The sequence below is a fragment of the Epibacterium ulvae genome, from assembly GCF_900102795.1.
GTDB classification, from domain to species: Bacteria; Pseudomonadota; Alphaproteobacteria; order Rhodobacterales; family Rhodobacteraceae; genus Epibacterium; species Epibacterium ulvae.
The window spans coordinates 1-114,888 of sequence record NZ_FMWG01000009.1 but is presented as its reverse complement, the minus strand read 5'-3'; the positions used below and the strand labels follow the sequence as shown (position 1 = coordinate 114,888).

The following is a 114,888-nucleotide window of genomic DNA, read 5'->3' as shown; positions in this document are numbered from 1 at the left end:
TCAATCTCCCACACAAAGTGCATATGGTTGGGCTCTATTCCGGGACCATGGCGGAAGATCTCAAACCTCTTGCCCCTGCTCGACTGGTGCCAACGCTAAAAACAGAAGAAGGCTTGGTTGTCGGTGAAAGTCTAGCAATTGCAGAGACACTCGCGGAGCGCCACCCCGATGCGCAGCTCTGGCCACAAGATCCAACCGCACGCGCAACTGCACGATGGCTTTGTGCTGAAATGGTTGGTGGGTTTGCACATCTGCGCGAAGATTGTCCCATGCAGTTGCGCCATATCTGGCAGGGTTTTAACCCCTCTGATGCCGTGAGAGCGGATCTCAACCGTATTGAAACACTCTGGTCCCATGCAAAGTCGGTGAAGGCCGTTGATGGGCCGTGGCTTTTTGGTGCTTATTCTTTGGCCGATGTTTTCTATACGCCTGTTGCGGCACGTATTATTGGATATGATCTGCCCGTCTCTGCAGAGGCCTCGGCCTATTGCAAAGCGCTCTTATCTGAACCCGCAGTCAAAGCCTGGCGTCGTGATGCTTTAGAAGAGACCTATGATCCGATGCCGTATGATTTGTCATTGCCCCACCGGGATTGGATTTGAACTAAAGATTTAATGTCACCTTAATGGTGTCGTTAATGTTTCGGAAACCATGATGGCAAAGGCTCTTTGAAAAACAGGAGGCCCTGCCATCGTGATGACTCGCAGCCATACGGTCGCTTTTCAAGGCGTGGAAGCCCGCCCGGTTGAGGTGCAATGCTCTGTCGCGCCGGGCCTGCCTGCATTTAATATCGTCGGCTTGCCAGATAAGGCCGTCAGCGAAGCCCGTGAACGTGTGCGCTCTGCGTTTTCCGCAATGTCTATCGCCCTGCCTGCGCGGCGCATTACCATCAATATGGCACCGGCTGATCTGCCCAAGGAAGGCAGCCACTTTGACTTGCCTATAGCGCTTGCCTTGCTCACCGCTTTGCAAATCATCCCCCCCGAAGCGTCCGAAGACACGATGGCACTGGGGGAATTGTCGCTTGACGGTCAACTTACCCCAGTTCCGGGTGCACTGCCTGCAGCGATGACCGCCGTTGACTGCGAAAAACAGCTCCTTTGTCCCAAGCCGTCCAGCGCTGAGGCTGCATGGGTTGAGGCCGCCACCGTCATTGGCGCTGCCACGCTTTTGGATGTTGTGCGTCATTTCACCGGGCAAATGCCGCTACAGCTTGCCAAACCCGGAAATATCGTGACCCCAAAGACGACAAAAGACCTGCGCGATGTCAAAGGGCAAGAGCGCGCCAAACGCGCGATGGAAATCGCCGCCGCCGGTCGCCATCATATGCTGATGATTGGCACGCCCGGGTCTGGCAAATCGATGCTTGCAGCGCGCATGTCTTCCATTCTTCCACCACTCAGCCCAAGTGAAGCGCTAGACACCTCCATGATTCAATCGCTCTGCGGCTTGCTCCAAGAGGGCGGCATTCACCGCGACCGCCCGTACCGCGAACCGCACCACACAGCCTCGATGGCTGCAATCGTCGGCGGCGGGCGCAAAGCGCAGCCCGGTGAAATCAGTCTTGCACACAATGGCGTTCTGTTTCTGGACGAATTGCCTGAGTTCAGCCGCGCCGTTTTGGAAACCCTGCGCCAGCCGATGGAAACCGGAGAGGTCATGGTCGCCCGTGCGAATGCCCATATCAAATACCCTTGCCGTTTTATGCTGTTGGCTGCAGCAAACCCGTGCAAATGCGGATATCTGAGCGACCCTGCCCGCGCCTGTGCCCGTGTTCCCAAATGCGGTGCAGATTACCTGGGCCGCATTTCCGGCCCGCTGATGGATCGTTTTGATCTGCGCGTAGATGTACCGCCCGTTTCATTTACCGACCTCGATCTGCCGCCCAGTGCCGAAGGATCAGCCGAGGTCGCAGCCCGTGTCGCCATCGCCCGCGATATACAAGCGGCGCGCTATGCGGATCTCTCAGAATGCGCACAAAATGCCGATGCTGAAGGCGAAATTTTAGAGCAGGTTGCAGCCCCGGGTCCAGATGGACGCGCTCTATTAAAACAGGCTGCTGAACGTTTTGGCCTATCAGCACGCGGATACCATCGGGTATTGCGGCTTGCGCGTACAATTGCAGATCTCGCCCAAAGCGACGACGTAACACGCACACATATTGCAGAGGCGCTCAGCTTTCGGCTGGCTCCCAGCTGAATTCCGCGCCTTCTCTCTCCGCAAGAGGCGCAATCTTAGACAGATCCGCCTCTTGCGCGTCTCAATTACAATTTGGCTTCAATCGCTTGCCAGATTTTTTCGGCAATGTTCACCCCATCAAAGCGTTCAAGCTCTTGAATACCTGTAGGTGAGGTTACGTTGATCTCGGTCAGATAATCGCCGATCACATCGATCCCAACAAAGACCTGCCCCTTTTCGCGCAACAAAGGTCCGATGGCGGCACAGATCTCAAGGTCACGTTCGGTCAAACCAATTTTCTCGGGGCGTCCACCGACATGCATATTTGAACGTGTCTCGCCTTTGGCAGGGACGCGGTTGATGGCTCCAACGGCTTCTCCGTCGACCAAGATAACCCGCTTATCCCCATTGCTGACATCGGGCAGAAATTTTTGTACGATCAGCGGCTCACGGCTAAAGCCGGTAAACAGCTCATGTAGCGAAGTCAGATTGCGATCATTTGCATCTAAGCGGAACACGCCAGCGCCCCCATTGCCATAAAGCGGCTTTAGAATGATATCGCCGTGCTTCTCCTTGAACGCTTTGATTGTTTCAAGATCCCGCGCGATCGTTGTCGGTGGGGTAAGCTCTGGGAAATCGAGCACAAGCAGTTTTTCAGGATAGTTGCGCACCCAAAACGGGTCATTCACCACCAGCGCCTGTCCTTTAAGACGATCCAGCAAATGGGTTGAAGTGATATAGTGCATATCAAACGGTGGATCCTGACGCAGCCAGACCACATCAAAATCAGCGAGATCAACTTCCCGCTCAGCTCCAAGCACTGCCGGTGCATCCGCAACGCGCTGTACTTTCATATCGTGGCCGCGCGCCGTAATGCGCCCTTCTTGGTAGGCCAATTGATCTGGAGCGTAATAAAACAGCTCATGCCCGCGCGCCTGCGCCTCTTCGGCAAGGCGAAAGCTGCTATCGGCATTAATGTCAACGCCCAGAATTGGGTCCATCTGAAAGGCTATTTTCATGGCGTCGGTCCTTTGTCGTGCTGCCAGGCTGTCTGCAAGCCTATGTGGCCCAGCACACTCTTACATTCAATGGGCTCACTCCAACCCAATTGCGTTTTCCAGTATTTTGATCTGACCCTGACCATCCACAAGCGCCACATCAAAGCGTGTTTCGGTCAATGCACCCTGAGGGGTCTCAGCCAAGAAAACCTCAGCGCTGGTGTAAATACGCGCTATCTGCTGCGCGCTCAAACGTTCTGCAGCCTTGGCAAATGAGCGACTGTGTTTAACTTCAACAAACACATATTGTGCGTTCAGGCGCAGGATGAGATCAATCTCTCCAGCCTCACAGCGCCATCGCTGCGCAACAGCTTCATATCCTTGCGCCTCATAAGCCCGCTGCACGGCCTGTTCAGCCGCATCTCCCGCCAGATGGGCTGCCTTCCCGCTGTGTTGTCGCGATGACGACATCATGTTCAATCCTCAGCTTTGGCCATGTTCAACGCCATCTGATAAATTTTGCGCCGTGGTAACCCGTACAGTTTTGACACGATATCAGCTGCATCCTTGACCGAGCTATCTTTCAGGGCCGCCCGCAAATCACTTTCTAAATCACTGGTACTTACGGTTGGGGCCCGCGCGCGATCTACCAAAACAACGATTTCGCCCTTCACCGGTTTCTCTTCTAGACTCTCAACCAGCTCAGACAGCGATAAACGCCGAACTTCTTCAAACTTTTTGGTCAATTCGCGACACAAAGCTGCAGGACGGTCGCCAAGCACGGTTTGCATGTCTTTGATCGATGCAAGCACCCTTTTAGGCGATTCGTAAAATGCCAATGTGCCCGGCACCTCGCGCAATTCTTCCAACCGCTTGCGCCGTGCGCCCGTCGCATTTGGCAAGAAACCCGCAAAGAAAAACGCATCCGTCGGAAGCCCTGCCAATGTTAGCGCTGTAATTGCAGCTGATGCGCCTGGCGCTGCGGTCACCAAATGCCCCGCCTCTGCGGCCGCACGGCTCAAATCATATCCGGGATCAGCGATAAGCGGCATACCCGCCTCTGATGCATAGGCAACAGATTGCCTGCTATTGATCGCGTCAATCAGGCGATTGCGCGCACCACTGCCGCTGTGGTCATGATAGGCAACCACCTGGCGCCCCGCTAATGGAACACCGTGTATTTCCAACAATTTACGCAAAGACCGCGTATCCTCTGCTGCAATCAGATCGCAGGAGGCAAGAATATCAAGCGCACGCAATGTAATGTCGCGTGCAGTTCCGATAGGTGTTGCAACAAAATATAAACCCGGCTGCAAACGGATGTTCTGGTGATTCAACTCTGGACCCGCCTTGTCGGTCGTTTATTATCCGGCTCTGAACCCAACACGGCGCCCCTGCCGGATCATGGAGCATCAAGTTTATTATGTTTGCCGTTTTCAGAAACGCCCGCAAGGCCGCATGTGCAGCAGCAGTGGCAATTTCTTCGTTTGCCCTCGTTGCTTGTGAGCCAGTCTCGCTCTCAACTGGTCCAACAATCAATACATCCAAACCTGTTCCTGTCGCACTTTTGGTGCCACGCGGGTCAGCAAATCAAAGCGATGGTGTGATTGCACGCAACCTTGAAAACGCAGCCCGTATGGCGATTGCAGACCTGAACGGCGTTAAAATCGACCTGCGTATCTATGACACCGCGGCCAATCCGACAACGGCGGCAAACGCTGCGACCCGCGCCGTAAATGAAGGTGCGCGCATCATATTGGGGCCTGTTTATGCAGAGGCTGCGAATGCTGCTGGCTTGGCCGCAGCCCAACGCGGCGTGAACGTTTTGGCCTTTTCCAACAACACTGCTATCGCGGGTGGGAACGTCTATATTCTAGGTCCGACCTTCGACAACACTGCGCGCAGACTAGCCCGATATGCGGCAAGCCAGGGCAAATCAGATCTCCTCGTCGTGAGTGGAGACGATCCAGCAGGTCAGGCAGGACGTGATGCTATCAACCGCGCCGCAAGCCAATCCAATGCGACGGTTGCTGGTTCTGTCAGTTATCAGCTCTCCCAACAGGGTGTAATCAATTCGATCCCTGTCATCCGCGATACTGCCGCACAGCGCGGCGCTGACGCATTGTTTATGACTGCAACGACCGCGGGCGCATTGCCCTTGCTGACCCAGCTTTTGCCAGAGGCAGGTGTTCGTTCTGAAAACTACCAGTATATCGGCCTGACGCGCTGGGATATTCCGCAACAAACGCTTCAACTGCCTGGTGTCCAAGGCGGATGGTTTGCGATCCCTGACCCGCAAAAGGCACAAGTCTTCCGTGAACGCTACACTGCGACCTATGGCACGCCGCCCTTGCCTATCGCGGGTCTCGCATTTGACGGCATCGCTGCTATTGGTGCATTGGTTGCTGCAGGCAACTCTGAAGCATTAACCGGCGCCGCATTAACCCAAGGTGCAGGTTTCCAAGGCACTGGTGGTGTTTTCCGTTTGCGCCCTGATGGAACAAACGACCGCGGCCTCGCTGTCGCCACTATCCAAGACAAGAAAGTCGTAATCATTGACCCAGCTCCCCAAAGTTTCGCCGGCGCAGGCTTCTGATCCACTGGTTCAGACTTCTAAATCCGAAAACTCTCTTCAGGCGTCGCTTTTGCTGGCGCCTGAATTGATTATTGATGTGGAACGCCTCAAAGCGGATGTCCAAACCAACGCCCAGGGCAACGATGGTACAGCCTTGCGCAGCGAAGTCGTCTCGTTGTTGCGAGCCGCAAACAAAGAAGGGCGTGCCGCTATCGCCGCCGCGTTTGAGGCACATCCATGGGATGCACGCGCGCTCACTCGCTCGTATAGCTTTTTGACGGATGGGCTCTTGGAAATAGCGCTTTTCACAGCCAAAGATATCCTTCACCCCAACCCGAACCCAACCAGCGGAGAGCGTATCGCTGTGCTTGCTGTTGGCGGCTATGGTCGTGGTGAGATGGCACCATTTTCAGACGTCGATCTATTGTTTCTGACACCCTACAAGATCACTGCATGGGCGGAGAGTGTCATTGAATCAATGCTCTACATCCTATGGGACTTGCGCCTAAAAGTGGGCCATTCGAGCCGCACGATAAAAGACTGTCTGAGACTGGGAGCCGAAGACTATACGATCTGCACCGCAATGCTGGAACATCGTTTTCTGGGGGGGGACCGTGCCCTTGCGACAGAGCTTGAACAACGCCTTGATGCAGAACTCTTTAGTCAGAATGCTCGTGATTTTGTAGAGGCAAAGCTCAGCGAACGTGAGGCGCGCCATAAAAAGCAAGGCCAGCGCTATATGGTTGAGCCGAATGTCAAAGAAGGCAAAGGCGGCTTGCGTGATCTACAATCTCTGTTTTGGATAGCAAAATACCTGTACCGTGTCAGCGATGTCGCTGAACTGGTAGACCTTGGTCTTTTTCAGCCTGAAGAATTTGAATTTTTTGCAAAAGCCGAGAATTTCCTGTGGGCGGTTCGAGGACATTTGCATTTGGTTGCAGGGCGCGCAACCGAACAACTGAATTTTGATTTACAAGTCGAAGTCGCCAACCGCTTGGGCTATAAAAATACCAGAGGTCGGCGCGGCGTGGAATTGTTCATGCAGGACTACTTCCGCCATGCAACGCGCGTTGGCGATGTGACACGCATCCTACTCACCAAATTGGAAGAAAGTCAGCAAAAGAATGCCCCGCTGCTAAAGCGTATTTTTCACCGAAAACCACGGGTTAAACCAGCCTTTTCGGTAGATCACAACCGGTTGCAAATCAGCGATCCCGATACCTTTTTCACTGACAAACTCAACCTGTTGCGGATCTTTGAAGAAGCCCTGCGCACGGGTATGCTCATTCACGCAGATGCCATGCGCTTGGTTACAGCCAACCTGCATCTGATAGATGACAAAATGCGCAAAACTCCGGAAGCACAGCGTATTTTTCTTGATCTCCTGATCAAACACGGCAACCCCGAACGCGCGCTCAGACGTATGAATGAACTTGGTGTTCTGTCGGCCTTCGTTCCGGAATTTGAACCAATCGTCGCAATGATGCAGTTCAACATGTATCATTCCTACACGGTTGACGAACACACGATTCAGGTAATTTCGAACTTTGACCATATCGAACGTGGTGAATTAGAGGATGAACTTCCGCTATCCTCTGAAATCTTGCGCAATGGGTTAAACCGTAAGGTTTTGATGGTTGCCATGCTGCTGCACGACATCGGCAAGGGGCGTGAACAGGATCATTCCATACTGGGGGCGCAAATTGCACGGAAAGTTGCACCGCGTCTCGGGTTGAATAAATCTGAATCTGAGACGGTTGAATGGTTGGTGCGCTACCACTTGTTGATGTCCGATATGGCGCAAAAGCGCGACATCTCAGACCCGCGCACGGTGCGGGATTTTGCAAAAGCTGTTCAAACCGTAAAACGGCTAGATTTGCTGTTGCTTTTGACAGTGTGCGACATCCGTGGCGTCGGGCCAGACACATGGAACAATTGGAAAGCCACGCTGCTACGCAATCTATATGCGCAGACACGGGCAGCCTTAGAAAACGGCATGGAAGCCTTGAATCGTGAACATCGCGGTGCTGAAGCGAAAAAGAACCTGCGCGCCGCATTGCCGGACTGGTCCAAGTCTGACCTGAAACGCGAAACGGCACGGCACTACCCTCCTTATTGGCAGGGCTTACATGTCTCCGCGCATGCAGATTTTGCAGATATGCTACGCGAATTGGACGGATGTGATGACGAAGCAACCGTCCTGATCCGTTTACACCCGGATGAAGAGCGCGACGCAACACGAGCCTGTTTCGCCATGCCAGACCACCCCGGCATCTTTGCACGTGTTGCAGGGGCCTTGGCTCTTGTCGGTGCGAATGTGGTTGATGCGCGATCTTACACAACAAAAGATGGCTATGTCACAGATGCATTCTGGATTCAGGATACCGAAGGCAGCCCATTTGAAGTCTCTCGGTTGCCCCGTCTAAAACAGATGATCAACAAAACTCTAAAGGGAGAAGTCATCGCGAGAGATGCACTAAAATCACGGGACAAAATCAAAAAGCGTGAACGCGCTTTCTCTGTTCCAACCCATATCACGTTTGACAATGATGGCTCTGAAATCTACACGATTATCGAAGTAGATACACGTGACCGGCCCGGCCTTTTATATGATCTGGCACGTACATTGACAGAATTGAACGTCTATGTCGCCAATGCTGTGATCGCTACCTATGGTGAGCAGGTCGTAGATACATTTTATGTGAAAGACATGTTTGGTCTAAAATATTACTCAGACTCCAAGCAGAAAAGCCTAGAGAAAAGATTGCGGGAAGCCATCAGCGCCGGTGTGAAACGGGCACAAACATGAAGCCAATTCGACTGCTTTCCGGCTTTATGACTGTCGGTTTCTGGACACTTGCGAGCCGTATATTAGGCTTTTTGCGCGAAATTCTCATCACGGCCTATATCGGACCTGGTCCGCTTATGGATGCGTTTGTAGCCGCGTTTCGGCTGCCCAATATGTTTCGCCGTTTTTTTGCCGAAGGCGCATTTAATGCAGCCTTTGTGCCAATGTTTTCTAAGCGGTTGGAAAGTGACGACAACGCAGAAGAGTTTGCGCAGGATGCCTTTAACTGGTTGGCAGCGGTTGTACTGGTTCTTGTCGCCCTTGGCATGATCTTTATGCCGGGATTGGTCTGGCTCACCGCCAATGGATTTGCAGGTGACGCCCGTTTTGACATGGCGGTGGGCTACGGCAAAATTGCCTTTCCCTATATTTTATGCATGTCCCTGGCTGCATTGTTTTCCGGTATCTTAAACGCCACAGGCCGCTTTGCTGCCGCCGCAGCGGCACCAGTCCTTCTTAACATTTTCACCTGTACAGCCATGCTCTTGGGCGAATTTCTTGGCGGGGCCATCATCGATTGGCTCATCTGGACGATACCTGTCGCAGGTATTGCTCAGCTTGCACTGGTCTGGATCGCAACAGAGCGTGCTGGTATTTCGCTGAGGCCTCGCCTGCCCCGCCCTAGCAAAGAGATGGGTAATCTCCTGCGGGTCGCGCTGCCCGCGGCTCTCGCGATGGGTGTCACCCAGATTAACCTAGTTGTCGGACAACTGGTCGCTTCTGACCTAGAGGGCGCAGTAAGCTGGCTTTTTGTCGCGGACCGTCTGTATCAGCTTCCACTTGGTGTCATCGGTATCGCCATCGGCATTGTACTGTTACCTGATTTGTCCAGACGTCTACGCGCGGGGGATACTTCAGGCGCGCGTGATGCTTTTTCAAGAGCAGGAGAGTTCTCTCTTCTCTTCACACTCCCCTCCACCGCTGCCTTTATCGCAATTCCATTGCCGCTGGTTTCGGTGCTTTATGAAAGAGGAGCAACAACAACGGCTGATGCCCAAGCAATAGCGTTGGCCGTTGCGATCTATGGCGTAGGCTTGCCCGCCTTTGTTTTGCAAAAAGTGTTACAACCTTTATATTTCGCACGCGAAGATACTCGCAGCCCATTCCATTATGCTGTCGTTGCGATGGTGATCAACGCGGCACTTGCTTTGGGCCTGAAGCCAACACTCGGCTGGATATCGCCCGCTGTCGCCGCAAGTGCAGCGGGTTGGAGCATGGTCGTTCTGCTCTGGATCGGGTCTTTAAAATTTGGCGAAGTCGCACGATTTGATCAGCGGTTTATCACACGCGGCGTAAGAATAACCGCCGCATCTGCGATGATGGGCATTGTGGTTTCAGGCGCATTCACATTATTTGAACCTTGGTTCTTTTCCGACAGCTGGCGCTATATGGCTTTACTCTTGCTCGTCCTTTTGGGCGCGCTGGTCTATTTCGTCGCAGCCCTCGTGATTGGGGCGCTCAATCTAAAAGAACTAAGATCAGCAGTTCGCCGTTCAGCATGAGGCAAAGAACCTGCGCGGCTCACTCTCGCCGAATACGCGCCCGGATTTTTGCCCAACCGCCAGGTGCCAAAAGGAAAGACAGTCCAAACCCTGCAGCAAAGCCGCTCAGGTCAGCCACCCAATCTGGCTGGCCTCCAAAAATCAGACCAAACAGCAGTTGAACACCCATCAAAAATGCAATCAACGAAAAGGCGCGGCTCTGTTGCTCGCCCAACTGGCCAAGAGATGCCCAAAGAATAAATGTATACGCCCCGATCAACCCATAAACCGCTGGAAAACCTCCGATCAACGGTGTCGGCCCACCAATCACCAGACCAAACACCACGGCGCCCGAAATCGCAGAAAGAATGAAGATAATCAGCATTCTGACCTCTCCAAAAACCTCGGCAACCATTTTACCCAAAGCCAGAAGGAACACGCAGACAAACAACGCTTGGGTAAAATTACCATGTATGAAAGCATAAGACACAAATCGCATGATATGCTCGCTGGGGTATTGGCTGGTTTCCAGCATCCACCAAAAGATGTCAGGACTAAAGCTATAGCTCTGGAGCGCTGCCAAACGCCAGCCAACGGCCTCTGGTCCACCGACAATCCCGCGTGCCCCCAAGCTTAAAACACATTCGATCCCAAGCAAAACAAGCGCAAGGGCCACCACAACGGGCGGCAATGAATTGAATGGTGACTGCGGTTCGCTGGTCTTCATGCCTGTGGTTCCTTACTCTGGCCTTTAGAACAACCGCACCATGGTTGACGCGGTGGTACGCCATGGGTAAGCGACTGGGGTGCATTTATCCAGACGGGAGATCAAAAAGCATGAGCGAGACCAGCTTCACCCCCCGCGTCTTTTCGGGCATCCAGCCTTCGGGCAACCTGCACCTGGGCAATTACCTAGGCGCATTGAAGCGGTTCGTCGACTGGCAGGCCAAAGATGTGGAAAGCATTTACTGCATGGTAGACCTGCACGCGATCACCGTCTGGCAAGATCCAAAAGATCTGCAAAAATCCACCCGCGAACTGTGCGCAGGCTTTATTGCGGCCGGCCTGGATCCGGAAAAGTCGATCCTGATCAATCAAAGCCAAGTGCCAGAACATGCACAATTGGCTTGGGTTTTTAACTGTGTCGCCCGTATGGGCTGGATGCAGCGCATGACACAATGGAAAGACAAGGCAGGCAAGAATGCTCAAAACGCATCTCTTGGTCTGTTCGCCTACCCCGCTTTGATGGCCGCAGATATTCTAACCTATCACGCCACCCATGTGCCCGTCGGAGAAGATCAAAAGCAACATCTTGAATTGGCGCGCGATATCGCCACGAAATTCAACCACGACTATGATGTCGATTTTTTCCCGATCCCAGAGCCCGTGATCGAAGGAGCAGGCACCCGTGTTATGTCACTGCGTGACGGGTCAAAGAAGATGTCAAAATCAGATGTGTCAGACGCAAGTCGCATCAATCTGACGGATGACGCAGACACCATAGCTAAAAAAATTCGCAAAGCTAAAACTGATCCAGATGCGCTCCCTTCCGAAGCCAAAGGGCTTGAAGAACGCCCAGAAGCACGCAATCTGATCAACATCTATGCCGCATTAAATGGCCAGTCCGTAGACCAAGTGCTGGCGGATGTTGGAGGCAAGCAGTTTTCCGAATTCAAACCAATGCTCGCAGATCTGGCGGTAGACAAAATGTCTCCCATCACGACGGAAATGTCCCGCCTGATGGAAAATCAGGACGAAATCGATAAAATCCTGACCAGAGGCGCAGAGCGCGCCCGTGCCATCACAGCCCCGATCTTGCGCAAAACCTACGACATCGTTGGCATGGTACCACCGGTTGAAAGGTAATCAATCCAGCGCCTCAATTTGTCAGCAGCCACGCCAACCGGGGTGGCTGTGTGTGTTTCATCGGTTTGTTCATCGGTCTGGATAATCAACCCTTCATACTTTACCTAGGTTTTCCTTCGGAAAACACAATTTCTTTGCATTTCTCGCTTGACCCCTTCGCCCGGAACTCGTAAATCGCCTGCACACAGTCCAGACTGTACACAGTGTGGCGGAGTAGCTCAGCTGGTTAGAGCAGCGGAATCATAATCCGCGTGTCGGGGGTTCAAGTCCCTCCTCCGCTACCACCCTTACCTTAAAGCGTTGTTATTGCTGGAAAGCCTTACTATCAAAGGGCTTTTGATTGATCAGTGGTACACAACGGTGGTACACATTGGGCATGACAGACATGCCTAGACAGCAGTACCTCAGCAAAGACAACAAGGGTTGGAAGCTCCGCCGGAGGGTCCCGGAGAAGCTACGAGACGTGATTGGCATGACCCAATGGGTCGAGCGGCTCGCGGGGGTTAGCCATCGCGAAGCATGTGAGCGCGCCAAGACATTCGGCATCCGCACAGATGCGGAAATCAAACGCTACGAAGGCCAGCTTTCGCGCACACGCGTCAGCTCTCCCCCTCCAAAGCAAAATGCACCCGGGTTCACTTTGGAGCTGACCGATCACGAGATCGACCAGATCGCCATCGCTTACTTCCATGAGCTTGAGAAAGGCGTCCAAAGCAGCGGCGGCTACACCTAAACTTCCTGTACGATATGGCGTAGTTTAAAAGAAACCACGCCATATCGTCATGTTAGCTGAGCAGGAAATCAGCTTTTCAACGCCTGACCTTGTGCATCAAACGTGTGGGTATATTCGGGACCAAAGCTCAGCCCCAGACGTTGACCCGGCTGAAGGGTTGTCTCTCCCTCCACCCGCACATTGATCTGTCCAATATCTCCTGCATCCACGATCACAAAACAATCCGCGCCTAAGTATTCGACGACATCCACGGCGCCATCAAATGCGCCTTCACCTTCCGCGACAAAGCTGATGTGCTCGGGCCGGATACCCACATGCTGCGCCTGTGCAGGTAAAGTCTCTGCAATCCGCAACCCTTGGGCGGCTGCCGAGAATACATTCATTTTTGGGCTGCCAATGAACTGTGCAACAAAAAGATTGCCTGGGTTTTCGTATAGTTCACGCGGGGTGCCAACCTGGCTAATATGCCCTCCTTCCAAAACCACAATACGATCTGCCAGCGTCATCGCCTCGACCTGATCATGGGTGACGTAGATCATGGTCGAGCCAAGCGTCTGGTGCAGCTTTGCAATCTCGTAGCGCATCTCCACGCGTAAAGAAGCATCTAGATTTGACAACGGTTCATCAAAAAGGAAGGCTGTCGGGTCACGCACAATCGAGCGTCCAATCGCCACACGTTGCCGCTGGCCGCCGGACAAATCCTTCGGGCGACGTTCCAATAGCGCTTCCAATTTAAGAACACGCGCGGCCTCATCGACCTTTTCCTTGATCACCGCTTTGTCAGCACCAGCGGCCTTTAGAGAAAAGCCCATATTGTCGCGCACCGACATATGCGGATAAAGCGCGTAAGACTGAAACACCATGGCCAGTCCACGCTCAGCCGGGGGCTTGGAGGTCGCATCAACGCCACCAATCATGATTTGGCCGCGACTGGTTTCTTCAAGCCCTGCAATCATGCGCAGTAAGGTCGATTTTCCGCAACCAGATGGGCCGACGAAGATGATGAATTCGCCCTCTTCGATCTCAAGGTCCACCCCTTTTATGACCTGAACCTGACCGTACCATTTTTCGGCCCCTTTGAGTTCTATCGACGCCATTAGAGTGTCCCTTTCGCCTGTGATCCGGCCCAGGCAAGCCAAACGGCTGCTGTCCAGGTAAAGGTGTCGCCCCCAGCTGGCGCACCCGAAGTTGAATCGAAATATTCCGCAAACCCGTAGGTTTCGATAAGTTCAGCTGTCTTTGTACGCACCTCTTGTGCAAGGTCCGCATGACCGCAGTCTTCAAGACCAAAGCCAATCATCATATTCATGAACGCCCAGGTTGGCCCACGCCAATAACGACAGCTGTCGTATCGGTCCGAATCTGTTGGATGGCTCGCGACTGGAAAGCGCGTCTTTGTGAGGCTGGCGCGCAGTTTTTCCAATTGCCCCGCTTCATCAATGCCACCGTACCAGCACAAAAAGCTTGCATTAGACATGCAGTTGGCAAATTCACCGGTAGCGGCATTCCTTGCATCAAAGCTGCCCAGCTCAGTATTCCACAGGCTCCGTGCACCCGCCTCCAAAAGCGCGACCTCCTCGGCCATTCCTGTCACATCGAGGTTAAGGCGTTCGCCCACGGCCAGAAGATCCCGATGCGCCCGCAGCAACAAAAAGGTGGTGGTTGGATCAGCCATACGAAACGGGCTTTGCTCCCTCAAAGCCTGCTGATCCCATTTTAGCCGCGCACCCTGCTGCACCAACCAGATATAGCGATCATAGTCAAACTTGGTCGGGCGCATGGAAGCGTCCACGTGGCTGGTATCTTTGCGTGTATACTCGCCCACCCCTTCGGCGGTCATGGTTTTCAGGACCAAATCCCATTCTGGTGCATTGTCCCGCCCAGATTCCCAAGGATGCGTGACACAGACCGCGTTTTCACTGTCCAGGCGCCATTTTAGGAACCAACTGTGCCATGCGCGGATTTTGGGGAAAAGCGCGCTCAGACGCGCCTTCCCCATCGCTGGGTCACGATCATAAACCATACGCGCCATCGTCGCCGCGACAGGTGGCTGGGTGATCCCGGTTGACTGGGTCGGACCAACGCCCTGCCACACATCAGGCCCGGGGAAATAACCCGCATCCGGTTTGTGGAACAAGATATGGGGAACCATGCCCGTCTCCCATTGCCCTGCAAAAAGCGTTTCAATCTCTTGCCACGCCCGGTTCATATCAAATTCAGCAAACCCAAGTGCTGCAATCGCGCTGTCCCAGTTCCATTGATAGGGATACAGACCTGCTGTGGGGACCGTATATCCCCCCCGGTCATTCTCCCTGAGGATCCGCCTAGCGGCTTCTGTGATATTTTCAGATGTTGAAGACATAGGTGTCATCCTTTGACGGAGCCAGCAGTCAGCCCCTTGGTCATGAAACGTTCCAACCCAAGGAACAACGCCATAATTGGCACAGTCGCGATCACCGATCCCGCCATCAGGTGCTGGCGTGGGATCTCAGAAGAATTGAGTGAGGCAATTCCACGGGTCAGAGTGAATTTTGAGGGATCATCCAGCAACATAAAGGCCAGAAGGAACTCATTCCAGGCGATCATGAACACATAAAGCGAAACCGACGCCAACGCAGGAAGAGATAATGGCAAGGTGATTTTCCAAATTACCATAAGCCGTGAAAGCCCATCCATAAGGCCAGCTTCCTCGACCTCACTAGGGAGTCCCCGGAAGTATCCTTGCAACATGTAAAGTGCCACAGGAATGGTTGTGACCGGATAGATCAGGACAATACCAAAGACTGAGTTGCGCAGCCCTGCCATGGAAAACCCAATGTAGATTGGCAGCGCCAGAACGATCATGGGGACCATATAGATCAGCAGAATAGAACGCGAAAACGCAGCGCGCCCGCGAAAGCGCAAACGCGCAACCGCATAGGCCCCCGGAATTGCAAACGCCAAAGTGATAAAGACAGTCAGGACCGAAACATAAAATGAGGTCCACAGATACCCGCCAAATCCAAAGTCGGCAAACAGCTCTTGGTAACTGCGCAAGAGATCCAGCCCTTTGCTCAGATCGATTGAAAAGTCGAGCGGGTTGCGCAGCAGTTCAGACTGGCTTTTCAGGCTGGTCATCACCATCACGTAAAATGGGATCACCACAATTGCGGTGAAAAAGATATATCCAAACCCAGTCAGAAAGCGAATGATGGCCGCCTCGTACTGATGCCGGGTGAGTTGGCCGGGAGGGCAATCATGCGTGAAGACATAGGTTCCCAACGCAGAAAACCCAGCCGTGGCCAAATGCGCCAATAGCGTAGAAAAGCCCGAGACATCCTCGCCAACCGTAACAGGGCCAATGTCCAACACGCCAGCCAGCAAAAGAACACCACCAGCGAGTGCAGCGGGGAGTCGTCCGTACATAGAGACAAGCCCAAGGCCTGCCCCCCAAATTAGGGACAAAAGCAAGAGCGGTTTAAATGGTTCGCCCGTTGAAAAGCTCATACAGACGGCAACCGTCACCGCGATCACAAAGGTCCATAGCGCGCCAAGCAAGGGACCGGTCAGATATCCATTTTTGAACAGAGTCATAGGCCTTCCTCCTGGCTCATGAAGCGGAAGAAAAAGATACTAAAGGCCAAAAGACAGCAAAAGATAACCAATGCAACCGCTGCACCTGCACCGATATTGCCAAGCGCAAAGGCCTGTTCGTAGACATTCACAGTGAGCGTGCGCGTGCCCGCGTTGCCACCCGTCAGCAAGAAGATGTCATCGAATTTGTTGAAGGTCCAAATGAAGCGCAGCAGGAACAGAACCGACAAGATCCCCAAAAGCTGCGGTACGCTAAGATATGCAAATTGCTGGAAGGGAGATGCCCCATCCATATCTGCAGCCTCATACATATCTGTATCAATCGACTGCATCCGCGCGAGAATAAACAGGAAGGACAGTGGGAAATACCGCCAGATTTCAAATACCGTGACCATAATCAGGGCCAGTGGGCGCTCTCCAAAGAAATTGATCGATTGTTCCGTCACTCCCATCTGGATCAGCAATGCGTTGATAGACCCAGAGTGAGGATCCAGCAGCAAAATCCAAGCAAACGCCACAGCAATCACAGGCGCAACATAGGGAAACAGGTACAGCCCGCGTAAAATCCCCTGCCCTTTGAAAGACGCATTCAAAAGAAGTGCCGCAAAAAGGCCAAACAACAGCGCTCCGATTGTGCCAAAGACGGTGTAAAACATCGTTACACCGAGGACACTCCAGAACTCATCACCGTCAAAAATCTCTATCAGATTTTCGAGTGTGAATTCGAAGTTGGTCAGAATGTTTGTTGCCTCACCTGTCATGATCGGCTTGCTATCTTTGGGATCTGGGCCGTCAAAATAAGCTGATTCGGCTTCAACTTCGATTTCAATACGCTCACGTGTACCGGCCTCCCAATCACCAAACGTACAAATCAGCTGCTCATCCAGCGCACAGCGCGCGTCTAAATCTCCGATCACTTTCAGGCCCTGAGGCCAGATGTCTGTCAGCACCACATCGCGAATGCCCTGCTGGGCAGAACTGTTGCGCACACGATAGCGAAGCTTCGCCTGATCTCCAGGTGCCTCCAGCGTGCCACGCACATCTTCGCGCGCGACGGGGGTTGGCGGACGCAAATCAGCCAGCTCGACAGGTTTAAAACTGATCCAGAACACCGCAAGCAGCGGCAGAATAACAACCAATGCCACGGCAATGATCGTCGGGGAAAGGAGTCCCCAAGCCAGTCGCGCTTCTCGCCGCGCAAGCTGACCGGGCCCCTCAGGAGGCACAGGGTGTGTCATGTTGAAAATATCCATGGTGTCCTTCCCCAGACGAGCCGGGGAAGGGAAAGAAAAGGATTACTCGATTTCGCCCAGTTCTTCATTCAATGCGGCAACAGCTGCTGCAGCATCGATCTGGTCGTCAATGTACTCACGAACAATCCGGTTGATCGCTTGGCTGTTGATCATCTTTGAAGCAAGAGACAGCTGGCCTTCTTTGACACCCCAACGTTGCGCCACATCCAATCCACCTACGATTTCATCAATCATCTCTTGCGCATAAAGATCACCCAATGGTGCTTTACGATCGACACCAACGGGAAGCTTTGACCATGCTTTCGAGAAAGCCTCTGCATCATCCGCTGTTCCGCGGCGCACTGGGAACTTTCCTTCTGGCGCAATCGACAATGTCTGGGTGTAGCCTTCGTCCATTGAGAACTTTACAAACTCGATTGCGGCATCTGTGGACGCATCCGAAGTAATTCCGAAATAGCGCACGTCCCCCCATGCAGCACCTTCTGGATTTGATGGGCCTGCAAAGGTTGTCACGATACCAGTTTTAGACGCCAGTTCAGCAGAAGTTGGATCATCTGTGATGGTTGGCGGGGCACTGTCGCGCAGCCCAGCCAGTTCATCCAGAATGAAGGGAGACCAGATGATCATCGCTGCCTTTCCTGCAAAATACAGCTCGCGCGACTGTTTCCAGTATAGTTCACCCGGAGGTGACGCTTTTGCGATGGCTTTGTAGAAATCCAGAACTTCGGTGGTTTTTGCTGTATCAAGCTCAGCAAAACCCTCGCCACCCACTGGAGAGACACCATTGGCAAGGAAGACATGCTCCAAGATCTGGCTCATGAAATTCTCATCTACCTTTGTCGCGGCAACGAAACCAAAGACCTCTGGTGGATTGTGCAGCTTTTCAATAGCAGCCAGCACATTTGCAAATGACGTCGGAGCTTCTAAACCTGCCGCATCAAACAAATCTTTGCGGTAGACCAGCATCTGTGTCCAGCCATCGACCGGAACAGCAGCATACCCATCTGGCAGAGCAGCCATATTCAGACCGCCCGAAGCAAATGTGCCAATGCCTAGATCTTCGATCACATCAGTCGCCGCATCGGGATCCAGAATACCCGCATCCGTCCAAGGTGCCGCATATTGCAAAGTGTGGTAAATCACATCCGGCAGATCGCCAGCCGCATATGCCGCGGTCGCGCGCGTGCCCAGATCTTTTTCCGTGACAGGGATAACTTCGACTGTGTGACCGGTTTTAGCCGAAAAATCAGCCGCCAACTGCTCTTGCTTGGCAAGACGCTCTGGCTGTTCTTCAATCGTCCAGAACCGCAATGTGTCCGCCTGCGCCGCAACGGCTGACAAAGCCAGAACAGCTGTGCCCATCCAAAGTGACCGTTTCAATTCCATGGTTTCCTCCCAGTTTGATCGTCTTTGAGTGTTAGTGTTTTGTCGCCGGTGCAGGCCCTAAGGAACCACCCGGACGAAACTGCGCGGGTTCTTCTTCGCGCAGCAATTCCACATCCTCGCCGCGAATGCGGCGGATCAACAGTTGTGTCAAACGTTCACCTGCGCGCCGGATATCAACTGCATAACTCGCCAATGCCGGCTGCAGATTTGCGCCTTCTCCAGTGCCATCATACGTGACAACAGAGAGATCTTTTCCGATCGTCAGCCCGAACTCTTGTGCCGCATCCCAAGCTCCCGCAGCTGCTGCGTCAACGGCATAGATGATACCAGTCGGTGGGCTGTCCAATTCAAGGAGCGCGCGCGTGGCCTGCGCCCCTGCGGCGCGCGTTACAGCGTTTTGGTGAACCAGAGCATTATCTAGATCAAAGCCGTGGCTTTCCAAACCGTCGCGGTACCCTCTGTAGCGCAACCGCTGATAGTTATATTGCTGACCACCACCTACATAAGCGATGCGACGATGTCCCAAATCTACCAGTCGCCCCAGCGCCTCATGCATCGCGGCACCGCCTTTAATGTCATACCACGCGCACTCTGTTGGGTCCTCCACCCGCCCAAACAACACAAAAGGTGTCTTCAAAGCCCTCATCAGGTCCACGCGGGGGTCCTGACGCAGCGTGCGAGGCAATATAAACCCATCTGCTTTACGCTCTTTTATCAGCTGCCGCATCACTTCAAGCGTTCCTTCGGGTGTATCTGAGGCGGTGACTGTCAAGGTCCAGCCCTCACTGGCCGCCGCAACTGAAATGCCCGCCAAGAACTCCGCTAGAAACGGTCGTTGTGCATCGTGATCATAGGTTTGGATCACCAGCCCCATGGAGCGACTACGACCTGTACGTATCGCCTGCGCATGGCTGAGTGGTTGATAGCCCATGCGCTCAGCTGTGCGCTGAACTTTTAAGCGTGTCCGTTCCGAAATATCAGGATAGCCGTTCAGGGCACGGCTCACCGTCCCTTTTGTCAGTCCCAGTGCCTGTGACAAGTGATTAATTGTCACCCGACTCTGATCCGAAAAATCAGCTTTTACATGTCTCGACATACGTCCTCCCACCTAAACGATTCATTTCCGAAACCGGTTTCGGCAAGGAAAAAAATCACACACCACTGCGAGAAAGGGATTAATAATTAGGCAAAACCATAAAAAACAGCCTGAAATACAATCACTTAACATTCACATATATGAATAGAATTTTCCGTCTCGCGAATACGATTTTGCTCATTGCAAATCGCATTTGCGTTTCACCGCTTAGGGTTTTGACTGAGACCTCAATAGCTTGGCCGGGTTGGCATAAAACGCGCGCCAGCTTCAGGCGATCTACATCACCTCAAAACTAACGACAGAATACGACGCGGCGCAACAAGATCACAGAGACAATGGTCTCTGTTCCTCTGTTGAAGTTGCTGCAACTGCACATCATGGCGCCGCAAAAAGCTCAAAAAGCTTGCATCCGATAAAATAAACGAACTGGTCATAATGTGATCGATGACCTGGCCCTATTCTTCGTTCCGTTAATGAGATTTGAACGTAATATGAAGCGGTGCGTACGCTAACAGCCAGCACTGGATTAACCTCTCTCGAAAGGACCTGTCATGCAAGGCGCGTTCACAGAAAACGATCTTTCCCATGTTGTCAGCGCCGATAAGGCGCATGTGTGGCATCACCTCTTCCAGCACAAAGCACTAGAGACCGCGGATCCACGGATTATCGTCGAAGGCAAAGGCACGCGCGTCTGGGACCAACACGGAAAAGAATATCTAGATGCGGTATCTGGTGGCGTCTGGACCGTAAACGTTGGCTACGGGCGTGAAAGCATTGCAAAGGCCGTCAGCGATCAACTGGTAAAACTCTGCTATTTCGCAGGCGTCGCGGGCTCTATTCCTGGCGCGTTATTCTCTGAAAAATTGATCTCAAAGATGCCGGGCATGACCCGCGCGTATCTCAGTAGTTCTGGATCTGAAGCAAACGAAAAAGTCTTCAAGATGGTGCGCCAAATCTCGCACAAGAAATATGACGGCAAGAAATACAAAATCCTGTACCGGGATCGCGATTACCACGGCTCAACGCTGGGCGCGATGTCTGCAACAGGGCAAGAGCAGCGGGTTGCACAATATGGTCCATTTGCGCCAGGCTTTGTAAAAGTCCCACACTGCATGGAATACCGTAAAGATCAGTTGGGTTTGGAGAACCTGTCTGGTGAAGAGTTTGGCCGTGCCTGTGCGGATCAGATCGAAGAGGTGATCCTGCGCGAGGGTCCAGAAACCGTTGGCCTGCTTTGTCTTGAGCCCATCACCGCGGGCGGCGGCGTGATCGAGCCGCCAGTCGGCTACTGGGACCGCGTTCAAGAAATTTGCAAAAAGTACGACATCCTGTTGCACATCGATGAAGTCGTCTGCGGCGTGGGTCGTACCGGCGAATGGTTCGGCTATCAGCACTTTGGCATCAAACCTGATTTCGTGACCATGGCCAAAGGTGTAGCGTCTGGATATGCGGCAATTGCATGCACAGTGACCACCGAAGAAATCTTTAACATCTTTAAAGATGATACATCGGATCCGATGGGTTACTTCCGCGACATTTCCACCTTTGGTGGCTGTACTGCGGGCCCGGCGGCAGCGTTGGAAAACATTCGCATCATCGAAGACGAAAATCTGCTGGAAAATGTACGCACCTTGGGGGATCGCATGAATGCATCCTTCAAAGCGATGATGGAAAAACACGCCGTCATCGGGGATGTGCGTGGCAAAGGCCTGTTCCAAGGTGTTGAGCTGGTCAAAGACCGCGACACTAAAGAACCTGTAGATGAAGCAGATGCGCAAAAAGTTGTCGCGGAGTGCGGTGCGATGGGCGTTATCATCGGCATCACCAACCGCTCTATTCCTGGCTTCAACAACACGCTTTGCTTTAGCCCAGCATTGATTTCAACCGCAGAAGAGATCGACCTGATCTGTGAAACTGTTGACAAAGCGCTGAGCAAAGTATTCGGCTAATCATCAGCCCATCCGCAACAAAAACCCAAACGCCCTGCCCCTGCAGGGCGTTTTTTCATATCAAGCCTAAAATGCTTCATGTCAGTGGATGACTAACTGAAAGAAATGCCATTTGACACATTCTAATTTTCTACGATTAGAGCCTTGAAAAGGCGTAAGTCCAGATTGCATCCACCGTATCGCCAAACTAAAGTAACCCGATGGCGATATCTGTTGAAACTTTCTTTCTCAACCCCGACGCACAGGGCACACTTCAAGCTCAGATCCAGGAAATGATCGCCGAAGGCATCCTTTCCGGGCGTTTTCGCATAGGTGAAAAGCTGCCGTCTTCGCGCAAATTGGCATCCCATCTAGGCATTAGCCGAATTACTGTGACCTTGGCTTATACTGAACTTCTCGCAAGCGATTATCTATCGTCTAAGGGGCGTTCAGGGTATTTTGTCTCCACAAACGCGCCAGTGCCGCCCTCTTATACTCCGACGCAAAAAACAGTGGATTCTGTAGACTGGTCCCGGTCACTGGCCCGCACGTTCACCGGCGGAGATACGCCACATAAACCACAGGATTGGCGCGACTACCGTTACCCATTCATATATGGCCAAGCAGACGCATCTTTGTTCGATCATGCCAACTGGCGACTTTGTGCACTGCGGGCACTCGGGCATAAAGATTTTTCTGCTCTGGCCAATGATCAATACGATCACGATGACCCTCTTTTGGTCGAATACATTGCACGCCATTCCCTCCCCCGTCGTGGCGTTATAGCGCGTCCGCAGGAAATTCTAATAACGCTTGGCGCAACCAACGCGCTCTGGCTGACGGCACAAATTCTGCTGAATCGTGGACGCAAAGCCGCCCTGGAAGATCCAGCCTACTATACGTTGCGCGATCAATTGGTGAACACACGCTGCCAATTTGAAGGCATTCCAGTAGATGAAGATGGATTGCCACCAGAGCTCATTTCAGACGATACAGATGTCATCTTCACCTCACCGAGCCATCAAAGTCCAACTACGACGAACATGCCAATGGAGCGTCGCAAAGCGCTGCTAAAACGAGCGCGCGACATCAATGCAGTTATCGTTGAAGATGATTACGAGTTTGAGATGTCTTTCTTAGACTCTCCCTCCCCTGCGCTCAAATCGCTAGATCAAGAAGGCCGAGTTATCTACATCGGCAGCTTTTCAAAGTCGCTCTTTCCGGGTCTTCGCCTCGGGTATCTTGTGGGCTCCGAATCTTTCATCAGACAAGCGCGCGCTTTGCGAGCAAATGTTTTGCGGCACCCGCCAGGCCATATGCAAAGAACGGTAGCTTACTTCTTATCTCTTGGGCATTATGATGCACAGATTCGCCGGATCGCAAAAACCTTACACGGTCGCAGACTGGTCATTGAAGAATCAATCAAACAGCATGGTTTGACAATTTCCGGTTCAGGCCAGTTCGGTGGCTCTTCTCTTTGGATGAAAGCACCCGAAGGCACCAATATGGACGACGTAGCACGCAAGTTACGCTCAGGCAGTGTCTTTCTGGAACCGGGTGCACCGTTTTTCGCCCCTGCAACACGCAAACAAAACCACTATCGCCTCGGTTATACTTCCATTCCCAAGAGTAAAATTGAGGCCGGCATCGAACTGATTGCAAAAGAGATCGTAAAGTGTAATAAATGAGACGCTACGTCTCATTTATAGGCATATGGCGAAGGGAACTGGATCTATTTGGGGCCAGTTTTTGGCCCTAACGAGGGAAGACGCCACAGCCTAAACGAGACCAGTCACTTGGCCAATCTTGGCCCAAATTACGCGTTTCTAGGGAGCCGCCACCATGAAAATGACCACCGAAGAAGCCTTTGTTAAGGTGCTTCAGATGCACGGTATCGACAATGCCTTTGGCATTATCGGTTCCGCCATGATGCCTATCTCAGACCTGTTCCCTGCAGCTGGCATTAAATTCTTTGACTGCGCCCACGAGTGCAACGCCGGCATGATGGCAGACGGCTACACCCGCGCAACTGGCAAAATGTCGATGATGGTTGCCCAAAACGGCCCCGGTATCACCTCGCTGGTAACACCAATCAAAACTGCTTACTGGAATCACACACCTCTGCTGATCGTGACGCCACAAGCGGCAAACAAAACCATCGGTCAAGGTGGCTTCCAAGAAGTTGAGCAAATGGCTCTACTGGAAGACATGGTGGCCTACCAAGAAGAAGTCCGTGATGCGTCCCGTATCGCAGAAGTTCTGAACCGTGTGATCCTGCAAGCAAAACGCGCGTCTGCACCAGCACAGATCAACATCCCACGTGACTTCTGGACACAGGTTGTTGACATCGAACTGCCTGCAATCGTTGAGTTTGAGCGCCCACAGGGTGGTGAAGACGCCGTTGCAAAAGCGGCTGAGCTGCTGTCAAACGCGAAATTCCCAGTAATCCTGAACGGCGCTGGCGTTGTTCTGGGTAACGCAATTGGTGATTCTGCAGAACTTGCAGAGCGTCTGACCGCGCCTGTCTGTGTTGGCTATCAGCACAACGACGCGTTCCCCGGTTCACATCCTTTGTTTGCCGGTCCTCTGGGCTACAACGGCTCTAAAGCAGGTATGGAACTGATCGCCAAAGCAGACGTTGTTCTGGCTCTGGGTACCCGCCTGAACCCATTCTCTACGCTGCCCGGCTACGGTATTGATTACTGGCCCCGCGATGCGAAAATCATTCAGGTTGACATCAACCCTGATCGTATCGGCCTGACCAAACCTGTCTCAGTTGGCATCGTTGGCGACGCAAAGAAAGTTGCCCAAGGCATTCTGGCCCGCCTGTCTGACACCGCGGGTGACGAAGGTCGCGAAGAGCGCAAAAACACCATCGCAGATGCAAAATCCACATGGGCACAGCAACTGACCGCGATGGATCACGAAGATGACGATCCAGGCACCTCCTGGAACGAACGTGCACGTGGTCGTGAGCCAGAAAAAATGTCACCTCGTATGGCATGGCGCGCAATCCAAGCTGCTCTGCCTAAAGAAGCGATCATCTCTTCTGACATCGGCAACAACTGCGCGATCGGTAACGCTTATCCTTCTTTCGAAGATGGCCGTAAGTATCTGGCACCTGGCCTGTTTGGCCCTTGTGGCTATGGCTTCCCAGCGATCTGTGGTGCAAAAGTTGGCTGCCCCGACACTCCCGTTGTTGGTTTCGCAGGCGACGGCGCATTCGGTATCTCCATGAACGAAATGGTTTCGGTAAACCGTGACGATTGGCCTCCAATCACCATGGTTATCTTCCGCAACTACCAGTGGGGTGCTGAGAAGCGTAACACCACTTTGTGGTTCGATGACAACTTCGTAGGCACCGAACTGGCAACAGAAGTGTCTTACGCTGGCATCGCAAAAGCATGTGGCGTTCACGGTGTTGCAGTCACCAGCATGGAAGAGCTGACCGATGAGCTGAACAAAGCGGTTAAGCGCCAGATGGAAGACAAAGAAACCACCTTCATCGAGATCTTGCTGAACCAAGAACTGGGTGAGCCTTTCCGCCGTGACGCGATGAAAAAGCCTGTATCTGTTGCAGGTATCAGCCGCGACGACATGCGCGCTCAATAAAACATAAATTATAACCGGACTGGGAGAACGGACGAATGACACAAACACCACAAGAGGTGCTGAAGGCATCCGCTCCGTCCACTCAACCGGTTATTTCTTTATGCGAAGGCAGTGATCCCCGTATTGTTGCGGGGGCGCTTGCCGCTCAAAAGGCCGGACTGGCCCATATTATTCTTGTCGGAGATGCTGAAACTGTACGCGCAGAACTTGCCAATCAAGGCGGTTCAGAAAACGACGCGATGCAGATCCATGATCCGCTGACCTCAGAGCTCACCGAAAGTTTTGCCGCCGAGTACCACGCTTTGCGCAAACATAAAGGTGTTGACGAAGACAAGGCCTTAAAAGCCGTTCAAACCCCTGTTGTTTACGCGGCAATGCTCGTGCGCCTTGGCCATGCAACAGGTACAGTTGGTGGTGCGGTTCTCACCACAGGAGACATCGTGCGGTCTGCCATCCAAGTCATCGGTATGGCACCAGATGCTGCGATGGTTTCCAGCTTCTTCCTGATGTATCCGCCTGAAGGCGCTCCAGAAGGCGCCCGTGCAATGCTTTATTCTGATTGTGGACTGGTCATTGACCCCAGTCCAAACGAACTCTCAGAAATCGCAAAAGCGTCTGCAAAATCCTGCAAAGCATTGCTACAAACCGATCCAAAGATCGCATTTCTGTCCTTCTCGACCATGGGAAGTGCCCGCCATGCAGCCGTTACCAAAGTAACTGAAGGCATGGCTCTTTTCAAAGACGCCGCCCCTGACGTCGAAGCAGATGGTGAATTGCAATTTGATGCAGCCTTTGTCCCATCCGTTGGCGCACGTAAAGCACCTGACTCTGCGGTGGCAGGCAATGCCAATGTTATGATTTTCCCAAATTTGGATGCAGGCAACATTGGTTATAAAATCACCCAGCGCGTTGGCGGCTATACAGCTATTGGCCCTGTCATGCAGGGCTTGGCCAAACCTGCCAACGACCTGTCGCGCGGTTGCAGTGCTGAAGATGTGACGCAAATGATCGCAGTCACCGTTCTGCAAACACAAACTTCCTAAGCAAATACTCTCTCCCTCCTGTTCTTGATCACAGGAGTAATGTTCTCTTCACCTCCCCATTCAGAAGATTATTCCATTGACACAACAAGATATCCGAATCTCATTGCCTCACCGTTTCACCGGTTTCATGGAGCAGACGCGCGCGTTGGTTCCTGGGATTATGGTTGCTGTTATTGTAGCAATCACTGCTAAATTTCTTTCAGAACACTACGACACGCCAGCCATGTTGCTGGCATTATTATTGGGCATTGCAGTCAGCTTTCTAAGCGAGGACGACAAAGCCAAGGTTGGTATTGGCTTTTCTGCAAAGACCTTACTGCGCCTTGGGGTTGCACTATTAGGTGTACGTATTTCTTTTGGCCTAATGATGGGATTGGGCATTGAGCTCATTGCACTTGTCGTGGTCAGCGTGCTGCTGACCATTGGCTTTGGCTTATCAATTGCCCGTTTCCTTGGCCACAAATGGCGTTTCGCGTTTTTGACAGCTGGTTCTGTTGCCATCTGTGGAGCATCTGCTGCCATGGCAATCAGCGCCATTCTGCCAAAAGACGAACGTTCCGAGGAACGCCTGATCTTTACCGTGATGGGCGTGACCGTTCTATCAACCATCGCAATGGTCGCCTACCCCATCCTTGTGAACTACATGGGAATGAACGAACTTGCCGGTGGCCTGTTCCTGGGCGGTACCATCCATGACGTGGCGCAGGTTGTTGGTGCGGGCTTCTCTATTTCAGAAGAAACCGGTGACACAGCAACTCTGGTTAAACTGTTCCGCGTGGCCATGCTGGCCCCGATCGTTCTGTTTGCCTCGCTGATCATCCGCCGTTTCCATGAAACCACTGACGAAGATGGCAAGCGTCCACCACTCCTTCCCAGCTTTGTCCTTGGTTTCCTGGTCCTAGCCACACTCAACTCATTCGGACTGATCCCCGCTTTTGTTGCGGAAACTCTCAGCGGTTGGTCTCGTTGGTTCCTGCTGATTGCCATCGCGGCAGTGGGCATGAAATCGAATCTAAAGCAGGTCTTGTCGGTTGGAGGAGCCGCCATTGCCCTGATCATTCTAGAAACCCTGTTTATCGGTGGGATCATCCTAGTGGGGATACTCTACCTAACCTAGACAGACATCACCCAAAGGGAGCGAGATGACATTCCAGCAACCCAAGATCGATACATCGCCTAAGGTCTCTGACGAGATCCGAAAAACGACCTGTTATATGTGTGCCTGCCGATGCGGCATCAACGTGCACATGAAAACCGATGAAAATGGCGAAAAAAAAGTCGCCTACATTGAAGGCAACAGAGACCATCCTGTAAACAAGGGGGTTCTCTGCGCCAAAGGGTCCGCGGGCATTATGCAAGTTAATGCTCCCTCCCGCCTGCGCGCGCCTCTAAAACGCGTCGGCCCACGTGGATCGGGTGAGTTTGAAGAAATCTCTTGGGACGAAGCGCTGGATATCGCGGTCGGCTTGCTCAAGCCAATTCGCGAGAAAAACCCTGAAAAGCTCGCTTTTTTTACTGGTCGTGATCAATCCCAATCCTTCACCGGGTTCTGGGCACAAAACTTTGGCACCCCTAACTTTGCAGCGCATGGCGGCTTCTGCTCGGTCAATATGGCCGCTGGCGGTATTTATACCATGGGCGGTGCGTTCTGGGAATTTGGTCAGCCTGATTGGGATCATACGAAACTGTTCATGTTGTTTGGCGTTGCCGAAGATCACGACAGTAACCCTATCAAAATGGGCATCGGCAAAATCAAAGCGCGCGGCGCGCGTGTTATTGGCGTAAACCCAATTCGCTCTGGCTATAATGCAGTTGCAGATGATTGGGTCGGCATCACACCCGGCACCGACGGCCTGTTTATCTTGTCCATCGTACATGTATTGATGAAGGCAGGTAAGATCGATCTCGATTACCTTAGCCGCTATACAAACGCACCCGTTCTTGTGGATGCTTCTGGGGGCCCAACCAAAGGCCTGTTCTTGCGCGACAGTGATGGCAAACCACTGGTCAAAGATCGCAACACAGGTGAACTGACGGCGTTCGATAAACCCGGCGTGCGTCCCGATCTGTCTGCGACGCATGAGGTAGATGGCGTAACTCATCGCCCAGTGTTCCACCTGATGGCCGAGCGCTACCTGTCAGATGAATACGCCCCTGAAGCCGTGGCCGAGCGTTGCGGTCTGACTGCAAAGCGCATTCGTAACATTGCGGCTGAGATTGCTCGCGTTGCCTTTGATGAAGCCTTTGAGCTGGATCAGGAATGGACCGACTTCCGCGGCGAAACACATTCTAAGATGATTGGCCGTCCGGTGTCGTTCCACTCAATGCGCGGTGTTTCGGCACACGCAAATGGGTTCCAGACCTGCCGTGCCCTTCACGTTCTGCAAATCCTGTTGGGAACAGTCGAGGTTCCCGGTGGGTTCCGCTTTAAGCCACCTTATCCAAAACCACCAGAAGCCCACCCCAAGCCTCACGGCAAGGTAACGTGCAATGCACCGTTGGATGGTCCACATCTGGGTTTTGTGCATGGTCCTGAAGACCTAATGCTAAAAGACGATGGTTCTCCAATCCGCATTGACAAAGCCTTCACTTGGGAAAACCCGATGTCCAGCCACGGGCTGATGCATATGGTGATTTCCAACGCGCACGCGGGCAATCCCTACAAGATAGATACGCTGTTCATGTACATGGCCAACATGTCATGGAACTCATCCATGAACACGCGTGGCGTGATCGATATGCTGACCGATAAGGATGAAAACGGCGATTATAAAATCCCCAATATCATCTATTCAGATGCGTATTCCTCAGAAATGGTTGCCTATGCGGACCTGATCTTGCCGGATACTACCTATCTGGAACGCCACGACTGTATCTCGCTATTGGACCGTCCAATCTGCGAAGCTGACGGTGCCGCTGATGCGATCCGCTGGCCGGTGATTGAACCTGACCGCGAGGTGCGCGGTTTCCAAAGCACGCTGGTGCATTTGGCAAATCGCCTTGGCATGCCCGGTTTTGTCAATGAAGACGGCAGCGCCAAATATGAAGATTACGCTGACTATATCGTCAATCACGAGCGTAAACCCGGCATTGGCCCCTTGGCAGGCTTCCGTGGCACGGATGGCAGCAAAGTCGGCCGTGGCGAAGTGAACCCGAACCAGATCGATCAATATATCGAAAACGGCGGTTTCTTTGTCAGCCACATCCCGGAGGAGGCTTCTTACTATAAGCCATGGAACATGGCCTACCAGAACTGGGCCGTGGACATGGGGCTGTTTGACGCACCAACCCCCTACCTGTTCCAACTGTATTCAGAACCCATGCGCAAGTTCCAGCTTGCGGCTGAAGGCCATGGAGAGCGCCAGCCACCAGAACACCTGCGGGAACGCGTTCAAGAGACCATGGACCCCATGCCAATCTGGTATGAGACAGACCAACACGGCAATGACGGCTTCACCATCAACGCACTGACCCAGCGTCCGATGGCGATGTACCACTCATGGGGCACTCAAAACGCGTGGTTGCGTCAACTGCATGGCCGCAACCCGTTGTATGTGCCAACAAAGTTGATGCGCGAAAATGGGCTGGAAGACGGCGACTGGGCCAAAGTCACGTCACCACACGGGGAAATCACCGTGCCGGTGATGGAAATGGCGGCCTTGAACGACAACACCGTCTGGACCTGGAATGCAATCGGCAAACGCAAAGGTGCCTGGGCGCTTGAGGAAGATGCACCTGAAGCCACAAAAGGATTCCTGTTGAACCACCTGATCCATGAACTCTTGCCCGCTAAAGGTGATGGCCTACGTTGGGCCAACTCTGATCCAATCACCGGTCAGGCCGCATGGTTCGACCTAAAAGTAAAAATGGAGAAAGCCGCAGCCCCTGCAGATCTGGCCGAAAGCCAACCTGCGCTGCCGCCAATCAAATCGCCTGTGGGCACGGGTCCAAAGGATCTGGAATGGAAGGTGGGCAAATGATCTGGCCTTTCAGACATACGGAGCCTCCTAAGCAGCCGCCCATATTCAACTTTGAAATCACCTGTGACAACTGCGACGCGCGCCACGCTGTGACGGATCCCGATCTCGATGCGCAGATCCAACGGGCCTGCACGCAGATGGATCAAAAGATGAACGATCTGACCCGCGACTTTGGCATCGGAAATGGTCTGGGCACTTGGGGATACGACGATGACGTTGGCATGCTTGAGTTTCGTTTCCCGGACGGCGGCATTGTGGAAACCCCATTATCCTACATCGGCAGCTGGTTCGAACCTCGACAGGAGTTGCTCTGGGCCTGGGCCAATCCGCATCTGGATCCTGCGCGCACAGAGGTTGCGTCACATTGTTATGACTATGGTGACGCCAACAACCATCAGGTTTTGATGTCGCAGCCTGTTTGGTGCTCATTGGACGATGCTTGGCATCTGGCAAAGCTGGCGGGCACTCTCGCAGAGGTCGAGGGGGTCTATTCCGCCCCTATCGACGAGAATTTACGTTTTTTCTGGGCGATTAGAGACCCAAAATGGAGGGTCCTGCAATGACCGATCTCCCTAAATTGACAGATCGCAAGATGGGTCTGGTCATCGACCTGGACACCTGTGTAGGCTGCCACGCCTGCGTAATTTCCTGTAAAGGCTGGAACACTGAAAACTACGGTGTGCCGCTTTCAGATCAAAACGCATATGGCGGTGATCCATCTGGGACATTCCTGAACCGGGTGCACTCTTTTGAAGTGCAACCAGAACAGGGCGCAGCGCAGCTGATTCACTTCCCAAAGTCCTGTCTACACTGCGAAGACGCGCCCTGCGTCACCGTTTGCCCCACGGGTGCAAGCTATAAACGTGTCGAAGATGGCATCGTACTGGTCAATGAAGACAACTGCATCGGCTGTGGCCTTTGCGCATGGTCCTGCCCTTATGGCGCACGTGAACTGGATCAAGCCGCGGGTGTCATGAAGAAATGCACGCTCTGCGTTGACCGGATCTACAATGAAAACCTGCCTGAAGAGGATCGTATCCCGTCGTGTGTGCGTACCTGCCCCGCCGGCGCACGTCACTTTGGCGACCTTGGGGATGAAAACAGCGATGTTTCAAAACTGGTCGCCGAGCGTGGCGGCATGGATCTGATGCCTGAGCAAGGTACCAAACCTGTCAACAAATACCTGCCTCCTCGTCCCAAAGATGAGCTAGCTGGTGACATTGACGTACTTGCCCCGTTCCTAGCACCGGTCGCAGAAGAGCCGAAAGGCTTTATGGGCTGGCTGGACAAGGCGCTTGATAAACTTCCTGGAGGCGCGAACTAATGCATCCGGCACCATCCGTTATCATCTTTACCACCCTGTCTGGTCTGGGCTTTGGCCTGCTGACCTATCTTGGCCTCGGCCTTCCTGATGTTACTGGCCTGACAGCACTGGTGTTCTTTGTCCTTGCCTATGGCATGGCGGTTGGCGGCCTCTTGGCCTCCACCTTTCACCTTGGTCATCCCGAACGCGCGATGAAGGCCTTTTCACAGTGGCGCTCCAGCTGGTTGAGCCGCGAAGGCTGCTGTGCTGTTGGCGCATTGCTCATAATGGGCTTGTTTGCCTTTGGCGCGGTTTTCCTTGGCGCACAATGGCGTTTCCTTGGTCTCATCGGCGCGGCTCTTTCCCTGATGACTGTGTTCACGACCTCAATGATCTACGCCCAGCTTAAATCCATCCCACGTTGGAATTCTGCTTGGACCTGCGCGATGTTCCTAAGCTTCAGCCTTGCGGGTGGTGCTCTGATGGCAGGGCAAGTCGGTGTTGCAAAACCGCTGTTGCTGATTGCTGCGATTATTCAGTTGCTCACATGGTATGTCGGCGACCGCGCATTTGGTGAAGCAGGATCAACCGTTGGCAGCGCAACTGGCTTAGGCGAGCGCGGGTCTGTGCGCGCGTTTGAGCCTCCGCACACTGGAAGCAACTACCTATTGCGTGAATTCGTTCACGAAGTCGGTCGTAAACATGCGCTGAAACTGCGTGTGATTGGGTTTGGCCTAGCGTTTGCACTGCCTTTGCTGCTGTTGCTCGCTCAGCCTGAGTCCACAGGCCTGAAACATATGATGGCCGCAATCGCAGTGCTAAGCCACCTTGCTGGCGTGGCCTGCTCACGCTGGTTGTTCTTTGCCGAAGCTGAACATGTGGTCGGCCTTTATTACGGCAAACGCTAAGCAGTGCTGAGGGGCCGTTCGGCCTCTCTACTCTTCTACATAGGAAAGGCGGCACTCAAAGGACTGAGGCCGCCTTTTTTCTGTTCTTACTGAACAGAGAACTGCTTAGAGCAGCCCTGCATGTTTCATCGCTGCATCCAGCGCTGCTTTGGTGCTGTCTTCTAGACCCGTCAAAGGCAAGCGCACTTCATCACTGCACAGACCCAATTTGGACAACGCATATTTCGCTCCAGCCACACCAGGTTCTGTAAAGATTGCTTCATGCAGCGGCATCAGGCGATCCTGATATTCCAGCGCCTTTGCATAATCACCTGCCAAGGTCGCGGCTTGGAATTCTGCACACAGACGCGGTGCGACGTTAGCCGTAACCGAGATACAGCCTACGCCACCATGCGCATTGAACCCCAGCGCCGAAGCATCTTCGCCGGAAAGCTGCATAAAGTCTGCACCGCAGGTGGCACGCTGTTGGCTGACACGAGCGATATCACCGGTCGCATCTTTAACACCGATGATACGTGGAAGTTTAGCCAGTTCACCCATAGTCGCGGGTGACATATCAACAATCGAACGGCCAGGAATATTATAGATGACAATCGGCAGATCCGCGCAATCGTGCAACGCTTTATAATGCGCCAACATGCCACGCTGTGTGGGTTTATTATAGTAGGGCGTCACAACCAAAGCCGCATCGGCACCCGCTTTAGCCGCAAATTCCACCAAGCGGATCGCATCCACAGTGTTGTTCGACCCTGCACCGGCAATAACGGGAACACGGCCAGCAGCAGCTTTAACCACTTCCTCAACAACGGTTTCGTGTTCTTCCAACGACAATGTGGGGCTTTCGCCTGTGGTCCCGACAGGCACCAGCGCTGTAGAACCTTCACCGATTTGCCACTCGACCAAGTGTTTGAGCGCATCAAGATCCAGCTCACCGTTGCGAAACGGGGTGACGAGGGCTGGCATAGAGCCTTTGAACATGATGCACGCTCCTATCTATGGATTGGCGAGAAATCGCCGTTGGGGGAATGGACATACCGGGAATTTGAATTGATACCCGGCCGTCACAAGTTATCGTCACAGGCCTTAGCCCCGAGTCACTGGAAAATGCAAGTGAAGACACACGCCCTGACCCTGATTGCCACCATTTTCTTGGTGTTATATGCACCAACCGCACTGCTCGCACGCGGTCTCTCCGAAGCGATGCCGCTGATCAGAAGTGAGAACTGGAGCGCAGCAGCTCGCGCAGCAGGTCGCGAAGGCAGCATCGCACGTGACATCGTGCTATGGCATCAATTGCGCAGCGGCAATGGGTCTGCGCAAGAAGCGCTTGCCTTTCTCTCAAGGCGCCACGACTGGCCCGGGCTGGCACTCCTGCGTCGGCGGATGGAGGCACAGCTTTCCAATACAACCGCGGAAACCGTGCGAGCCTTTTTTACCACAGCAGATCCACAAACGGCAGATGGTGTGCTTGCCTATGCGAGGGCCTTGGAACGTTCAGGCGCGCGAACAAAAGCCGAGACGGAGATCAAGCGCGCCTGGCTCGACTTTGCCATGCGAGAGGCCACCCAGAACATCTATCTTGAACGCTATGGGAAATTATTGGCGCCGCTCCATACACAACGGTTGGACAGCTTGCTGTGGCAAAATCATCGGGTCAGCGCAAAACGCATGCTGCCACTCGTTTCTGCAGCGGACCGCGCGGTGGCAGAGGCGCGCATCGGTCTGCAGGAAACGATAAACGGCGTTGATGGGTTAATTAACGCGGTCCCTGCGGCCCGACAAGCTGACCCTGGCCTTGCCTATGATCGTTTCGTGTGGCGGGATGGCAAACGCCGCCAAGAAGATGCCATACAACTTTTGTTGGATCAAAGCACTGGCGCAAAGGCGCTTGGCAATCCTGCGAGCTGGCTACGCCGTCGCCGGGATTTTGCCCGTCAGGACTTGCGCGATGACAATTATGAACGCGCCTATCAGTTGGCCGCCTTTCACTTTGCCACCCCCGATGATGGATATGGCTATGCCGATTCTGAATGGATTGCTGGCTATGTCGCTTTGCGCAAACTCAAAGACCCTGAACTCGCCGTCTATCATTTCGACCGGTTCTTAGGGGCGGTAAAATCACCGATTTCAATCGGCCGTGGCGGCTATTGGCTGGGTCAAGCTTATGCGGCGCTGAATGACACGGATCGTGCGCATGCCGCCTTTACAATGGCGGCGCAATATCAAACTTCATTTTATGGCCTGCTTGCCGCCGAAGCCTTGGGCAGACCTTTTGACCCAGCCTTACGCGCACCTGTACAATCAACAGACTGGCGCAATGCGCCATTTATGCAAAGCTCTGTGACGCAGGCTGCGCTTGAACTGCTGGCAGTTGGAGAGTTGTCGCTGGCTGAACGGTTTTTGACCCATCAAGTCGAAACGCTCCCGGTAGGTCAGGCCCGGCAATTGGGGCAAATGGTGGTTGAAATGAAACAACCACATCTCGCAGTGATGATTTCTAAGCGCGCTGCCCAGCGCGGCATAGAACTAAAAGGAGCCTATTACCCGTTGCATCCCGTCGCGCAGGAAAACCTGCCAATGGCAAAAGAAATGGTGCTTGCGATTGCGCGCCGGGAAAGCGAGTTTGACCCCAGCGTCAGCAGCCATGTCGGCGCACGCGGCCTGATGCAACTGATGCCGGGAACCGCAGATCTTGTCGCAAAAGACCTGGGTATCTCAGACAGCCATACAACTGATCGCCTGATCAGCGAATGGCCCTATAACGCACGTTTGGGGTCACAGTACCTTGTAGACCTCGCCAAAACCTTTGATGGTAACGCGGTGATGATGGCTGCCGGTTATAACGCAGGGCCACACCGCTTACCCGTTTGGATCGAACGGTATGGCGATCCGCGCGATGGCATACCCGATATCGTAGATTGGATTGAACATATCCCGTTCAATGAGACACGGAACTACGTGATGCGCGTTGCCGAAAGCCTGCCTGTCTATCGCGCAAGACTGGGTAAAGAGCCCTTGCCTATTCCGTTTTCACAAGAGCTTTCTGGATCAACGCTGAAGGCGTTCGCGCCATAGGGTAAACAACCCTGCCCCAACAACGATAGCAGCGCCGATCGCCACATTGACCGCAAGCGTTTCTCCGAAAATCGCCAGCCCAAAAATAGCTGCGACAGGCAATTGCAGGTAAGCAAACGGTTGCACGGCGCTGGCTTCGGCTGCTTCATAACATTTGATTAGCACCCAGTGCCCCAATGCACCTGCCACCGCCAGCGCAGCCATCCAGCCCCAGTCTGCGGCGATCATAGGTTGCCACTGCCACAGACCAAGCGGCGTAAGCACAACAAAGCCAACCACGCCCATATAGAAGAATGACGTCTCAGAACTGTCTTCGCGTGAAACATAGCGCGTCAGCAGACCATAAAGGGCAAACATCAATGCCGCGAGCAGTGGCACCAATGCGCTCAGTTGGAAAACACCGCTGCCGGGTTGCAGAATAACAATCACGCCAAGAAAACCAAATGCAATGGCACTCCAGCGTCGCCAACCGACCGCCTCGCCCAGTAGTGGTCCAGACAAAGCTGCAATCAGCAATGGATACGACACAAACACCGCATGGCTTTGCACCAACCCCAACAGGGTAAAAGCAAGAACCATCACGCAGATCTCAGCCGCAAGGATAAACCCCCGGAATATCTGCAGCTTCGGCTGCTGCGTTCGCGCAACACGGCGAATGCCCCCTGCTTTGGATGCGGCCAGCCCGACGACCAGCAACAGCAGGAACCAATAACGGATCATGACAACCATTAAGACGTTGTATTCGGATGCCAGATGCCGTGAAAGCGCATCCATAATCGCCATAATAACCGTGAACAGCACCATCAGCAGGATACCGCGGCGGGTGTTATTCTGTGTCATCTTGATCTCTTTTCTGCGCGGGTCATGTGGCGTTTTCGGCCAAAACCCGGCACGCGTGTCACGGTAAATCCCGCCTCTTCCAATCCACGTCGAACAAAGCCCGCCGCTGTATAAGTCGCCGCTGTACCAGCTTCTTTTGTGTGGCTGGCCACGGCCTGCATTAGATCACTGCCCCAAAGTTCAGGGTTTTTGGCAGGTGAAAACCCGTCAAGAAACCATGCATCTGCTTGTTCCTGCCATGTCGGCAGTGCTTGCCGTGCATCATCCACAATCACATTCAGGTGCAGCGTCTCTAGTTCAAGCGTGCCACCGCCTGTCCAATCGGCTAGAAAGCGATCCGCCCATGGCATGATCTCAGCAAATGCCAAGAGCGCACGACGCATATCTTCAGGCTCCATTGGGAAGGCTTCGAAACTTGTGAAACGAAGCGGCGTAGTCTGGCCAGATTGCTCCCAAGCCCGCCACACCGTCAAAAGGTTGAGTGCGGTGCCAAATCCCAATTCAGCAATATGAAAACCCGGCGCAAATCGGTTGGGCAGATCATTTCCTGATAAAAACACATGCTCTGTTTCTGCCAAACCATTTTCGAGCGAGAAATAAGGATCATCAAATTGGTCTGACACCGGAATACGCTCATCCCGCCAGCTGAGAGATGCTGTCTGGTCTGTCATAACGTAATCCCCTAAACGACTGTGGTCTATTGGCGGCGACACTGGCGAAAGGGACAAAGAATGGCAATGACAGATGTGACCATCCGGGGCGCAGGTATCTTTGGCCTGTCGATTGCATGGCGCTGTGCGCAGCTTGGCGCACGCGTACAAGTGATTGACCCAAAAGGAGCAGGCGCAGGATCAAGCGGCGGTGTCGTCGGCGCGTTAGCGCCTCATGTTCCCGAAAACTGGAACGCCAAAAAAGCCTTTCAATTTGAAAGCCTCATTCTGTCAGAACACTTTTGGGCTGAGGTGGAGGGCACTGGTGGTCTGTCAACCGGATATGGTCGAACTGGTCGTCTGCAACCCATTGCAGATGATGCGGCCCTCACGCTTGCCAAAGAACGTGCCCAGAACGCGCAAGACCTTTGGCAGGGGAAAGCCGACTGGCGCATCATTGACGCAGCGCAAGCCGGACCATGGGCGCCCATTAGCCCCATGGGGCTTTTGATCCATGACACTTTGAGCGCTCGCATGCATCCACGCCAGACCTGCGCAGCCCTTGTTGCGGCCTTAGGCACTCATGGCGTTGCAATCAAAAGCGAAGGGGCGGATCAAGGATTCGTAGTACATGCGACAGGCTACGCAGGCCTAAAAGAGCTGAACACAGGGCACAGTCGCCTGATCGGCACGGGTGTAAAAGGTCAGGCCGCTGTTCTGGCTTATAGGGCCACAGAAGCGCCCCAGCTTTTTGCCGACGCCCTGCATATTATCCCGCACGCCAATGGCACAGTAGCGATCGGATCAACCACAGAACGCGACTTTGAAAACCCCGACACGCCCGATGCATTGCTAGAAGATGTCATCGACCGGGCCCGCCGTACCTTTCCCGTTTTGGAGCAGGCAGAAGTCCTGGAACGCTGGGCCGGAGTTCGCCCGCGATCCCGATCACGCGCGCCCATGCTGGGAGCGATACCAGATCGTCCAGGTCATTTTATTGCCAATGGCGGTTTTAAAATCGGCTTTGGCATGGCCCCCAACGTAGCACGGGTGATGGCGGATCTGATCTTAGAGAATCGCGACCAGATCCCCAAAGGGTTTCGCTTTGAAGATAATCTTTAACGGCCAATCTCTTTGCGCAGCGCAGACATAAGATCCGTTAAAGTCTGGGCATAGCGTTCAGAGACTAGATGTCCTTTGTCATCAAACTGTTCATATGAGGTGGCGATATTTATGGCTGGTCCCGGCACAACGCGTGCCATGAAAGGCTGCATCATACTGCGCAAAATCACCTCGGCTTGCGCACCGCCCCCCCGTCCGGCTGCGGCAGACATCACTGCAACGGGTTTATCTGTCCAGGGTGCTGCTTTTGTGCGGCTGACCCAATCCAATGCATTTTTCAACACACCCGAAGGCGCTTTATTGTACTCTGGTGTTGCGATCAAAATCGCGTCGGCCGCAACTATCTGCTCCGCAAGCAATTGAACCTGTTCAGGAATACCTGAACGCTCTTCCAGGTCGCCATCGTAAAGCGGTAAGTTCAGATCTGCCAATTCAACCTCTGCCGTGCCAAAGACACGCGCGGCCTCGCGGAGCAGTTTGGTATTGGTGGCCTCGGCGCGTAGCGACCCTGAAATCAAGAGTAATTTGTAGTGTGACATCCTATTTCCCTCTGGCAAACATATCTGCACCTACGCTAGCATCGTTCATAATCGCACTTAACCCAAGAAAAAGCGCACACAATGTTCAAAAACAAACAAAACCGCCCCCAATGCCTGAGAGCGGTTTCGAGAATAGGAATAAACGCGTTTAGGTGCTTGGGATCACAATGATCTCAACCCGGCGATTGCGTGCTTTTCCTTCCGGGGTAAGATTGCTTGCGATTGGTTCATCTTCGCCACGTCCCACTGTATTAATGCGGTTAAAGGGAACGCCGCCGGCTTGGATCAAATCCGCCACAGCATTTGCACGGCGGTTGGACAAATTAAGGTTATGAAGCGCCTCACCGTCGCTGTCAGCATGGCCAATCACACGCACCAAACTGTTAGGATAGCGCACAAGACTGTCAGCAACCTTCAGCAGATCACCACGGGCGGCGGGTGAAACCTGCGCGCTATCGGTCGCAAAGGTGAGATCATTTGGCAATGTGACGATCAAACGGTCTCCCGTATTCACAATGGAGATCTGATCATTGGCCAACGTCTGACGCAGTTCCGCCTCTTGCTTTTCAAGCTCATTGCCGATCAAACCGCCAACCAACGCACCAGCCGCTGCGGTGCCAATCACACCACCGGCACTATCAGAAGCCAAGGCACCTACGCCCGCACCGATCAATCCACCGATGAGCGCGCCATTTTCAGTTTTGCTCGTTCCACCAGAGTTCAGTTGAGACGGGTCTGTACAGGCGGACAGGCCAAGTGCCCCTACAAGCGCGGCAACCATTGTAATCTTTGAAATGGCCATTTTTTATCCTCATACTGTGTCTGCAGGCCACAAGGGCGTGCTTCTTTAGCTCAATATATCATGTTGAACCGCCGGACACTCAAGCAATTATCAGGGGAATTTCGGCGAAATACCGCCACCGTCGATACCAGTTACTCGTGAGCCTCAAGCTGTACAGCCTCATAGGCCAGCATCGCGCGCTTCACAGGAAGCCCCCAGTGATAGCCGCCCAAACCACCTGACTTGCGCAAAGCGCGATGACACGGAATGATCCAGCTGATCGGGTTTCGCCCAACTGCAGTACCCACAGCGCGGACCGCTTTGGGGGCATCAACCACCCGCGCCAACTCTGAGTAGGTTGTCACATGGCCTGAGGGGATCCGCAACAAAGCTTCCCAGACCTTGATCTGCAGCGGTGCCCCGATCAAATGCAGGCGCGCTTCGCCCGCAGTTTTAAAACAGGCCTGTGCCCAGTCCTGCAAGCGCTCAGGGGCTTCGCAAAATTCAGCCTTAGGCCAGCGCGACTGCATATCCTGAAAGGTGTCTGCACGCCCCGTCTCTGCTGCGAATGCCATACCACAAATGCCACGGTCTGTCCCCATCACCAAAGCCTCGCCAAACGGGCTGTCAAACCATGCCCAATAGATCAGCAACCCACTTCCTTTACGGGCATAATCCCCCGGGCTCATCGCTTCCCAACGCAAAAACAAATCATATAAACGCCCTGATCCAGACAGGCCGACCGCATGTGCAGTCTCCAGCGTGCTGAACCGATCCCGTAGCAAAGATCTGGCGTGATCCAGTCGCAAGAATTGTTGATAGCGTTTGGGAGACACCCCAACCCAAGTTGAAAACAGACGTTGAAAATGCGCCGGGCTCATTTCCATCTGGGCCGCCAGCGCATTTAACGAAAGATCCTGCCCGTTGGCATCGATCACCTCGATTGCACGGCGGATCACACCGTAGTGGTAGCTGCCTTCTATTTCATGGCCCAACATTTGCGTCTCCGTTGCGTTGGCAGCACTCTAACAACAGGTTTTGAACACAGGCGACCCGAAAGATGCGAATTGCGGTCGCACACACAGCGGATCTTTGGCTATGTTGCATCAGATTGATGAAGAGCGCGCGCGCTTTTCAATTGCCCTTCATAAATTCCGCGATAGATAGGCAGCGATGGCAAAGCAACTTGATTATCACACCCTGCGCGAGATCTTTACCCGGTTTCGCGACAGGGATCCCGAACCAAAGGGAGAGCTGGAACACGTCAATGTTTATACATTGGTCGTGGCCGTTGCCCTTTCTGCACAGGCGACCGATGTCGGCGTGAACAAAGCCACCCGAGAGCTGTTCAAAATCGCAGATACGCCACAAAAGATGCTGGATCTGGGCGAAGACGGGTTGATCGAACATATCAAAACCATTGGCCTATATCGGCAAAAGGCCAAGAATGTCATCAAATTGAGCCGTATTCTGGTCGAAGACTACGGCAGCGAAGTGCCAAATTCACGTGCCGCATTGCAATCCCTGCCCGGCGTGGGCCGCAAAACAGCCAATGTGGTTTTGAACATGTGGTGGCAGCAGCCTGCACAGGCAGTTGATACGCACATCTTTCGTGTCGGCAATCGCTCTGGCATTGCACCAGGCAAAGATGTTGATGCGGTCGAACGCGCTGTCGAAGACCACACACCAGCTGATTTCCAACTGCACGCACACCACTGGCTGATCCTGCATGGGCGCTACCACTGCAAAGCCAGAAAACCACTGTGCGGCACCTGTCTCATCCGAGACCTCTGTAAATTCGAGGAAAAAAACCTATGAAAACCTACCAACTCGTCGGAATAGGCAATGCCGTCGGCGATGTGATCACCCAATGCAATGATGCCTTCTTGACCGAGAAGAACATCGAAAAAGGGATCATGCAGCTGGTCGAACAGGACCGCAGCGCAGAGCTTTATGAGGCAATGGGTGAAAGCGTTCAAACGCCCGGCGGTTCAGTTGCCAATACCATCGCGGGTGCTGGTGCATTGGGGTTGAACGCGGCCTTTATTGGGCGTGTCTGCGATGATGACCTGGGGCAATTCTATGCAAAAGCGATGCAAGACGATGGGATTGATTTTGTAAACCCTCCCGTTGCAAATGGTGACCTCCCGACTTCGCGGTGCATGATTTTTGTCACGCCAGACGCTGAGCGGTCACTCAACACCTATTTGGGCATCTCATCTGAACTCAGCAGCGACGACGTACCAACAGAAGTCGCAGGCAACGCACAGATCATGTTCCTTGAAGGGTATCTCTTTGACAAAGACAAAGGCAAAACAGCCTTTATGGAAGCGGCACGTGCCGCCCGTGCAGGCGGCGGTAAAGCCGGGATTTCGATATCGGATCCCTTCTGTGTGGAACGCCACCGGGACGATTTCTTGTCATTGATTAAAAACGAACTGAACTTTGTCATCGGCAATGAAGATGAAATGAAAGCGTTGTTTCAGACGGACGATCTGGATGAAGCCTTGCAAAAAACAGCAAGCATCTGCGATCTCGTGGTCTGCACCCGCTCAGCAGATGGCGTAAGTGTTGTCGAAAGCGGCAAGCGCGTTGATATTGCGACGAAAAAGATCACAGCAATCGACACTACAGGGGCTGGAGATCAATTTGCGGCAGGTTTCCTTTTTGGCATGGCGACAGGCCGAGATGTCGAAATCTGCGCTAAAATGGGCTGTGTCGCTGCAGCGGAAGTCATCAGCCATATCGGACCACGTCCTGAGACAGATGTGAAAGTCCTGTTTGAACAGGCGGGCCTACTATAAACGGTCGATAACGAAAGCGGGCGGGGGGCTCCCGCCCGTCTTGGCAGCCCTAAAGGACCGCCTCTCCTGTTGGGCCACGCGCGGCAAATGCCGCGCGCTTCTCACCTCAGAGCACAGCTTTAAATTCCTCGATCACGCGTGCATAAACTTCGCGTTTGAAAGGGACAATGTTGTCAATCAACTCTTCCACGGGCAGCCAACGCCATTGGCTGAATTCAGGATGTTTGGTTGCAATATTGACTTGCTCATCCCGCCCGGTGAAGCGCATTAAGTACCATTTCTGCTCTTGTCCACGATACTGACCACCCCAGAACTTTGGAACCACATCATGGGGTAAATCATAGGGCAGCCAACCTTCGCTTTCCGCGATCAGTTCGACAAGATCCTGCGTGACCCCTGTTTCTTCTTCCAGCTCACGCAAGGCTGCTGTACGTGGGTCTTCGCCTGCGTCAATGCCCCCCTGCGGCATCTGCCATGCGTCTTTGTGGCGATCCATACGTTGGCCAACAAAAACGGCCCCCTCGCCGTTGAGCAGCATAATCCCGACATTTGGACGGTAGGGGAGTTTGGCGATCTCTTCCGGTGTCATCTCAGAACCCTTTTGTTACTCGTGATCTTAGACCTTGCAACGCCACACAGTGCAAGAGGGTGACGCGGCGTTGTGAGTGACAGTGGCACAGAGAATGCGAAAGTAGTCATGATGATTGGGAGAGATCAGATGACAAGCTATCCAAACCTTTTGGCACCGCTGAACCTAGGCCATGTAACCCTCAAAAACCGGGTGCTGATGGGATCGATGCATACCGGGTTGGAAGAGACCGGGGATTGGACACGTGCTGCCGCGTTTTATGCCGCACGCGCGCGGGGTGGCGTTGCGTTAATGGTCACCGGAGGTGTTGGCCCCAATCCTGAAGGCGCCGTTTTACCCGGAGCCGCTTTGATGCACGCCGCGCAGGATGTCGCCAACCATAAGACGATCACCAAGGCGGTGCATGCGGAAGGCGGGCGTATTGCCATGCAAATCCTGCATGCCGGACGCTACGCCTATGCAAAATCCTGTGTTGCGCCAAGTGCAATAAAATCGCCCATCTCTCCCTTCCCGCCCACCGAACTGGATGAAACCGGTATCGAAAAACAGATCGCAGATATCGTGCAGGCCGCGCGGCTGGCCCAGGACGCAGGCTATGACGGGGTCGAGATTATGGGCAGCGAAGGCTATTTCCTGAACCAGTTTCTTGTGACCCATACCAACCAACGCACAGACCGTTGGGGAGGATCTTATGAAAACCGCATGCGGGTGCCAGTTGAAGTGGTGCGGCGGGTGCGGGCAGCTGTGGGGCCGAATTTTATCCTGATCTATCGTCTGTCAATGATCGACCTTGTGCCAAATGGCAGCAACTTTGATGAAGTTCTTCTACTGGCAAAAGCCGTTGAGGCCGCAGGGGCAAGCCTGATCAATACAGGTATCGGCTGGCACGAAGCACGTGTGCCCACAATTGCAACCTCAGTCCCGCGTGCGGCATTCACATGGGTCACCCAAAAGCTGATGGGGCACGTCCAAATCCCGGTAATCACATCCAATCGGATCAATACTCCTGAGGTCGCCGAGGGCATCCTTTCCTCAGGGCAGGCAGACATGGTGTCCATGGCGCGTCCGCTGCTCGCAGATCCGGATTTTGTTAGCAAAGCTGAAAAGGGAGCTGCAGATCTGATCGCACCGTGCATCGCCTGTAATCAAGCCTGTCTGGATCATACATTTGGTGGCAAGATAGCGTCGTGTCTGGTTAATCCGCGCGCGTGTCATGAAACAACATTGGTTATCGAGCCAACACCCTCATCAAAATCAATCGCTGTTGTCGGAGCCGGGCCTGCTGGGCTTTCAGCCGCACTGACAGCAGCAGAACGCGGTCATAAGGTTACGCTTTTTGACAAGAATTCCGAAATCGGCGGGCAACTTAATTTAGCGAAGCAAGTCCCCGGCAAAGAAGAGTTTCATGGTCTTGTCGACTGGTTTCAAACGCGACTCAAGGCCTCTGATGTTGTTCAAAAACTCAATCATACAGTCCGCGACGAGGATTTAGACGAGTTTGATGAGGTCATACTGGCCAGTGGTGTTTCCCCGCGCGACCCCGGCATTCCGGGTCAAAACCATCCCAACGTGCTGACTTATATAGATGTCTTGCAGGGCGCCCCCGTCGGAGAGCGTGTTGCGGTGATCGGTGCAGGGGGGATTGGTTTTGATGTCGCAGAATATCTCACTCATCCTGACGATCATGCTTGCGTTGATCTTGCTCAATGGCTGCAAGAATGGGGTGTTGCAGATCCCGAATTTCACCGAGGCGGCCTGCATGAAAACGGCCCCGTACCGGCAGCCCCCGCACGTCAGGTGACATTGTTGCAGCGCAAAGCCCAGCGCCATGGCAAAGGATTGGGAAAAACCACAGGCTGGATTCATCGCCTGACCTTGCAACGCAAGAACGTCTCTTTCATTTCCGGTGTGCGCTATGACAGCATTGACGCACGGGGCCTGCAGATGAGTGATCCTGAAAAAAGCTGGCTGTTGGAGGTTGATACTATAGTTCTTTGCGCTGGCCAGATTTCAGACGCGGGGCTGGCCGTGCCGCTTGCGGCACGGGGCAAACCTTATCACGTCATCGGAGGTGCAGAACGCGCTGCTGAACTCGATGCGAAACGCGCGATAGATCAAGGCGTGCGCCTTGCCGCGCGCCTGTAGCGTCAATCGTGTAAATCCAGACTGTCGCGTGGCGTCTGCGCGCGTTCAGTCATACCATAATCCCGCAATACCCCTGCAACGCGCAGACGGTAATCGGCGAAAACACCTGCCCGCCCCTGCGCCTGTGCGAGACGGTGCTCTTCTCCATTACGCCAACTGGCGACGGCATCTTCATCCCGCCAAAAGGACAAAGACAGAAGTTTGTTTGGTGTTGTCAGACTTTGAAATCGCTCGATGGAGATAAACCCATCGACCTGTTCTAAGAGCGGACGCAACAAGGCTGCTTGATCCAAATAAGGATCTTTTTGACCTTCAGCAATTTCCACTTCAAAGATCACCGCAATCATGTGCCGTCCTCCCAAACAGGCTGCATTAAATTCCTCAGCTGCGCGGGTGGTTAGGTGTGCAGTCAAGGCCTGAAACATCTCTTGCAACAATTATCGCAAAGAGTTTCATGGTGTTTTTAGAGCCCATAAGCTTTGCTATATCAACCACTCAAATCAGCGTGACCCGAGGGAGAGGGCCATACAATTGTTCCGTACATCCAAGGCTGAACGCGAAATACGTGCGGCATTGCCAGAGCTTTATCCACGTCTCTGGCGTTACGCGATTGCGCTTACCGGTCGACAAGACTGGGGTGAAGAGCTGGCGCAGGCCACGTCGATACGTGCACTGGAACAGCATCGCCATTTCAAAGCGGGCACTCACGTAGATCGCTGGTGCTTTCGGCTTGCCAAAAACATATGGTTGAACGAGCTGCGCGCACGCCGTGTGCGCACTGGCAACGGGCTTATGCCCATTGAAGAGACTGAAATCCCCAGCACAGCACAATCTGCGGAAGCGAATATATTTGCGCATGAAGTGTTAAACTCCATATATGCCCTTCCCGAGGCACAACGGGTCACTGTTTTGCTCACTTATGTTGAAGGACATAGTTATAAGGAAACCGCCGATATTTTGGAGATACCAATCGGCACAGTCATGAGCCGCCTCGCTGCGGCACGCAAATCCCTGTCGTTTCTCAATCAAGACAGGCTGGAGCAGAGCTAATGTCATCACTTGAAAATACACAGAGATTTTCGGATGAAGATCTGACCGCCTATCTGGATGGCGAGGCAGGACAAGATCTGGCCAACCGGATTGAAGCAGAGCTTGAGACTTCGCAGGAATTGCGGGCGCGCTTAGAGGCTTTGACGCTTCCGATCGGTGACATCAGAGCGCTATGGGATTCCAAGCTCGCAGACGCCCCACCGATGCCCCCGTTACCCCAAGCGGCCCCGCGCCAAGCGCCAGTTCTACCATTTGGTCTGGGCCTCGCGGCGGGTATTGTGGTGATGATTGCCTTTCAATGGAACACAACCCCACCGCCGCCGAAATGGAGCGAATGGCAACAGTCAGCTGCAGCCTATCAGGCACTGTACATGACTGAAACCCTTGCGGGCTTTTCACCAGACACACAAGAAGCACAGCGCCAGCTTGACTATATTGAAGAGCGGTTTGAACTTGAACTGGCCTCAGTAACTGATGCCATAGGCGCGGAATATCGCCGCAGTCAGGTGCTGGGATTTGAACAACGGCCTTTGGCTCAGATCTCGTTGCTGACGGAAGATGGGGTCCCGCTCGCACTGTGTATCATCAGGCGCCCTGTAGAGCCCGACAAAGCGCTGCGCGTCGGTGCGATCGAAGGACTGGCCGCTGCCGAATGGAGCCGAGGGGAATATAGTTTTCTGCTCGTCGGCGGAGAGGACAAAGAGGTTGTAGAGGAGCTTGCTCAACAATTTGTCGAAACGATCTAAAGGATTGTTTCTCTGTTTCCAGCCTCAAAACGGTAAGGCAAAAACCCCTGAATTATCCTTTATACGCCGTTATCCTGCCCCATTTCGGCATCATTCAGAAACCTGTGAAAGGTTAATTGGAGAGAGTAAATGGATCGGCTGACCGAAATGGAAGCCTTTGCAAATGTCGTAGACCAAGGTGGTTTTACGGATGCCGCAAAGAAAATGGGAATTTCGAAATCGGCCGTTTCGAAACATGTCTCAAGCTTGGAATCGCGGCTGGGGGCACGCTTGCTCAACCGGACAACGCGCCGTGTCTCCCCTACAGAAATCGGGCTGGCCTACTATGATCGGGCGCGCCGTGTCTTAAACGATGCAGGCGAAGCAGACGCGCTGGTCACATCAATGCAATCAGCCCCCTCTGGCCTGTTGCGCATTTCCGTTGCAACCGATTTTGGTGTAAACCACCTCTCTCCTGTCTTATCTGATTTTCTGCAAAACTACCCCGATATCACCGTTAATATGGTGCTGAACAACAGGTATGTTGAGCTGATCTCTGAAGGCTTTGACATGGCAGTTCGGATCGGTGAGCTGGAAGATAGCTCATTGCGGGCGCGCAAACTGGCCGAGACCAGTAAACGTATGATCGCCTCACCAGAATATCTGGAAAAATACGGCCGGCCGCAAAAAATCGACGACCTGAACAACCACAAGTTGCTCCACTATTCCAACCAGTCCAGTGGCAGCGTTTGGAAAATCACTGCACCTTCAGGTGAAAAAAGACAGATCCGTACAGGTGGCTGGCTCTCCGTGAACGATGGGCAATCTCTTTTGACTGCTGCAATCTCAGGTCTTGGGATCGCGTATCTTCCCAACTATCTTTATGGCGAGGCTATGGCTGAAGGCTTGGTTGAAGATGTCATGCCAAACCTGCCGATGGAAACCCAAGGCGTTTATGCCGTTTACCCGCCCGGAAAATTCACACAGCCCAAAGTCCGCGCCTTTATCGATTTCCTCGTACAGGCCTTTGCCGAAAAGCAAGCAGAAGACTGGTAGTCTGCACCCTCCTCCTTTCACATCAAATCGGCTCAAAGCTTCTGCTTTGGGCCGGTTTTTTAGTTTTCTTGGAGCAATACAATTTCAACGCGCCGATTTGCATCGCGTCCCGTTTTGCTCAGGTTGGAGGTCAACGGCGCCATATAGCCAGCCCCGGCTGCTTCAAGGCGCTGAGGGTCGATCTGATACCCTTCAATCAACACCTGTCGGACCGCAGTTGCCCGCTTAAATGACACATCAACGTTCGCAGACAAGGCACCTACGCTGTCAGTATGCCCAACAAGCAAAAGCCGCGCCGCAGGGTTCGCCCGTAAAAAATCGGCCACACGATCAAGGCTTGGATACCGCGACCGCGCAAGTCGTGTCGCACCAGAAGCAAAATCCAAATCATCCAGGCGAAAATGACCCGTTTCTGTCAAAACTCTTACAAGATCGGTCTCTCCAGTCGGCAGAGGTAACGGTGCCAGCGGCGCATCCTCAGAGGTCGGCGCCGAGTTCACACCGGGGCGTGACACAAAATCAGCATCATCCACAGTGATGATTTGGACATAAACCGAACTGCCAGACCGCGAGACCAACAGGCTTGCAACCTGCCCATTGGGGTGGCTCGCTGATATAAATTGAAAATCACCGATATTGACGGTCATATCCGGTGCCGGAACCACTTCGATACCAAATCGAAAATCAAACCCTCCGCATTTGGCAGAGGCACATTCAAACCGAAGCGCATAACCTGCCTCTCGCAGTTGATCCCGCAAAGGGGCCAGGACCTGCAAAACCGTATGGCTGCCACTGATCCGCCAGGTCCGTCGTGAAATACGGCCTTCGTGGGTTTCACTTGGCACAACATCGTCTTTCACAGGGCCAAGCGGTAAATCATACTGCCCCAGTGCCAGATCTCTGACCGCAAGGCTGCGCGCCCCTTCAGGCAAACTTAGGTCCACCGCCAAAGCACTGCCAGCAACACAAAGTCCTGTACAGGCTATAAAAATTGCTTTGATCGGAAGCCAAGTCACTAGATATTCAACCGCTCTTTTATCACCATATGCTTTAGGCTTAGGCGTTTTCCTCTAAGATCCGGTAATGGTAATGGCCAACAACGTCCATGCCCAAACTCTGATACAAGTGGTTTGCCGCCTGATTGGCCTGTGTCACGGCCACAGCCAGCTCATACGCGCCGTTGCGCTTTGCCCATTTCCCAGCCTGTCGCATCATCCACCCAGCAAGCCCTTTGCGGCGATGTTCTGGTGCGATTTCCAAACCATGCAGCATCGCGATATCATCGTGTTGCGCCACAAATGCTGTGCCTGCGGGTTGATCATCAATACGACCAAGAATAGCCGTCTTTGCTCCGACGACACGTTCCATTACGGCAAAACGCCGATCTGATATCCCGCCTGCAGTCCAGATCTCTTTTTGGATGGCCAAGGGCGGCCAGATACAAAACGTTGTGACACGCGGGATCACAATATCAGCAAGCTTCGCAGCTGCTACGGTATAGAGCGTGACGGGATCTTTGATCCGATACCCCTGTGCCTCCAATAGTTGATCCAAAAGCGTCTCGCCTTTGCGAATCATAAATTGTGGCGTTTGCCTCACGGCACGCATCTCTGCCTCAGCCTGTCGCAGTGTCGCAAGATCAGGGAGGCCATCTGCCGTTGCACTCGACACACGGCTACCGCCCCCTCGCCCCTCGCGCACAGTAATACATCCGATTGCATGGGTCGTCACAGGCGGCCAGGTCGCCTCAACCGCTGCATAATATTTGGCGTCTCGGCTCAAATCTGCAGCTCCACCGCCAGTTCAGTCAGGGCTTGTTCGATATGGCTGCCATTGGTTCCACGCACAACCACATTTGCTCCATAAACCCCGTTGTCCTGAAAAGGGTAACACCCAATGGACAGATCTTTATATTTTTCAGCCAGTGCAGATAAAGGTGCGGCGATATCGCCCTCTCCTTTCAGCACTCGTAGGGTCTGCGACAACAAAGGATCTCCGCCGGTCAACCCCGCAAGTACGCTTGCCACCATCGCCTGAAATACCGAAGGCACGCCTGCCATCACATGCACATTTTTCAAAGTGAAACCGGGAGCAATAGAGACAGGGTTATCAATCAAAACAGCTCCATCCGGGATCCGCGCCATACGCAGACGCGCCGCATTCAGCTCTTTTCCGCTGCGCTCATAATGTTCGGCCAATAGCGCGCGCGCATCTGCCCTAACATCCAAATGCACCTCAAAAGCACTGGCAATACAATCAGCGGTGATATCATCGTGGGTCGGCCCAATACCGCCACTGGTAAACACATGATCATAAGCAGAAGAAAGCGCCAGAACGGCGGATTTGATCGCCTCAGCATCGTCACTGACAATCCGCACTTCATGGAGGTCAATGCCGTGGTTGGTCAACTCACCAGCCAGATAGTGCATATTTGCATCTCGCGTGCGTCCAGATAGGATTTCATCACCAATAACCAGCATCGAAGCGGTGGGATTCGCCATCTATTTTCTCCTTTGTCTTACGACAAAGGATAGGTCCCGCTGGCCCGGGTACAAGACAGCATCTACGCCCTATAGGCAAAGATTGACTTTGGATCCCACTTTGTTAGGCAAAGGCATGAAATTTGCCACACCTCTTGTCCCCGCCAAACTCGTAAAACGTTACAAACGCTTTCTGGCGGACTGCCGGCTTGAAGACGGGCGCGAAATCACTGCGCATTGTGCAAATCCGGGATCCATGATGGGACTTGCCGCCCCAGGAACACGAGTCTGGCTGGAACCCAATGATGATCCAAAGAAAAAATTGAAATTCGGCTGGCGATTGGTTGATCATGAAAACGGCCATTTCACTGGCGTTGATACTTCAGTCCCCAACCGGGCGTTGCGCACCGCGCTTGAAGCTGGTCAGGTCAAGGAGCTGAGCGCCTATCACACGGTACGCGCTGAAGTGAAATATGGCGAGAAAAGCCGGATTGATTTTCTTTTAACAGAAGAAGGGCTACCGGACTGCTATGTAGAGGTCAAAAGCGTCACGCTCTCGCGGCGCGCTGGCCATGCAGAATTTCCAGATAGCGTTACCGCGCGCGGCACAAAGCATCTTGCTGAGCTGTCTCAGATGGTCTCACAGGGCCATCGTGCTGTTATGCTATATCTCGTGCAACGTACAGATTGCACAAGTTTTTCACTAGCAGCGGACATCGATCCAACCTACGCAAGCGCCTTTCAGGACGCCAGAGCAGCTGGGGTTGAATGCCTGATCTACAGCACATGCATTGACCCAACTGAGATCACATTGGGCAAGCCTCTCCCTTTTGCGGAATGATCCAGGCGACGGGGCCTAGCTCTTTCTCAGCAAAAGCCCTACATAACAGGCTAAGACGCAGGAACGGGAGCCAGAACAGATGAGATCGAAAGACGGCCGTACAACCAAAGACGGTATTCGGATCTACCAGGACAGCGATTTCGCTGGCATGCACGCTGCAGGTGCGCTGGCGGCAACGATCTTGGACGATATTGCCCAGCACGTTTACCCCGGCCAGACCACCGGAGAGATAGACCGTTTGATTACCGAGATGGTCGATACGTCCAATGCGACTTCTGCCACCATTGGCTACAAAGGCTACCAGCACGCCAGCTGTATCTCGGTCAACCATGTGGTTTGCCACGGCATCCCGGGCGATAAGCGCTTAAAAGACGGCGACATCATGAATATTGATGTAACCGTTATCCTTGACGGCTGGTTTGGTGATACATCGCGCATGTACGTCGCCGGGAAATTGCCGCGCAAAGCAGAACGTCTGATCCAAGTTACCCATGATTCCCTGATGAAAGGGATCGAAGCGGTCAAACCCGGCAACACATTTGGCGACATTGGCCATGCGATCCAATCTTATGCGGAAAGCCAACGTATGAGCGTCGTGCGTGATTTCTGCGGCCATGGATTAGGACAAGTGTTTCACGCACCGCCAAATGTCTTGCACTATGGGCGTCCTGGTACCGGACCAAAGCTAGAAGAAGGCATGTTCTTTACCATTGAACCCATGATCAATCTGGGCCGCCCTGAAACAAAGGTGCTTGCGGATGAATGGACTGCGGTGACACGTGATAAATCGCTGTCGGCGCAATTTGAACATTCCATCGGCGTCACGTCAGATGGCTTTGACATCTTCACTTTATCACCAGCTGGCAAATTCCACCCGACCTACGGCTGAAGAGTGCCGCTGCTCTCGTAAGCTCTAACCAGAGCTTACGACAAACCAATCAAGGTCGGCACCTCTTTCATATGATGAAATAGCTCTGCCCCATGTGATTTGAGCGAAGCAGCGTTGTCATGTGGCGCATAGCCCAAACACCGCATCCCTGCACGCGCGGCTGCTAACGCGCCATTGGCGCTGTCTTCAATCACCACACAGTCGCGCGCTTGCACATCGAAATGGCTTGCGGCTGCTAGAAACAAATCCGGGTCTGGTTTTGCGACACCTAGACTATGGGCTGAAAACATGGCGTGCGGATGAAACAGCTCCCATAAGCCGTTTTGCCCCAAAGTGATTTGCATCTTTTCTTCGCTGCCATTTGACGCGACACAAAAAGCAATACCAACCTCTTTGAGCGTCGCCAGCAGCTCAGGAATACCCGGCACCAGAGCCACCCCTTGTCGCAAACGCGTGTAGGTCTCATCGTAAACCTCTGAAACCCAGTCTGCAGGCAAATCCGCCCCAAGGCTGCGCGCTTTTTGCATGACGCCTTTCATCGTACCGCCGACAAAAAGTTCCATGCTCCGATCCAGCGATATATGCAAACCATAGCGCGCAAGATTATCAACAAGCACCTGGTTGGACAGCGTTTCACTATCCACCAGAACCCCATCACAATCAAAAATCACCAGTTTGGGTGTCGGGTTGGTCTGTGGCATCAAAGCCTCCTATCCGCGTGTCGCGGCATTGCGCCACATCAACGTAATATAGGTATCTCCGTATTTGCGACTGCTCTCCAGCTCAAAGCCTTCGCTTACAGGCATTGGGGCGTTTTCCTCCCAGACAATCAATGCGTCATCCGCGACCCAGCCGCCCGACAGAACAACCTGTAACGCCTTTTGGCCCAAATTTTTCCCGTAAGGCGGATCAAGAAAGATCAAATCAAAGGGTGTAGCGGGATTAACAGGCAGTTTGAGCGCATCCCGGCGGATTAATTTGCACCGGTCTTTTGCTTGGCACAGATCGATGTTCTTTTGGATCAATCCAGTCGACACACGCCCATCATCCACAAAGGTCACATGCTGCCCCCCCCGCGACAGCGCCTCTAGCCCCAACGCCCCTGTTCCCGCGAACAGATCAAGAATACGCGCATCCTTAAGAACGCCCGTGTGATTTAGGACGTTGAACAGACTTTCCCGCACGCGGTCGGTTGTTGGGCGCAGGTGCGCACCGGCATCGCCTTTCCCCACGGACGCCAGCGCACGACCCCTGAATTCTCCAGCAATGATCCTCATGCTTTTAACAGCGGTTTAAGATCTGCATCAGGATCAGCCACGACAGATTTATCAGCCGTTTTTTTCTGATCAATCAACCGTTTTGCCACCATGTAGGCACGTGGCTCATTCATCGCATCCACAGCAAGGAGGTCATCGCCCTTATAGTACCAAAACGACATGCTGCGTGCTTGCCCGGCGCGCGTCACAACCGTGTCAAACCCTGTGTTCAATCCCGCAATCTGTAGTTTGACATCATACTGATCTGACCAGAACCAAGGCTGCGCGACATAATCTTGTTGTGCACCCAGCATATTTGCAGCAACGACTTCAGCCTGATCAATCGCATTTGGCACGCTTTCTAAACGAATACGCTGCCCCAGATAGGGGAACGACGCGCAATCTCCCGCTGCCCAAATATATGGATCAGAGGTGCGACCCTGCGCATCCACTTTGATCCCATTGTCTAAGTCGACGCCTGCAAGCTGGGCCAGATCTGTGGTGGGGGCAACGCCGACACCAACGACAACAAAGTCCACATTCAAGCACCGCCCGTCACTCAGTTCTGCGGTCGAAACGTGCCCGGCGTCACCGCAAAGCTGTTTCAGCCCAATCCCTTCGCAGATCTCTACCCCATGCTCCTGATGAAGGGTACGAAAATACCCTGAGGTTTCAGCACAGGCGACCCGTTGCAAAATACGGCTCGCCATTTCTACCAAAGTTACAGAGACCCCACGTTTGGCACAGACCGCAGCTGCCTCAAGACCAATATAACCACCGCCGACAATCAACGCCCGCGCACCTTCGTTGACTGCGGGGGCAAGCGCATCGATGTCTTGCAACGTGCGCACCACATGCACCCCAGCCAAATCGCCACCGATCTCTGCTGGTAGTCTATGTGGCGCAGATCCAGTTGTAAGCGCCAGCTGATCATAGGAGAGCACCTCCCTCCCAACTGTGACAGTCTTGGCAGATGAATCAATCGCGGTGACAGGCTGACCTAAGCGGAGCGAAATATTATTCTCATGGTAAAAACTTTCAGGGCGTAAAAACAAACGCTCCTTCTCCATCTCTCCCAAAAGATAGGCCTTGGACAAAGGAGGACGTTGATATGGCAAGCTATCCTCAGCGCCAATAAGCGTGATTTTGCCGTCAAAACCATCTTTGCGCAGTTTGGCGACCAATGACGATCCGGCCTGTCCTGCTCCAATAACGATAAAATGGCTCATTCGTGGCTTGCCTCCTAAAGAACTTCTGGTCACGGTTCACGCGGACCCTATATGCGGGCTCATGCGAAACGCAAATACTAGAAAGGAACTCGCGATGATTTCTGTCGGAGATACGCTGCCCAACGCAACTTTTACACGGTTGGGCGCAGAAGGACCCGAAGCGGTAGAGCTATCAACGCTGACCAATGGGCGCAAAGTCGCAATTTTTGCGGTTCCCGGTGCTTTTACCCCCACCTGCCATTCCGCACATGTTCCAAGCTTTATCCGCACCAAAGATCAACTGTCTGAAAAAGGTATTGAAGACATCATCTGTGTCTCAGTCAACGATCCTTTCGTGATGAAAGCATGGGGCGAGGCAACTGGTGCAGAGACCGCAGGGCTGACCCTCTTAGCGGATGCTGAGAGCAGTTTCACTGCAGCCATCGGGATGCAATTTGATGCTCCACCTGCCGGGCTTCTTGCCCGTTCCAAACGCTATGCGCTGCTTGCTGAGGATGGTGTGGTCAAAGTTCTGAACGTTGAAGAAAATCCAGGTCAATGCGAGCTCTCTGCAGGGGAAGCCTTGCTCGACACATTGGGCTAAATTTCACCGCTGCAACCGCCTGCCACATAGCGGCGGGCGGTTGCTGTAACAGTTGCAGGTCACGACGCCAAAGCATCCATCTTGCGTGCAAGTTTCGCATCCAAGGCGCTCAATCCCTCTACATCATGGGTGCTCAACACCACTTCGACGCGATTATACACGTTGAACCATTCAGGGTGGTGGTTCCACTTTTCAGACCAGATGGCGACTTGGGTCATCCATCCAAAAGCTTCGACGAAATTTTTGAATTTATAGGTCTTTTGGATCGCATCACGCCCCTCGACCATCGCCCACCCCGTGGCAAACAGTGGCTCAAGCAAGGGACCACGTGTGGTTTCAGACAGTTTCTCGGTCATTCTTGCTCCTCCACCTGAGCTTTACGAAAGGGGCCATAGTCTGTCAGGATCTCAATCTCTTCTTCCACCGCAGCCCGTTCAGCCTCTAGATAGCGCGCCACCGCATCCGAAAATCCTTCGTCAGCAATCCAATGCAGACTATGGGTTTCAGTCGGCAAATACCCTCGCGCCAATTTGTGTTGTCCTTGTGCGCCAGCTTCAACGCGGGACAGCCCCATGTCTATGGCCAGATCAATGGCCTGATAATAGCACAATTCGAAATGCAGACAGGGATGATCTTCGACGCAGCCCCAGTAGCGACCATAAAGACAGTCCCGACCAATGAAATTTAACGCGCCAGCAACATAGTGACCGCCGTGTTTGGCCAATACAAGCGCCAGATCGTGGCGCATAGTGTCTTGCACAAGATCAAAGAACGCCCGCGTCAGATAGGGCGTGCCCCATTTGCGCGCGCCCGTGTCTTGGTAAAAATGCCAAAACGCATCCCAATGCTCTGGTTGGATCTGCTCACCCCTCAGCACATGGATTTCACCGCCAAAGCTTTGCGCTGTCTTGCGTTCTTTGCGGATATTCTTGCGTTTTCGCGATGCCAATGAGGTCAAAAAGGCATCAAAGTTTTGGTAATTCTGGTTGAGCCAATGAAACTGCTGCGCACTGCGCACCAGCAGACCCATTTCAGCGCCCATGTCGCGCTCTTCTTTGGTACAAAAAGTAATATGTAATGACGACAGCTGATTTTCTGCGCCTAGTTGCACTGCGCCTTGCACCAATGCATTGTGACCAACGCCTTCGAATCCAGGACGCACCAAAAAACGGCGTCCTGTGGCTGGGGTAAACGGCACAGCAATCTGAAGCTTTGGATAGTAGCGCCCCCCCGCGTTTTCATAGGCCTGCGCCCAATTATGGTCAAAAACATATTCACCCTGACTGTGGCCTTTGGCATAAAGAGGCGCACAGGCAATAAGCTGACCATTTTGATAAGCCGTCAGATACTGCGGTTGCCACCCCGTGCCGGGACCAACAGAACCACTTTTTTCCAAGGCATATAAGAACCTGTATGTGGTGAATGGATCAACCGGTGCGCCCCCATCCTGGGCTTCTGGACAGGCGCAACTGTCCCAATCCTCTACGGCGATCTGCTCGAGGCTTTGCAATATGCGCAATTCAATATTGGTGCTGTCCATTTTCACTCTCCTGCCCTCCTCATATTTGGGGCAGTCAGACGCAGGTTCAACAGTCTGAAATCACACTAATTTGTTTCTGTCGGCAGTATGCTGGCATGAGCAGCAACACGCCGCATCCTTAAGCAAAGGCTTCAAAGCCTTGCGCGTTCAACTGACGGGCAAGGCTCCAAAAATTACTTTATCTCAAAGACACCATCAATCTCAACTGCAACCCCCAACGGCAAGGAAGGAGAGCTCACTGCAGAGCGCGCATGACGGCCAAGATCTCCCAAGACTTCGACCAAAAGATCAGACGCCCCATTCACTACTTGTGGCTGTTCAACAAAATCAGCTGTGGAATTTACAAACGCGCCCAATTTGACCACTTTAACCAGACGATTAAGATCTCCACCACAGGCCGCTTTTACCTGCGCGAGCAATGACAATGCACAGCGTTTTGCCGCCGCCTTCCCCGCAGCTACATCAAGATCTTGCCCCAGCGTTCCGACGATCAAGCCGTTTTCATCTGCAGAAATCTGCCCTGAAACATAGACCATATTACATGAAACCACATAAGGCACATAGTTCGCCGCGGGTGCAGGCGCCTCGGGAAGCTCCAATCCGAGTTCGGCCAATTTCGCTTCAATTGTCATCTTTTTCTTTCCTTCTGATTCATGCTCAGCGGAGGCTACTCTGGACGGATCAACACGAAAAGGGTCAACGCCAAGCATCTTACGTCTCCCGGAACGCGCGGACAAAATAATCGCTGAGAGGTTTGATAAGATATGTCAGCGGTGATCGTTCTTCGGTACGAATATAGCTTTCAACTGGCATTCCGGGAATAAGCGCAACCTCATCTGGCAAACGCTCCAATTCACCAGGGTTCAGCTCTACTTCGGCTCGATAATATGTCAGCTGTGTACCTTCTTGTTCAAAGGCATCTGCCGAGACTTGTGAAACTGTACCAAACAACTCAGGTGTCTGACGCTGATCCAATGCCGAAAACCGCAAGGTTACGGTTTGCCCGACATAAATCTGATCGATATCAGTCGGCGCAACCTGTGTGGCAATCACCAGAGGGCGATCCTGCGGCACCAAATACAAAACCGGCTCTGCGGCTCGGATGACAGAACGGGGCGTTTGCACCTGCATCCCGTAAACGATGCCGGACACCGGGGCTGACACGTCAAGACGGGCAAGTTGTTGCTGAAGATTGCGCCGGTTCTCTGCCAGCTCAACCTCTTGAAAGCGCAGATCACGAAGACGCGAAATCGCCTCTTCGCGCTGTTCGGTGCTGAGCCGTAGCACTTCGATATCAAGCTCGGTGATCCGTCCACGCGCCTGCGCCTCGGACGAAATCAAGGAGCCAAGACTGCCTTCAAGATCTGCTTCAGTTCGGCGCAACGTCAATACGGTGCCTGCCTGCGTCAATCCACGCGTGAGCAAGGACTGCTGCGTCTCACGCTCTTCCGCAATGAGATCAAGCTGTATGCGTGTGGAGCGCTGCTGCGCCTGAACACCCACGATCTGTTCTTCGATTTGAACTTTGCGCTTTTGCATCTGTTCAATTTCGCGCGCCACAGATTCTCTGCGCGCCATGAACAGGCGCTGTTGCCCTGCAATGAAATCCGCAACATCCGGTTTCAGATCAACAAGGTCTAAAAGCTGTGGGTCAAATATGATTTCACCGGCGCCATCACGTTCCGCCTCTAGGCGACCACGACGGGCCATCACCTCAAACAATTGCCCTTCGACAACCGCAAGGCGTGATTGCAAATCCGCCGCATCAAGGCGGATCAGCATCTGCCCTTGCTCAACCGTATCGCCTTCGTCCACAAGGATCTCAGCAACGATACCGCCATCCAAATGCTGGACAATCTGGCGATTGCGATCCACTTCGATCCGCCCAGTTGCAATCACCGCGCCCGCAATTGATGACCCAACTGCCCAGCTGCCGAACCCACCAAGCAAAACGGCAAGACCAAGAAACCCCAGAACAAGCTGACTCCGCGCAGACCATTGTTGTCTCTGTTTCATGCGACGCCTCCTGTCTTTGCTGGTGTTTTCGAGTCTTGTTGCGCAGACTGCTGTATATTCTTGTGGTTCGAAACCATCTCGCGGAGTACTTGATCTTTGGGCCCATAGGCTGTCTGTGTACCACCATCGATCACCAAGAGCATATCACACTCTTGAATGGCTGCAGGGCGGTGCGCCATGATCAAGACAGAGCGCCCTTCCTGTTTCATGTGTTTGATTGCCGCATTCAACGCAACAGAACCTTCGTTATCAAGATTCGAATTAGGCTCATCCAGGATCACAATGGCTGGATCTGCAAACAACGCGCGCGCAAGGCCAACGCGTTGCATCTGTCCGCCTGAAAGGCGCCCGCCGCCCCCTGCTATTGGGGTATCATAACCATACGGTAATTTCAGGATCATATCATGTGCCGCAGCTTTGCGCGCTGCTGCCACAACGAGTTCAGAATTTGGTTTTTGATCAAGGCGAGCGATGTTCTGCGCAACCGTGCCTTCAAAAAGTTGCACGCGCTGCGGCAGATATCCAATATGCTGGCCCAAGACATCCGCGTCAAATTGATCAAGGGCCGCACCATCCAATCGAACAGATCCTGCCGCGGGCAGCCAAGCGCCGGTGAGTGCGCGAGCCAGCGTTGATTTCCCTGATCCTGAGGGACCAATCACGCCCACCGCCTGCCCAGGCTCCACTCGAAAATTCACATTGCGCAGCTGCGGACGTTTTTCACCAGGCGCAACCACTGCCAGACCTGTCACCTCTAACAAGGCTTTGGGTTTGGGCAAGGCAGTCCTTGGCTGCTCTTCAGGAACTTTACTCAGCAATTCCGCCAGAGTGTCCCAGCCTTTAAAGGCGCGCTGCACCATCGCCCATTGCCCTAACCCTTGCTCGATCGGTGCAAGCGCCCGGCCTAGCAAGATCGATCCAGCAATCATTGCACCGGGTGTCACATCCCCCTGCAAAACCAAATAAGCCCCAAGTCCAAGCATCGCCGATTGTAAGAAGAGACGAAGTGTCTTGGTAAGTGTCGAAAACCCACCGCCCAGATCATTTGCGCCGACAGTTTCGGTCAGCGCATTGTCGCGCGCGACTTTCCACCGATCAAAGGCCGCGCCGCGCATTCCCATAGACTGGATCATCTCGGCCTCGGTCCGAATTTCTTCGGACAGAAGGGACGCTTTATGCGACGAGACATTGGCTTGCTGTAAAGGCTTACGTGAGAGCCATTGGTTACACACTGCAATCGAGATCAGGACAACACCACCACCTAAAGCCAACAGTCCAAGCCAGGGATGGAACAAGGCGATCCCTGCAATGAAAATAGGCGTCCAAGGTAAATCAAACGCAGAAGTCAGCACAGGAGACGCCATTAAACGCTGCACTGCCTCAAGATCCGCTAGCCCCGTCTGTGCCACAGGATCCGATGTCACGGCTGACCGTCGAATCATTGCGTCGAACACACGTTTGTCCAACCTTGCTTGGAAACGTGCCCCCACACGTGCCATCACACGTCCGCGAACGTAATCCAAAAGCCCCATCATTCCATATAAAAAGACAACCAGAATTGAGAGAGCAATCAGCGTGGCTTCTGACCGGCTGCCTAAAACACGGTCATAGACCTGCATCATATAGAGCGGCCCTGTAAGCATCAGCAAATTAACAAAAAAAGAGAACAGGCCTACGGCCCAGTAGAGATTACGGCTCTCCCGTCGCGCATCGCGCAACTCGTTCAAGCCTGAAAGATGATCACGTTTTGACATAGCCTACTGCTAAAGTGAAGAAACCAGTGTATAGGAGACCTAAACACTGACACTTATTGTTTTTCACTTACAATGTCCCAAATGTGTCACAGGCCACTAAACAAAAATGGTAGCCCCCTGTGAAACAGGTGAAATGCACTTATGTGATATCAATCCTGTCTTCGCGGTCTTAAAGGGCTGCCTTGCATTGAATTATGAGATGAACAACGATGAAATCGATTAGTCGCGCGATTTTCCCAGCAGCAGCCCTTGTCGCTGCAGCCTTGACTGCAGGCTGCGCCAAACCGAACCCAGAAGCTCTGGCCACCGGTGAGGTTCATGACCCACATGAAGCGCGCAATCGCACCGTACATGCCTTTAATCGCGGCGTAGACCGTTATGCATTCCGTCCCGCGTCACAAGGGTATGTAACCATTGTTCCGCCAGATATGGTCAACAGTTTCAGCAATTTCGCCGTGAACCTTTCCATGCCTGGCCAAGCAGTGAACTCTTTATTGCAAGGCGACGTAAAACAAGCAGGCGTTGCGTTGTCACGCTTTGCGATAAATACCGTTCTGGGTATCGGCGGTCTGGGCGATCCGGCTACGGATTTCAATGTACCACAAGTGGACACCGATTTTGGCGAAACGCTCCATGTCTGGGGTGTCGGCGAAGGCTCTTATGTTGAGCTACCATTCTTTGGCCCCTCCAATGCGCGTGATGCAACTGGGCTTGTGGTCGACTTTTTCACCAATCCACTTGGCTATGGGAGCAATCCCGCCGAAAATCTCGATGCCTATGCTGAGGTCGTGCGCCGCCTTGGCGATCGTGGCACATACTCAGATACAATCGATTCGATCTTATATGACAGTGCCGACAGCTATGCGCAGGCGCGTCTGATCTATTTGCAGAACCGCCGGTTTGAGCTGGGTCAAACCTCGGAAACCTCCGAGATTGATCCGTTTGAACTGGATACAGAAGGGTTTTAAAAATGATGCACCGCCGTTCCTTTCTTGTGGGTCTGGGTACGACCCTGACCTTTGCACCACACGCTGCGTTCGCTCTCAATCAGAATGAAGCGCGCTCTTTGATCAACACCCTGGTTGGTGACATCAATGCCGTTATCGAAGCAGGCAAAGGCGAAAAAGCAATGTTCCGCGAGTTTGAACGGATCTTTGCAAGCTACAGTGATACATCCTATATCTCAGCTTATGCGATGGGTGTCGAAGCACGCCGCGCGTCAAGCAGTCAAAAACGCGAGTTTTCTAAAGCGTTTCAAGGCTATATTGCGCGCAAATACGGTCGCCGTTTCCGCGAATTCATAGGCGGTCGCCTTGAAGTGGCTAAGGTGAAAAAGGTCAAAAAGTGGTATGAGGTCGAAACCGTTGCGTACCTCAAAGGCCAGTCCCCCTTTGAAGTTACGTTTCAGGTTTCTAACCGGTCTGGGAAAAACCGCTTCTTTAATATGTATATCGAAGGCGTGAATCTCTTGCTCACCGAGCGAACCGAAGTTGGTGCCATCATCGACCGCAACAAGGGCGATTTGGACAAAACCATCCGCGACCTTAAAACACTCGGTTAAGATCAAACGTTATTCTAAATGAAAGGCCCCGGAAACGGGGCCTTTTTGTTAATTCCCAAAGATACCACGCAACACATTATCGATTGCACGGCCAAGACCTTGGCCGCCTCCCTGTTCGCGCGGGCGCTCACGGGGTTGTTCATAGCGCACCGTCGGCTGCGGGATTTCGCGGGCAATCGGTTGCGGCTCACGCATGGGCAGTGGGCGCGCTGGTAGGCCTTCGTGGACCCTCAACATGGTTTCACGCCAAATCTCAGCTGGCAGACCGCCACCTGTCACACCCGTCAGTGGGGTATTGTCATCATAGCCCATCCAAACCCCCGCCACATAGTCAGCCGTAAAACCGATAAACCAAGCATCCCGCGCGGCCTGTGTGGTTCCTGATTTTCCAGCAGCTTGCCGCCCCGGCAGTTGCGCCCGTGTACCAGTTCCACCTGCAATGACTTTTTCCATCATCCAGGTCAATTGTTGGGCAGCCCCGCGCTGAATGACACGTTCTCCAATGCCACTTTCTGTTTGAATCAATGGATCATTGTCTTGCAAAAGCTTTAGTTCAACCAGACCATAAGGCGCGACTGAAGATCCGCCATTCAAGATCCCCGCATAGGCACCAGTCATTTCCAACAAGCTGCTTTCAGAAGCGCCAAGCGCCAAAGCGGGACCATCCGCAAGATCACTTTCGATCCCGAAATCACCTGCAACTTTGCGCACAAGATCCCGTCCAACCGCTTCTGACAGTTTCACCGCAGGAATATTGAGCGAATCCCGCAACGCCCGTGTCATCGTCACATCACCATAGTACCGGTTGGTGTAGTTCTTTGGGCACCATTGTCCTGAACCTGCAATATGCAGACAGTATTCAGCGTCTCGTACCTGATCAAAAGGCGAATACCCCAGTTCCAGAGCTGTGGCATAAACAAAGGGCTTAAACGAAGATCCTGTCTGGCGTTTGGCTTGGGTTGCACGATTAAAAACACCTGACACCCGCGTCTGCCGTCCGCCAACCATTGCCCGCACTGCACCATCAGCGCTCATCACCACAATTGCGGCCTGTGCTTTGGACCCTGCCCGCACCTTTGTTGAAAAGATTTGGTCCATCGCCTCTTCAGCAGCCGTTTGCAGGCGCTGATCCAACGTCGTGCGGATCACGACATCCTCGGTGGTTTCCTGCCCAAAGAAATCTGGAATGGTGTCCATCACCCAATCTGCAAAATACCCTCCAGCACGCGCTTGCGCGGCCTTTGACAAGGTTGCAGGGCTTTGCTGACTGGCCCGCATTTCAGCTTCGGTCAGATACCCCTGTTCCTCCATCAGACGCAAAACGGTTGCAGCACGATCTTGTGAGCGTTGAAGGTTGCTGGTTGGCGATAGGGTGGACGGTGCTGTGAGCAATCCAGCCAGCATCGCGCTTTCTGCGGCATTCACTTGGCTTGCAGATTTTCCAAAATACCGTTGTGCTGCAGCTTCCGCTCCATAAGCGCCGCCTCCAAGATAGGCGCGATTCATATATATAGAGAGGATTTCATCCTTGGAATATTTCGTCTCTAGCGCCAGCGCATAGATTGCTTCCTTGATCTTGCGCCCCAAAGAGCCACGACGACAATCGCGTTCATAAGCGGCTTCATTCTTCCACTGTTTGGGGTCGAATTCGACACCCAGACAAAGCAATTTAGCCGTCTGCTGAGTAATGGTAGAGCCACCGTGGCCTGACAAAGGGCCACGACCTTCACGCAGATTGATCCGAATTGCCGAGGCCACACCGCGGGGGCTTAATCCAAAGTGACCGTAAAACCGTTTATCTTCGGTCGCGACAAACGCATGTTTCAGATGTGGTGACACAGTATCGGTTGTTACAACGCCGCCAAACTGATCGCCGCGCCATGCATAAACCTCCCCATTGCGATCCAGCAATGTGACGGAACCGCGCGCGCGTCCATCAACCAAAGCACGCGCTTCCGGCAGACCGATATAAACATTTCCGACTGCAATCCCGATGATCGCTGCAAGAACGGCTGCCGCGCGCCACGTCATGCGCCACACCAGACCCACACACCATGAAATCAATCGCCAAAGCCAGCCAAGTGGCCCACGCCGCACCTGCCTTTTTGGCGCGCGATTAGAGGTCTTGGGCTTTGCCGTGCGCCGCTTAAAAAGGCCAAACAGCCGCTTGTTTTTAGACTTTGATTTGGGTTTCTTGGGGCGTCGTACCGGTGGGTTACCATAGCGTTTATCCGCAACCAACGGTTTACGCCCTCTTTTTTGTGCCATGCCTAGTTCCTGCCCGGTTTGCCCGTTTTCCCAACATTACACCCCCTAATAAACAATGTAGAGGGGTACAATGAGCGGATTTCCCCTCCACAAACCGCCTAAATATTCATCATTGAGCAAAATTTAAGCAATTTTTTTATGCCCCGCCCTCTGGGAAGCACTCAAAAACCACAGCCAACGTTCCCACGACTCATCCCTGCCGCTTTTCTGCAGACGCGAAATGGAACGGGCGCAGGCCCATACGAGGGTGTTGAGATGAAAATGATCATAGCAGCCATCAAACCCTTCAAGCTGGAAGAGGTCCGCGAAGCGCTGACCCAGATCGGCGTGTCGGGACTGATGGTAACAGAAATCAAAGGCTTTGGCGCACAGGCCGGCCACACTGAAATCTACCGCGGCGCAGAGTATGAAGTGAACTTCGTACCCAAAATCAAGCTGGAGATTGTGGTGTCCGCCGATCAGGCCGATCAGGTTGTCGAAACAATTACACAGACCGCCCGCACCGGAAAAATCGGTGACGGTAAGATCTTTGTCCTGGACGTCGCACAAGCTGTCCGCGTGCGCACAGGCGAAACCAATCTAGAGGCGCTTTAAGCGTCCGAGACGGAAGGAAATGACATGAGAAAGTTTACTCTCCCTCTAGCCGCGGGGGCTCTCGTTGCGCTGCCCGGACTAGCGCTGGCGCAGGAGGCCGAAGGCCTGACCGCCCAGCACACTCAATACATCCTTACCTCGCTTCTGTTTCTGGTTGGCGGTTTTCTGGTGTTCTGGATGGCAGCCGGTTTTGCGATGCTCGAAGCTGGCCTGGTGCGCTCCAAAAACGTGACAATGCAGCTGACTAAAAATATGGCGCTGTTTTCGCTTGCAGCAATCATGTACTGGCTGGTTGGCTTCAATCTGATGTATCCTGGCGATGCCTGGATCATCCCAGGCCTGGTTGGCACATTTGCACCAACTGCCCTTGAACCTGTTGGACTTGAAGGTACCGAAACCGCACTTGATTATGCGTCTGTTGGTTCTGATTTCTTCTTCCAGCTGATGTTCTGTGCAACCACAGCATCAATCGTATCAGGCACCTTGGCTGAACGTGTTAAACTGTGGCCTTTCCTAATCTTTGTGATTGTCCTGACAGGAATTATCTACCCGATCGAAGCCTCTTGGCAGTGGGGCGGTGGCTGGTTGTCCGAGATGGGTTTCTCTGACTTTGCTGGTTCAACTCTGGTTCACGCAGCGGGTGGTTTTGCGGCTCTTGCAGGTGCTATCATCCTTGGTCCACGTATCGGCAAATATAAAGATGGCCGTACTGTTCCTATGCCAGGTTCTAACCTTGCTCTGGCGACCTTGGGTACATTCATCCTGTGGCTGGGTTGGTTCGGCTTCAATGGCGGCTCGCAACTTGCTATGGGCACAATTGGCGATATGGCCGATATCTCCCGTATCTTTGCAAACACCAACATGGCCGCAGCAGCTGGTGCTGTTACCGCACTGATCCTGACACAAGTCATGTTCAAAAAGCCTGACCTGACCATGATCCTGAACGGTGCGCTTGCTGGTCTGGTCTCGATCACAGCTGAGCCTCTGGCGCCCTCTTTGTTCCAGTCGCTGATCATTGGCGCAGTGGGCGGTGGCATCGTTGTCTTCGCGGTTCCTTTCCTGGATAAGCTGAAAATCGACGATGTTGTTGGTGCAATTCCTGTTCACCTGATCGCTGGTTTCTGGGGTACATTCATCGTGGCATGGACCAACTCTGATGCAAGCTACGTCACTCAGATCATCGGCTTTGCGGCAATTGGCGGCTTTGTCTTTGTTGTGAGCTTCATCGGCTTTGCGATCCTGAAAGCAGTTGTTGGCATCCGCGTCAGCGAAGAAGACGAAATCAACGGACTGGACATGGCTGAGCTGGGTATGGAAGCTTATCCTGAATTCAAGGCAAGCTAAGCCTTTTCATCAAAAAACAAAAAAGCCCGGCCTGCGCCGGGCTTTTTTTGCGGCCAACCAAAGTTTAATCAGGCTTTATGGGCAGCAAATTCGATCAGATCCCACAGGTTTCCGTACAAGTCCTGGAACACTGCGACAGTACCATATTCAGCTACATTTGGGTCCCGTTCAAAAACCACACCACGCTTTTTATACGCTTCATAATCACGCCAAAAATCATCCGTCTGCAAGAACAGAAAAACCCGGCCTCCTGCCTGATTTCCAACAAAGCTGTCCTGTTCCCGCTTTGAGGCTCTTGCCAAAACCAAAGAGCACCCCCCTCCGTTCGGGCGAACCACAACCCAACGTTTGTCTTGTTCGGGCTGGTATGTGTCTTCAATCAGGTCAAACCCCAAAACATCGGTGTAATAAGCAATCGCCTCATCATAGTCGCGCACAACCAAAGCGACATGTGCCATTTTTTGTGTCATATATTTATTCCTCCAATGCTTCAGCCAACGGCAACGACCGTCAGCTGTGTATCGCTCTGTCGTACATTGCCTAAAAAGAAACGCGCACTCCGTAAAAGAATGCGCGCTCATTCAATTCAAAATTTGCGTTAGCTTATACGCCAGCGTCTACAATGGCCTGTGCCAAAATTGGAACGGACTGTTTATTCAAGCCCGCGATATTCATACGGCTGTCCCCAACCATATAAATTCCGTTATCAACGCGCATTTTCTCAACCAGATCAGGTGTCGTCCCAAGAAGTGAGAACATGCCGCGGTGCTGTGCCAAGAAGGCAAACCGATCCGACCCTGTCAAACGCTGCAGCTCATCCGCCAACTGTTGGCGCAATCCCAGCATGCCAAGGCGCGTTTCTTCCAACTCAGCAGCCCAGTCACCGCGCAGAGCATCATCATTCATGATCGTCGACACAATCCGTGCACCGTGATCTGGCGGGAATGAATAGTTTTGACGGTTCAGGAAATTCAGATTGCCCTGATGCAGGGCCTGTGCGCTTGCATCTTGTGACACAGCAAGCAATAGACCTGTGCGTTCACGATAGATGCCAAAGTTTTTGGAGCAACTCGCCGCAATCAGCACCTCTGGGCAGCTGGAAGCAACCAGACGCACGCCCATGGCATCCTCTTCCAGCCCATCGCCAAATCCTTGATAGGCAATGTCGACCATCGGGATCAAACCTTGTGCATTGATCAACGCAATCACTTCGCGCCACTGCACTTCGTTCAGATTGGCCCCTGTTGGATTGTGGCAGCAGCCATGCAGCAGTACCACATCGCCTGTTTTGGCGGCCTTCAGGTCTTCGATCATTCCGTCAAAGTTTACACCGCGTGTTTCACGATCAAAATAGCGATAGGTGACGGTTTCCATGTTCAAATATTTCAGGATCGAGACATGGTTGGGCCAGGTCGGATCAGACACGAAGACGCGCGCATCCGGGTTTGTATTGCGCACCAATTCAAAAGCCTGACGCACCGCGCCGGTTCCGCCGGGCGTAGCCACCGCGGCGATATTTTCGCGTGCAACAGTGTCCCCCAGGATCAGCTGAATCATCGCAGCTGAATAAGCAGGATCACCGGCAAGGCCCACATAGGATTTAGAGCCCTGCTCTTCCCAGATCTGTTGTTCTGCCGCTTTAACCGCACGCATGACTGGGGTCACACCTTCAGCATTTTTATAAACACCGACTCCCAGATCGACTTTATTTTCGCGAGGGTCCTCGCGAAACATCTGCATCAACGCCAAAATCTTATCAGCAGGTGGGGCCTTTAGGTTTTCGAACATCAGCTCTCTCCGGTAGCGACGGGCAGGGTCGGAAATGCACCCCATTCCACCCAAGACCCATCATAAAGCGAATGATCGGTCTTCCCGATCCGCTCTAGAGCGAGGCTGAGAATGGCAGCAGTGACACCTGATCCACAAGTTGTAATAGCAGGTTTAGACAGATCCACGTTAGCCGCTTCAAAGACGGCCTTTAGGCCTGCGGTATCTTTCATGGTCTGATCTTTGTTCAGCAACGTGGTGAAGGGGACGTTTTTTGAGCCGGGTATGTGGCCCGCACGCAAACCTTCCCGAGGTTCAGGCACCTCACCTTTAAAACGGGTGGCACCGCGGGCATCAATGATCTCATGATCTTTTAGTTTTGATGCTGACGAAACCTGCGTTGCATCCCGTACCAAATGGTTTTGTACACGCACGGTCATATGGCGATCCCGAATGACCGGCGGGAGATCTTCCACGGGACGCCCCTCAGCCTGCCATTTGGGCAATCCACCGTCTAGAACTGCGATATTTGTCTGGCCCATCAAACGAAACAGCCACCAGACACGCGCGGCCGAAAACAGCCCCATATTGTCGTAGACCACCACCTGATGGCCGTCTCCGACGCCAAGAGCGCGCAGGCGCGACATGAATTTCTCAACAGAAGGCGCCATATGCGGCAGCTCTGAACGATGATCCGAGATATCATCGATATCAAAGAACCGCGCTCCCGGAATATGCGTGGCCTCAAAAGCCGTCTTGGCGCTGTCTGCCATCTCAGGACCGCTTCCAACCGGAGGAATAGAAGCATCCAGAATGCGCAAATCAGGATCTTTCAAGTGAGCCGCAAGCCACTCCGTAGAAACAAGCGTTTTTGGATCGTCCAGCATCTAAACCTCCCCATTGCATCTCTTAGCGCATGGGTACTCCCGGTTTGTCAGAGTCGCAAGAGATCTAGGCTCTTTCAGGGGCAATTGATGTGTACAAAGCCAGCTTTGCGACACCTATCGCACCGGATACGCCTGCTAGATCAGCTGTGATCCTTCATCAGGCGCTGCTTCTGGCGCGACCAATCCCGCTTGGCCTCAGTTTCGCGCTTGTCATGGTTTTTCTTGCCCTTGGCGACGCCCAGTTTGATCTTTGCACGCCCACGATGATTGAAATACAGAACCAAAGGCACCAAGGTCATCCCCTTGCGCTGTGTTGCATTCCACAGATCTGCCATTTCCTTGCGCGACACCAAAAGTTTGCGACGACGGCGTTCTTCATGCTTGAAAACTTTGGCCTGTTCATAAGGCGGGATATAGCTGTTCACCAAAAACAACTCGCCGTTTTCAACTGCCGCATAGGAATCTGCGATATTCACACCGTTGCCCCGCAGGGCTTTCACCTCGGACCCTTCCAACACGATGCCGCACTCGATATCTGAATCGATTGCATAGTCATAACGCGCGCGCCGATTTTCCGCGACAATCTTGTAATTGGGATCTATTTTTTGCTTGGCCATAGAAACAGGTCTTATGCGTCATGCTGCAAAGGTTCAAGATGTGCTGTCATTTGCGCTGACTGCGCAGCAACGTAAAAACTCCACTGGCAATGATCACCGCACTGCCAATCAAGGTGAGCATATCTGGCCGCTCTCCAAAAATGGCAATGCCCAAGATCATCGCGAACACCAAACGTGTATAGCGAAACGGTGCAATAATCGCAATTTCGCCTGACCGCATCGCTCCTGTTAAAGCCATATATGCTATAACGCCAACTCCAACGATAGCCGCAAGCCAGGCCCAGTCTGTGGTAGATGGGATCTGCGCCCCTCCAGTCCATGCAAGGGCACAGACACCCGCAACCACCAATACCGAGAAGCCCAAAAACCCAAGCTGCGCGTTTGACATGGTTTTGGGGGCCGCTCGGGTCGCCAAATCCCGCCCTGCCAAACCCAGCATCGCAATCACGGCAAATAGGGATGCGGGTTCAAAACCACTCACTCCAGGACGCAAGATCAACAAAACCCCAACCAGTCCACATCCAATCGCAAGCCAGCGGCGCCACCCCACGGTCTCACCAAAGAACACCACTGCCCCCGCAGCCACCACCAGCGGCGCAGCCTGTAAAATCGCAGAAACAGACGACAGTGGTGTCAACGCAATTGCAATCGCAAAACACAGGCGACCAACCAGCTCAGCAAGAGACCGCACCAGCATAACGCGCGTGCCAAACGCCGGGTGCCAAACCAACTGACCCTGCGCACGCGCCATCGCTGCAAAAACCGCCATTCCACCCAGACCAAATGCTATCAGCACCTGCCCCAGCGGCAAAGATTGAGACACAATCTTAAACACCATATCTTCAAGTGCAAAAGCCAGCATGGCGATGACCATCAACAGGCTCCCCCGGAAAGTTTCCATCTTTTATCCTTTGAATTAGGTCAAACCGGTAGCAGCGTTCTCCGCCACAGACACGCCTCAACGATAGTGATGCATATTCAAAAAGGCGGCGCCACCTGATCCCGCACGATATCCATGCGGTTGATCAGCCCGAAAACGCAGCCCCTGCCCTTGTTGCAACAAAACCCATTCTTCGTCTCGTAACACTTCCATCGGACCCTCTAAAACATAGACCTCTTCGGTTACTCCGTGCGCATGTGGTGAGGACTGATGCGATTGCCCAGGCAGCAATGAAATGCGAAACGTCTCTGCGCCAAGCGAGGGATCAAAGGGGAACACAATTTGCACCGCGATACTGCCTGGGAACTCTACGGTTTGCGGCACTATGTTTGACAAACGGTCCTGCAATAAAGCTGTCAAAGGCTGTTGAAACCCTTTGGCAATCTTCCAGAGCGTCGCAATCGTCGGGCTTGATTCGCCGCGTTCAATTTGCCCAAGCATGGCTTTGCTCACGTCCGTGATTTCTGCAGCTTTGCTCAAACTTAGCCCAGCATCCGCACGGATCTGACGTAAATTCTCTGAAATTGCAGCGGGATTCATGGCTCAGGCCTCAAATAACTCTTGTGCGCTATAGCGCACAAACTTATCGTCCCCTGCAAGCCGTGCGTTATAGCGGACACATACCGGCCAACAGGCCTAAGAGAAAGCCCTATGTTTTTCACTTCAGTCAAATCATCCCATATTTCCAGCGGGGCTGTTGCACTGCTTGTTGGCTATACCGGTTCAATCGCTGTACTTTTTCAGCTTTTTGACACGCTCAACCTCAGCCAAAGTCAGATCAGCGACTGGATGCTTGCTCTGGGTATTGGCGCAGGCGTATGCAGTATTATTATGTCATTTTGGGCGCGCCAGCCCTTACTGGCAGCTTGGTCCACCCCGGGCGCTGCGCTGTTGGCGGCGACCTATGCAGGTGCCCCAATCGCAGAAGTCATCGGCGCTTTCATCCTTTGTGCAGCTCTTTTGATCCTCACAGGGCTTTCAGGGCTGATGGCAATTCTCAGCAAATTAATCCCCAGCAGCCTCGCAAACGGATTACTTGCGGGTGTTCTATTCCCGTTTATCCTCGCCTGTTTCAATACCCTGCAAACCGAACCAATGCTAATGTTGGCGATGGGCGCAAGCTTTGTTGTAACAGCCTCATGGAAGCCCCAACTTGCGATCTTTGTTTCGCTCCTGTTCGGACTTGTCTATGTAGCATTTTCCAACACAGCCGTCCTCCCCGAGCACACCAGCTGGGCCTTGGAGAGACCGGACTTTATCACCCCAAGCTTCTCGCTGGCAACGATGATCGGTCTTGGTCTCCCACTCTACATCGTCACGATGTGCTCGCAAAATATTCCCGGTATCGCTGTGCAGCAGTCATTTGGCTATAAACCACCCGTCTCGATGAGCCTCATTGTGACGGGCCTTGTCACCGCAGGTCTCGCACCTTTTGGTGGATTTGCTTTCAACCTTGCCGCGATATCAGCATCCATCTGTGCCGGACCCGAGGCAGATACAGATCCAAACACCCGATATCGCGCCAGCGTTCTGGCAGGTGTGTTTTACATCTGTGTTGGTCTCGGGGGTGCTGCAGTCGTAGCCATCGTTCTCGCACTGCCACCTGCGCTGATCGCGATTATCGCAGGCCTTGCGCTTTTGAACACCTTCAGCAGCAGCTTGTTTCAAAGCCTGCAGCACACCAAAGAGCGCTTGCCCGCGCTGATCACGTTTCTTATCACCATATCCGGTGTAAGTTTCTGGGACATCGGAGCCGCATTCTGGGGCCTTTTGGCGGGGTTGATTCTCTATCACGGTACAAATCACTTGCGCCCCATACCACAAAAGACGTGAAATACCGTCGCCCCACACAAACCACGCCCCTGCGTCGTGGCTCAATAGATCAAAATACGCCCTCAGATATTGCCTTTATTGCGCGAATAGTGTCCCTGTGGGCCAGAAATAAAGGGAACCAGCTTCATGCCAATGTACCGATCCAGAACCTCCACCCATGGCCGTAACATGGCGGGTGCGCGCGGCCTATGGCGCGCCACCGGCATGACAGACGATGATTTTGGTAAACCAATCATCGCGATCGTCAATTCCTTCACACAGTTTGTCCCCGGTCACGTCCACCTGAAAGACCTGGGCCAGATGGTCGCGCGTGAGGTCGAAGCCGCGGGTGGTGTTGCCAAAGAATTCAACACCATTGCCGTCGATGACGGAATCGCAATGGGACACGATGGTATGCTCTATTCGCTGCCATCACGCGAAGTGATCGCAGACAGTGTTGAGTATATGGTCAATGCGCATTGCGCCGACGCGATGGTCTGCATTTCCAACTGCGACAAGATCACCCCCGGCATGCTGATGGCTGCAATGCGCCTGAATATCCCTGTGATCTTTGTCTCAGGTGGTCCGATGGAAGCGGGTAAAATCGACATTGAAGATCTGGATATGACCAAGATCGACCTTGTCGATGCGATGGTGGCCGCTGCAAACGATAAATTCACCGACGAACAGGTGCAGCATATCGAAGAAAATGCGTGCCCAACCTGTGGCTCCTGTTCTGGCATGTTCACCGCCAACTCGATGAACTGTCTTGCTGAAGCACTCGGGCTTGCGCTGCCCGGAAACGGGTCGACCCTTGCGACACATGCGGATCGTAAAAATCTCTTCCTTGAGGCAGGCCGTAAGATCGTTGATATCACCAAACGCCACTATGTTGGCGAAGAAAAAGGCCTGCTGCCGCGCGAAATCGCGACCTTTGCCGCGTTTGAAAACGCGATGTCGCTGGATATCGCAATGGGTGGATCGACCAACACAGTCCTTCACCTGCTGGCAATTGCCCATGAGGGCGAGGTGAATTTCACAATGAAAGATATGGATCGCCTCAGCCGTGAGGTGCCATGCCTTTGTAAAGTTGCGCCCAATACAGAAAACGTCCACATGGAAGACGTGCACCGCGCTGGCGGTATCTTCTCCATTCTAGGAGAGCTGTCGCGCGCAGGCCTGTTACACAATGACTGTTCGACTGTGCATTCCGCATCCATGGGCGAGGCCATCGCCAAATGGGACATCAAGGTCGCAAATAACCCCGAAGCTGAAAGCCTGTTCAAAGCAGCTCCCGGCGGCGTGCGGACAACAGAGGCCTTTAGCCAATCCAATCGCTATAAAGAGCTGGATGTAGACCGCGAAGGCGGCGTGATCCGGTCAAGAGACCACGCATTTAGCCAAGACGGTGGTCTGGCTGTCTTGTTTGGCAACATTGCATTGGATGGCTGCATCGTAAAAACGGCAGGCGTCGACGCAAACAACCTGACCTTTACCGGCTCTGCCTATGTCTGTGAAAGTCAAGATCAGGCGGTGAATGATATTCTTACTGGGAAGGTCAAAGAAGGCGACGTCGTCGTGATCCGCTACGAAGGCCCCCGTGGTGGCCCCGGCATGCAGGAAATGCTGTATCCAACATCCTACCTGAAATCCAAAGGGTTGGGCAAAAAATGTGCTCTTTTGACGGATGGCCGTTTCTCAGGCGGCACCTCAGGTCTGTCGATTGGGCATGTGTCTCCCGAAGCAGCAGAAGGCGGTTTGATTGGTCTGGTAAAGCAGGGCGATACAATTGAAATTGACATCCCAAATCGCTCTATTCACCTTGCGGTCCCGGAAGAAGAGCTGGCGATCCGTCGCGCTGCACAAGATGAAGCAGGTTGGGAACCGGCAGCTCCGCGCAAGCGCAAAGTTTCTACCGCACTCAAAGCCTATGCAAAACTGGCAACTTCAGCGGCAAAAGGCGCTGTACGCCAAGTGTAACGCTGAAGGACTGCGGCCTGCCTTTTTACAGGTGGGCCGCTGTTCCTGACAAAAAACCCTACATACTGGAAGAAACAAGTTCTCCCGCTCCTTACACTGGCCACCGGCTGTGCCGATCCTCAATACAGCCTTGGGCCAAGCGCCGCCTCTGGCGGCGCGGTTTCGACGACACGCAAAAGTTCTGCATAGCACGAACCACTATAGCCGATTGCCATTCAGCCTACTGTTTCAGAGAGTATGCTTTTTGGGGAAATCCGTTAATCACCTAATTTGGCGTGCACTTCATCCAAATCGATTTCACCAATTGGCTGCTTGTTCGATGGATCTTCCACATCATATTTGAACAGTTCAAAATCACGTTTGTAGATCTCATAGACCAGATGCATCGAGAGGTCGTCAAAATAGTCTTCAACGGGATGCAATCGCTTTGGTCCATGGCCTTCGCTTTCGTTGAAGCGCGGAATCTCTTTTAGATCTACAGAGTGCGGCGTGTTGATCTGATCCAACACGCCTTGCATGCCATCATCAAATTTCTCAGTCCATATGATCTTATCATATCGGCCGCCATTGCGGACGAATGTAGACACATGGCCAGAGGTTGCCGACCAGTGAATATCGGGATCCATTGGGCGACGAAACCTGATCGTATCGCGCGCAAAAAGCAAGAAGCGGCGGAAGCTTTGAATTTGGTCAAACTCTTCTTGCCCGTCTTCACCGCCAACTTCGACCCCATAATCATAGGCCAACCGGGGCACAAGATTACCACGATACCGCCGCCCATTGCGCTGAATGCCACAGATTTTGTCAAAAAAGGAACTCAGAATACGCGTATAGGGATTGCGCACACAGGTGAACGCATAAGAACGGTGTTCTTGCACATTGCGTGTGATTGGGCCCTGACTGTGTTCTTGTGCCCATTTATGCAAGCCATCGGTTGCATCATGGATATCGCCATCGAAAAAAGAACCGTGATCAGAATAATACATGATCTGCCCAATTGTTGAACAGGCACATTTCGGGACCACCCGGTACACCACACTTTCACTTTCGGTCATCCAAATTCCGGGAAATCCCATAAGAGCGTCCTCTTGCTGCCTTACCGCAACTGTAAAGGACACATATACGACACAACAGTCTTTTGATTTAATTCCTTGTAATCTGGTGTATTCAAGACATTAGCGCTGTCCATCATCCAGGTTTGAAATCTCCACCTATGGCAAAAATTGCGTATATCCTGCTCTGTCACAAAGACCCGGAAGCTATCGTCCTGCAGGCACAGCAGCTCACCGCTGCCGGGGATTATATTGCCATCCACTTTGATGCCCGTGCCTCGCGTCGCGACTATGACATTATTAAACAGGGTATCCGAAACAATGCCCATGCCACGCTCGCGACAAAACGCGTCAAATGTGGCTGGGGGGAGTGGTCGCTCATCCAGGCGACGTTGAACACACTTGATGCAGCACTTGCCACATTCCCGCGTGCAACACATTTCTACATCCTGTCCGGGGACTGCATGCCCATTAAAACGGCACAATATGCGCATGATTTCCTCGACCGCAACGATCAGGACTTTATTGAAAGCTTTGATTTTTTCACAAGCGACTGGATTAAGACCGGCATGAAGGAAGGCCGGTTGATCTATCGGCATTTCTTCAATGAACGAAATCATAAAGCACTTTTCTACGCGAACATGACCCTGCAACAGAAACTGGGGCTGCGTCGCCAAATTCCGGCAGGGCTGCAAATGCAGATTGGCAGTCAATGGTGGTGCTTAAGGCGACGTACCATCGAAACCTTGATGGCATTTCTGAAAGAACGGCAAGATCTTATCCGGTTTTTCAAAACCACCTGGATTCCTGATGAAACGTTTTTCCAGACATTGGTACGCCATCTTATTCCAGAAGCTGAAATAAACCCTCGCACGTTGACGTTTTTGATGTTCACAGACTACGGTATGCCAGTGACGTTCTACAATGATCACTATGACTTACTCTTGTCGCAAGATTTTATTTTTGCACGTAAAATCTCACCCGAGGCGATGGATCTCAAACTTCGGTTAGGCAAGTTATATTTGAGTAAGGATGTCTCGTTCAAACTCTCAAACGAAGGAAGAAATCTATATAAGTTTTTGACCACACAGGGACGCAATGGCCATCGCTTCACGCCACGATTTTGGGAAACCGAAAGCACCTTAGGACGCGAGCGCGAGCTTTTTGTTGTGTGTTGCAAAAAGTGGCACGTCGCAAAGCGGTTTGTCCGGCATTTTCGGCAGGTCAGTAAAGTTCCCGCCGTGGACTATCTGTTTGATGAAGAAGCCGCCAATTTGCCAGATCTTGGCGGATTAGAGACAACACTGACAAAACGCACACGGCACAGACGCGCGCTATTGCGCTTGTTGTTTGAGCATTTTCAATCTCACCAGCTGATAATCTGCATTGATCCAAACGCATTGGATCTGATCAAAGACTTTTTCGCAGATCGATCAAAAACACGCGTACTGCATATCCACTGTAAAATGTCTGATGAATACTTAAAAGGTCATGCCTTGCGATCAGGCCTTGCAGGAGAGCAAACGACCGATGCCAGCTTTGCACAAGTGCTGCCAACGCTGCGCAATGACATAAGGCACGAAGCAGAAGCGCTGTGGGATTCAGGTTTTAAAGACATCTATATCGTGGATGAAGCAGCATCACACGAAGAACAAGCGAACGCGATTTCAGCATTTTTACCCCTCTCACAACAACAGGCCCGCGAGATCGTTAAAAACGCGGACCTTTATAAGGATTAGGCATAAAGTTAGCGCGCAATACTGATTTGATAGTGCGTGAAAGCCCGCTCCCGGACCTCACGAAGCCCCGTATATTCAGCGCCCTCAAACACTCGTTCTACGGCTGCCATATCAGGGTATTCAACCACAGTGACCGTTTGCGGAAGTGCGTCACCAATGACCGTTTTTTCGATTTGATAACGCTCAACAATACGTGCACCAACTTGCTCCAAAAGAGGTGACGTCACCCCAATATACGTTGTCAGCGCATCTATATTGTCTTCATTCACCGATGTAAGTGCGACAACTTTAACTGTCATCTTGTCCCCTCGCCTCCGCAACTCTTGTGCCGAAATTAATTTAACACTCCGATTTATTAATAGCCGTATTGCAGCATAGAGAACTAGGACCTTCTCCCCTTTCACCGCACGCTTTAGCGCCGAAACCACTCCCGAAGGCGATTGCGCCTATCCCTAAGTGCATTCCCTGCAGCCCAAAGATCGTCTTCAATATGTTCAACAATGGGTTCCACCCGGCGAATTCTAAAACGACGCCACCGCACCCAAACAGCCCAGGCCACGGCAGAGAAACCGATCAAGAATATTATATTGAACCAATTGCGCGGCTTCACCTCTGGAGCAGCAACATCTGAAAGCGACACGGCATTTGGGAAAACCGTTAAAAACTGACTGCGCCAGCCATAGTGACGGATCGCAACCCATTCTGGCGCGTCCTTGGTTGAAATCGCATCATTGGCCTGTGTGTACAAATTCGCTGTATCAAACTTAAAATAAGGCGGCCAGCTCCATCCAGTGTCTTCGTTACGATACACGATTGCGTCTCCATTTGGACGCACGGCCTGAATGAATTGTACATCACGGTTTTGCACGGCAGCACTTTGCGCATCTGGACGTGACCAAAATGCTCTTGTCCAATCGTTCAGCTCGATACGTTCTTCATAGGTGTTGACGATCCGTACCACATCATATTGTGGCAGGGTATAATGCAGTACAGCGGCAATCCCGCTCCAGAACATCAGAAAAATAATCCATCTCACATATCCCATCGGGAACCTTTCCGCGCTGACCTACTCGTCTCGCGCATATACCATCAGCAACCTGCGCCCTTGTCTATGTGGTGGATGCAGAGAGAATTGCCAGGGGTCAAGCCTGTCATCGTCTTTCCTGCCTCAATCCAGCAATCTATTGCAGATCAACACAGCGAAGCCCTTTAACATATCACCGATGGTTCTGCTGTTTGAGTTATTCAAAGACGAATTATGATATTGATGTCTTTTCCATTGGGGAATGTATCACCCAGTCGTCTCAAACCCCTCTCACCTTTCAGTAATAAGAACAGCAAGCCAATGCATTCTTGTCGGTTCGGCACCTGTTCACCACTTCGAAACAAATGGCTTCAAAACTGGACTTATTCAATCCGCTCGACATAGGGTTCGGCACCTGCTTTGGATGGCGCAAGACGCCTTTGGAGAATCTCGATGCTTGATACAACCACAGACTTAAAATCCATGCTGGCAGATCCCAGCCTGCTTGAAACACGTGCCTATGTTGGCGGTGAATTTATCAGCACACAAAACACATTCGATGTGATCAATCCAGCACGTGGCGATGTGGTTGCACAGGTGACTGATCTCACACGCGCGGACGTGGCTGCGGCCATTGCATCCGCTGAAACAGCACAAAAAGAATGGGCGACTTGGACCGGTAAAGAACGCAGTGCCGTTCTGCGTAACTGGTTCAACTTGATTATGGAAAATCAAGAAGATCTGGCCCTGATCCTGACTGCTGAAATGGGAAAACCTCTTACCGAGTCGCGTGGCGAGATTGCATATGGCGCGTCCTTCCTTGAATATTTCGCTGAAGAAGCCAAACGGATCTATGGTGAAACCATCCCAGGCCACCAACGCGACAAACGCATTACAGTGATCAAACAGCCGATTGGTGTAGCTGCGTCCATCACCCCATGGAACTTTCCAAATGCGATGATCACCCGCAAAGCTGGCCCAGCGCTGGCTGCTGGGTGCGCCTTTGTTGCGCGGCCTGCGGAACTGACCCCGCTCTCTGCCACAGCTCTTGCAGTGCTCGCCGAACGCGCTGGCCTGCCCAGTGGTGTGTTCAGCGTTGTAACCACATCCGACGCATCCGAAACCGGCAAAGAATTCTGTGAAAACCCCACAGTACGCAAAATCACCTTTACGGGATCCACAGCTGTGGGGCGTATTTTGCTGCAACAAGCGGCGGGCCAGGTCAAAAAATGCTCGATGGAGCTGGGCGGGAACGCACCTTTTATTGTTTTTGATGATGCAGATCTTGATGCCGCCGTTGAAGGCGCAATCATGTGCAAATTCCGCAACAATGGCCAAACCTGCGTATGTGCCAACCGGATCTATGTTCAGGCGGGTGTCTATGATGCCTTTGCAGAGAAACTGAAAGCACGCGTTGCAGATATGAAAGTGGGCGATGGCTTTGAGGACGGTACCGTGTTTGGTCCTCTGATCAATGCCAAAGCAATGGAAAAAGTCAAATCGCATCTGACAGACGCAACAGCCAAAGGCGGCGAGATCATCTTGGGCGGCAATCCTTCCGAACTGGGCGGCACGTTCTTTGAGCCAACCATCGTGACAGGGGCCACCACAGACATGGCGTTCTCAACCGAAGAGACCTTTGGACCTCTTGCGCCTTTGTTCAAATTCGAGGACGAAGATGAGGTCATCGCCCTTGCCAATGACACCATCTTTGGCTTGGCCTCCTACTTTTATGCCAAAGACCTAAGCCGGGTTTATAAAGTCGCCGAAGCACTGGAATATGGTATTGTTGGCGTAAATACCGGTCTCATCTCAACGGAAGTGGCACCCTTTGGTGGCATCAAACAATCCGGTCTGGGCCGCGAGGGCAGCCACCACGGGATCGAAGAGTTTCTGGAGATGAAATACATCTGCATGTCGGTCTAAACAAATCTAGCCCGCTGCCGCAGCTCAGATTGGGGCAGCGGGCTTTAAGGCACGAAATTATGAAACTTGACCCCGATTTCCATTATATTCTCCACATCATCTTTATCGAGATCAGAGCAACGAAAAATCTCAAAAAAGCGCGTGCTATGGCTGATATCGTACACAACGTTCCAAATATGATACGAAACGGGCATTCGGCTGACCGAATTATCGAAGAGATATTATCTAAAGCGAAACACTATTCCGCTGAAAGCTATTTTCAGCGCTTACTCGGAATACCTCAAACGCCTTCTGATAAAGCGGAATAGCCACCCGGCACCACCGTCACAAAACAGAAACAAAACCGTCACATCCATGTGAACACGCTAGTGTTCTCTCCCGCCAAACAAACAAACCGGGAGTACCCCTGATGTCCGCGCGCTTTATCTGCCTGACGTCTGCCTTAGCCCTGACTGCTGTTCAGGCCTCGGCAGAAATGAACTTTAACCGTATCGCCTCTTTCCCCGTCATCAAAAATATGGCCGCGGGCGAAGACAGCGAACGTGAAAGCTCACCTGAAATTATCGATGCCACCGCAGATGGCATGACCCTAGCCTACACAGACAGCCCATTGGGCGCGCTGGGTCTTATTGACATCAGTGACCCATCAAACCCGGCTCCCAAGGGTAATATTGACCTTGGCGGTGAACCCACCTCAGTCGCGATTGTTGGCTCCACCGCATATGTGGGTGTAAACACCTCTGAAAGCTACACAGCACCTTCTGGATTGCTCAAAGCGATTGATACCGCAACAGGCGCAGAACAGGCCGCTTGTGATCTCGGCGGGCAGCCCGATTCAATCGCGAAATCAAAAGACGGCGCTTTTATCGCGGTCGCGATTGAGAACGAGCGCGATGAGGATCTGAATGATGGCCTGATCCCACAATTGCCTGCCGGCAATCTGGTCTTGATCAACACAGCCAAAGATGGCCTGGATTGCGCAAGCTTGAAAATGGTCTCGCTGACAGGTCTGGCTGACATTGCTCCAAACGATCCTGAGCCCGAATATGTTTCTATCAACAGCCTGGGTGAAACTGTCGTAACCCTGCAAGAAAACAACCATCTGGTTGTGATCTCCAAAGACGGCACAGTGCTCAATCACTTTTCGGCCGGCGCTGTTGATCTAGAAAACATCGACGCCACGGATGAACGCGGCGCGCTGATCTTTACCGAAAGCCAAAAGGGCCGCAAACGCGAACCTGATGCTGTTACCTGGATTGATGACAATCACTTTGCGACCGCAAATGAAGGCGACTACGAAGGCGGTTCTCGTGGTTGGACCATCTTTAACAAAAACGGCACCGTAGTTTACGAAAGCGGTACTGATTTTGAACATGCTATCGTCCAAATCGGCCACTATCCCGATAAGCGTTCAGACAGCAAAGGCGTTGAGCCTGAAAGCGTCACATTTGGCGAGTTCAACGGTACACCCTATGTGTTTGTTGGTGCGGAACGTGCCTCTGTCGTCGGTGTCTATGACGTCACCGATCCTGCCAAGCCGGTCCTGAAACAACTGTTGCCATCTGGTGTTGGTCCAGAGGGTTATGCGGTCATCCCTGAGCGCAATCTGCTGATCTCGGCCAATGAAAAAGACCTGATTGAAGACAAAGGCCCCCGCGCCCACGTCATGATGTATGAGTTCCAGAATGCAGCTCCTTCTTATCCTCATCTGACGTCGGAAGGCGCAGATGAACTGATCGGCTGGGGTGCAATTTCCGGCATGGTCGCAGATGACGATGGCATGATCTATGCTGTGAATGACAGTTTTTATGGCTTCCAGCCTTCGATCTTCAAGATCGATCCCAGCCAGACACCCGCCCGTATTGTGGATGTGATCCGCATCCATCGCCAAAACGGTCAACCCGCACAAAAGCTGGATCTGGAAGGCATCACGCTGGACGGCAAGGGCGGCTTTTACCTTGCCTCGGAAGGTCGTACAGACCGCGTTGTGCCACATGCGATTTATCACGTGAACAAAGACGGGCTGTTGAAAGCCAAAAAGGGTGAAATCGGACTGCCTGCGGAACTGATGTCAGTCGAAAAACGCTTTGGCTTTGAAGGCATTACCAAAGTGGGTGACACCCTGTGGATGGCTATTCAGCGTGAGTGGAAAGACGATCCTGCAAACCACGTCAAACTGGTCGCTTATAACCTTGAGACCCAAGAATGGGGCGCGGTACACTATCCCAAAGCAGAACCTACAAAAGGTTGGGTTGGCCTGTCCGAAATTCAGGCACACGGAGAATATTTCTACGTGATTGAACGCGACAACCAGCATGATGACCGCGCCGTAACCAAAAAGGTCTACCGCATCCCAGCTGCTGATATGGTTCCTGCAGCATTGGGCGGTGACTTGCCCGTGGTGTCAAAAGAACTGGTACGCGACTTGCTCCCAGATCTGACATCCACCGGCGGTTATGTTCTTGACAAAATTGAAGGCATGGCAATTTTGAACGATGGCACCGCATTTATCTCAACCGACAATGACGGCGTTGATGACAGCTCAGGCGAAACGATGTTTTTCTCAATCGGTAAAGTCAACGATCAGCACTCCTGATTGTAACCCGAGTTAACAATCGCGCGCGGCCTCATTGGGGCCGCGCATTTTCATTTCTTGGCTCAAAATCCTTCTAGAACCAGTTTCCCTTTGGCGGTACCGCTCTCGATCAGACGATGCGCGTCTAAAAGGTTTGCAGCATTGATCACACCAAAGCTGTCCGTCACCGTTGATTTTATCTTGTGCGCATCAACCAAAGCAGCGGTTTCATTGAGGATCTTCCCCTGCTCTGCGATATCAGCTGTTCCAAAAAGCGAACGTGTGTACATGAACTCCCAATGCAATGACACCGCCTTGTGTTTAAGCGGCAGGATGTTGAAAGACTGCGGATCATCAATCAACCCAAACCGTCCTTGCGGTGCAATTAATTCCGCCACCTGTTCAACGTAGTGATCGCTATGAGTGGTTGAAAACACAAACCCCGGCGCTCCGATACCATGATCAGCCACTTGCTGATCCAATGGCGCGCGATGATCAATAACGTGGTGTGCGCCAAGTTCTTTCACCCAGGCCTGCGTCTCAGGCCGCGATGCCGTCGCGATAATCGTCAGATCTGTCTTGGCCCGCAAAAGCTGGATTGCGATCGATCCCACACCACCAGCGCCACCAATGATCAGCACTGCAGGGGCCGCACCTGGAACAGGTGTGTCAACGCGCAAGCGGTCAAACAACATCTCCCATGCGGTCAGTGTGGTAAGTGGCAAAGCAGCCGCCTCGGCCAGACTCGCGGTTTTAGGCGCATGCCCCACAATGCGCGCATCAACCAGATGATATTCAGCGTTGGTGCCAGGGCGATCAATCGCTCCCGCATACCAAACCTGTTCGCCCACTTCAAACCCCGTCACCTGATCCCCAAGCGCCACAACAGTACCAACGGCATCCCATCCAAGAACGGCAGCTTCCCCTTCGGACGCAGGGCGCATGGCACGAATTTTGGTATCCACTGGGTTTACTGACACAGCCTGCACCTGAACCAATAGATCATGCCCAACCGCATTGGGACGTGGCAGTTCCAGATCTAGTAACGCTTCTTCCCGATCAACTTCACCCGATTCATAATATCCGACAGCCTTCATAACCGATCTCCTGATTGCTCCAAGCGAAGACATAGGATACCCTCTAAAAAACATCATACAGACAACCTTTGCCTATAGTGTCGAAAAGGATACCGGATGGCGAAAGCCAAACATTCTCGTTTTGACTGTTCTCCGGGATGTGCAGTCGAAGCAACCGTCAGCTTAATTGGCGGCAAATGGAAATCGATCCTGCTCTGGCATCTGCACATTGATGGTACTCTGCGCTTTAGCGAGCTGCGTCGGAGAATACCCAATATCACCCAACGGACGATGACCAATCAGCTGCGCGAATTGGAACAAGATGGGTTGATCAACCGGAAAGTTTATCCGCAGGTGCCCCCCAAAGTGGAATACAGTCTGACTGACCTTGGACGCGGGTTAAGTCCAATTTTAGAAGCCCTTAAAATATGGGGCGATGCGAATTTAAATCGTTTTGGCAAACCCGCTCAAGAGAAAGCCGAATCTGATACAGATCTGGCCTGAAACATGTACGAGCACACAAAAAGCCCGCCAAGCGGCGGGCTTTGAACATCTGTGACGAGTATCAAAACTACGAAAGCAGAACTAATTCACCGCTTTTGCATTTAGTTTTGGTTGCCCCACTTCTCCTGACGAAATTGCAATCCGGCGCGGTTTGAGCGCCTCTGGGATTTCGCGCTGTAGTTCGATATGCAACATGCCATCTTGGTGGCTTGCTCCGACAACGCGCACGTGGTCGGCAAGTGTAAAGCGCCGCTCAAACGCGCGGGTGGCAATACCCCGGTGCAAAAAGTTGCGTTCCTTGTCGTCTTCAGCTTTCTTTGCCGCAACAACGAGTGCATTTTCTTTGACTTCAACGCTTAGGTCCGTCTCAGAAAACCCTGCAACTGCAATCGAAATCCGATAGGCATCTGCTGCGGTCTTTTCAATATTGTAAGGGGGATAGCTTGGCTGTGTTCCATCCGTGCTCAGCGCCCGATCCATAAGATCAGCGATCTGATCAAAACCGATGGTGGCGCGGTGCAGCGGGGTAAAATCAAAAGTACGCATAGTCATCCTCATTCATGAGCGATCTGTAAAGGTGCCTTCCAATCGGACAGGCGGTTTATGTCGTTGGACCCGATCTTCGGCGTCCTGACGAAATTTACATATGCATCATGAAAAGACGTTCAAGAGTTCTGCCTAATTCAACGGGCGTAAAAACTTTGCGCCCGTCTGATTGCCATCCCCCACCTGAACCCGACGCACCCCCGAAGGCAGCCGATGTCCCTGCCCGGACTGGCCTAGCTGTGCCCGCAACACGTCCAACTCTTCCGCCAAACGTGCGCCCAGCGCAACCTGCTCACCACGAACTTCTGCTTTTGCAGACACAACAGACACAATCTTCGGCTCGTCCCCTTCAAACGAAAACACAGGCGCGCCTGAGGCTCCGAAATCCACATCACAAGACATGATCAAAACACCTTTTTGACGGGCAAGAACGGCGCAGACTTCTTGCAACGAAGGAGCCTCGGCCCGATCATGCGCATAAGAAACCACACCAATCTTAGCCCCCTTGCGCGGACGTGCATCCGTTTCAAAGGGAACAACGGTCGTGTTGCGAATAGGGCGCTGCAGTTCAAGCAAGGCAATATCATTGCGCACCCGTGACGAGGAGACCTCATCCTCATAGACATAAGACGGATGCAGAACCGCACGGCGAACAGACCGGTACGCAGATGCACGGCCATTGCGCCACCCGGCTAGGAACTCGATCCGTGTTGGGTCAATAGGTTCATTCACATCTGGATCAAACAAACAATGCGCAGCTGTAAGCACAAGATCTGGCGCGATCAGCGCACCTGTACAGATGCCTTTCCCGCCAAGATCCAGACGACCCACCGCTTCCCAAGCGCGCCCGGCATCTAGTGTATCAAGCCGCGTCAAAGGACTGTCTTGCGCCATTGCACCATGGGGCAAAAGCAACATGAACAGCAGGCCTTTTAGTAATTTCACCCCAATCTCCTGTAGTTATATTTTGATAGGTTTATTTAGGAGATAAGGCAAAATTGCGGCAGGTTCACCTAAGAATGGGGACCGTCGGCGTATGCTTGCTTTGCGACAGTGCTGGCGGTTTCGGCCCGCCAGTCGCCCAATCCAACAATTCCACCGTATGGACCACAGGGACAGCGGAACCAGATGAAATTTGCATCATGCATCCAATGTTACCCGCAGCAATGACATCTGGCGTTACAGCTTCAAGTGTTTTGATCTTGCGGGTCTTTAACTCCGCTGAAATCTCTGGCTGCACCAAATTATAGGTTCCCGCCGAGCCACAGCACAGATGCGGATCTTTGGGTTCAGCAACCTGATATCCAACCTGTCGCAGCAAGTCTTTTGGTAAGGTTTTGATCTTCTGTCCATGCTGCAAAGAACAGGCGGAATGATAAGCCACTGTAAGTGGTTCTGATCCCTCCCCGTGCGGCAGATCTAACGTGGCGAGTAGCTCGCTCACATCCATGGCACAGTCCGCGACACGGGCCGCATCCGCAGCAAGCGGCGTATCTTTGAACATATGCCCATAGTCTTTCACCGTAGTACCACAGCCAGAAGTGTTGATAACAATCGCGTCCAACCCACCGGCGTCCATCTCAGCACACCAGGCGCGAATGTTCCGCGCCGCCGTCTCTTTGGCCTGATCCTCGCGGCCCATGTGATGGGTTAAGGCACCACAGCAGCCTGCGCCTTCGGCCACCACAACTTCGCATCCAAAGCGCCGCAGCACGCGCAATGTTGCGTCGTTGATATCCGTATTCAAAGCCCGCTGCGCGCAGCCTGTCATCAAAGCCACCCGCTTTAACTTTGACGTATCCGGCGCAAAGCTTTGCGGGTCATCATTTCGGCTAACAGGCGGGATCACTTTAGGGGCCATATCCACCATCGCCCGCAGGCGCGCATCTGGCAAAAGCGCGCGAAAAGGGCGCGCGACCTTTGCAGCCAAAAGCGCAAGCCGAAACCGTTTGGGATAGGGCAACACCTGGGCCAGAACGGATCGTAAAACCCGCTCTGACACCGGACGTTTGTAGCGATCATTGATATAGGCGCGGGCCTGATCCACAAGATGCATATAGTGAACACCAGAGGGACAGGTTGTCATACAGGCCAGACACCCAAGACAGCGGTCAATATGCTTCACTGTCTTCGCGTCGGGAACACGGTTGTTTTCCAACATATCTTTGATCAGATAAATCCGCCCGCGCGGGCTATCCAGCTCATCTCCCAAGACCTGATAGGTTGGGCAAGTTGCCGTACAAAATCCACAGTGCACACAAGACCTCAGAATGTCATTGGCGCGCTGGAGCTTGGGATCTTTCAACTGTTCTGCTGTGAAATTCGTTTGCATAATCTATCCCATCAATCCCACGTTCAAGATCCCCCGAGGATCGAATTTTTTCCTTAGTCCCGCGGATAATGCCGCAAGGGGTGCAGGTTCTGGCTGAAACCGCAAGAGATGATGGGCGCCACGCAACAACGTGCAATGCCCCCCAAAACCGTTTAGGGCTGCGCGTACATCTCTCCCCTTGGGCACAAGGCTCCAGATCAGCCCTCCGGCCCAATCGATCATATGTTCACCGTCCAGCGCGGCAACAAAGGCTGGCATATTCCCCGGTTTGATCGAACTGCGCCACAGATCTCCCTCTTTCCCAACAAAGGGTTCAACATCACGTACAGAACGCCACAACTGGGCATTTCGCACCACATCCATCGTCATCTCAGCGGACTGCGCAATCGTCTTTAGGTGCCCGCTGAGCTCTGAAAGGCGATATGAAACAGAAGCCTCAAATCCCTCAACCCGGATAAGGGTCTGGGCCGGCCTCTCTCCAAATGCTGGAAGCCGCGCCGCGCCTGTCACATCATAAGGAGAATTCAAAGCGGCACTGAAAATCGCCAAAGACGCCTGCCAATCCAAATTCTCCCAAATCAGGGTGCCGCTACATTCTGGGGAGGGGAGCACTTTCAGGCTGACCTCGCTCAACACCCCAAGCGTGCCATGTGATCCGGCCATCAATTTCACCAGATCGTAGCCGGTTACATTCTTCATAACGCGACCACCATTTTTGATGATCTGCCCCATTCCATCGACAAAGCGCACGCCAAGCAGAAAATCACGCGCGGCCCCGGATTGAATACGACGTGGCCCAGACGTATTCGTCGCAATTGCACCGCCAAGGGTTGGTATGCCGTCTGTGCCCAGAAGTCCCCGTAGATCTGAAGGTTCAAACGCAAGACGCTGGTTTTCGGCGGCCAAGAGGACCTCGACTTCAGGCAAAGGCGTTCCAGCACCTGCAACAAGGGTAAGCGCGCCAGGTTCATAAAGCCGCACCCCGTTCAGAGCACACGTGCTAAGCGGTGCCCCCGCAATATTGACCCCTCTTGTCGCGCCCCCTTGTACCGCAAGGGGCGCATCCGCGTCACGCAACAGATCGGCTAGGTCTTGTTCGGAATTGGGCTGATACATCGTCATGTTCTTTGCTCTAACACTCTGCTGCGGCGGGGCGTGGTTACCTCCAATGGGAAGACTTTGGCTGGGTTCAGCAACCATTTAGGATCGAACACATCTTTCACATTTAGCTGCGCTTCCAAATCCTCAGATGTGTATTGCGCAGTCATCAAGTCCCGCTTTTCGACACCAACGCCGTGTTCGCCCGTCAGGCAGCCTCCAACTTCGACACAAAGTTTCAGAACATCCGCGCCCATTGCTTCACAAAGTTCAAGATCACCCGGTTTATTCGCATCAAACAAAATCAGAGGATGCATATTGCCATCACCTGCGTGAAAGACGTTTGCAACCTTCAGACCATACTGCGCCGATAACTCCCCAATTTTGCGCAAGACTTCAGGCAAGGTGGAAACCGGAATCGTACCGTCCAGGCACATGTAGTCGTTGATCTGACCCATCGCGCCAAAGGCAGATTTACGTCCCAACCAGATCCGGGCCGCTTCATCGCTATCTGTTGCTTCGCGCAATTCAACAGGATTGTGGCGGCCAGCGATCTCGGAAATCAATCCAAGCTGATGAGAGATCTCCGCCTCACTGCCTTCCACCTCAACAATCAAAAGCGCTTCACACATTGGATACCCCGCCTGTGCAAACGCTTCGCAAGCTTCAATACAGGGGCGATCCATAAATTCGATTGCGACGGGTAAAACCCCTGCTTTGATAATGTCGCTGACACAGGCGCCGGCGACTTCGTTGCTGTCAAATCCAATCAGGATCGGGCGCGCGCCTTCAGGTTTGTGTAAGATGCGCAGTGTTGCCTCGGTTACGACGCCTAACTGACCTTCTGATCCACAGATGACCCCTAAAAGGTCTAATCCTGCAGCATCCAGATGCGCCCCGCCAATTTCGACAATCTCACCATCCATCATCACCATGGTGACGCCCATCAGATTGTTGGTTGTCACCCCATATTTCAGGCAATGTGCCCCGCCTGAATTCATAGCAATGTTGCCAGCAATTGCACAGGCCAATTGGCTGGATGGGTCTGGTGCATAAAAAAAGCCAGCCTCCTCAACCGCGCCGGTCACGCTAAGATTGGTGCGCCCCGTCTGCACCCGTATAAACCGATTGTCATAATCCGTTTCAAGCACATCATTCATCTTAGCAACGCCCAAGATGACACAATCCGCGGTCGGCAGCGCACCGCCTGCCAGCGACGTTCCTGCACCGCGCGGAACCACTGGAACACCTTCTTCGTAGCAAATCCGCAAGACTGCAGACACCTCTTTGGTGGTTTCTGGCAAAACCACCAACAAAGGCGGGCAACGATAAGCAGTAAGAGCGTCACACTCATAGGCGCGCGTTTCTGACGGTTCAGTCACAACAGCATCCACGGGTAAAACCTGACGCAACCGCGCGGCAATCGTCGCTTTCCGGTCCAATATATGTGTATCCGGGGTCGGCATTTGCATGATGGTTTCTCCTTTGGTTATAAAATATGACCAATTTTTCCAGACTAGCAAGTCCCCAAAACCCATTCTAGAGTGCGCGCATGACTATAGCGCATCAACTCTCGCAGTTTTCGTTCATTGATCTCGCCGCACTCACTCTGCTTATTGGCGGGTGGATGTGGATGGGATGGCGTATTGAGAACCCTCACCCTGAACGCCCATCTGTGTCGGTCTTGATGGCGGATTTCCGTCGGGACTGGATGTACCAGATGGTGACACGGGATCCTCGTATCTTTGATGCACAGCTGATCAGCCAGTTGCGTCAGGGCACGGCTTTTTTCGCTTCAACCTCAATGATTGCGATTGGCGGCGGGCTTGCATTAATTGGCAATACCGAACAATTGGCAGGGGTTGCGCGGGATCTCATCCAAGACAACGCACCTGCCTTTGTCTGGGAGGTCAAACTCCTGATTATACTTCTCATTCTCAGCAACGCTTTTCTAAAGTTCGTCTGGGCCCATCGCATTTTTGGCTATTGCTCAGTGATGATGGCTTCGGTGCCAAACGATCCTGCTGATGCGCTCTCCTACCCCCGTGCAACACAGGCTGCGGAGCTAAACATAACTGCAGCGCGCAGCTTTAACCGAGGCATGCGCGCGACCTATTTCGCCCTCACAGCAACAGCATGGCTGCTTGGCCCTATTCCACTGATGATCGCAGTCGTGATCACCCTTGCCGTTCTATACAGACGGGAGTTCGTTTCTCGCTCTCGTGAATTTCTGCTGGATCTCCCTGCCCAACACAGCGACACACCAAAACGTGAGCACAGCGCACGTTCTGAGTAAGGTAAATCATTCTTATGAAAAAAATACTCTTCCCCCTGTTCGCCCTATGCGCAACACCCATTTTGGCCGATGCGCCAAAGATCGAAGGCGTCCAAGCTCAGAAAAATGGCGCGGCCTGGACATTTAGCGTCACATTGAGCCACCCTGATACGGGATGGGATCACTACGCAGATGGCTGGCGCGTTCTTGATATGGAAGGCAATGTTTTGGCAACGCGCGTGTTGCACCATCCACACGTCAATGAACAGCCCTTCACCCGATCGCAATCAGGCATCGACATCCCCAAAGGTGCGGATCAGGTGCAAATTCAGGCGCGTGACAATCTGGATGGCTGGGCCACAGAAACTGTTGTTGTCTTTACGCTTCCCTAAACGCGATGATAGGGGCCGCCGGATTGAATTGTGGCGGCCCTGTACAACTGTTCAGAAAGCATCAGACGTACCATCATATGCGGCCAAACCATTTTACCAAATGAGATCGAGAAATCAGCCTCAGCGCGCAGGCTGGCATCTATTCCGTCGGCACCGCCGATGACAAAAACGACATCCTGCTGTCCAGTATCACGCCAGTCTGCAAGCTTTTTGGAGAAATCAGGTGAACTGATAACTTTGCCGCGCTCATCCAAGGTGCAAATCAGCGCACCTTTGGGAAACGCCTTTCGCAGCAAGGTTGCCTCTGCCCCCATGCCCGCGTTTTTCTTATCTTCGACTTCTATAATGCGCGCGGGTCCAAGACCCAGACTACGTCCGGTCCGATCAAAACGCGTAAGATAGTCGTCAATCAAAGACTTTTCAGGACCAGCCCGCAAGCGCCCCACGGCACAGATATGAATGCGCATAGGGGCCTCTTACGACTTGGATCAGTCCGCCGATGGGGTCGGCGCAGATTCAGCTGGGGTCGTGCCGCCAGACAACCACATCTTTTCGATCTGGTAGAACTCACGCACTTCTGGGCGGAAAAGATGCACGATCACATCGCCGGAGTCTACCAGCACCCAGTCTCCCGAATCCTTGCCTTCGATTTTACAGACGATGCCATATTCATCTTTCAAACGGCCAAGCAGTTTTTCTGCCATAGAGGCCACCTGACGGGACGAACGACCAGACGCGACAACCATATGGTCCCCGATCGAAGATTTGCCCCGCAGATCAATCTGCACGACATCTTCGGCTTTGTCGTCATCAAGGGAAGAAAGGATACGAGCCAAGAGCGCATCGCTGGTTGGCTGTTCTGAAGTGGCTTTTACAGCCAAAGTATGGCCATTTTTGTTGGCCACGTCGGTATGGGGTGACAGGACAAAGTCCTCCGTTGTGACGCGCCGCAAACCCGGCGCTGGCATAGGTAATCGTAGCAGATTTTGCAGCCCGCATCAATAAAAGCAAACCGCGACCCTGCGAATCGGATCAACTATGTGCACCACTTGGCACCGCGCGAAAAGGTAAAACCCTCCAGACGGGCCGGATTTTACAAGCCTGATCGCGGCTCAATCTACGCAACTGCATCAATTCAACGGCAAAGCCTTGATTGCATCAGCTGTCAACTGTATCTGACCTCCATGACCTTTGACTTGGCACAGCACATTGAACTGCAAGACCGCGCGCGTCTGCGCGAACGGTTCTATGGTGCAGCCCGCACGGTTCTGGCACGCCTATAACGGTGTTTGCCCAGCCCTTCGCCAGCACGGATACTACATCAAGGGGAGAGGACACATGTCCCCCAAAACACTCTACGACAAAATCTGGGATGCGCATGTTGCGCACGAAGCAGAAGACGGCACTTGCCTGCTCTATATTGACCGCCATCTGGTCCATGAAGTGACCAGCCCACAGGCTTTTGAAGGCCTGCGTCTGGCCGGTCGCAAGGTTCACGCGCCTGATAAAACAATCGCGGTGCCAGATCACAACGTCCCGACCACTTTGGATCGCGCAGACCCGGCTACAATGACCGAGGAAAGCCGCATTCAGGTGGAAGCACTGGATAAAAATGCCAAGGAATTTGGCGTGCATTACTATCCTGTTTCAGACATCCGTCAGGGCATCGTGCACATCGTTGGCCCCGAGCAGGGCTGGACCCTGCCCGGCATGACAGTTGTCTGTGGTGACAGCCACACTGCGACCCACGGCGCATTTGGCGCGCTGGCGCACGGCATCGGCACCTCTGAGGTGGAACACGTTCTGGCGACCCAGACCTTGATCCAGAAAAAATCCAAAAACATGAAGGTGGAAATCACCGGCAAACTGAATCCCGGTGTCACCGCAAAAGATGTGACCTTGGCGATCATCGGTGAAACTGGCACCGGCGGTGGTACTGGTTATGTGATTGAATACTGTGGGGAAGCGATCCAGTCGCTCTCTATGGAAGGCCGTATGACCGTTTGTAACATGGCCATCGAAGGTGGTGCACGTGCAGGTCTTATCGCACCTGATGAAACCACATATAAATATGTCAATGGTCGTGCCCATGCACCTAAAGGCGCACAGTGGGAAGCCGCGATGGACTGGTGGAAGACCCTCTTTACTGATGAGGGCGCGCATTTTGACAAAGTCGTCACCCTGCGTGGTGAAGACATCCAGCCTGTTGTGACATGGGGTACCTCTCCTGAGGATGTGCTGCCAATCACCGCAACCGTTCCAAATCCTGAAGATTTTGAAGGCGGTAAAATCGAAGCAGCACGCCGTTCGATTGAATACATGGGCCTGACGCCTGGTCAGAAATTGACCGACATCGAAATCGACACTGTCTTTATTGGCTCTTGCACAAACGGTCGTATCGAAGACCTGCGCGCTGTGGCTGATGTGGTCAAAGGCAAAAAGATCAAAGACGGCATGCGCGCAATGATTGTGCCCGGTTCTGGTCTGGTCCGTGCCCAAGCCGAAGACGAAGGCCTGGCCGAGATCTTCCAAGACGCCGGTTTTGAATGGCGGATGGCGGGTTGTTCCATGTGCCTGGCGATGAACCCGGACCAACTATCCGAGGGAGAGCGCTGCGCAGCGACATCCAACCGGAACTTCGAAGGCCGTCAAGGCTATAAAGGTCGTACACACCTTGTCTCCCCTGCAATGGCTGCAGCGGCTGCTCTGACAGGCAAGCTGACAGACATTCGTGAATTGATTTAAGGAGCCCGGACTATGGAAAAGTATACCAAACTGACCGGTATCGCGGCGCCCATGCCGCTGGTGAATATCGATACAGACATGATCATCCCTAAAGTGTTCTTGAAATCCATCAAGCGCACTGGCTTTGGCGTGAACCTGTTTGATGAGATGCGTTACAACCGCGACGGCACTGAAATCGAAGATTTTGTGCTGAACAAACCGCAATATCGCAAGACTGAGATCCTGATTGCAGGTGACAACTTTGGCTGTGGCTCATCACGCGAACACGCGCCTTGGGCGATTGCTGATTTTGGTATCAAATGTGTGGTGTCCACCTCTTTTGCGGACATCTTCTTCAACAATTGCTTCAAGAACGGCATCCTGCCGGTGGTTCTACCACAAGAGCAGGTCGATCTGCTGATGGCAGATGCGGAAAAAGGTGAAAACGCCCGAATGACCGTAGATCTGGACGCACAAGAGATCACGACATCAGATGGCGACGTCATCACGTTCGATGTAGATCCGTTTAAGAAACAGTGCCTCTTGGAAGGTCTGGATGACATTGCGCTGACGATGGCAAAATCCGACACGATCAAGACATTCGAAGAACAGGCAGCTCAAGCCCGCCCCTGGGTCTAAGAGCACGCTTTTGCGACCTCTAGAGCGGCCACCCTACGAAGGTGGCCGTTTTTCTTTTAGAATCAAACACTCTGCCCTCTGTTGGTGTCAAAAGCCTACTCGGAATACGTGCGGGTTCACGCCTTTCACCGGCAGAGATCAAGCACAAAAGATGGTGCATTCCAGCATCACATTGTCCACGAGCAGGCAACAATTCTTCAAAATCGTTCATCTAATCTTGAGACCTCGCGCCTATACATGCTGAAATAGGGCAAAATTGAGGCAAACCAATTTGCCCCGACATGAGAGCATTAGCAGTATGGACAGGATGCGATCCCTCAAAGGATCGCCTGCCCACTTTGAGGTACAGGACACGTGTTTACGCGGCTTACAGGCGCAGCCCTGCGCGCAGTCTTTGTGACATTGCTGATCGCAATGCCTTCTTTGATTCTGCATCAATCCACATCCCATACTGTTGAAGCGGTGGTATTTGTTGCCCTCTTGGGGGGGATCCTCGTTTTTGCAGAATACGCCTCTCATTTTCCGAGCCTGATACAATTCCGCGACGCACCGCCCTTAAACCGGATGCGCTTTCTCTCTGCTCTGTTTACGGTATTCTTTGTCAGCGTCCTGGCGCGCCATGATCTGGCACCAAACAGTCTCACCACTATTATCCACGGGGTGAGCTACAAGCTTGGTACAGCTTTGGATTTTGCATATTCGCCTGTCCAGCTCATGATGTTGATGCTGCCAAGCACGACGCCCTTTGAAACGGTGATCGACATTCGCAATTCTGCTGGACTTGCTTATGCGATCTCTTTGCTCACCGTGGTTCTTTTTGGGGGAGCCATTCGCATATACAATTGGCCTGTTGGCCAAGGCGCATTTAACGTGTGGACCAATCTGCCCTTGTTTGACCCGACAACTGGCGGTGATGTCGTTCAGCGGCTTAGTCGGGATGCGCGCATCAGCCTGTCTGCCGGGCTTTTGCTGCCCTTCGCGCTACCGGGCTGTATCAAACTTGCTGGTCATCTATTTGACTTGCACCTTTTGACCACCCCACTGACCCAGACATGGCTTATTGCGTTCTGGGCTTGTGCATCGGCTTCGATAACCATGCGCGGCCTTGCCTTGCTGCGTGTTGCTGATCTGATCGCCAAACAAAGAAAACGCGTCTACGATAGTTCTGAAACGCTTCAAACCACATGAGAGCGCTCTGCCTCACAGTCTTATTGATCTGCACGGCATCCTTTTGTGGCGCAGAAACTTTTCGCATTGCGACATTTAATACAGAGCTTTCCCGCAAAGGCCCCGGGCTTCTTCTTCGGGATATTCAAAAAGGCACTGATCCTCAGCTACTCGCCGTTGCGGCTGTAATCGTGGACACACGGCCAGATATCCTTGTTCTACAAGGGTTTGATTGGGATCATGGGCTTAAAGCGTTAGGCGCGTTTCAAAGCTTACTCACCTCAAAGGGTCTTTCGCTACAATACAGCTACAGCGCGCGACCCAACAGCGGCTTAGCAACTCACATCGATCTGGATGGAGACGGGGAACAAAACAATCTGAAAGATGCGCAAAGCTTCGGGGAATTTACTGGTGCGCGTGGCATCGCGCTTCTCTCAAAGTTTCCCTTAACGGTGCCGCCCGTTCTCGATTTGACCGCGCTTTTGTGGAAAGACCTCCCATCCGCAGACCTGCCTCTGACGCCTGACGGTCACGCTTTCCTTAGCCAAGACGCGTTGAACGTGCAGCGATTGTCCTCGACCAATCATTGGGCAATCTCCGTTCATCTGACAAAGGATACATCTTTCACACTTCTTACTTTTCAAGCGGGGCCACCTGTTTTTGATGGTCCAGAAGATCGCAACGGCCTGCGCAATCAGGACGAACTTCGCCTGATCGAATACATGCTCTCAGGGCAGTTTGGTCCCCTGCCCGATGCACCTGTTGTTGTTTTAGGGGGCGCCAACTTGGACCCGAACCAAGGTGAAGGCAAGCGGGAGGCAATCAAACGCCTGCTTACCCACCCCCAACTTCAAGATCTGCCTAACCTGCAGGACATAAACACCGTAGACTGGCCCCATATCGGACAGATGCGAGTCGACTACATCCTACCCGGTACAGACCTAACGGCTTATGATGCCGGTGTCCTTTGGCCTGAGACTGCAGATCACCCTGCTATTCTGGCAAGCCGTCACCGTCTGGTCTGGGCAGACATAAGCTTACCCGAATGACTCGATTTATTTCGAAAAATTGCAATACTTCGGGGCTTCTGCGCATCGAATGGTACTGCCGTTATTGACCCCGCTTGCCCAGAAGGATAGGCCAAGCGCGACCGTTTTTTAGGAGACACCGCATGCCTAACCCCTCCATTCTGATTCTGCCCGGCGACGGGATTGGCCCTGAAGTCATGACCGAGGTTCGCAAGATCATCGGCTGGTTCGGTGAAAAGCGCGACATCTCGTTTGATGTCAGCGAAGATCTGGTGGGCGGTGCTGCCTATGACAAACACGGCGTGCCTCTGGCGGATGAAACCATGGCCAAAGCCCAAGAGGCTGATGCCGTGCTTTTGGGCGCAGTTGGCGGCCCAAAATATGATGATCTTGATTTCTCTGTAAAACCAGAACGTGGCCTGTTGCGCCTGCGGAAAGAGATGGATCTGTACTCCAACCTGCGCCCAGCGCAGTGTTTTGATGCACTGGCGGATTTCTCCTCTTTGAAAAAAGATATCGTCGCAGGTCTGGACATCATGATCGTGCGCGAACTGACCTCTGGCGTGTATTTTGGCGAGCCACGCGGTATCTTTGAAGAAGGCAACGAACGTGTTGGCATCAACACCCAGCGCTACACCGAAAGCGAGATTGAACGCGCGGCACGCTCGGCCTTTGAACTTGCGATGCGCCGTGGCAAGAAAGTCTGCTCGATGGAGAAGGCTAACGTCATGGAATCTGGTATCCTATGGCGCGAAGTTGTGACCCGTGTCGCAGCGGACTATCCAGAAGTTGAACTGTCTCACATGTATGCAGACAACGGCGCAATGCAGCTGGTGCGCGCCCCGAAACAGTTTGATGTCATCCTGACAGACAACCTGTTTGGCGACATTCTGTCTGACTGCGCCGCGATGCTAACCGGATCTTTGGGCATGCTGCCCTCTGCATCTTTGGGAGCCCCAATGGAAAACGGCCGCCCGAAAGCGCTATACGAACCCGTACACGGTTCCGCACCAGATATCACTGGTCAAGGCAAAGCAAACCCAATTGCCTGCGTCCTGAGCTTTGCAATGGCTCTACGCTACAGCTTTGATCTAGGTGCGGAAGCTGACCGTTTGGAAGCAGCTGTCGAAAAAGTTCTGGCAGATGGTGTGCGCACCGCAGATCTTTTGGCAAGTGAAGGTGTCAGCCCTGTGAGCACCAGCGAAATGGGCGACGCGATTGTCGCTGCATTGAACGCAAGCCTCTAAGCAGGTGTTTGCCTAATTCGGCAGCGTGCTATGTGAATTTATTGTAAAAGCCTCGCCTGAAAGCGCGGGGCTTTTTTTTGCCACTTGACCAAATTCATCTTTATTCTATGGCTAGCGCTAACGCGGGCACCTCTCTTCCCCCGCAAAGGTATACCCCATGAATATCAAAGCAGCATTCATTGCCCTCTTGGCGTTTGGTTTATTCTCCTCACACGACGTCGTGGTCAAATATCTTGGTGAGGCCTTCTCCCCTCTCCAAATCATCTTCTTCAGCAGTCTCATGTCCTTTCCATTGTTGACGATGATGATGGTTCAGGATCCAACACCGGGGAATCTACGTCCAGTTCATCCCTGGTGGGTCACATTGCGATCCATCTGTGCGATGATCTCTCCGGCTTGTGCCTTCTTTGCGTTCATCTTGCTGCCTCTGGCACAGGCTTACGCCTTGTTGTTTGCGACGCCACTCTTGATCACCTTGCTCTCAATTCCCGTCCTTAAAGAGAAGGTTGGTGCGCCACGGCTCATCGCGGTCGCAATTGGATTATGTGGTGTCTTGGTTGTTGTACGCCCCGGCTCAAGCCCTTTGTCCTGGGGGCATTTTTTCGGAATAGCCGCCGCACTGTCTAACGCGTTACAGTCTATTACCGTGCGCAAGATCGGGCGTGAAGAACGCCACGTGGTCCTGATGCTGTATCCGCTGTTGCTTAACGTTGTTCTGAGCGGGGTTGCCTTGATCTTTGTCTATGAGCCCATGCAACTGATCCATTTGGGCGGTATCGGTATCGTGGCTTTCTTTGGGTTCGCTGCCACCTTGATGATGGTCTACGCCTATACGGTTGGCGAAGCGGCTTTTGTCGCGCCTATGCAATATTCCCAGATTTTGTGGGCGATGGGCTTTGGCTACATTCTGTTTGGCGAAATCGTAGATCTCTACACCTTATTGGGATCAGCGATCATTGTGTTCAGCGGCCTCTTCATCATTGCACGTGAAGCGTTTGGCAATCGCTCAGAACACACCCCTGTTTTGCGCAGCCGATCACGTGGTCTCTCTCCGGGAAGCTTCAGCATCTCTCTTGCGCTGCGACGCAAACAGCAAAAAAACTTAGAATCTTAATACATAACGCCGAGGACATGATGCCTCCCAAAGGAGGCCTATCAATAATCCTCAATCGCAAACGACGGGTTTTGCAAGATGGCTCCGTTAAACTCCCTTTCGTCGTAAAAAGGGTTGAGATCCAAATTCGAGAGGCATAGGCAATTATATGCCTCTCTTACTTTTACTCTTATTGTTTGGCGTTTTAGCCTATCTGTGGTGGAAGCACACCTCAACCACACTCACCCGGAATTGCCGCTGGCGACAAAACCGATCAAAAGGTCAATGGAGCTGCCTTTATTGTGGCGCAACCAAATCCGGTATGGATCCACCAAAAGACTGTTTGCGCGCGCCCTCGCGTTAGAAACGTGGGCGTAATACCGAACCCCTTTTCAACTAACGGCGCCGATAAAAATTAGCATTCCTTGGTCAGCGATATTCACTTTGCAAAAAATCGCTTGATTTGTGGACTGGATTGACTGATACCGCGCGCAAGACGCCAACGCACGCGCCTCTGTCGAAAGGGCTTACTCCCCTAAGGTTACGTAGCGACGGTAACGTCTCTGATGGAACTGAGCGGTCATATATGGCCGGGTCTTTTGGAGATGACCATGACAGCAGATGCTGCAGGGCAGACCGCCCCTGAAACTTTACCTCGTCACCTTTCATATATCTCTCAGACAAAATTCGACCGCCCAACCTTGGTGGTCGATAAGAATGCTGTTGTTGCGCGATATCGGGCACTCGCCCGAGGTTTGGGCAAAGCCCGTATTCACTACGCTGTGAAGGCCAATCCCGCACCAGAAATCCTAGAAGTGCTTGCAAAGGCTGGTTGTGGTTTTGATGCGGCCAGCCGATCTGAAATTGAGGCCTGTCTTGCCGCCGGAGCCTGCGTTGCTCGGATTTCTTTTGGCAATACGATCAAACGCCCTGCAGACATTGCTTTTGCCCATGAAATTGGCATCAAACATTTTGCTGCAGACGCAGACGAAGAGCTGGAAAAAATCGCAACACATGCGCCCGGTGCAAATGTGTGTCTGCGTTTACTTGGCCTGTCGACCGGTGCCGATTGGCCGCTCAGCCGCAAATTTGGGTGCGCACCTGAAATGGCACTGTCATTGATGCACAAAGCGAAAACGCTTGGCCTGCAGATCGAAGGGCTTTCCTTTCATGTGGGCTCGCAAACGCGCGACCCTGCGATGTGGTGTGAAACATTAGACCAAGTCGCCGATGTCTGGCATCAGGCAAAATCCGAAGGTTTTGGGCTTCGTCTGTTAAATATTGGGGGTGGTTTTCCGGCAAGCTATGCAAATCACAACGCAGATGCAGAACCCTATGCACGTGCTGTGATGGAACATGTACACAGCCGGTTCCCAGATGTTCCAGACATCATGGCGGAACCTGGCCGTGGTCTTGTTGCAGAAGCCGGAGCGATCGCAGCTGAAGTTTTGTTGACATCGCGCAAACACAACGAAGATCTGTATCGTTGGGTCTATCTTGATATTGGGATGTTTTCCGGTCTCGCGGAAACCATGGGAGAAGCGATCCGTTATCCGATCACAACAGAACGCGACCATGAACCAATGGGGCCTTGTGTGCTGGCTGGGCCTTCCTGCGACAGTGCCGATGTTCTCTATGAACGACACCCCTATCAATTGCCCTTAGGGTTAACAGGCGGCGATCGCATCGTAATTCATGCATGCGGCGCATATACGTCTACTTATGCATCAGTTGGTTTCAATGGGTTCCCACCACTTGACGTGATAGTCATCTAAAATCTTGCTATCAGCACAAGCATCGGTTTCCTTAGACAAAAAAGGAGGCCATCGTCCATGTGTCCAAAAGAACAAAGCAATACGGCGATAGAACCGGCTGACGCCGCTGTCCGCCGCTCTGTTGCGCCAGTGATCTGCTATCCCAATGAGGCCCTGCCCAAACCTAATTTAAAGTTTTACCGCAGTCTGCGTAACGGTGCCAAAAAAACAGCAGAGGTCATTGTCCCGGCCCGAGATGCAGCAAGCTTTACTGTGCCTGCAGGCCATTTTTTTCGTATTACATCTGTCGAAGGCCCTCAGGTTGGAGATCTCAACCTCTGGAACGCTCAGGATTTGAGCGAGCGGTTTTTCTCAGGAAAGACGCGTGCACTGCATGGCACCCATGTAACAACTGGTGAGCGCCTGTGGAGCAGTCTTCCACACCTTCGACCCATGGCGACCATCGTAGATGATACGTTAAATTGGTATGGCATCGATGAATACGGGGGATCCGTGCATGATGTCATTGGCACCAGATGTGATCCATATACGGGTAATCTTCTGGCGGGGTCTCAATACCATCATTGCTGCCACTCTAATCTGACTCGCGCTTTGGCCGATCATTTGGGCGTGCCGCTCTTTGATGCAGAGCCACATGTACACGATGTTTTAAATGTCTTTATGTGTACAGGATTTACGCGTGATACGGGCCAATACTTCATGAAAGCCAGCCCTGTCCGTGTCGGGGATTATCTGGAATTCTTTGCGGAAATCGACCTGCTTGGCGCCCTTAGCGCCTGCCCCGGAGGCGATTGTTCAAGCGAACATTCCAGCGATGTCGCAGCCTGCTACCCTTTGTTGGTTGAAATCTTTGCTCCATCTCAAGAGGCGTTAAAAGATTGGTGCAACCCACCTCGCAACGCATATGACCGCAGCCATGGTAGATAAAAGGCCCCTAAACGGGGCCTTTTAATGACAACGCGGCGTTAGCTCAATCAAGCGAACGCCGCTTTCAAGGCAATCTCAACCATATCACCAAAGCTTCTTTCGCGCTGGTCGGAGGGCAGTGCCTCACCTGTTTGCAAGTGGTCTGAAACCGTTAGCACCGCCAGAGAGCGACACCCATAGCGCGCCGCAAGCGTGTAGAGTTCAGCGGCTTCCATCTCGACGCCAAGTATCCCGTGACGCACCATCTGCTCATCCAGATCCGGGCGTTCCGCATAAAATGTATCTGACGAATAAATACCGCCAACATGTGTCGTCACATCTATAGACTGAGAGGCCTTTGCGGCTGCCTGCAGCAGCCCCCAATTCGCACAGGGGGCAAAATTCACCTCTTTGAAAATGCTCTGCGATGGTGATCCAACAGTGGTTGCAGTCATCGCCAGGATAATATCGCGCACGTTTACATGTGCCTGCATACCACCGCATGACCCAATACGGATAAGCGTTCTAGCGCCAAAATCTTTGATCAGCTCATTTGCATAGATCGACAGTGACGGCATTCCCATACCGCTCCCTTGGATCGTAACAGCGTTACCATTCCAAGTTCCAGTATAACCCAGCATACCACGGACATCATTGACCAGTGAAACATTGTCTAGAAACGTTTCAGCTGCCCACTTTGCCCGATATGGATCACCAGGTAAAAGAACTGTTTCAGCAATTTCTCCGGGCTTAGCACCGATATGGATTGTCATAAGACACCTACCACACAGAAATTAAATTTCTAAATCTGAAATATCTGCACCTGCTGTAAGCGCTTCATGAACCCACTGTGGCTTACGTCCACGTCCACTCCAAGTTTCCTCTGGATTGGTTGGATTACGATACTTGGGTTTAGATTTCGCTTTTTTCTGAAGACTTTGGGAAATTTGGGTAATTTCATCTAACGAGAACCCAAACTGAGCGGCTGCATCTTGCGCAGCTTTCAGCGCTTCATTTCTTTCGCGAATTTCAGCGGCTTCGAGAGCAGCTTCAACATCTTCCCGAAGTTTTAAAAGTTCCATTCTGGAGAGGTTCGACAAATTGATGGACATATTTCTTCCCATACACACAAACTGATATTTCACTCCCCTTGTCTATGAGGCAAAAATTAAGAGGATGCACGTAATAAAATAGGTTAATTCTCTCTTTCAACAATACCGGCATTTATACGCCGAAATGTGGAAGCCACTTATCCTGTCCCCTATTTATTTTACCTCACATCCTCTGCATTTTTGCAAAAGCATCAACAATGGATAATGAAAAACTGCAAAGCAAATACTCCCTTAAAGCCTTTGATAATGTAAAATTAGAACGAAAACTTAGTTAATCCACGCGCAATTTCAGATACCTAAAAGTAGAATTGCCTCGTAAATAAAAAGATCCTGATGAAACAGTTGAAACTCAGCTATAAAAATGAGCTTACGATGGCCAACAGGTTGGAAGGTTCGGGCGCATGCGGGAGAAACGAGCGACTGGAACAACATCAAACCGTGACAGGCTCACTTTACATCTCTTAAGAGATGCGACAGGTATCAAGGCAAAGGGGCAAGAGACCTGCCACCTTTCAGGGCAACGGCACGTACGTCTGTGCCATCCCATGAGCGCCATCAGATATAGAACGGGTTGTCCCTTTTATCGCTATGCTCCAGTTTTGAAATCACCTCGATCTTCTGTCAACGTGACCACCTCCAAAAAGCTTAACTTATCAGAAATGTCTTACCTTCTTTGAGGTTTGGCTGACTGGCACGATTTTATGTTGAGGCTATAACTCATACATCGTGCCAGCTATCATCCATTGACCACTTTGGCTATCATAGGTGCCGAGGGCACAGATTTGGCACCACGCGTGATCGGCAATTGCGATGGAACAGCGGTTCCCACATTGAAGTGACGCACCAGCTGACCAAGCTTGCCAGCATCAGATTCCAACATATGACTAGCCGCAGTCGCCTCTTCTACCATTGCAGCATTCTGTTGGGTGACCTTATCCAATTGGATCATGCCGGTGTTGATCTCAGCGAGGCCAGTTGATTGCTCAGCCGCTCCTTCCGCGATCTCGCTGATCAGGGACGAGATATGCCCGACACGCTCCACGATGGAATTCAGCGCACCTCCAGCTTTACCAACAAGATCAACACCCCGTTCAACCTGTTGCGAGCTGGAGCCGATCAGTGTTTTGATTTCCATTGCCGCGTCAGAAGACCGCTGAGCCAACGCCCGAACCTCGGATGCAACCACAGCGAACCCTCGCCCCGCTTCCCCCGCACGCGCGGCCTCAACTCCTGCGTTCAACGCCAGTAGATTGGTCTGAAAAGCGATATCATCAATGACGCTGATAATCTGAGAAATATGGCTGGAACTTTGCTCGATCTCAGTCATAGCTGTCACAGCGTTTTGAACGACCTCACCACTATTGTGGGCTTCGTCTCGGGCTTCGCTGACGATTTTCTCGACACTACGCGCTCCGTCTGCAGCAGAACGCACACTGGCTGTCAACTCATCCAACGCAGCCGCAGTCTGTTCCAACGTCGCAGCTTGGCTTTCAGTACGTTGAGACAACTCATCCGAGGATTGGCTGATGTTTTTAGCACCTTCCTGAATGCTTGCAGAATTGTCCGCAGCTGTACTGATAATTGTGCGCATTTGCGTCACCATTTCATTGAAATTCAGGCGCAGTTGCTCATAACTGTCAGGAAAGGGTGTCTTGATGGTTTTGTTCAAATTCCCCTCGGCAAGCCCATGCAGGTGGTCTGCCAATTTCACCACAACTGCCTTTTGCTCGTCCTGTGTCGCGATACGGGCCGCTTCTGCTTCACGCCCTTTCTTCAGCTGGCTTTTCAGCTGTTCAAGATGGCGCGAAATACGACCAATATCATCTCCCCGGGCAGTATAGGCATCCGAATGGCTATAGTCACCGTCCGCAATTTCAGTGATCGACGTGTCAATCGATTTAAGCGGGATCCCCATGATACGATGCAACGCAAGAGCGGTAAGACCGGCCAAGCCTATAAACGCCACAGTTGCCAGGACCAAAGCCATGAGACGCTGTCTCTTCAGCAGAGCTAAATCCACATCAGGCGTCCAAATAAAACCAACGGAGCCAACAATGTTACTACCATCCACTCCCACCATGGAGGGAGCAGTGGCAAATCGACCATCTTCTGAAAGCTGCAGTTCGCCGCTTTCAAAAGCTTTTATGGCTGCATTGCGAAGATAGGCCTGATCCGCGGGTGAAGCCTGCCCTACTTCTACTAAAACGTCACCGTCATTATTGAGAGCAACACCATAGGTGGCACGCTGTTCAGTACGCGCGAGAACGCCATCAAACCGTTCAATCAAAGGGTCGATATTGGCAAAACGTATCATTCCACCACTCGTTGACGCGACCTCAACGGTCATGGTTCTGCCCAGACTTTTCACCCCATGCTCAACTGTCGTTTTCTGCGCATACTCGCTTGACAATGTGAGAATCAAAGCAAGTGAGAGAGAACAAAATACCGTCAACAGCATGCATTTCACAAACAGAGACATCCCGCTGAACGCGCGTGGCGTTTCCGACTTGGTCATTTCAAATTATCTTTCCAAAAGCGTATGAGCACAGGGTGAAATTAAATTTGTCGTTATTCAGTTGGCAAACCGGCAGCATACCAAGCAGGGAAACCATCACGGAAATATTTCACGTTGGTATACCCCCAAGACACAGCCATTTCAGAGGCTTGTGAAGAACGCATGCAGGAATGGCCGTTACAGTAAAAAACAACGGGATCAGTTTGACCCACATGTGCAGCTAGCGCAGTTTCAGTCAGTTCAGTATCAGAATTCAGGTGAATTGCTCCGCGAATACGACCTGTTTCTGCGATATCCGCATCTTTGCGAACGTCTACAAATTTCGCGCCCTCACTGAACAGGTCAGCAGCGGCTTCAACGGCAACAGTTGCAGCGCCGGAAACAGTTTCTGGCGAAACCTCAGCCACAGCAGCGGAAGCAACGAATAGGGTCGAGGCAGCAAGAGTGAAAACGGTTTTCATCAAAAAATCCACTTGAGTTGATTGAATTGCTAATCAGGTGATCTGATTTCTGCGTTAAATATGCGTTAAAGAGACGCTCGGTAAATATGAAAACTCCGCGTAATTTTAAGTGTCATTTTTCACTCAAATTATGGTTTAAAAACGGACATCTAACATAAATTACTCGTACATCATTAGATCTCTGCCTCGTTGATTAGAAGCTGAACGAGAGAGAGAATAGCGGACATAAATGCTATCAAAAGGCTTTTTTGGGCCCCTTGTGTAGCATCTCAACGAAATGCATCGCCGGACAATGCTGGAACCGCCGAATGAAACAAGGTTTGAAAATCAGGGGGAACCACAGTCATTGCGCTCCGATCACAGCCCAGAGACAACATCCTCCAGACGGATCACAGGTTGCGATCATGCTCTCACAATTATCAGAAAGTCCTGCGCCCGAATGGATTCAGGTATCCCCTGTCGGTAGATTTAACACGGCGAAAACTACTTGTCGCACAAACGATGTGTGGAAAAGGCGAGAGGCTTATTGTGTTTCGTCCGCGCAGATTGGATGAGTCAGCGTAAAACATCACGCAGTTCAACACGACCGCGTTTTCGTTGCAATTCAAAGTGGCCAAGATTTGTCCATCCAACCAGAACAGTCTCTTCACTATCCGCACGAAATGCCGCCCGCAGACTGGTTTCAAAGGCGCGTCGGTCCTTTTTAGGCATCGGAGCAAGATCAAGAACAATCTGTCCGCCAAGCCCACGGACGCGGAGTGCGCGCGGAAGCGCTTTTGCGCAAGCCATATTCGCCTTCACTCCGGCAGCCATAGATGTATCTGAACCCGTGTTAACATCAACAGCGACCAAGGCGCGTGTGGGTTCAATATATAGATAAGCGCCACTGCCCAAAGGCTCTTTAATTCCTGCGGCCACATCTAAGGCATCAAGCACACCCAAGCGTTCAAAACCACCAGCTTCGCTTTCGATATCTGCTGGTTCAACCCAATCCCGCCACGCCAAAAGATGGGGGCCATCACCTTCGGCGAGAACTTCTAGTTCCGTGCCATGGTCATTGAGCACCTGATTTGCGACACCGAGCATGGCTTCAACATCCTCAGCGATATCATCGGTTTCCGCTCCAACACAGGCAGAACGCAAAATCAGCCCATATTCAAGTTCACCCATGATTTCATTGGCGATTTCCAAGAGACGATCACGTTCATCTTCATCGCGAATGCTACGCGAAATATTTAACCCGGGCGCATCAGGCGTCACGATTGCATACCGGCTTTTGAACAGAAGCTTTTGCGTAACAGGAATCGCTTTTCCTGGCTCTGCAAAGCCCGTCACCTGCACGAGCAGCTGCTGACCGGGCGCCAGACCTTTGACTTGCCGTAAAAAGGCAGGTCCGTCCGACGTGGTCAAAAACATACCACCTTGTCCTTTTACCGGGCGCTCTGACCGAGCGCGGTAAACTGTGCCAGGGCGTGGGGCATCACTATCGATCAAAAAATCTTCAAGCTTACCATCTACCAAAAGAGCCGCAGCTTCGCGGTCATTAAGGTGATCTAATATGATGCTACGGCCCTTCATACGGTCTCTTCTTTCATGATCGGATAGCCAGCGGCTTTTAGGAGGTTTGCTGTTTCGGCCAGTGGAAGGCCAACGATGCCCGTAAAGGATCCGCTGATCCAAGGTATAAATGCTCCTGCTGGGCCTTGGATTGCATAGGCGCCAGCTTTGCCCTGCCAGTCATTTGTTGCGAGATAAGAGTTTAATTCTTCATCTGACAAGCGTTTCATTTTGACCTGGCTGACGACGTCTTTGGTCCAGACATGTGCACCGCGACGAATAGCGACAGCAGTAATGACCTGATGACGACGTCCAGACAGGGCAAGCAAGTATTCGGCAGCCTGCCCGGCATCACGGGGTTTACCAAGGATCCTACGCCCCAACGCAACTGTGGTATCGGCGCAAAGCACGGTGTCATCATCTTGGGCTGGAACAGCTTCTACTTTGGCGCGGGTCACGCGCATACAATAGGGACGAGGCAGTTCATTCCTGAGCGGCGTTTCATCGATATCCGGCGGCCTGACGTCTGCAGGCACAATACCAAGCTGTGCCAACAGATCCAATCGGCGGGGACTGCCTGATCCAAGAATGAATGCCATATCTGGTTCCTTAGCCTGCTATACTGAGGTCATACGAGGTTCATGCACGTGGCGAAAGAGCATCTTTAATCTTTTGTGATGAGCAAAACAAAAGCCCGGCAAAAGCCGGGCTTTGAACTACAGATCAACCTTCACTTATTTAAAGCGGTAGTTAATCCGGCCTTTGGTCAGGTCATATGGGGTCATCTCAACCTGCACTTTGTCGCCAGCCAGAACACGGATGCGGTTTTTGCGCATCTTACCTGCCGTATGTGCGATGATCTCATGGCCGTTTTCCAGCTCGACCCGAAACGTCGCATTTGGCAGAAGTTCCTTCACGACACCGGGAAATTCGAGCGTATCTTCCTTGGCCATGGTCTCTCCTATGTGTAACGCTCGCAACCTACTGCGAGCTGTGCGCTTAAATGGGGGGTTTTGACCCTTTTTTCAAGGGCGAATCCGGCGTGATACTGTTTAGATGCATAGAATTCGAATCCCGCGACAGCGATTGGGAGCGGATCAATCAATATACTTACGTCTGAATGACAATATTATCCAAACTGTCCCCTCACACCTCGCTATTGCAAGTATCGCGTGAGTTTAGCCGCAGGTTATTGAGGACCAGGCTTCAGTGCGAGCCCCTGTCATCTTGCCTCTTTCGCTGTTTTCTGCTTCAAATTCCTGAACTTCAAAGCTGATACTAGTAGAATGTGCGTCGCTACCATATCTCGTCATTTTCATGGCAATCAGCGCTTACAAGAGACCGAAACAAACCCAAGATAAGTCTGATCACTTAGCATACGTATTTTCCCAAACGCATACCTTCAGAAGAATTAAAGTACCGCGCCGGGAAGCGCGGTACTGGTTCTTGATGTTCAACAATACTACGCAGCTGAGAAGGCGCGAACGCTACCATGCGGTTCAAAGACATGCAGGAAGGTCTCGGGATGAGGACGCATACGGTAATTGTCAGTCTCATCGCCAAAGATAACTTTGCCTTCTTCATCAAGACCGATGACAGTTGCTTTGACCGTATCGACGGGATAACCCGGCATACCCGACGGTGCACCACCGATATCGTCGATCCCCAGAGCTTTGGCTGCGGCCAGATTGTTGTCCTGGAGGATCTCAAAATGCGCAGGCAGATCTAGATCCTTGGCAAGTTTGGTGGAATTCTTAACGCCCTGATTAGAGATGAACTTAACTTTCACCCCAGCTTTGGCCAATTGATCCGCCTTTTCCTTCACCTCTTTCAGCTGGTTCATGCAGAATGGGCACCAGTTTGCGCGGAAAAACACGAGTAGTGTCTTTTCGCCTGCGAAAGACGCTGACGTCGTGTTCGTCCCGTCCAGACGTTGCAGCGACAGTTCCGGCAGGCCCTTACCATTCTCGATCGCGGCGCTTGGCTCGCGGCCATAATTCGAGAAAACGCGAATGTACCATTGAATGGTGATAGCACCGTACAACGCCACCCCGATGGCCACGTACTCGCTGGTAACCGTGAAGCCGCCGCGTGCATTTATTTGGTAGACCGCCCACACCACAGCGGCCAAGTTGATGAGCTGGATGACAGGAAGATTCTTGGAAGTACGGGAAATTCCCAGAGCACCGGCCAAGACCATCAGGAAAAACGGCATGGTGAACGTCGCAAAGAACGCCCCGATCCAGATCGGGTCAAAGCCTGACAGATAGAACATGACGGCCGAGCCGACGCCTGACAACATGTTCGACATGATATACGGGAGGATGAGTTTACCCTTCATCTTATCGGTCCTTTCAAGGTCGAATTGAATTACCTGCCTAGGCCCGTTCGCCAGTGTTCACGCAGGTATTTTGGGATTGGTTAATGTGCGCGCCCCACGTTGCGAGGCGCGCAACCCAACTAAGCAGTCGCAGTCGCCGTCAGACTGTCGAGAACAGGGAACAGATCCGCAGGTTCAGGACGGCGCGTGTAGTCAGGGTTCACTTCGGCATACGCAATATTGCCATTCGTATCGACGATGTAGCGTGCGGGCATCGGTAGATTCCATTCTCCATCACCATGAATGGCTGGTAGGTGCACGCCAAAGCCATCATGAAACGGAACAACGTAATCTTGCAGCGCCCAGCGAATGCCGAGCTTATTCGCCAGCTCGCCGTTTTTGTCCGTCAGGATTGGGAAGCTAAGCTCATTATCCTTCTGAGATTTCTCACTGTCTGCCGCGCCTTGCATTGAGATAGCAACCAGTGTGGCACCACGCGCCCGGATGTCGTCCGCAACTGCTTCAAGTGCTTTCAGCTCGATGTTGCAATACGGGCACCAGACGCCGCGATAGAAGGTCATAATGACAGGGCCTTTGGCAAGCAGATCTTTCAGAGCAACCTCGTTGCGATCCGAATCTGTCAGTACGAAGTCCGGCACGGTATCACCTGCTTTCAGAGCACGTTCAGCCTGTCCGCTGTCGATTAGTTCTTGGGTCGAACGAGCAAACGTTTCAAAAGCGCCTTCGGGGGCCATTTTTTTGAATTGAGCTTTAAAGCCGTCAAGTTGGTCCTGTAGGGTCATATCGTTTTCCATTTCTCAAGTTGTGTTTTTCGGCTGGCTGTAGGCTGTTTTCATGCCGCCTGCTTGTAATTTAAATCATTTGAAATTTGCCATGTAGACGGCATAATTGCGTTACTGTTATCCATAAAACGAATGAATTCGTATCGCGTAAATCAGTGAAAATTCAATCTGCACAACAAAAACCTTGAACCGATGGTCTGGCAGGCTCTCGTTAATCAATACGATTGCCAGATTGAGCTACCCCCGGAAAACCGGACACTGACGTAAGCTACGATTTGTTGTCTGCTGATCTTCACAACGAAGGAGATCGAAGATGTCGAAACGGAAGCAACATCATCCAGAGTTTAAGGCCACAGGGCCTCATGAGCCTCGCCAAAGCCATGTTCCAGCACGTCTGGGAGGCCCGTCGCGCCCAAGCCAAAGAGATCGTTACTTCTGGAAAGCGCGACATCAAACGTCTCGAAGTAGAAATCGAAAGCGTTCTCGACCGGATCATGTCGGTCTCCAACGACACCATCATTCGCCACTATGAATCAAAGGCTGAAACGCTTGAACGTCAGAAAGCGCTTTTGGTCGAAACACTGGCAAAGCAGGCCGAGCCCAAAGGGAGCATCGAAGAAAAACTAGAACCAGCCCTGAATTTCCTCTCAAACCCTTGGAAACTATGGGATGGCGGCACAGTACAAGCCCGCCGTTTGGTGCTGAAACTGGCCTTCACCGGCCCCATCAAGTACACGAGAAAAAAAGGGGGCTAGAACCGCTTATTTTTCGTTTCTATTCGATGCTCTACATGAAATTTCTACAGGTTAATTCTGTAATGGTGCCCGGGGGCGGAATCGAACCACCGACACGAGGATTTTCAATCCACTGCTCTACCCCTGAGCTACCCGGGCATCGGGAAGGCTGTTTGCCTTGGGTGAGGGCCTTCTATGCTGACTGGAGGAGAGTGTCCAGAGACTTTTGAAAAGTTTTTTGGTTTTGTTTGGTGAAAGGTGAATTTTCCAATACATCCAGTGTTTTCTTTACATCTTCAGGGTCTGACGGGCTTTGTTACATCTATTTTGGTTGCGCGTGCTTATCCATTTCCAGACGATCCTATCCATCTTTGCTGATGTGCCTGCGGTGGTGCGTCTTGGGTTGAATATCAGGCGAGTGTTAACCTGAAAGAACGAACGTGGCGTACGTATTCTGCGTAAGCGGGTTCGTGAAGGAGACAGCATCGCATCCCTAGAAAACCGTTGCCGCGAACATGCGACCTGTAAGGAACATGACGTGGTTGGCTGCTTTGGGGCTTTTTAGATCAGCCAGTTGGTGGCTTTAAACAGGACAGCCCGGGGAAGAGACACTGCATTCCCTTTTCGGGTTTAAGCCAAGGCTTCTTGCAAATGTTTGGTGAAGGCGCGGGCTGAAGGTTTGGTATTGCGTCCTCCCGCAAGTAAGGCGTGCACATCAACAGTACCTATTGTCCAATCCGGTAGCAATTGCACGAGTGTTCCTGCTTCCAGCTCCTTTCTGCAGCTCCAATAAGCCGTGCTGACAACACCCAAACCGGCGATGGCCGCAGTCGTTGTGCTTTCATTGACGGAAATCATCAACTGGCTTTCGACGCGAATGGATTGGACCTTTCCGTCCTTTTCAAAGCTCCAGCCTGCCTTTCCAATGCTTGACGGGCCCAGGATAACCTGGAAATCTACCAAATCAGTGGGTTGCTTTGGGATACCCGCTTTTTCTAGGTAAGACGGCGCTGCTACAACCAGCCTAGGTGTTGTGCCCAGCTTGCGAGCGACCATTGTTGAGTCCTCAAGAGGTCCAAATCGGATGGCGACATCAATGGCTTCATCGATCAGGTCCTGCATCGAATCTGTTAGAATAAGATCCACCTTGAGTTTCGGGTGGCGCTCCAGAAATGGTGGCAGGGTCGGTATGATTTCGCGTTGCGCGAAACTTGCAGAGGCCCCGACTCTTAGACGACCGCGCAATTCGCCGGTGCCGCGCACAAAATGATTAGCTTCTTCAATGTCGGAGAGAATCGGCTCGATACGCGTGAGATATTCTTCACCAGCCTCGGTTAGCCGAACGGCGTGAGTGGAGCGCACGAATAGCTGGACTCCGAGGTCTTTCTCAAGGTTGGATATGATCCGGGAGACTGATGGCTGAGATTTGCCGGTTTCCTTTCCTGCAGCGGTAAAGTTGCCGGTGCGCGCGACCCGCGAAAACAAACGAAGTGTAGAGAAGTTATCAGACATTCATATTTCGAATAATGGTTAGACCCTTTGGAAGACTACCCGCCAATGATCTTATGAGCAACATTTCGACGTAGCAGTGGACGGCAAGTACATCCAGCCAACCAAAACCTAGAAACTTTAGCTGTAAACGCTCTCTGAGAGGGAACATTCAAAATGATGATGCCACAAATGAACAGACGCCATTTTCTTGGGACATCACTGGCTGGGACGGCGCTTGCTTTGTCGTCACCGGCGATTGCTTCCAAGAGTATAACAATTGGTCAAAAGCAACTTTTCGCTCTCTCCGACGGTTACTTTGATATGCCCGCCAGCTTGTTTCTGGGCGCGCCTAAAAGCCTGCAGGCGCAGATCGGAGATCCTGCACGTATTGCCGCAAACACCTATGCATATCGAGCTGAAAGCCGCACCTTTTTGTTTGATGCAGGTGCAGGCACCAGCGACTTTATCACTCATGCCTTCCCAACGGCGAGCAAACTGCCGGAGGATCTCTCCTCAACGGGTATTTCGGCCGAAGAGGTAACTGATATTGTGATTACGCACATGCATCCAGATCACATTGGTGGTTTGGCTATCGGTGATCGTATCGCATTTCCAAACGCCCGCATTCACATTGCGGCCACTGAATGGAACTTTTGGAATGCCGCGGGCTTTGCGGAGACGGCACCAGAAGGAATGCGGCCGATGGTGGCGAATGTTCAATCCCTATCGAATGTGATCAAAAACAACGTATCCCTACATGGTGGGGCGGCTGATCTAGGCGATGGCGTGAGTGTCCTGCCTGCACCGGGTCACACTCCTGGTCATACAGCCATTGTCCTTGACGGTGGTCGTGAACAGTTTGTCGTGGTCGGGGATCTGACGGTTCACGAAGATGTTCATTTCGCCAATCCCAACTACGGATGGGCGCTGGACGTTGATGGAGAGCAGGCTGTGGCGACGCGGGTGTCTATGCTAGATATGATTGCCACCGATGGGCTGATCATGGGTGCGGCGCATGTCACAAAGCCAGGTTTAGGCCGCGTAGAGCGCGATGGTTCTGGCTTTCGTTTTCAACCTCTTTGATCTCTGTTTTCGAAGAGGCCTTACACTACAACGCAGCAGAGCTTTTTCTTGAGTGTTTTCCGATGTTCAAGCGCCCTCGCATATCTGGGTCGCTAAGGAGAAGTCTCTTCTGTGCACTTCAAGCGGCCTGATACCGATCACTGTGCGCACGGCCAGAGCATGGAATATGAGAAAGAAGAAAGTTTTGAAAGCATAGCAAAAATAAGTGCAGATACAGTCGTCAATGGAATGAAATGGAGATACGCGACAAAGGCGTTTGATGGCACTCGAACTCTTGCCCAACAGGACCGCGACGCTCTTTTGGCAACGTTGCGCCTCGCGCCTTCATCCTATGGATTACAGCCATGGAAATTTGTTGTTGTTGACGATCCGGGCATTCGAAGATCTCTTGGAGCTCTGGTTCCGGCGAATAAACCTAAAATTGAAGACTGTGCGTTGTTCGTTGTTCTCGCTCGTCGAACGCTGACATCGGCAGAAGATGTATCTCACCATGTTGATATGCTGCAAGCTGAACGTAACTTGCCCTCTGAGACGATCCAACCCTTGCGAGACATGGTGATACAGAGCGTCAAAAGAAAAGAAGCTGCAGCATTAGACAATTGGAATGCGCGGCAGGTTTATGTCGCCTTGGGCAATTGTGCTACAATACACGCCCGTGACGGAACCGAATTGGAGGCAATCCAGTCATCGTATATGCTATTGATCGCTTCGAAGTACTGCATATCCCGAATGTAGAGCTGGCAGTGAATGATGTGATTTTTGGAAGACTTCGGTTGCTCACGCGACTCTTTCGAACGCCAAGGGCCTCTTCCAACCTTGGTCTACATCATGGGTTTCAGAACCATTGACGCATTCGAAGATGGCTATTTCGGCGCCGCGGCGCATTCGCCAGAACCGTTGCCCCAGCAGCTCAACCTTGATGGTTTTGAAGCACGTTTCCATCGCGTTGTTACTGTAGCAATCCCTTGCTCCACTCGTCGATACCCGGAAGCAATGCTCGCGCAGAAGCTTCTGATAGTTACGAGAACAACACTGACTACCGTGATCTGTATAAACGCCGCTTGTCAGCTTCCATGAAGTCTTTTCAGCATTTGTAGGAAACGCCCTCACGACCGCAAAGCTCAGAGCAATACTGTCTTAACCACCCAACAAACCATCCAAGACGCGCCCCATCTTCTCTCCCGAAGAATGCGGCTTGC

At 52.6% G+C, this 114,888-nt stretch carries 109 protein-coding genes, 2 tRNA genes and 1 pseudogene (1 of these 112 only partly in view); 53 read left to right on the top strand and 59 right to left on the bottom strand.

Annotated elements, in window-relative coordinates:
* Positions 1–602, top strand: the 3' portion of a protein-coding gene (locus tag BLP79_RS14325; RefSeq protein ID WP_332835869.1) for a glutathione S-transferase. 73 nt of this gene lie to the left of the window's left edge; the window shows 602 of its 675 coding nt (coding positions 74–675); the start codon falls outside the window, past its left edge; it ends in the stop codon at positions 600–602.
* Positions 603–693: 91 nt separating this feature from the next.
* On the top strand, positions 694–2,199 hold the full coding sequence (locus BLP79_RS14320; protein WP_090220075.1) for a YifB family Mg chelatase-like AAA ATPase: 1,506 nt from the start codon (positions 694–696) through the stop codon (positions 2,197–2,199).
* Between the two features lie 65 nt (positions 2,200–2,264).
* Here the strand turns inward: BLP79_RS14320 and gshB are convergent, their stop codons facing one another.
* From gshB to rsmI, 3 genes are all read right to left on the bottom strand, one after another.
* Positions 2,265–3,197, bottom strand: a complete 933-nt coding sequence (gene gshB / locus BLP79_RS14315) for a glutathione synthase (RefSeq protein ID WP_090220072.1) — start codon at positions 3,195–3,197, stop codon at positions 2,265–2,267.
* 75 nt (positions 3,198–3,272) lie between these two features.
* Complete coding sequence (locus tag BLP79_RS14310; RefSeq protein WP_090220167.1) at positions 3,273–3,647, bottom strand: YraN family protein; 375 nt, start codon at positions 3,645–3,647, stop codon at positions 3,273–3,275.
* Between the two features lie 5 nt (positions 3,648–3,652).
* Positions 3,653–4,513, bottom strand: a complete 861-nt coding sequence (gene rsmI, locus BLP79_RS14305; RefSeq protein WP_090220071.1) for a 16S rRNA (cytidine(1402)-2'-O)-methyltransferase — start codon at positions 4,511–4,513, stop codon at positions 3,653–3,655.
* An 86-nt stretch (positions 4,514–4,599) separates the two neighbouring features.
* Here rsmI and BLP79_RS14300 point away from each other — a divergent pair, with 86 nt between their 5' ends.
* The 3 genes from BLP79_RS14300 to murJ are packed head-to-tail and all read left to right on the top strand — an operon-like array spanning position 4,600 to position 10,101.
* Complete coding sequence (locus BLP79_RS14300) at positions 4,600–5,772, top strand: penicillin-binding protein activator (RefSeq protein WP_090220068.1); 1,173 nt, start codon at positions 4,600–4,602, stop codon at positions 5,770–5,772.
* Positions 5,732–8,560: a [protein-PII] uridylyltransferase gene (locus tag BLP79_RS14295; protein WP_170830506.1), complete on the top strand. Its 2,829-nt coding sequence runs from the start codon at positions 5,732–5,734 to the stop codon at positions 8,558–8,560. Before BLP79_RS14300 ends, BLP79_RS14295 begins: the two co-directional genes overlap by 41 nt.
* Positions 8,557–10,101 carry a murein biosynthesis integral membrane protein MurJ gene (gene murJ, locus BLP79_RS14290; protein ID WP_090220066.1) on the top strand — a complete coding sequence of 515 codons (1,545 nt, stop codon included), beginning with the start codon at positions 8,557–8,559 and terminating at the stop codon, positions 10,099–10,101. Before BLP79_RS14295 ends, murJ begins: the two co-directional genes overlap by 4 nt.
* 19 nt (positions 10,102–10,120) lie before the next feature.
* Here the strand turns inward: murJ and BLP79_RS14285 are convergent, their stop codons facing one another.
* Positions 10,121–10,807, bottom strand: a complete 687-nt coding sequence (locus BLP79_RS14285; protein WP_090220063.1) for a rhomboid family intramembrane serine protease — start codon at positions 10,805–10,807, stop codon at positions 10,121–10,123.
* A gap of 110 nt (positions 10,808–10,917) precedes the next feature.
* Here BLP79_RS14285 and trpS point away from each other — a divergent pair, with 110 nt between their 5' ends.
* From trpS to BLP79_RS14270, 3 genes are all read left to right on the top strand, one after another.
* Positions 10,918–11,946 carry a tryptophan--tRNA ligase gene (gene trpS, locus BLP79_RS14280; RefSeq protein WP_090220062.1) on the top strand — a complete coding sequence of 343 codons (1,029 nt, stop codon included), beginning with the start codon at positions 10,918–10,920 and terminating at the stop codon, positions 11,944–11,946.
* A gap of 207 nt (positions 11,947–12,153) precedes the next feature.
* Positions 12,154–12,230, top strand: a tRNA-Met gene (locus BLP79_RS14275).
* Positions 12,231–12,418: 188 nt separating this feature from the next.
* Positions 12,419–12,679: a hypothetical protein gene (locus BLP79_RS14270; RefSeq protein WP_139163219.1), complete on the top strand. Its 261-nt coding sequence runs from the start codon at positions 12,419–12,421 to the stop codon at positions 12,677–12,679.
* Positions 12,680–12,747: 68 nt separating this feature from the next.
* Here BLP79_RS14270 and BLP79_RS14265 read toward each other — a convergent pair whose 3' ends face one another.
* Genes BLP79_RS14265 through BLP79_RS14240 form a run of 6 tightly spaced genes read right to left on the bottom strand, consistent with a single transcriptional unit; the run spans position 12,748 to position 19,987 of the window.
* Complete coding sequence (locus tag BLP79_RS14265) at positions 12,748–13,776, bottom strand: ABC transporter ATP-binding protein (protein ID WP_090220057.1); 1,029 nt, start codon at positions 13,774–13,776, stop codon at positions 12,748–12,750.
* On the bottom strand, positions 13,776–15,041 hold the full coding sequence (locus BLP79_RS14260) for an MGH1-like glycoside hydrolase domain-containing protein (protein ID WP_090220055.1): 1,266 nt from the start codon (positions 15,039–15,041) through the stop codon (positions 13,776–13,778). Before BLP79_RS14260 ends, BLP79_RS14265 begins: the two co-directional genes overlap by 1 nt.
* A 5-nt stretch (positions 15,042–15,046) precedes the next feature.
* Complete coding sequence (locus tag BLP79_RS14255) at positions 15,047–16,252, bottom strand: carbohydrate ABC transporter permease (RefSeq protein WP_090220052.1); 1,206 nt, start codon at positions 16,250–16,252, stop codon at positions 15,047–15,049.
* A complete protein-coding gene (locus BLP79_RS14250; RefSeq protein WP_090220162.1) occupies positions 16,249–17,490 on the bottom strand; it encodes a carbohydrate ABC transporter permease in 1,242 nt (413 codons plus the stop codon). Before BLP79_RS14250 ends, BLP79_RS14255 begins: the two co-directional genes overlap by 4 nt.
* A gap of 57 nt (positions 17,491–17,547) precedes the next feature.
* Positions 17,548–18,891, bottom strand: coding sequence for an ABC transporter substrate-binding protein (locus tag BLP79_RS14245; RefSeq protein ID WP_090220049.1), 1,344 nt, complete (start codon positions 18,889–18,891; stop codon positions 17,548–17,550).
* A 31-nt stretch (positions 18,892–18,922) separates the two neighbouring features.
* Positions 18,923–19,987: a LacI family DNA-binding transcriptional regulator gene (locus tag BLP79_RS14240; RefSeq protein WP_090220047.1), complete on the bottom strand. Its 1,065-nt coding sequence runs from the start codon at positions 19,985–19,987 to the stop codon at positions 18,923–18,925.
* Positions 19,988–20,538: 551 nt separating this feature from the next.
* Between BLP79_RS14240 and BLP79_RS14235 the strand changes: the two genes are divergently transcribed.
* The 9 genes from BLP79_RS14235 to BLP79_RS14195 all read left to right on the top strand — a co-directional run bounded on the left by BLP79_RS14235 (position 20,539) and on the right by BLP79_RS14195 (position 32,761).
* Positions 20,539–21,936 carry an aminotransferase family protein gene (locus tag BLP79_RS14235; RefSeq protein WP_090220044.1) on the top strand — a complete coding sequence of 466 codons (1,398 nt, stop codon included), beginning with the start codon at positions 20,539–20,541 and terminating at the stop codon, positions 21,934–21,936.
* 200 nt (positions 21,937–22,136) lie between these two features.
* On the top strand, positions 22,137–23,603 hold the full coding sequence (gene pdxR, locus BLP79_RS14230; RefSeq protein WP_090220041.1) for a MocR-like pyridoxine biosynthesis transcription factor PdxR: 1,467 nt from the start codon (positions 22,137–22,139) through the stop codon (positions 23,601–23,603).
* 154 nt (positions 23,604–23,757) lie between these two features.
* Complete coding sequence (gene xsc, locus BLP79_RS14225) at positions 23,758–25,527, top strand: sulfoacetaldehyde acetyltransferase (protein ID WP_090220039.1); 1,770 nt, start codon at positions 23,758–23,760, stop codon at positions 25,525–25,527.
* Between the two features lie 35 nt (positions 25,528–25,562).
* Positions 25,563–26,570 (top strand): phosphate acetyltransferase, encoded by a 1,008-nt coding sequence (gene pta / locus BLP79_RS14220; protein WP_090220037.1) that lies wholly within the window; start codon positions 25,563–25,565, stop codon positions 26,568–26,570.
* A 127-nt stretch (positions 26,571–26,697) separates the two neighbouring features.
* Positions 26,698–27,687: a YeiH family protein gene (locus BLP79_RS14215; protein WP_090220160.1), complete on the top strand. Its 990-nt coding sequence runs from the start codon at positions 26,698–26,700 to the stop codon at positions 27,685–27,687.
* 25 nt (positions 27,688–27,712) lie between these two features.
* Positions 27,713–30,550, top strand: a complete 2,838-nt coding sequence (locus BLP79_RS14210) for a molybdopterin oxidoreductase family protein (RefSeq protein WP_090220034.1) — start codon at positions 27,713–27,715, stop codon at positions 30,548–30,550.
* Complete coding sequence (locus tag BLP79_RS14205) at positions 30,547–31,113, top strand: DUF6882 domain-containing protein (RefSeq protein WP_139163218.1); 567 nt, start codon at positions 30,547–30,549, stop codon at positions 31,111–31,113. Before BLP79_RS14210 ends, BLP79_RS14205 begins: the two co-directional genes overlap by 4 nt.
* Positions 31,110–31,874, top strand: a complete 765-nt coding sequence (locus BLP79_RS14200; RefSeq protein ID WP_090220028.1) for a 4Fe-4S dicluster domain-containing protein — start codon at positions 31,110–31,112, stop codon at positions 31,872–31,874. Before BLP79_RS14205 ends, BLP79_RS14200 begins: the two co-directional genes overlap by 4 nt.
* Positions 31,874–32,761 (top strand): dimethyl sulfoxide reductase anchor subunit family protein, encoded by an 888-nt coding sequence (locus BLP79_RS14195; RefSeq protein ID WP_090220026.1) that lies wholly within the window; start codon positions 31,874–31,876, stop codon positions 32,759–32,761. The genes BLP79_RS14200 and BLP79_RS14195 overlap by 1 nt, the downstream gene beginning before the upstream one ends.
* Positions 32,762–32,866: 105 nt before the next feature.
* Here BLP79_RS14195 and dapA read toward each other — a convergent pair whose 3' ends face one another.
* Entirely contained in the window at positions 32,867–33,739 is an 873-nt protein-coding gene (gene dapA, locus BLP79_RS14190) for a 4-hydroxy-tetrahydrodipicolinate synthase (protein WP_090220024.1), read from the bottom strand.
* 126 nt (positions 33,740–33,865) lie between these two features.
* Between dapA and BLP79_RS14185 the strand changes: the two genes are divergently transcribed.
* Complete coding sequence (locus BLP79_RS14185; RefSeq protein WP_090220022.1) at positions 33,866–35,836, top strand: lytic transglycosylase domain-containing protein; 1,971 nt, start codon at positions 33,866–33,868, stop codon at positions 35,834–35,836.
* Here BLP79_RS14185 and BLP79_RS14180 read toward each other — a convergent pair.
* Both BLP79_RS14180 and mnmC2 read right to left on the bottom strand, forming a co-directional pair.
* Positions 35,810–36,676 (bottom strand): DMT family transporter, encoded by an 867-nt coding sequence (locus BLP79_RS14180; RefSeq protein WP_090220020.1) that lies wholly within the window; start codon positions 36,674–36,676, stop codon positions 35,810–35,812. The genes BLP79_RS14185 and BLP79_RS14180 overlap by 27 nt on opposite strands.
* Positions 36,673–37,347 (bottom strand): tRNA (5-methylaminomethyl-2-thiouridine)(34)-methyltransferase MnmC2, encoded by a 675-nt coding sequence (gene mnmC2 / locus BLP79_RS14175; protein WP_090220018.1) that lies wholly within the window; start codon positions 37,345–37,347, stop codon positions 36,673–36,675. The genes BLP79_RS14180 and mnmC2 overlap by 4 nt, the downstream gene beginning before the upstream one ends.
* Positions 37,348–37,407: 60 nt before the next feature.
* Between mnmC2 and BLP79_RS14170 the strand changes: the two genes are divergently transcribed.
* Positions 37,408–38,448, top strand: a complete 1,041-nt coding sequence (locus BLP79_RS14170; protein WP_090220015.1) for an NAD(P)/FAD-dependent oxidoreductase — start codon at positions 37,408–37,410, stop codon at positions 38,446–38,448.
* Here the strand turns inward: BLP79_RS14170 and BLP79_RS14165 are convergent.
* The 3 genes from BLP79_RS14165 to BLP79_RS14155 all read right to left on the bottom strand — a co-directional run bounded on the left by BLP79_RS14165 (position 38,445) and on the right by BLP79_RS14155 (position 40,766).
* Complete coding sequence (locus tag BLP79_RS14165) at positions 38,445–38,987, bottom strand: NADPH-dependent FMN reductase (RefSeq protein WP_090220012.1); 543 nt, start codon at positions 38,985–38,987, stop codon at positions 38,445–38,447. The two genes, BLP79_RS14170 and BLP79_RS14165, sit on opposite strands and share 4 nt — an antisense overlap.
* Positions 38,988–39,135: 148 nt before the next feature.
* Positions 39,136–39,789 carry a YiaD family glycine zipper/OmpA-like lipoprotein gene (locus BLP79_RS14160; RefSeq protein WP_090220010.1) on the bottom strand — a complete coding sequence of 218 codons (654 nt, stop codon included), beginning with the start codon at positions 39,787–39,789 and terminating at the stop codon, positions 39,136–39,138.
* 131 nt (positions 39,790–39,920) lie between these two features.
* The gene (locus tag BLP79_RS14155) at positions 39,921–40,766 is read right to left on the bottom strand and encodes a methylated-DNA--[protein]-cysteine S-methyltransferase (protein ID WP_090220007.1); all 846 of its coding nucleotides are present in this window, start codon (positions 40,764–40,766) and stop codon (positions 39,921–39,923) included.
* A gap of 175 nt (positions 40,767–40,941) precedes the next feature.
* On the opposite strand from BLP79_RS14155, the gene nth reads away from it, so the two are divergent.
* Both nth and BLP79_RS14145 read left to right on the top strand, forming a co-directional pair.
* A complete protein-coding gene (nth, locus tag BLP79_RS14150) occupies positions 40,942–41,586 on the top strand; it encodes an endonuclease III (protein WP_090220006.1) in 645 nt (214 codons plus the stop codon).
* Positions 41,583–42,572 carry an adenosine kinase gene (locus BLP79_RS14145; protein WP_090220003.1) on the top strand — a complete coding sequence of 330 codons (990 nt, stop codon included), beginning with the start codon at positions 41,583–41,585 and terminating at the stop codon, positions 42,570–42,572. Before nth ends, BLP79_RS14145 begins: the two co-directional genes overlap by 4 nt.
* A 106-nt stretch (positions 42,573–42,678) precedes the next feature.
* Here BLP79_RS14145 and BLP79_RS14140 read toward each other — a convergent pair whose 3' ends face one another.
* Entirely contained in the window at positions 42,679–43,161 is a 483-nt protein-coding gene (locus BLP79_RS14140; RefSeq protein WP_090220000.1) for an RNA pyrophosphohydrolase, read from the bottom strand.
* Positions 43,162–43,290: 129 nt separating this feature from the next.
* Between BLP79_RS14140 and BLP79_RS14135 the strand changes: the two genes are divergently transcribed.
* Positions 43,291–45,306, top strand: a complete 2,016-nt coding sequence (locus tag BLP79_RS14135) for an NADPH-dependent 2,4-dienoyl-CoA reductase (protein ID WP_090220157.1) — start codon at positions 43,291–43,293, stop codon at positions 45,304–45,306.
* Between the two features lie 2 nt (positions 45,307–45,308).
* Here the strand turns inward: BLP79_RS14135 and BLP79_RS14130 are convergent, their stop codons facing one another.
* Positions 45,309–45,653 carry an antibiotic biosynthesis monooxygenase family protein gene (locus BLP79_RS14130; protein WP_090220155.1) on the bottom strand — a complete coding sequence of 115 codons (345 nt, stop codon included), beginning with the start codon at positions 45,651–45,653 and terminating at the stop codon, positions 45,309–45,311.
* 184 nt (positions 45,654–45,837) lie between these two features.
* On the opposite strand from BLP79_RS14130, the gene BLP79_RS14125 reads away from it, so the two are divergent.
* The 3 genes from BLP79_RS14125 to BLP79_RS14115 all read left to right on the top strand — a co-directional run bounded on the left by BLP79_RS14125 (position 45,838) and on the right by BLP79_RS14115 (position 48,137).
* Positions 45,838–46,356, top strand: coding sequence for an RNA polymerase sigma factor (locus tag BLP79_RS14125; RefSeq protein ID WP_232716565.1), 519 nt, complete (start codon positions 45,838–45,840; stop codon positions 46,354–46,356).
* The gene (locus BLP79_RS14120; RefSeq protein WP_090219997.1) at positions 46,356–47,102 is read left to right on the top strand and encodes an anti-sigma factor family protein; all 747 of its coding nucleotides are present in this window, start codon (positions 46,356–46,358) and stop codon (positions 47,100–47,102) included. The genes BLP79_RS14125 and BLP79_RS14120 overlap by 1 nt, the downstream gene beginning before the upstream one ends.
* A 129-nt stretch (positions 47,103–47,231) precedes the next feature.
* On the top strand, positions 47,232–48,137 hold the full coding sequence (locus tag BLP79_RS14115; protein ID WP_090219996.1) for a LysR family transcriptional regulator: 906 nt from the start codon (positions 47,232–47,234) through the stop codon (positions 48,135–48,137).
* 59 nt (positions 48,138–48,196) lie between these two features.
* Here BLP79_RS14115 and BLP79_RS14110 read toward each other — a convergent pair whose 3' ends face one another.
* From BLP79_RS14110 to BLP79_RS14100, 3 genes are read right to left on the bottom strand one after another with little or no spacing between them, the layout of a single operon-like run.
* The gene (locus BLP79_RS14110) at positions 48,197–49,153 is read right to left on the bottom strand and encodes an OmpA family protein (protein WP_232716563.1); all 957 of its coding nucleotides are present in this window, start codon (positions 49,151–49,153) and stop codon (positions 48,197–48,199) included.
* A 40-nt stretch (positions 49,154–49,193) separates the two neighbouring features.
* Positions 49,194–49,919, bottom strand: coding sequence for a GNAT family N-acetyltransferase (locus BLP79_RS14105; RefSeq protein WP_090219993.1), 726 nt, complete (start codon positions 49,917–49,919; stop codon positions 49,194–49,196).
* Positions 49,916–50,638, bottom strand: coding sequence for a competence/damage-inducible protein A (locus BLP79_RS14100; RefSeq protein ID WP_090219991.1), 723 nt, complete (start codon positions 50,636–50,638; stop codon positions 49,916–49,918). The genes BLP79_RS14105 and BLP79_RS14100 overlap by 4 nt, the downstream gene beginning before the upstream one ends.
* 115 nt (positions 50,639–50,753) lie before the next feature.
* On the opposite strand from BLP79_RS14100, the gene sfsA reads away from it, so the two are divergent.
* Both sfsA and map read left to right on the top strand, forming a co-directional pair.
* A complete protein-coding gene (gene sfsA / locus BLP79_RS14095; protein WP_090220147.1) occupies positions 50,754–51,458 on the top strand; it encodes a DNA/RNA nuclease SfsA in 705 nt (234 codons plus the stop codon).
* Positions 51,459–51,537: 79 nt separating this feature from the next.
* Positions 51,538–52,347 (top strand): type I methionyl aminopeptidase, encoded by an 810-nt coding sequence (gene map / locus BLP79_RS14090; RefSeq protein ID WP_090219990.1) that lies wholly within the window; start codon positions 51,538–51,540, stop codon positions 52,345–52,347.
* A 35-nt stretch (positions 52,348–52,382) separates the two neighbouring features.
* Here the strand turns inward: map and BLP79_RS14085 are convergent, their stop codons facing one another.
* Genes BLP79_RS14085 through BLP79_RS14075 form a run of 3 tightly spaced genes read right to left on the bottom strand, consistent with a single transcriptional unit; the run spans position 52,383 to position 54,832 of the window.
* Positions 52,383–53,048 (bottom strand): HAD family hydrolase, encoded by a 666-nt coding sequence (locus BLP79_RS14085; protein ID WP_090219986.1) that lies wholly within the window; start codon positions 53,046–53,048, stop codon positions 52,383–52,385.
* A 9-nt stretch (positions 53,049–53,057) separates the two neighbouring features.
* Positions 53,058–53,624 carry a 16S rRNA (guanine(966)-N(2))-methyltransferase RsmD gene (rsmD, locus tag BLP79_RS14080; protein WP_090219984.1) on the bottom strand — a complete coding sequence of 189 codons (567 nt, stop codon included), beginning with the start codon at positions 53,622–53,624 and terminating at the stop codon, positions 53,058–53,060.
* Entirely contained in the window at positions 53,621–54,832 is a 1,212-nt protein-coding gene (locus BLP79_RS14075) for an NAD(P)/FAD-dependent oxidoreductase (protein ID WP_090219981.1), read from the bottom strand. The genes rsmD and BLP79_RS14075 overlap by 4 nt, the downstream gene beginning before the upstream one ends.
* Before the next feature lie 94 nt (positions 54,833–54,926).
* On the opposite strand from BLP79_RS14075, the gene BLP79_RS14070 reads away from it, so the two are divergent.
* Positions 54,927–55,415: a peroxiredoxin gene (locus BLP79_RS14070; protein ID WP_090219979.1), complete on the top strand. Its 489-nt coding sequence runs from the start codon at positions 54,927–54,929 to the stop codon at positions 55,413–55,415.
* Between the two features lie 59 nt (positions 55,416–55,474).
* Here the strand turns inward: BLP79_RS14070 and BLP79_RS14065 are convergent, their stop codons facing one another.
* The 5 genes from BLP79_RS14065 to BLP79_RS14045 form a co-directional block, all read right to left on the bottom strand.
* Complete coding sequence (locus BLP79_RS14065; RefSeq protein ID WP_090219977.1) at positions 55,475–55,771, bottom strand: 4a-hydroxytetrahydrobiopterin dehydratase; 297 nt, start codon at positions 55,769–55,771, stop codon at positions 55,475–55,477.
* Positions 55,768–56,955, bottom strand: a complete 1,188-nt coding sequence (locus tag BLP79_RS14060) for a GNAT family N-acetyltransferase (protein ID WP_090219974.1) — start codon at positions 56,953–56,955, stop codon at positions 55,768–55,770. Before BLP79_RS14060 ends, BLP79_RS14065 begins: the two co-directional genes overlap by 4 nt.
* A 173-nt stretch (positions 56,956–57,128) precedes the next feature.
* Positions 57,129–57,587 carry a RidA family protein gene (locus BLP79_RS14055; RefSeq protein ID WP_090220144.1) on the bottom strand — a complete coding sequence of 153 codons (459 nt, stop codon included), beginning with the start codon at positions 57,585–57,587 and terminating at the stop codon, positions 57,129–57,131.
* A 79-nt stretch (positions 57,588–57,666) separates the two neighbouring features.
* A complete protein-coding gene (locus BLP79_RS14050; protein ID WP_090219971.1) occupies positions 57,667–58,971 on the bottom strand; it encodes an HlyD family type I secretion periplasmic adaptor subunit in 1,305 nt (434 codons plus the stop codon).
* On the bottom strand, positions 58,968–60,725 hold the full coding sequence (locus BLP79_RS14045; RefSeq protein ID WP_090219968.1) for a type I secretion system permease/ATPase: 1,758 nt from the start codon (positions 60,723–60,725) through the stop codon (positions 58,968–58,970). Before BLP79_RS14045 ends, BLP79_RS14050 begins: the two co-directional genes overlap by 4 nt.
* 209 nt (positions 60,726–60,934) lie before the next feature.
* Here BLP79_RS14045 and BLP79_RS14040 point away from each other — a divergent pair, with 209 nt between their 5' ends.
* Together BLP79_RS14040 and BLP79_RS14035 are read left to right on the top strand one after the other, a co-directional pair.
* Positions 60,935–61,693: an MlaA family lipoprotein gene (locus BLP79_RS14040; protein WP_090219966.1), complete on the top strand. Its 759-nt coding sequence runs from the start codon at positions 60,935–60,937 to the stop codon at positions 61,691–61,693.
* Positions 61,694–61,698: 5 nt separating this feature from the next.
* Positions 61,699–62,286, top strand: coding sequence for an MlaC/ttg2D family ABC transporter substrate-binding protein (locus tag BLP79_RS14035; protein WP_090220141.1), 588 nt, complete (start codon positions 61,699–61,701; stop codon positions 62,284–62,286).
* Between the two features lie 48 nt (positions 62,287–62,334).
* Here the strand turns inward: BLP79_RS14035 and BLP79_RS14030 are convergent, their stop codons facing one another.
* Positions 62,335–64,554 (bottom strand): transglycosylase domain-containing protein, encoded by a 2,220-nt coding sequence (locus tag BLP79_RS14030; RefSeq protein WP_090219965.1) that lies wholly within the window; start codon positions 64,552–64,554, stop codon positions 62,335–62,337.
* A 255-nt stretch (positions 64,555–64,809) separates the two neighbouring features.
* Between BLP79_RS14030 and BLP79_RS14025 the strand changes: the two genes are divergently transcribed.
* Together BLP79_RS14025 and BLP79_RS14020 are read left to right on the top strand one after the other, a co-directional pair.
* Positions 64,810–65,148 (top strand): P-II family nitrogen regulator, encoded by a 339-nt coding sequence (locus BLP79_RS14025; protein ID WP_090220139.1) that lies wholly within the window; start codon positions 64,810–64,812, stop codon positions 65,146–65,148.
* A 24-nt stretch (positions 65,149–65,172) separates the two neighbouring features.
* Positions 65,173–66,492, top strand: coding sequence for an ammonium transporter (locus BLP79_RS14020; protein WP_090219962.1), 1,320 nt, complete (start codon positions 65,173–65,175; stop codon positions 66,490–66,492).
* A 68-nt stretch (positions 66,493–66,560) separates the two neighbouring features.
* On the opposite strand, the gene BLP79_RS14015 is transcribed toward BLP79_RS14020, so the two are convergent.
* From BLP79_RS14015 to BLP79_RS13990, 6 genes are all read right to left on the bottom strand, one after another.
* A complete protein-coding gene (locus BLP79_RS14015) occupies positions 66,561–66,962 on the bottom strand; it encodes a VOC family protein (RefSeq protein WP_090219961.1) in 402 nt (133 codons plus the stop codon).
* A gap of 133 nt (positions 66,963–67,095) precedes the next feature.
* Entirely contained in the window at positions 67,096–68,280 is a 1,185-nt protein-coding gene (locus BLP79_RS14010) for an amino acid aminotransferase (protein ID WP_090219958.1), read from the bottom strand.
* A complete protein-coding gene (sseA, locus tag BLP79_RS14005; protein WP_090219957.1) occupies positions 68,280–69,146 on the bottom strand; it encodes a 3-mercaptopyruvate sulfurtransferase in 867 nt (288 codons plus the stop codon). Before sseA ends, BLP79_RS14010 begins: the two co-directional genes overlap by 1 nt.
* A gap of 140 nt (positions 69,147–69,286) precedes the next feature.
* The gene (gene smpB / locus BLP79_RS14000; protein ID WP_090219955.1) at positions 69,287–69,763 is read right to left on the bottom strand and encodes an SsrA-binding protein SmpB; all 477 of its coding nucleotides are present in this window, start codon (positions 69,761–69,763) and stop codon (positions 69,287–69,289) included.
* A gap of 46 nt (positions 69,764–69,809) precedes the next feature.
* The gene (locus BLP79_RS13995) at positions 69,810–70,664 is read right to left on the bottom strand and encodes a DMT family transporter (protein WP_090219953.1); all 855 of its coding nucleotides are present in this window, start codon (positions 70,662–70,664) and stop codon (positions 69,810–69,812) included.
* Between the two features lie 57 nt (positions 70,665–70,721).
* The gene (locus tag BLP79_RS13990; RefSeq protein WP_090219950.1) at positions 70,722–71,243 is read right to left on the bottom strand and encodes a helix-turn-helix domain-containing protein; all 522 of its coding nucleotides are present in this window, start codon (positions 71,241–71,243) and stop codon (positions 70,722–70,724) included.
* A gap of 111 nt (positions 71,244–71,354) precedes the next feature.
* On the opposite strand from BLP79_RS13990, the gene BLP79_RS13985 reads away from it, so the two are divergent.
* Together BLP79_RS13985 and ilvD are read left to right on the top strand one after the other, a co-directional pair.
* Positions 71,355–72,536, top strand: a complete 1,182-nt coding sequence (locus tag BLP79_RS13985) for a benzoate/H(+) symporter BenE family transporter (RefSeq protein ID WP_090219948.1) — start codon at positions 71,355–71,357, stop codon at positions 72,534–72,536.
* 126 nt (positions 72,537–72,662) lie between these two features.
* Entirely contained in the window at positions 72,663–74,495 is a 1,833-nt protein-coding gene (gene ilvD, locus BLP79_RS13980) for a dihydroxy-acid dehydratase (protein WP_090219946.1), read from the top strand.
* Between the two features lie 257 nt (positions 74,496–74,752).
* Here ilvD and BLP79_RS13975 read toward each other — a convergent pair whose 3' ends face one another.
* Positions 74,753–75,571 (bottom strand): sulfotransferase family protein, encoded by an 819-nt coding sequence (locus tag BLP79_RS13975; protein ID WP_090219944.1) that lies wholly within the window; start codon positions 75,569–75,571, stop codon positions 74,753–74,755.
* Between the two features lie 137 nt (positions 75,572–75,708).
* On the opposite strand from BLP79_RS13975, the gene BLP79_RS13970 reads away from it, so the two are divergent.
* The gene (locus tag BLP79_RS13970) at positions 75,709–77,286 is read left to right on the top strand and encodes a DUF5928 domain-containing protein (RefSeq protein ID WP_090219942.1); all 1,578 of its coding nucleotides are present in this window, start codon (positions 75,709–75,711) and stop codon (positions 77,284–77,286) included.
* A gap of 8 nt (positions 77,287–77,294) precedes the next feature.
* Here the strand turns inward: BLP79_RS13970 and BLP79_RS13965 are convergent, their stop codons facing one another.
* Positions 77,295–77,585: a DUF1330 domain-containing protein gene (locus BLP79_RS13965; protein ID WP_090219941.1), complete on the bottom strand. Its 291-nt coding sequence runs from the start codon at positions 77,583–77,585 to the stop codon at positions 77,295–77,297.
* Positions 77,586–77,698: 113 nt separating this feature from the next.
* The gene (locus tag BLP79_RS13960; protein WP_090219938.1) at positions 77,699–78,331 is read right to left on the bottom strand and encodes a DUF1523 family protein; all 633 of its coding nucleotides are present in this window, start codon (positions 78,329–78,331) and stop codon (positions 77,699–77,701) included.
* 432 nt (positions 78,332–78,763) lie between these two features.
* Here BLP79_RS13960 and BLP79_RS13955 point away from each other — a divergent pair, with 432 nt between their 5' ends.
* The 3 genes from BLP79_RS13955 to BLP79_RS13945 all read left to right on the top strand — a co-directional run bounded on the left by BLP79_RS13955 (position 78,764) and on the right by BLP79_RS13945 (position 82,832).
* Complete coding sequence (locus tag BLP79_RS13955) at positions 78,764–80,236, top strand: NAD-dependent succinate-semialdehyde dehydrogenase (protein WP_090219935.1); 1,473 nt, start codon at positions 78,764–78,766, stop codon at positions 80,234–80,236.
* Positions 80,237–80,295: 59 nt separating this feature from the next.
* Positions 80,296–80,544 carry a hypothetical protein gene (locus BLP79_RS13950; protein WP_090219933.1) on the top strand — a complete coding sequence of 83 codons (249 nt, stop codon included), beginning with the start codon at positions 80,296–80,298 and terminating at the stop codon, positions 80,542–80,544.
* 101 nt (positions 80,545–80,645) lie between these two features.
* Entirely contained in the window at positions 80,646–82,832 is a 2,187-nt protein-coding gene (locus BLP79_RS13945; RefSeq protein ID WP_090219932.1) for an esterase-like activity of phytase family protein, read from the top strand.
* 62 nt (positions 82,833–82,894) lie between these two features.
* Here BLP79_RS13945 and BLP79_RS13940 read toward each other — a convergent pair whose 3' ends face one another.
* Positions 82,895–83,908, bottom strand: coding sequence for a zinc-binding alcohol dehydrogenase family protein (locus BLP79_RS13940; protein WP_090219930.1), 1,014 nt, complete (start codon positions 83,906–83,908; stop codon positions 82,895–82,897).
* A 96-nt stretch (positions 83,909–84,004) separates the two neighbouring features.
* Here BLP79_RS13940 and BLP79_RS13935 point away from each other — a divergent pair, with 96 nt between their 5' ends.
* Complete coding sequence (locus BLP79_RS13935; RefSeq protein ID WP_090219928.1) at positions 84,005–84,391, top strand: winged helix-turn-helix transcriptional regulator; 387 nt, start codon at positions 84,005–84,007, stop codon at positions 84,389–84,391.
* Between the two features lie 81 nt (positions 84,392–84,472).
* On the opposite strand, the gene BLP79_RS13930 is transcribed toward BLP79_RS13935, so the two are convergent.
* The 5 genes from BLP79_RS13930 to BLP79_RS13910 all read right to left on the bottom strand — a co-directional run bounded on the left by BLP79_RS13930 (position 84,473) and on the right by BLP79_RS13910 (position 89,839).
* Positions 84,473–84,937 (bottom strand): Hsp20 family protein, encoded by a 465-nt coding sequence (locus BLP79_RS13930; protein ID WP_090219926.1) that lies wholly within the window; start codon positions 84,935–84,937, stop codon positions 84,473–84,475.
* Between the two features lie 132 nt (positions 84,938–85,069).
* The gene (locus tag BLP79_RS13925) at positions 85,070–85,855 is read right to left on the bottom strand and encodes a trypsin-like serine peptidase (protein ID WP_090220137.1); all 786 of its coding nucleotides are present in this window, start codon (positions 85,853–85,855) and stop codon (positions 85,070–85,072) included.
* A 91-nt stretch (positions 85,856–85,946) separates the two neighbouring features.
* Positions 85,947–87,269, bottom strand: a complete 1,323-nt coding sequence (gene glcF, locus BLP79_RS13920; protein WP_090219924.1) for a glycolate oxidase subunit GlcF — start codon at positions 87,267–87,269, stop codon at positions 85,947–85,949.
* A 3-nt stretch (positions 87,270–87,272) separates the two neighbouring features.
* Complete coding sequence (locus BLP79_RS13915) at positions 87,273–88,391, bottom strand: FAD-binding protein (protein WP_090219921.1); 1,119 nt, start codon at positions 88,389–88,391, stop codon at positions 87,273–87,275.
* A complete protein-coding gene (locus BLP79_RS13910; RefSeq protein ID WP_090219919.1) occupies positions 88,388–89,839 on the bottom strand; it encodes an FAD-linked oxidase C-terminal domain-containing protein in 1,452 nt (483 codons plus the stop codon). The genes BLP79_RS13915 and BLP79_RS13910 overlap by 4 nt, the downstream gene beginning before the upstream one ends.
* Before the next feature lie 80 nt (positions 89,840–89,919).
* Between BLP79_RS13910 and BLP79_RS13905 the strand changes: the two genes are divergently transcribed.
* Entirely contained in the window at positions 89,920–90,663 is a 744-nt protein-coding gene (locus BLP79_RS13905; protein ID WP_090219917.1) for a DUF599 domain-containing protein, read from the top strand.
* Between the two features lie 14 nt (positions 90,664–90,677).
* Complete coding sequence (locus BLP79_RS13900) at positions 90,678–91,034, top strand: hypothetical protein (RefSeq protein WP_090219916.1); 357 nt, start codon at positions 90,678–90,680, stop codon at positions 91,032–91,034.
* Here BLP79_RS13900 and rlmH read toward each other — a convergent pair.
* Together rlmH and rsfS are read right to left on the bottom strand one after the other, a co-directional pair.
* Positions 91,031–91,501: a 23S rRNA (pseudouridine(1915)-N(3))-methyltransferase RlmH gene (rlmH, locus tag BLP79_RS13895; RefSeq protein WP_090219915.1), complete on the bottom strand. Its 471-nt coding sequence runs from the start codon at positions 91,499–91,501 to the stop codon at positions 91,031–91,033. The genes BLP79_RS13900 and rlmH overlap by 4 nt on opposite strands.
* Positions 91,502–91,522: 21 nt before the next feature.
* Positions 91,523–92,002 carry a ribosome silencing factor gene (rsfS, locus tag BLP79_RS13890; protein WP_090219913.1) on the bottom strand — a complete coding sequence of 160 codons (480 nt, stop codon included), beginning with the start codon at positions 92,000–92,002 and terminating at the stop codon, positions 91,523–91,525.
* A gap of 81 nt (positions 92,003–92,083) precedes the next feature.
* Here rsfS and BLP79_RS20025 point away from each other — a divergent pair, with 81 nt between their 5' ends.
* From BLP79_RS20025 to BLP79_RS13840, 9 genes are all read left to right on the top strand, one after another.
* The gene (locus BLP79_RS20025) at positions 92,084–92,317 is read left to right on the top strand and encodes a hypothetical protein (protein WP_232716560.1); all 234 of its coding nucleotides are present in this window, start codon (positions 92,084–92,086) and stop codon (positions 92,315–92,317) included.
* A 55-nt stretch (positions 92,318–92,372) separates the two neighbouring features.
* Entirely contained in the window at positions 92,373–93,779 is a 1,407-nt protein-coding gene (leuC, locus tag BLP79_RS13880) for a 3-isopropylmalate dehydratase large subunit (RefSeq protein ID WP_090219911.1), read from the top strand.
* 12 nt (positions 93,780–93,791) lie between these two features.
* Positions 93,792–94,397, top strand: a complete 606-nt coding sequence (leuD, locus tag BLP79_RS13875; RefSeq protein WP_090219910.1) for a 3-isopropylmalate dehydratase small subunit — start codon at positions 93,792–93,794, stop codon at positions 94,395–94,397.
* A gap of 354 nt (positions 94,398–94,751) precedes the next feature.
* The gene (locus tag BLP79_RS13870) at positions 94,752–95,585 is read left to right on the top strand and encodes a hypothetical protein (RefSeq protein WP_090219908.1); all 834 of its coding nucleotides are present in this window, start codon (positions 94,752–94,754) and stop codon (positions 95,583–95,585) included.
* Entirely contained in the window at positions 95,582–96,613 is a 1,032-nt protein-coding gene (locus BLP79_RS13865) for an endonuclease/exonuclease/phosphatase family protein (RefSeq protein WP_090219907.1), read from the top strand. Before BLP79_RS13870 ends, BLP79_RS13865 begins: the two co-directional genes overlap by 4 nt.
* A 122-nt stretch (positions 96,614–96,735) precedes the next feature.
* The gene (gene leuB, locus BLP79_RS13860; RefSeq protein WP_090219905.1) at positions 96,736–97,839 is read left to right on the top strand and encodes a 3-isopropylmalate dehydrogenase; all 1,104 of its coding nucleotides are present in this window, start codon (positions 96,736–96,738) and stop codon (positions 97,837–97,839) included.
* 157 nt (positions 97,840–97,996) lie between these two features.
* Complete coding sequence (locus BLP79_RS13855; RefSeq protein WP_090219903.1) at positions 97,997–98,953, top strand: DMT family transporter; 957 nt, start codon at positions 97,997–97,999, stop codon at positions 98,951–98,953.
* 584 nt (positions 98,954–99,537) lie between these two features.
* Positions 99,538–100,707 carry a type III PLP-dependent enzyme gene (locus BLP79_RS13845; RefSeq protein WP_232716557.1) on the top strand — a complete coding sequence of 390 codons (1,170 nt, stop codon included), beginning with the start codon at positions 99,538–99,540 and terminating at the stop codon, positions 100,705–100,707.
* Between the two features lie 57 nt (positions 100,708–100,764).
* Positions 100,765–101,634: an urea carboxylase-associated family protein gene (locus BLP79_RS13840; RefSeq protein ID WP_090219897.1), complete on the top strand. Its 870-nt coding sequence runs from the start codon at positions 100,765–100,767 to the stop codon at positions 101,632–101,634.
* Positions 101,635–101,681: 47 nt separating this feature from the next.
* On the opposite strand, the gene deoD is transcribed toward BLP79_RS13840, so the two are convergent.
* From deoD to BLP79_RS13795, 9 genes are all read right to left on the bottom strand, one after another.
* Positions 101,682–102,386, bottom strand: coding sequence for a purine-nucleoside phosphorylase (gene deoD / locus BLP79_RS13835; protein WP_090219895.1), 705 nt, complete (start codon positions 102,384–102,386; stop codon positions 101,682–101,684).
* A 21-nt stretch (positions 102,387–102,407) separates the two neighbouring features.
* Positions 102,408–102,725, bottom strand: coding sequence for an H-NS histone family protein (locus BLP79_RS13830; protein WP_090219894.1), 318 nt, complete (start codon positions 102,723–102,725; stop codon positions 102,408–102,410).
* Between the two features lie 736 nt (positions 102,726–103,461).
* Positions 103,462–105,039: a methyl-accepting chemotaxis protein gene (locus BLP79_RS20020; RefSeq protein ID WP_332835867.1), complete on the bottom strand. Its 1,578-nt coding sequence runs from the start codon at positions 105,037–105,039 to the stop codon at positions 103,462–103,464.
* A gap of 254 nt (positions 105,040–105,293) precedes the next feature.
* Positions 105,294–105,701 carry a rhodanese-like domain-containing protein gene (locus BLP79_RS13820; protein ID WP_090219890.1) on the bottom strand — a complete coding sequence of 136 codons (408 nt, stop codon included), beginning with the start codon at positions 105,699–105,701 and terminating at the stop codon, positions 105,294–105,296.
* A 555-nt stretch (positions 105,702–106,256) separates the two neighbouring features.
* Positions 106,257–107,279: a ribonuclease E/G gene (locus BLP79_RS13815; protein WP_090219888.1), complete on the bottom strand. Its 1,023-nt coding sequence runs from the start codon at positions 107,277–107,279 to the stop codon at positions 106,257–106,259.
* On the bottom strand, positions 107,276–107,857 hold the full coding sequence (locus BLP79_RS13810) for a Maf family protein (RefSeq protein ID WP_090219886.1): 582 nt from the start codon (positions 107,855–107,857) through the stop codon (positions 107,276–107,278). Before BLP79_RS13810 ends, BLP79_RS13815 begins: the two co-directional genes overlap by 4 nt.
* 135 nt (positions 107,858–107,992) lie before the next feature.
* Positions 107,993–108,211, bottom strand: a complete 219-nt coding sequence (infA, locus tag BLP79_RS13805; protein WP_005978431.1) for a translation initiation factor IF-1 — start codon at positions 108,209–108,211, stop codon at positions 107,993–107,995.
* Positions 108,212–108,720: 509 nt separating this feature from the next.
* Positions 108,721–109,599, bottom strand: coding sequence for a peroxiredoxin family protein (locus tag BLP79_RS13800; protein ID WP_090219884.1), 879 nt, complete (start codon positions 109,597–109,599; stop codon positions 108,721–108,723).
* Positions 109,600–109,718: 119 nt separating this feature from the next.
* Entirely contained in the window at positions 109,719–110,381 is a 663-nt protein-coding gene (locus BLP79_RS13795; RefSeq protein WP_090220133.1) for a peroxiredoxin-like family protein, read from the bottom strand.
* A gap of 362 nt (positions 110,382–110,743) precedes the next feature.
* Between BLP79_RS13795 and BLP79_RS13790 the strand changes: the two genes are divergently transcribed.
* Entirely contained in the window at positions 110,744–111,136 is a 393-nt protein-coding gene (locus tag BLP79_RS13790) for a hypothetical protein (protein ID WP_090219882.1), read from the top strand.
* 63 nt (positions 111,137–111,199) lie between these two features.
* On the opposite strand, the gene BLP79_RS13785 is transcribed toward BLP79_RS13790, so the two are convergent.
* A tRNA-Phe gene (locus BLP79_RS13785) sits at positions 111,200–111,274 on the bottom strand.
* 471 nt (positions 111,275–111,745) lie between these two features.
* Positions 111,746–112,627 carry a LysR family transcriptional regulator gene (locus BLP79_RS13780; RefSeq protein WP_090219880.1) on the bottom strand — a complete coding sequence of 294 codons (882 nt, stop codon included), beginning with the start codon at positions 112,625–112,627 and terminating at the stop codon, positions 111,746–111,748.
* A gap of 153 nt (positions 112,628–112,780) precedes the next feature.
* On the opposite strand from BLP79_RS13780, the gene BLP79_RS13775 reads away from it, so the two are divergent.
* Positions 112,781–113,689, top strand: a complete 909-nt coding sequence (locus BLP79_RS13775) for an MBL fold metallo-hydrolase (RefSeq protein ID WP_090219879.1) — start codon at positions 112,781–112,783, stop codon at positions 113,687–113,689.
* A 159-nt stretch (positions 113,690–113,848) separates the two neighbouring features.
* Positions 113,849–114,253, top strand: a pseudogene (locus BLP79_RS13770) (nitroreductase family protein); the annotation flags it as partial.
* Between the two features lie 53 nt (positions 114,254–114,306).
* On the opposite strand, the gene BLP79_RS20290 reads toward BLP79_RS13770, so the two are convergent.
* Positions 114,307–114,411, bottom strand: a complete 105-nt coding sequence (locus BLP79_RS20290; RefSeq protein WP_408607958.1) for a RidA family protein — start codon at positions 114,409–114,411, stop codon at positions 114,307–114,309.
* Positions 114,412–114,888 lie beyond the last annotated feature (477 nt).

Coding starts and splice junctions, on each gene's coding strand:
- gshB (WP_090220072.1), bottom strand. CDS start 3,197: ATGAAAATAGCCTTTCAGATGGACCCAATTCTGGGCGTTGACATTAAT.
- BLP79_RS14310 (WP_090220167.1), bottom strand. CDS start 3,647: ATGTCGTCATCGCGACAACACAGCGGGAAGGCAGCCCATCTGGCGGGA.
- BLP79_RS14300 (WP_090220068.1), top strand. CDS start 4,600: ATGTTTGCCGTTTTCAGAAACGCCCGCAAGGCCGCATGTGCAGCAGCA.
- murJ (WP_090220066.1), top strand. CDS start 8,557: ATGAAGCCAATTCGACTGCTTTCCGGCTTTATGACTGTCGGTTTCTGG.
- BLP79_RS14285 (WP_090220063.1), bottom strand. CDS start 10,807: ATGAAGACCAGCGAACCGCAGTCACCATTCAATTCATTGCCGCCCGTT.
- trpS (WP_090220062.1), top strand. CDS start 10,918: ATGAGCGAGACCAGCTTCACCCCCCGCGTCTTTTCGGGCATCCAGCCT.
- BLP79_RS14270 (WP_139163219.1), top strand. CDS start 12,419: ATGACCCAATGGGTCGAGCGGCTCGCGGGGGTTAGCCATCGCGAAGCA.
- BLP79_RS14265 (WP_090220057.1), bottom strand. CDS start 13,776: ATGGCGTCGATAGAACTCAAAGGGGCCGAAAAATGGTACGGTCAGGTT.
- BLP79_RS14260 (WP_090220055.1), bottom strand. CDS start 15,041: ATGTCTTCAACATCTGAAAATATCACAGAAGCCGCTAGGCGGATCCTC.
- BLP79_RS14255 (WP_090220052.1), bottom strand. CDS start 16,252: ATGACTCTGTTCAAAAATGGATATCTGACCGGTCCCTTGCTTGGCGCG.
- BLP79_RS14250 (WP_090220162.1), bottom strand. CDS start 17,490: ATGACACACCCTGTGCCTCCTGAGGGGCCCGGTCAGCTTGCGCGGCGA.
- BLP79_RS14245 (WP_090220049.1), bottom strand. CDS start 18,891: ATGGAATTGAAACGGTCACTTTGGATGGGCACAGCTGTTCTGGCTTTG.
- BLP79_RS14240 (WP_090220047.1), bottom strand. CDS start 19,987: ATGTCGAGACATGTAAAAGCTGATTTTTCGGATCAGAGTCGGGTGACA.
- BLP79_RS14235 (WP_090220044.1), top strand. CDS start 20,539: ATGCAAGGCGCGTTCACAGAAAACGATCTTTCCCATGTTGTCAGCGCC.
- pdxR (WP_090220041.1), top strand. CDS start 22,137: ATGGCGATATCTGTTGAAACTTTCTTTCTCAACCCCGACGCACAGGGC.
- xsc (WP_090220039.1), top strand. CDS start 23,758: ATGAAAATGACCACCGAAGAAGCCTTTGTTAAGGTGCTTCAGATGCAC.
- pta (WP_090220037.1), top strand. CDS start 25,563: ATGACACAAACACCACAAGAGGTGCTGAAGGCATCCGCTCCGTCCACT.
- BLP79_RS14215 (WP_090220160.1), top strand. CDS start 26,698: ATGGAGCAGACGCGCGCGTTGGTTCCTGGGATTATGGTTGCTGTTATT.
- BLP79_RS14210 (WP_090220034.1), top strand. CDS start 27,713: ATGACATTCCAGCAACCCAAGATCGATACATCGCCTAAGGTCTCTGAC.
- BLP79_RS14205 (WP_139163218.1), top strand. CDS start 30,547: ATGATCTGGCCTTTCAGACATACGGAGCCTCCTAAGCAGCCGCCCATA.
- BLP79_RS14200 (WP_090220028.1), top strand. CDS start 31,110: ATGACCGATCTCCCTAAATTGACAGATCGCAAGATGGGTCTGGTCATC.
- BLP79_RS14195 (WP_090220026.1), top strand. CDS start 31,874: ATGCATCCGGCACCATCCGTTATCATCTTTACCACCCTGTCTGGTCTG.
- dapA (WP_090220024.1), bottom strand. CDS start 33,739: ATGTTCAAAGGCTCTATGCCAGCCCTCGTCACCCCGTTTCGCAACGGT.
- BLP79_RS14185 (WP_090220022.1), top strand. CDS start 33,866: ATGCAAGTGAAGACACACGCCCTGACCCTGATTGCCACCATTTTCTTG.
- BLP79_RS14180 (WP_090220020.1), bottom strand. CDS start 36,676: ATGACACAGAATAACACCCGCCGCGGTATCCTGCTGATGGTGCTGTTC.
- mnmC2 (WP_090220018.1), bottom strand. CDS start 37,347: ATGACAGACCAGACAGCATCTCTCAGCTGGCGGGATGAGCGTATTCCG.
- BLP79_RS14170 (WP_090220015.1), top strand. CDS start 37,408: ATGGCAATGACAGATGTGACCATCCGGGGCGCAGGTATCTTTGGCCTG.
- BLP79_RS14165 (WP_090220012.1), bottom strand. CDS start 38,987: ATGTCACACTACAAATTACTCTTGATTTCAGGGTCGCTACGCGCCGAG.
- BLP79_RS14160 (WP_090220010.1), bottom strand. CDS start 39,789: ATGGCCATTTCAAAGATTACAATGGTTGCCGCGCTTGTAGGGGCACTT.
- BLP79_RS14155 (WP_090220007.1), bottom strand. CDS start 40,766: ATGTTGGGCCATGAAATAGAAGGCAGCTACCACTACGGTGTGATCCGC.
- nth (WP_090220006.1), top strand. CDS start 40,942: ATGGCAAAGCAACTTGATTATCACACCCTGCGCGAGATCTTTACCCGG.
- BLP79_RS14145 (WP_090220003.1), top strand. CDS start 41,583: ATGAAAACCTACCAACTCGTCGGAATAGGCAATGCCGTCGGCGATGTG.
- BLP79_RS14140 (WP_090220000.1), bottom strand. CDS start 43,161: ATGACACCGGAAGAGATCGCCAAACTCCCCTACCGTCCAAATGTCGGG.
- BLP79_RS14135 (WP_090220157.1), top strand. CDS start 43,291: ATGACAAGCTATCCAAACCTTTTGGCACCGCTGAACCTAGGCCATGTA.
- BLP79_RS14130 (WP_090220155.1), bottom strand. CDS start 45,653: ATGATTGCGGTGATCTTTGAAGTGGAAATTGCTGAAGGTCAAAAAGAT.
- BLP79_RS14120 (WP_090219997.1), top strand. CDS start 46,356: ATGTCATCACTTGAAAATACACAGAGATTTTCGGATGAAGATCTGACC.
- BLP79_RS14115 (WP_090219996.1), top strand. CDS start 47,232: ATGGATCGGCTGACCGAAATGGAAGCCTTTGCAAATGTCGTAGACCAA.
- BLP79_RS14100 (WP_090219991.1), bottom strand. CDS start 50,638: ATGGCGAATCCCACCGCTTCGATGCTGGTTATTGGTGATGAAATCCTA.
- sfsA (WP_090220147.1), top strand. CDS start 50,754: ATGAAATTTGCCACACCTCTTGTCCCCGCCAAACTCGTAAAACGTTAC.
- map (WP_090219990.1), top strand. CDS start 51,538: ATGAGATCGAAAGACGGCCGTACAACCAAAGACGGTATTCGGATCTAC.
- BLP79_RS14085 (WP_090219986.1), bottom strand. CDS start 53,048: ATGCCACAGACCAACCCGACACCCAAACTGGTGATTTTTGATTGTGAT.
- rsmD (WP_090219984.1), bottom strand. CDS start 53,624: ATGAGGATCATTGCTGGAGAATTCAGGGGTCGTGCGCTGGCGTCCGTG.
- BLP79_RS14075 (WP_090219981.1), bottom strand. CDS start 54,832: ATGAGCCATTTTATCGTTATTGGAGCAGGACAGGCCGGATCGTCATTG.
- BLP79_RS14070 (WP_090219979.1), top strand. CDS start 54,927: ATGATTTCTGTCGGAGATACGCTGCCCAACGCAACTTTTACACGGTTG.
- BLP79_RS14065 (WP_090219977.1), bottom strand. CDS start 55,771: ATGACCGAGAAACTGTCTGAAACCACACGTGGTCCCTTGCTTGAGCCA.
- BLP79_RS14060 (WP_090219974.1), bottom strand. CDS start 56,955: ATGGACAGCACCAATATTGAATTGCGCATATTGCAAAGCCTCGAGCAG.
- BLP79_RS14055 (WP_090220144.1), bottom strand. CDS start 57,587: ATGACAATTGAAGCGAAATTGGCCGAACTCGGATTGGAGCTTCCCGAG.
- BLP79_RS14050 (WP_090219971.1), bottom strand. CDS start 58,971: ATGAAACAGAGACAACAATGGTCTGCGCGGAGTCAGCTTGTTCTGGGG.
- BLP79_RS14045 (WP_090219968.1), bottom strand. CDS start 60,725: ATGTCAAAACGTGATCATCTTTCAGGCTTGAACGAGTTGCGCGATGCG.
- BLP79_RS14040 (WP_090219966.1), top strand. CDS start 60,935: ATGAAATCGATTAGTCGCGCGATTTTCCCAGCAGCAGCCCTTGTCGCT.
- BLP79_RS14035 (WP_090220141.1), top strand. CDS start 61,699: ATGCACCGCCGTTCCTTTCTTGTGGGTCTGGGTACGACCCTGACCTTT.
- BLP79_RS14030 (WP_090219965.1), bottom strand. CDS start 64,554: ATGGCACAAAAAAGAGGGCGTAAACCGTTGGTTGCGGATAAACGCTAT.
- BLP79_RS14025 (WP_090220139.1), top strand. CDS start 64,810: ATGAAAATGATCATAGCAGCCATCAAACCCTTCAAGCTGGAAGAGGTC.
- BLP79_RS14020 (WP_090219962.1), top strand. CDS start 65,173: ATGAGAAAGTTTACTCTCCCTCTAGCCGCGGGGGCTCTCGTTGCGCTG.
- BLP79_RS14015 (WP_090219961.1), bottom strand. CDS start 66,962: ATGACACAAAAAATGGCACATGTCGCTTTGGTTGTGCGCGACTATGAT.
- BLP79_RS14010 (WP_090219958.1), bottom strand. CDS start 68,280: ATGTTCGAAAACCTAAAGGCCCCACCTGCTGATAAGATTTTGGCGTTG.
- sseA (WP_090219957.1), bottom strand. CDS start 69,146: ATGCTGGACGATCCAAAAACGCTTGTTTCTACGGAGTGGCTTGCGGCT.
- smpB (WP_090219955.1), bottom strand. CDS start 69,763: ATGGCCAAGCAAAAAATAGATCCCAATTACAAGATTGTCGCGGAAAAT.
- BLP79_RS13995 (WP_090219953.1), bottom strand. CDS start 70,664: ATGGAAACTTTCCGGGGGAGCCTGTTGATGGTCATCGCCATGCTGGCT.
- BLP79_RS13990 (WP_090219950.1), bottom strand. CDS start 71,243: ATGAATCCCGCTGCAATTTCAGAGAATTTACGTCAGATCCGTGCGGAT.
- BLP79_RS13985 (WP_090219948.1), top strand. CDS start 71,355: ATGTTTTTCACTTCAGTCAAATCATCCCATATTTCCAGCGGGGCTGTT.
- ilvD (WP_090219946.1), top strand. CDS start 72,663: ATGCCAATGTACCGATCCAGAACCTCCACCCATGGCCGTAACATGGCG.
- BLP79_RS13975 (WP_090219944.1), bottom strand. CDS start 75,571: ATGGGATTTCCCGGAATTTGGATGACCGAAAGTGAAAGTGTGGTGTAC.
- BLP79_RS13970 (WP_090219942.1), top strand. CDS start 75,709: ATGGCAAAAATTGCGTATATCCTGCTCTGTCACAAAGACCCGGAAGCT.
- BLP79_RS13965 (WP_090219941.1), bottom strand. CDS start 77,585: ATGACAGTTAAAGTTGTCGCACTTACATCGGTGAATGAAGACAATATA.
- BLP79_RS13960 (WP_090219938.1), bottom strand. CDS start 78,331: ATGGGATATGTGAGATGGATTATTTTTCTGATGTTCTGGAGCGGGATT.
- BLP79_RS13955 (WP_090219935.1), top strand. CDS start 78,764: ATGCTTGATACAACCACAGACTTAAAATCCATGCTGGCAGATCCCAGC.
- BLP79_RS13950 (WP_090219933.1), top strand. CDS start 80,296: ATGAAACTTGACCCCGATTTCCATTATATTCTCCACATCATCTTTATC.
- BLP79_RS13945 (WP_090219932.1), top strand. CDS start 80,646: ATGTCCGCGCGCTTTATCTGCCTGACGTCTGCCTTAGCCCTGACTGCT.
- BLP79_RS13940 (WP_090219930.1), bottom strand. CDS start 83,908: ATGAAGGCTGTCGGATATTATGAATCGGGTGAAGTTGATCGGGAAGAA.
- BLP79_RS13935 (WP_090219928.1), top strand. CDS start 84,005: ATGGCGAAAGCCAAACATTCTCGTTTTGACTGTTCTCCGGGATGTGCA.
- BLP79_RS13930 (WP_090219926.1), bottom strand. CDS start 84,937: ATGCGTACTTTTGATTTTACCCCGCTGCACCGCGCCACCATCGGTTTT.
- BLP79_RS13925 (WP_090220137.1), bottom strand. CDS start 85,855: ATGTTGCTTTTGCCCCATGGTGCAATGGCGCAAGACAGTCCTTTGACG.
- glcF (WP_090219924.1), bottom strand. CDS start 87,269: ATGCAAACGAATTTCACAGCAGAACAGTTGAAAGATCCCAAGCTCCAG.
- BLP79_RS13915 (WP_090219921.1), bottom strand. CDS start 88,391: ATGACGATGTATCAGCCCAATTCCGAACAAGACCTAGCCGATCTGTTG.
- BLP79_RS13910 (WP_090219919.1), bottom strand. CDS start 89,839: ATGCAAATGCCGACCCCGGATACACATATATTGGACCGGAAAGCGACG.
- BLP79_RS13905 (WP_090219917.1), top strand. CDS start 89,920: ATGACTATAGCGCATCAACTCTCGCAGTTTTCGTTCATTGATCTCGCC.
- BLP79_RS13900 (WP_090219916.1), top strand. CDS start 90,678: ATGAAAAAAATACTCTTCCCCCTGTTCGCCCTATGCGCAACACCCATT.
- rlmH (WP_090219915.1), bottom strand. CDS start 91,501: ATGCGCATTCATATCTGTGCCGTGGGGCGCTTGCGGGCTGGTCCTGAA.
- rsfS (WP_090219913.1), bottom strand. CDS start 92,002: ATGCCAGCGCCGGGTTTGCGGCGCGTCACAACGGAGGACTTTGTCCTG.
- leuC (WP_090219911.1), top strand. CDS start 92,373: ATGTCCCCCAAAACACTCTACGACAAAATCTGGGATGCGCATGTTGCG.
- leuD (WP_090219910.1), top strand. CDS start 93,792: ATGGAAAAGTATACCAAACTGACCGGTATCGCGGCGCCCATGCCGCTG.
- BLP79_RS13865 (WP_090219907.1), top strand. CDS start 95,582: ATGAGAGCGCTCTGCCTCACAGTCTTATTGATCTGCACGGCATCCTTT.
- leuB (WP_090219905.1), top strand. CDS start 96,736: ATGCCTAACCCCTCCATTCTGATTCTGCCCGGCGACGGGATTGGCCCT.
- BLP79_RS13855 (WP_090219903.1), top strand. CDS start 97,997: ATGAATATCAAAGCAGCATTCATTGCCCTCTTGGCGTTTGGTTTATTC.
- BLP79_RS13845 (WP_232716557.1), top strand. CDS start 99,538: ATGACCATGACAGCAGATGCTGCAGGGCAGACCGCCCCTGAAACTTTA.
- BLP79_RS13840 (WP_090219897.1), top strand. CDS start 100,765: ATGTGTCCAAAAGAACAAAGCAATACGGCGATAGAACCGGCTGACGCC.
- deoD (WP_090219895.1), bottom strand. CDS start 102,386: ATGACAATCCATATCGGTGCTAAGCCCGGAGAAATTGCTGAAACAGTT.
- BLP79_RS13830 (WP_090219894.1), bottom strand. CDS start 102,725: ATGTCCATCAATTTGTCGAACCTCTCCAGAATGGAACTTTTAAAACTT.
- BLP79_RS20020 (WP_332835867.1), bottom strand. CDS start 105,039: ATGATACGTTTTGCCAATATCGACCCTTTGATTGAACGGTTTGATGGC.
- BLP79_RS13820 (WP_090219890.1), bottom strand. CDS start 105,701: ATGAAAACCGTTTTCACTCTTGCTGCCTCGACCCTATTCGTTGCTTCC.
- BLP79_RS13815 (WP_090219888.1), bottom strand. CDS start 107,279: ATGAAGGGCCGTAGCATCATATTAGATCACCTTAATGACCGCGAAGCT.
- BLP79_RS13810 (WP_090219886.1), bottom strand. CDS start 107,857: ATGGCATTCATTCTTGGATCAGGCAGTCCCCGCCGATTGGATCTGTTG.
- infA (WP_005978431.1), bottom strand. CDS start 108,211: ATGGCCAAGGAAGATACGCTCGAATTTCCCGGTGTCGTGAAGGAACTT.
- BLP79_RS13800 (WP_090219884.1), bottom strand. CDS start 109,599: ATGAAGGGTAAACTCATCCTCCCGTATATCATGTCGAACATGTTGTCA.
- BLP79_RS13795 (WP_090220133.1), bottom strand. CDS start 110,381: ATGACCCTACAGGACCAACTTGACGGCTTTAAAGCTCAATTCAAAAAA.
- BLP79_RS13790 (WP_090219882.1), top strand. CDS start 110,744: ATGAGCCTCGCCAAAGCCATGTTCCAGCACGTCTGGGAGGCCCGTCGC.
- BLP79_RS13780 (WP_090219880.1), bottom strand. CDS start 112,627: ATGTCTGATAACTTCTCTACACTTCGTTTGTTTTCGCGGGTCGCGCGC.
- BLP79_RS13775 (WP_090219879.1), top strand. CDS start 112,781: ATGATGATGCCACAAATGAACAGACGCCATTTTCTTGGGACATCACTG.
- BLP79_RS20290 (WP_408607958.1), bottom strand. CDS start 114,411: ATGCAGTACTTCGAAGCGATCAATAGCATATACGATGACTGGATTGCC.